At 70.0% G+C, this 115,343-nt stretch carries 104 protein-coding genes and 1 tRNA gene (2 of these 105 running past the window's edge); 53 read left to right on the plus strand and 52 right to left on the minus strand.

Translation table 11 applies throughout. The features are described from left to right. The 11 genes from ASD93_RS09315 to ASD93_RS09365 all read right to left on the minus strand — a co-directional run. Positions 1-1,932, minus strand: the 5' portion of a protein-coding gene (locus tag ASD93_RS09315; RefSeq protein ID WP_056121614.1) for a DUF6541 family protein. Its footprint begins 27 nt before the window's first position; the window shows 1,932 of its 1,959 coding nt (coding positions 1-1,932); its start codon is at positions 1,930-1,932; its stop codon lies beyond the left edge, outside the window. Next, complete coding sequence (locus tag ASD93_RS09320; RefSeq protein WP_056121616.1) at positions 1,929-2,672, minus strand: ABC transporter ATP-binding protein; 744 nt, start codon at positions 2,670-2,672, stop codon at positions 1,929-1,931. Before ASD93_RS09320 ends, ASD93_RS09315 begins: the two co-directional genes overlap by 4 nt. Then, the gene (locus tag ASD93_RS09325) at positions 2,669-3,562 is read right to left on the minus strand and encodes an ABC transporter permease (RefSeq protein WP_056121619.1); all 894 of its coding nucleotides are present in this window, start codon (positions 3,560-3,562) and stop codon (positions 2,669-2,671) included. Before ASD93_RS09325 ends, ASD93_RS09320 begins: the two co-directional genes overlap by 4 nt. Positions 3,563-3,653: 91 nt before the next feature. After that, positions 3,654-6,080, minus strand: a complete 2,427-nt coding sequence (locus ASD93_RS09330) for an FG-GAP-like repeat-containing protein (protein ID WP_056121620.1) — start codon at positions 6,078-6,080, stop codon at positions 3,654-3,656. A gap of 96 nt (positions 6,081-6,176) precedes the next feature. After that, the gene (locus ASD93_RS09335) at positions 6,177-7,298 is read right to left on the minus strand and encodes a glycosyltransferase (protein ID WP_056121622.1); all 1,122 of its coding nucleotides are present in this window, start codon (positions 7,296-7,298) and stop codon (positions 6,177-6,179) included. 3 nt (positions 7,299-7,301) lie between these two features. Beyond that, positions 7,302-8,777 carry an LCP family protein gene (locus ASD93_RS09340; protein WP_056121623.1) on the minus strand — a complete coding sequence of 492 codons (1,476 nt, stop codon included), beginning with the start codon at positions 8,775-8,777 and terminating at the stop codon, positions 7,302-7,304. After that, positions 8,774-9,241 (minus strand): 5-(carboxyamino)imidazole ribonucleotide mutase, encoded by a 468-nt coding sequence (gene purE / locus ASD93_RS09345; RefSeq protein WP_056121625.1) that lies wholly within the window; start codon positions 9,239-9,241, stop codon positions 8,774-8,776. Before purE ends, ASD93_RS09340 begins: the two co-directional genes overlap by 4 nt. Before the next feature lie 127 nt (positions 9,242-9,368). Next, on the minus strand, positions 9,369-10,505 hold the full coding sequence (locus tag ASD93_RS09350; protein WP_056121627.1) for a 5-(carboxyamino)imidazole ribonucleotide synthase: 1,137 nt from the start codon (positions 10,503-10,505) through the stop codon (positions 9,369-9,371). 57 nt (positions 10,506-10,562) lie between these two features. Next, on the minus strand, positions 10,563-11,132 hold the full coding sequence (locus tag ASD93_RS09355) for a PH domain-containing protein (RefSeq protein WP_056121629.1): 570 nt from the start codon (positions 11,130-11,132) through the stop codon (positions 10,563-10,565). 65 nt (positions 11,133-11,197) lie between these two features. Next, the gene (locus ASD93_RS09360) at positions 11,198-11,995 is read right to left on the minus strand and encodes a biotin--[acetyl-CoA-carboxylase] ligase (RefSeq protein ID WP_056121631.1); all 798 of its coding nucleotides are present in this window, start codon (positions 11,993-11,995) and stop codon (positions 11,198-11,200) included. A gap of 21 nt (positions 11,996-12,016) precedes the next feature. Then, a complete protein-coding gene (locus ASD93_RS09365) occupies positions 12,017-14,152 on the minus strand; it encodes a cell wall-binding repeat-containing protein (protein WP_056121633.1) in 2,136 nt (711 codons plus the stop codon). Positions 14,153-14,357: 205 nt separating this feature from the next. On the opposite strand from ASD93_RS09365, the gene ASD93_RS09370 reads away from it, so the two are divergent. Then, positions 14,358-15,947: an acyl-CoA carboxylase subunit beta gene (locus tag ASD93_RS09370; RefSeq protein WP_056124290.1), complete on the plus strand. Its 1,590-nt coding sequence runs from the start codon at positions 14,358-14,360 to the stop codon at positions 15,945-15,947. Continuing rightward, entirely contained in the window at positions 15,944-16,171 is a 228-nt protein-coding gene (locus ASD93_RS09375; protein WP_056121635.1) for an acyl-CoA carboxylase subunit epsilon, read from the plus strand. Before ASD93_RS09370 ends, ASD93_RS09375 begins: the two co-directional genes overlap by 4 nt. A 433-nt stretch (positions 16,172-16,604) precedes the next feature. Here ASD93_RS09375 and ASD93_RS09380 read toward each other — a convergent pair whose 3' ends face one another. From ASD93_RS09380 to ASD93_RS09395, 4 genes are read right to left on the minus strand one after another with little or no spacing between them, the layout of a single operon-like run. After that, positions 16,605-17,660 carry a hypothetical protein gene (locus ASD93_RS09380; RefSeq protein WP_056124293.1) on the minus strand — a complete coding sequence of 352 codons (1,056 nt, stop codon included), beginning with the start codon at positions 17,658-17,660 and terminating at the stop codon, positions 16,605-16,607. Next, positions 17,657-18,907, minus strand: a complete 1,251-nt coding sequence (locus ASD93_RS09385; protein WP_200950657.1) for a sensor histidine kinase — start codon at positions 18,905-18,907, stop codon at positions 17,657-17,659. Before ASD93_RS09385 ends, ASD93_RS09380 begins: the two co-directional genes overlap by 4 nt. After that, the gene (locus ASD93_RS09390; protein WP_056121637.1) at positions 18,897-19,574 is read right to left on the minus strand and encodes a response regulator transcription factor; all 678 of its coding nucleotides are present in this window, start codon (positions 19,572-19,574) and stop codon (positions 18,897-18,899) included. The genes ASD93_RS09385 and ASD93_RS09390 overlap by 11 nt, the downstream gene beginning before the upstream one ends. A gap of 9 nt (positions 19,575-19,583) precedes the next feature. Then, positions 19,584-20,906: a class I SAM-dependent RNA methyltransferase gene (locus ASD93_RS09395; protein ID WP_235566924.1), complete on the minus strand. Its 1,323-nt coding sequence runs from the start codon at positions 20,904-20,906 to the stop codon at positions 19,584-19,586. Positions 20,907-20,929: 23 nt separating this feature from the next. Here ASD93_RS09395 and ASD93_RS09400 point away from each other — a divergent pair, with 23 nt between their 5' ends. From ASD93_RS09400 to ASD93_RS09410, 3 genes are all read left to right on the plus strand, one after another. Further along, entirely contained in the window at positions 20,930-21,631 is a 702-nt protein-coding gene (locus ASD93_RS09400) for a Maf family protein (RefSeq protein ID WP_056121638.1), read from the plus strand. Between the two features lie 78 nt (positions 21,632-21,709). Continuing rightward, positions 21,710-23,476 (plus strand): acetyl/propionyl/methylcrotonyl-CoA carboxylase subunit alpha, encoded by a 1,767-nt coding sequence (locus ASD93_RS09405; RefSeq protein ID WP_056121640.1) that lies wholly within the window; start codon positions 21,710-21,712, stop codon positions 23,474-23,476. A 56-nt stretch (positions 23,477-23,532) separates the two neighbouring features. Further along, on the plus strand, positions 23,533-24,369 hold the full coding sequence (locus ASD93_RS09410) for a hypothetical protein (protein WP_056121642.1): 837 nt from the start codon (positions 23,533-23,535) through the stop codon (positions 24,367-24,369). Between the two features lie 243 nt (positions 24,370-24,612). On the opposite strand, the gene ASD93_RS09415 is transcribed toward ASD93_RS09410, so the two are convergent. Further along, the gene (locus ASD93_RS09415; protein ID WP_056121647.1) at positions 24,613-26,070 is read right to left on the minus strand and encodes an NAD(P)H-quinone dehydrogenase; all 1,458 of its coding nucleotides are present in this window, start codon (positions 26,068-26,070) and stop codon (positions 24,613-24,615) included. A gap of 82 nt (positions 26,071-26,152) precedes the next feature. Between ASD93_RS09415 and ASD93_RS09420 the strand changes: the two genes are divergently transcribed. From ASD93_RS09420 to ASD93_RS09440, 5 genes are all read left to right on the plus strand, one after another. After that, entirely contained in the window at positions 26,153-26,986 is an 834-nt protein-coding gene (locus tag ASD93_RS09420) for a purine-nucleoside phosphorylase (protein WP_056121649.1), read from the plus strand. Further along, on the plus strand, positions 26,983-28,689 hold the full coding sequence (locus ASD93_RS09425; protein WP_056121650.1) for a phospho-sugar mutase: 1,707 nt from the start codon (positions 26,983-26,985) through the stop codon (positions 28,687-28,689). The genes ASD93_RS09420 and ASD93_RS09425 overlap by 4 nt, the downstream gene beginning before the upstream one ends. Positions 28,690-28,826: 137 nt before the next feature. Then, positions 28,827-30,305 (plus strand): MFS transporter, encoded by a 1,479-nt coding sequence (locus tag ASD93_RS09430; RefSeq protein WP_082569263.1) that lies wholly within the window; start codon positions 28,827-28,829, stop codon positions 30,303-30,305. 27 nt (positions 30,306-30,332) lie between these two features. Further along, the gene (locus ASD93_RS09435; RefSeq protein WP_056121652.1) at positions 30,333-30,917 is read left to right on the plus strand and encodes a GNAT family N-acetyltransferase; all 585 of its coding nucleotides are present in this window, start codon (positions 30,333-30,335) and stop codon (positions 30,915-30,917) included. A gap of 258 nt (positions 30,918-31,175) precedes the next feature. Continuing rightward, positions 31,176-32,129, plus strand: coding sequence for a hypothetical protein (locus tag ASD93_RS09440; protein ID WP_056121654.1), 954 nt, complete (start codon positions 31,176-31,178; stop codon positions 32,127-32,129). Positions 32,130-32,236: 107 nt separating this feature from the next. Here ASD93_RS09440 and ASD93_RS09445 read toward each other — a convergent pair whose 3' ends face one another. After that, positions 32,237-34,168 (minus strand): BglG family transcription antiterminator, encoded by a 1,932-nt coding sequence (locus ASD93_RS09445; RefSeq protein ID WP_056121656.1) that lies wholly within the window; start codon positions 34,166-34,168, stop codon positions 32,237-32,239. A 183-nt stretch (positions 34,169-34,351) separates the two neighbouring features. Here ASD93_RS09445 and ASD93_RS09450 point away from each other — a divergent pair, with 183 nt between their 5' ends. The 11 genes from ASD93_RS09450 to ASD93_RS09500 all read left to right on the plus strand — a co-directional run bounded on the left by ASD93_RS09450 (position 34,352) and on the right by ASD93_RS09500 (position 44,894). Then, positions 34,352-34,696, plus strand: a complete 345-nt coding sequence (locus ASD93_RS09450) for a PTS sugar transporter subunit IIB (RefSeq protein WP_056121658.1) — start codon at positions 34,352-34,354, stop codon at positions 34,694-34,696. Between the two features lie 16 nt (positions 34,697-34,712). Then, positions 34,713-34,988, plus strand: a complete 276-nt coding sequence (locus ASD93_RS09455; RefSeq protein ID WP_056121659.1) for an HPr family phosphocarrier protein — start codon at positions 34,713-34,715, stop codon at positions 34,986-34,988. Positions 34,989-34,992: 4 nt separating this feature from the next. Then, positions 34,993-36,666 carry a phosphoenolpyruvate--protein phosphotransferase gene (gene ptsP, locus ASD93_RS09460; protein ID WP_056121661.1) on the plus strand — a complete coding sequence of 558 codons (1,674 nt, stop codon included), beginning with the start codon at positions 34,993-34,995 and terminating at the stop codon, positions 36,664-36,666. After that, positions 36,663-38,228: a PTS mannitol transporter subunit IICB gene (locus ASD93_RS09465; RefSeq protein ID WP_056121664.1), complete on the plus strand. Its 1,566-nt coding sequence runs from the start codon at positions 36,663-36,665 to the stop codon at positions 38,226-38,228. Before ptsP ends, ASD93_RS09465 begins: the two co-directional genes overlap by 4 nt. A gap of 105 nt (positions 38,229-38,333) precedes the next feature. Next, on the plus strand, positions 38,334-38,771 hold the full coding sequence (locus ASD93_RS09470) for a PTS sugar transporter subunit IIA (protein WP_056121666.1): 438 nt from the start codon (positions 38,334-38,336) through the stop codon (positions 38,769-38,771). Then, positions 38,771-39,925 carry a mannitol-1-phosphate 5-dehydrogenase gene (locus ASD93_RS09475; RefSeq protein ID WP_056121668.1) on the plus strand — a complete coding sequence of 385 codons (1,155 nt, stop codon included), beginning with the start codon at positions 38,771-38,773 and terminating at the stop codon, positions 39,923-39,925. The genes ASD93_RS09470 and ASD93_RS09475 overlap by 1 nt, the downstream gene beginning before the upstream one ends. Positions 39,926-39,947: 22 nt before the next feature. After that, positions 39,948-40,763 carry an alpha/beta hydrolase gene (locus ASD93_RS09480; protein ID WP_235566925.1) on the plus strand — a complete coding sequence of 272 codons (816 nt, stop codon included), beginning with the start codon at positions 39,948-39,950 and terminating at the stop codon, positions 40,761-40,763. Continuing rightward, a complete protein-coding gene (locus ASD93_RS09485; protein WP_056121671.1) occupies positions 40,760-41,482 on the plus strand; it encodes a TSUP family transporter in 723 nt (240 codons plus the stop codon). Before ASD93_RS09480 ends, ASD93_RS09485 begins: the two co-directional genes overlap by 4 nt. Positions 41,483-41,587: 105 nt before the next feature. Continuing rightward, positions 41,588-42,949 (plus strand): flavin-containing monooxygenase, encoded by a 1,362-nt coding sequence (locus ASD93_RS09490; protein WP_056121673.1) that lies wholly within the window; start codon positions 41,588-41,590, stop codon positions 42,947-42,949. Continuing rightward, on the plus strand, positions 42,946-43,941 hold the full coding sequence (locus tag ASD93_RS09495) for a bile acid:sodium symporter family protein (RefSeq protein ID WP_056121674.1): 996 nt from the start codon (positions 42,946-42,948) through the stop codon (positions 43,939-43,941). Before ASD93_RS09490 ends, ASD93_RS09495 begins: the two co-directional genes overlap by 4 nt. Then, positions 43,938-44,894, plus strand: a complete 957-nt coding sequence (locus tag ASD93_RS09500; RefSeq protein WP_056121676.1) for an SDR family oxidoreductase — start codon at positions 43,938-43,940, stop codon at positions 44,892-44,894. Before ASD93_RS09495 ends, ASD93_RS09500 begins: the two co-directional genes overlap by 4 nt. A gap of 113 nt (positions 44,895-45,007) precedes the next feature. On the opposite strand, the gene ASD93_RS09505 is transcribed toward ASD93_RS09500, so the two are convergent. The 8 genes from ASD93_RS09505 to ASD93_RS09540 all read right to left on the minus strand — a co-directional run bounded on the left by ASD93_RS09505 (position 45,008) and on the right by ASD93_RS09540 (position 54,577). Further along, positions 45,008-46,123, minus strand: coding sequence for an adenosine deaminase (locus ASD93_RS09505; RefSeq protein ID WP_056121678.1), 1,116 nt, complete (start codon positions 46,121-46,123; stop codon positions 45,008-45,010). 55 nt (positions 46,124-46,178) lie between these two features. Continuing rightward, entirely contained in the window at positions 46,179-47,471 is a 1,293-nt protein-coding gene (locus ASD93_RS09510) for a thymidine phosphorylase (protein ID WP_056121680.1), read from the minus strand. Continuing rightward, entirely contained in the window at positions 47,468-47,869 is a 402-nt protein-coding gene (locus ASD93_RS09515) for a cytidine deaminase (protein ID WP_056121682.1), read from the minus strand. The genes ASD93_RS09510 and ASD93_RS09515 overlap by 4 nt, the downstream gene beginning before the upstream one ends. A 9-nt stretch (positions 47,870-47,878) precedes the next feature. Further along, entirely contained in the window at positions 47,879-49,171 is a 1,293-nt protein-coding gene (locus ASD93_RS09520; RefSeq protein WP_056121684.1) for an ABC transporter permease, read from the minus strand. Continuing rightward, on the minus strand, positions 49,168-50,505 hold the full coding sequence (locus ASD93_RS09525; protein ID WP_056121686.1) for an ABC transporter permease: 1,338 nt from the start codon (positions 50,503-50,505) through the stop codon (positions 49,168-49,170). The genes ASD93_RS09520 and ASD93_RS09525 overlap by 4 nt, the downstream gene beginning before the upstream one ends. Continuing rightward, on the minus strand, positions 50,502-52,019 hold the full coding sequence (locus ASD93_RS09530; protein WP_056121687.1) for an ABC transporter ATP-binding protein: 1,518 nt from the start codon (positions 52,017-52,019) through the stop codon (positions 50,502-50,504). The genes ASD93_RS09525 and ASD93_RS09530 overlap by 4 nt, the downstream gene beginning before the upstream one ends. Positions 52,020-52,119: 100 nt before the next feature. Further along, entirely contained in the window at positions 52,120-53,244 is a 1,125-nt protein-coding gene (locus ASD93_RS09535) for a BMP family lipoprotein (RefSeq protein WP_056121689.1), read from the minus strand. Between the two features lie 217 nt (positions 53,245-53,461). Next, on the minus strand, positions 53,462-54,577 hold the full coding sequence (locus ASD93_RS09540; RefSeq protein WP_056121691.1) for a mannose-1-phosphate guanylyltransferase: 1,116 nt from the start codon (positions 54,575-54,577) through the stop codon (positions 53,462-53,464). Positions 54,578-54,843: 266 nt separating this feature from the next. Between ASD93_RS09540 and sdhC the strand changes: the two genes are divergently transcribed. The 8 genes from sdhC (at position 54,844) to trpS (ending at position 62,949) form a co-directional block, all read left to right on the plus strand. Then, entirely contained in the window at positions 54,844-55,281 is a 438-nt protein-coding gene (sdhC, locus tag ASD93_RS09545; protein ID WP_082569264.1) for a succinate dehydrogenase, cytochrome b556 subunit, read from the plus strand. Next, on the plus strand, positions 55,281-55,730 hold the full coding sequence (locus ASD93_RS09550) for a succinate dehydrogenase hydrophobic membrane anchor subunit (protein ID WP_056121695.1): 450 nt from the start codon (positions 55,281-55,283) through the stop codon (positions 55,728-55,730). The genes sdhC and ASD93_RS09550 overlap by 1 nt, the downstream gene beginning before the upstream one ends. Before the next feature lie 31 nt (positions 55,731-55,761). Continuing rightward, entirely contained in the window at positions 55,762-57,588 is a 1,827-nt protein-coding gene (sdhA, locus tag ASD93_RS09555; RefSeq protein ID WP_056121697.1) for a succinate dehydrogenase flavoprotein subunit, read from the plus strand. Next, a complete protein-coding gene (locus tag ASD93_RS09560; RefSeq protein WP_235566926.1) occupies positions 57,588-58,376 on the plus strand; it encodes a succinate dehydrogenase iron-sulfur subunit in 789 nt (262 codons plus the stop codon). The genes sdhA and ASD93_RS09560 overlap by 1 nt, the downstream gene beginning before the upstream one ends. Before the next feature lie 10 nt (positions 58,377-58,386). Then, positions 58,387-59,628, plus strand: a complete 1,242-nt coding sequence (locus tag ASD93_RS09565) for an MFS transporter (protein ID WP_082569265.1) — start codon at positions 58,387-58,389, stop codon at positions 59,626-59,628. Positions 59,629-59,637: 9 nt separating this feature from the next. After that, the gene (locus tag ASD93_RS09570; protein ID WP_082569266.1) at positions 59,638-60,948 is read left to right on the plus strand and encodes a YihY/virulence factor BrkB family protein; all 1,311 of its coding nucleotides are present in this window, start codon (positions 59,638-59,640) and stop codon (positions 60,946-60,948) included. 91 nt (positions 60,949-61,039) lie between these two features. Beyond that, a complete protein-coding gene (locus ASD93_RS09575; RefSeq protein ID WP_157536921.1) occupies positions 61,040-61,888 on the plus strand; it encodes an exodeoxyribonuclease III in 849 nt (282 codons plus the stop codon). A 56-nt stretch (positions 61,889-61,944) separates the two neighbouring features. Next, positions 61,945-62,949 carry a tryptophan--tRNA ligase gene (gene trpS, locus ASD93_RS09580; protein WP_082569267.1) on the plus strand — a complete coding sequence of 335 codons (1,005 nt, stop codon included), beginning with the start codon at positions 61,945-61,947 and terminating at the stop codon, positions 62,947-62,949. 47 nt (positions 62,950-62,996) lie between these two features. Here the strand turns inward: trpS and ASD93_RS09585 are convergent, their stop codons facing one another. Then, positions 62,997-63,941, minus strand: coding sequence for an endonuclease domain-containing protein (locus ASD93_RS09585; RefSeq protein WP_235566927.1), 945 nt, complete (start codon positions 63,939-63,941; stop codon positions 62,997-62,999). 331 nt (positions 63,942-64,272) lie between these two features. Between ASD93_RS09585 and ASD93_RS09590 the strand changes: the two genes are divergently transcribed. Beyond that, on the plus strand, positions 64,273-64,839 hold the full coding sequence (locus tag ASD93_RS09590) for a GNAT family N-acetyltransferase (protein ID WP_056121705.1): 567 nt from the start codon (positions 64,273-64,275) through the stop codon (positions 64,837-64,839). Between the two features lie 33 nt (positions 64,840-64,872). Next, the gene (locus ASD93_RS09595; protein WP_056121706.1) at positions 64,873-65,745 is read left to right on the plus strand and encodes an Fpg/Nei family DNA glycosylase; all 873 of its coding nucleotides are present in this window, start codon (positions 64,873-64,875) and stop codon (positions 65,743-65,745) included. A gap of 2 nt (positions 65,746-65,747) precedes the next feature. On the opposite strand, the gene glpK is transcribed toward ASD93_RS09595, so the two are convergent. Continuing rightward, complete coding sequence (gene glpK / locus ASD93_RS09600; RefSeq protein WP_056121708.1) at positions 65,748-67,286, minus strand: glycerol kinase GlpK; 1,539 nt, start codon at positions 67,284-67,286, stop codon at positions 65,748-65,750. 73 nt (positions 67,287-67,359) lie between these two features. Beyond that, positions 67,360-69,075 (minus strand): glycerol-3-phosphate dehydrogenase/oxidase, encoded by a 1,716-nt coding sequence (locus ASD93_RS09605; protein WP_056121711.1) that lies wholly within the window; start codon positions 69,073-69,075, stop codon positions 67,360-67,362. Positions 69,076-69,252: 177 nt separating this feature from the next. Here ASD93_RS09605 and ASD93_RS09610 point away from each other — a divergent pair, with 177 nt between their 5' ends. The 6 genes from ASD93_RS09610 to ASD93_RS09635 all read left to right on the plus strand — a co-directional run bounded on the left by ASD93_RS09610 (position 69,253) and on the right by ASD93_RS09635 (position 74,276). Then, positions 69,253-70,134, plus strand: a complete 882-nt coding sequence (locus tag ASD93_RS09610) for a sugar-binding transcriptional regulator (RefSeq protein ID WP_414843712.1) — start codon at positions 69,253-69,255, stop codon at positions 70,132-70,134. Positions 70,135-70,430: 296 nt separating this feature from the next. Further along, on the plus strand, positions 70,431-71,456 hold the full coding sequence (ribD, locus tag ASD93_RS09615) for a bifunctional diaminohydroxyphosphoribosylaminopyrimidine deaminase/5-amino-6-(5-phosphoribosylamino)uracil reductase RibD (protein ID WP_056121714.1): 1,026 nt from the start codon (positions 70,431-70,433) through the stop codon (positions 71,454-71,456). Further along, the gene (locus ASD93_RS09620) at positions 71,456-72,127 is read left to right on the plus strand and encodes a riboflavin synthase (RefSeq protein WP_056121716.1); all 672 of its coding nucleotides are present in this window, start codon (positions 71,456-71,458) and stop codon (positions 72,125-72,127) included. Before ribD ends, ASD93_RS09620 begins: the two co-directional genes overlap by 1 nt. Then, positions 72,124-73,398 carry a bifunctional 3,4-dihydroxy-2-butanone-4-phosphate synthase/GTP cyclohydrolase II gene (locus tag ASD93_RS09625; RefSeq protein ID WP_056121718.1) on the plus strand — a complete coding sequence of 425 codons (1,275 nt, stop codon included), beginning with the start codon at positions 72,124-72,126 and terminating at the stop codon, positions 73,396-73,398. The genes ASD93_RS09620 and ASD93_RS09625 overlap by 4 nt, the downstream gene beginning before the upstream one ends. Continuing rightward, positions 73,395-73,874, plus strand: a complete 480-nt coding sequence (ribH, locus tag ASD93_RS09630) for a 6,7-dimethyl-8-ribityllumazine synthase (protein ID WP_056121720.1) — start codon at positions 73,395-73,397, stop codon at positions 73,872-73,874. The genes ASD93_RS09625 and ribH overlap by 4 nt, the downstream gene beginning before the upstream one ends. 48 nt (positions 73,875-73,922) lie before the next feature. Next, positions 73,923-74,276 (plus strand): hypothetical protein, encoded by a 354-nt coding sequence (locus tag ASD93_RS09635; protein WP_056121722.1) that lies wholly within the window; start codon positions 73,923-73,925, stop codon positions 74,274-74,276. Between the two features lie 63 nt (positions 74,277-74,339). Here ASD93_RS09635 and ASD93_RS09640 read toward each other — a convergent pair whose 3' ends face one another. Genes ASD93_RS09640 through ASD93_RS09650 form a run of 3 tightly spaced genes read right to left on the minus strand, consistent with a single transcriptional unit; the run spans position 74,340 to position 77,004 of the window. Next, positions 74,340-75,161 carry an ABC transporter permease gene (locus tag ASD93_RS09640; RefSeq protein WP_056121724.1) on the minus strand — a complete coding sequence of 274 codons (822 nt, stop codon included), beginning with the start codon at positions 75,159-75,161 and terminating at the stop codon, positions 74,340-74,342. Beyond that, positions 75,158-76,066 (minus strand): ABC transporter permease, encoded by a 909-nt coding sequence (locus tag ASD93_RS09645; RefSeq protein WP_414843701.1) that lies wholly within the window; start codon positions 76,064-76,066, stop codon positions 75,158-75,160. The genes ASD93_RS09640 and ASD93_RS09645 overlap by 4 nt, the downstream gene beginning before the upstream one ends. Beyond that, entirely contained in the window at positions 76,063-77,004 is a 942-nt protein-coding gene (locus ASD93_RS09650) for an ABC transporter ATP-binding protein (protein ID WP_056121728.1), read from the minus strand. The genes ASD93_RS09645 and ASD93_RS09650 overlap by 4 nt, the downstream gene beginning before the upstream one ends. A 122-nt stretch (positions 77,005-77,126) precedes the next feature. Between ASD93_RS09650 and ASD93_RS09655 the strand changes: the two genes are divergently transcribed. Both ASD93_RS09655 and ASD93_RS09660 read left to right on the plus strand, forming a co-directional pair. Then, positions 77,127-77,342 carry a hypothetical protein gene (locus tag ASD93_RS09655; RefSeq protein WP_056121729.1) on the plus strand — a complete coding sequence of 72 codons (216 nt, stop codon included), beginning with the start codon at positions 77,127-77,129 and terminating at the stop codon, positions 77,340-77,342. 25 nt (positions 77,343-77,367) lie between these two features. Further along, positions 77,368-79,332 carry an ABC transporter ATP-binding protein gene (locus ASD93_RS09660; RefSeq protein ID WP_056121731.1) on the plus strand — a complete coding sequence of 655 codons (1,965 nt, stop codon included), beginning with the start codon at positions 77,368-77,370 and terminating at the stop codon, positions 79,330-79,332. 104 nt (positions 79,333-79,436) lie between these two features. On the opposite strand, the gene ASD93_RS09665 is transcribed toward ASD93_RS09660, so the two are convergent. Beyond that, positions 79,437-81,314, minus strand: coding sequence for a phosphoenolpyruvate carboxykinase (GTP) (locus ASD93_RS09665; protein ID WP_056121733.1), 1,878 nt, complete (start codon positions 81,312-81,314; stop codon positions 79,437-79,439). A gap of 121 nt (positions 81,315-81,435) precedes the next feature. On the opposite strand from ASD93_RS09665, the gene ASD93_RS09670 reads away from it, so the two are divergent. The 5 genes from ASD93_RS09670 (at position 81,436) to ASD93_RS09690 (ending at position 87,148) form a co-directional block, all read left to right on the plus strand. After that, positions 81,436-82,872 (plus strand): XRE family transcriptional regulator, encoded by a 1,437-nt coding sequence (locus ASD93_RS09670; RefSeq protein WP_056121735.1) that lies wholly within the window; start codon positions 81,436-81,438, stop codon positions 82,870-82,872. An 88-nt stretch (positions 82,873-82,960) separates the two neighbouring features. Then, positions 82,961-83,623: a YqaJ viral recombinase family protein gene (locus ASD93_RS09675; RefSeq protein WP_056121736.1), complete on the plus strand. Its 663-nt coding sequence runs from the start codon at positions 82,961-82,963 to the stop codon at positions 83,621-83,623. Positions 83,624-83,782: 159 nt separating this feature from the next. Continuing rightward, positions 83,783-85,525, plus strand: coding sequence for an MDR family MFS transporter (locus tag ASD93_RS09680; protein ID WP_082569269.1), 1,743 nt, complete (start codon positions 83,783-83,785; stop codon positions 85,523-85,525). Between the two features lie 11 nt (positions 85,526-85,536). Further along, positions 85,537-86,001 (plus strand): MarR family winged helix-turn-helix transcriptional regulator, encoded by a 465-nt coding sequence (locus ASD93_RS09685; protein WP_056124321.1) that lies wholly within the window; start codon positions 85,537-85,539, stop codon positions 85,999-86,001. Positions 86,002-86,116: 115 nt separating this feature from the next. Further along, positions 86,117-87,148 carry an NADP-dependent oxidoreductase gene (locus ASD93_RS09690; RefSeq protein WP_056121738.1) on the plus strand — a complete coding sequence of 344 codons (1,032 nt, stop codon included), beginning with the start codon at positions 86,117-86,119 and terminating at the stop codon, positions 87,146-87,148. A gap of 170 nt (positions 87,149-87,318) precedes the next feature. Here the strand turns inward: ASD93_RS09690 and ASD93_RS09695 are convergent, their stop codons facing one another. Beyond that, a complete protein-coding gene (locus tag ASD93_RS09695; protein WP_056121740.1) occupies positions 87,319-88,209 on the minus strand; it encodes a LysR family transcriptional regulator ArgP in 891 nt (296 codons plus the stop codon). 71 nt (positions 88,210-88,280) lie between these two features. Between ASD93_RS09695 and lysE the strand changes: the two genes are divergently transcribed. Continuing rightward, on the plus strand, positions 88,281-88,955 hold the full coding sequence (gene lysE / locus ASD93_RS09700; protein ID WP_056121742.1) for an L-lysine exporter: 675 nt from the start codon (positions 88,281-88,283) through the stop codon (positions 88,953-88,955). Position 88,956: 1 nt separating this feature from the next. Here lysE and ASD93_RS09705 read toward each other — a convergent pair whose 3' ends face one another. Next, positions 88,957-89,310, minus strand: a complete 354-nt coding sequence (locus ASD93_RS09705) for an iron chaperone (protein ID WP_056121743.1) — start codon at positions 89,308-89,310, stop codon at positions 88,957-88,959. A 59-nt stretch (positions 89,311-89,369) separates the two neighbouring features. Here ASD93_RS09705 and ASD93_RS09710 point away from each other — a divergent pair, with 59 nt between their 5' ends. Beyond that, positions 89,370-89,645 (plus strand): acylphosphatase, encoded by a 276-nt coding sequence (locus ASD93_RS09710; protein WP_056121745.1) that lies wholly within the window; start codon positions 89,370-89,372, stop codon positions 89,643-89,645. Here the strand turns inward: ASD93_RS09710 and ASD93_RS09715 are convergent, their stop codons facing one another. The 10 genes from ASD93_RS09715 to ASD93_RS09760 all read right to left on the minus strand — a co-directional run bounded on the left by ASD93_RS09715 (position 89,646) and on the right by ASD93_RS09760 (position 97,167). Next, entirely contained in the window at positions 89,646-90,461 is an 816-nt protein-coding gene (locus ASD93_RS09715) for an amino acid ABC transporter ATP-binding protein (RefSeq protein WP_056121747.1), read from the minus strand. It abuts the gene before it with no gap. After that, positions 90,448-91,116: an amino acid ABC transporter permease gene (locus ASD93_RS09720; RefSeq protein WP_056121750.1), complete on the minus strand. Its 669-nt coding sequence runs from the start codon at positions 91,114-91,116 to the stop codon at positions 90,448-90,450. Before ASD93_RS09720 ends, ASD93_RS09715 begins: the two co-directional genes overlap by 14 nt. 68 nt (positions 91,117-91,184) lie before the next feature. Further along, the gene (locus tag ASD93_RS09725; protein ID WP_056121752.1) at positions 91,185-91,991 is read right to left on the minus strand and encodes an amino acid ABC transporter substrate-binding protein; all 807 of its coding nucleotides are present in this window, start codon (positions 91,989-91,991) and stop codon (positions 91,185-91,187) included. Positions 91,992-92,092: 101 nt separating this feature from the next. After that, entirely contained in the window at positions 92,093-92,389 is a 297-nt protein-coding gene (locus tag ASD93_RS09730) for a hypothetical protein (RefSeq protein ID WP_056121754.1), read from the minus strand. A gap of 130 nt (positions 92,390-92,519) precedes the next feature. Beyond that, positions 92,520-94,139: a response regulator transcription factor gene (locus ASD93_RS09735; protein WP_056121756.1), complete on the minus strand. Its 1,620-nt coding sequence runs from the start codon at positions 94,137-94,139 to the stop codon at positions 92,520-92,522. Between the two features lie 167 nt (positions 94,140-94,306). Beyond that, entirely contained in the window at positions 94,307-94,996 is a 690-nt protein-coding gene (rplA, locus tag ASD93_RS09740) for a 50S ribosomal protein L1 (RefSeq protein WP_056121759.1), read from the minus strand. Positions 94,997-95,010: 14 nt separating this feature from the next. Beyond that, the gene (gene rplK, locus ASD93_RS09745) at positions 95,011-95,442 is read right to left on the minus strand and encodes a 50S ribosomal protein L11 (RefSeq protein WP_056121761.1); all 432 of its coding nucleotides are present in this window, start codon (positions 95,440-95,442) and stop codon (positions 95,011-95,013) included. A 101-nt stretch (positions 95,443-95,543) separates the two neighbouring features. Beyond that, a complete protein-coding gene (gene nusG, locus ASD93_RS09750) occupies positions 95,544-96,656 on the minus strand; it encodes a transcription termination/antitermination protein NusG (protein ID WP_056121763.1) in 1,113 nt (370 codons plus the stop codon). A 78-nt stretch (positions 96,657-96,734) separates the two neighbouring features. Next, entirely contained in the window at positions 96,735-97,001 is a 267-nt protein-coding gene (secE, locus tag ASD93_RS09755; protein ID WP_056121765.1) for a preprotein translocase subunit SecE, read from the minus strand. A 93-nt stretch (positions 97,002-97,094) separates the two neighbouring features. Further along, positions 97,095-97,167: transfer RNA gene (locus tag ASD93_RS09760), tRNA-Trp, on the minus strand. A gap of 201 nt (positions 97,168-97,368) precedes the next feature. Between ASD93_RS09760 and ASD93_RS09765 the strand changes: the two genes are divergently transcribed. Then, positions 97,369-97,995 (plus strand): hypothetical protein, encoded by a 627-nt coding sequence (locus ASD93_RS09765; RefSeq protein WP_056121767.1) that lies wholly within the window; start codon positions 97,369-97,371, stop codon positions 97,993-97,995. Positions 97,996-98,055: 60 nt separating this feature from the next. Here ASD93_RS09765 and ASD93_RS16165 read toward each other — a convergent pair whose 3' ends face one another. The 6 genes from ASD93_RS16165 to gabT form a co-directional block, all read right to left on the minus strand. Next, positions 98,056-98,532, minus strand: a complete 477-nt coding sequence (locus ASD93_RS16165) for a GIY-YIG nuclease family protein (protein WP_235566928.1) — start codon at positions 98,530-98,532, stop codon at positions 98,056-98,058. A gap of 62 nt (positions 98,533-98,594) precedes the next feature. After that, positions 98,595-99,959 carry an NAD-dependent succinate-semialdehyde dehydrogenase gene (locus tag ASD93_RS09775; protein ID WP_056121771.1) on the minus strand — a complete coding sequence of 455 codons (1,365 nt, stop codon included), beginning with the start codon at positions 99,957-99,959 and terminating at the stop codon, positions 98,595-98,597. 42 nt (positions 99,960-100,001) lie between these two features. Next, complete coding sequence (locus ASD93_RS09780) at positions 100,002-101,576, minus strand: APC family permease (protein WP_056121773.1); 1,575 nt, start codon at positions 101,574-101,576, stop codon at positions 100,002-100,004. After that, positions 101,573-102,451 (minus strand): universal stress protein, encoded by an 879-nt coding sequence (locus ASD93_RS09785; RefSeq protein WP_056121775.1) that lies wholly within the window; start codon positions 102,449-102,451, stop codon positions 101,573-101,575. Before ASD93_RS09785 ends, ASD93_RS09780 begins: the two co-directional genes overlap by 4 nt. Further along, entirely contained in the window at positions 102,448-103,809 is a 1,362-nt protein-coding gene (locus tag ASD93_RS09790) for a flavin monoamine oxidase family protein (RefSeq protein WP_056121777.1), read from the minus strand. The genes ASD93_RS09785 and ASD93_RS09790 overlap by 4 nt, the downstream gene beginning before the upstream one ends. Before the next feature lie 139 nt (positions 103,810-103,948). Then, positions 103,949-105,307 carry a 4-aminobutyrate--2-oxoglutarate transaminase gene (gabT, locus tag ASD93_RS09795; RefSeq protein WP_157536923.1) on the minus strand — a complete coding sequence of 453 codons (1,359 nt, stop codon included), beginning with the start codon at positions 105,305-105,307 and terminating at the stop codon, positions 103,949-103,951. 93 nt (positions 105,308-105,400) lie between these two features. Here gabT and ASD93_RS09800 point away from each other — a divergent pair, with 93 nt between their 5' ends. The 6 genes from ASD93_RS09800 (at position 105,401) to ASD93_RS09825 (ending at position 113,417) form a co-directional block, all read left to right on the plus strand. Further along, positions 105,401-106,933: a PucR family transcriptional regulator gene (locus ASD93_RS09800; RefSeq protein ID WP_056121781.1), complete on the plus strand. Its 1,533-nt coding sequence runs from the start codon at positions 105,401-105,403 to the stop codon at positions 106,931-106,933. Positions 106,934-107,258: 325 nt separating this feature from the next. Then, a complete protein-coding gene (locus ASD93_RS09805) occupies positions 107,259-108,650 on the plus strand; it encodes an NAD(P)/FAD-dependent oxidoreductase (RefSeq protein ID WP_056121783.1) in 1,392 nt (463 codons plus the stop codon). A 365-nt stretch (positions 108,651-109,015) separates the two neighbouring features. After that, positions 109,016-110,317: a sugar ABC transporter substrate-binding protein gene (locus ASD93_RS09810; RefSeq protein WP_200950661.1), complete on the plus strand. Its 1,302-nt coding sequence runs from the start codon at positions 109,016-109,018 to the stop codon at positions 110,315-110,317. An 88-nt stretch (positions 110,318-110,405) separates the two neighbouring features. Continuing rightward, positions 110,406-111,266 carry a carbohydrate ABC transporter permease gene (locus ASD93_RS09815; RefSeq protein ID WP_235566929.1) on the plus strand — a complete coding sequence of 287 codons (861 nt, stop codon included), beginning with the start codon at positions 110,406-110,408 and terminating at the stop codon, positions 111,264-111,266. A gap of 1 nt (position 111,267) precedes the next feature. Beyond that, positions 111,268-112,236, plus strand: a complete 969-nt coding sequence (locus ASD93_RS09820; RefSeq protein WP_082569270.1) for a carbohydrate ABC transporter permease — start codon at positions 111,268-111,270, stop codon at positions 112,234-112,236. A 26-nt stretch (positions 112,237-112,262) separates the two neighbouring features. Then, a complete protein-coding gene (locus ASD93_RS09825; protein WP_056121791.1) occupies positions 112,263-113,417 on the plus strand; it encodes a glycoside hydrolase family 1 protein in 1,155 nt (384 codons plus the stop codon). Between the two features lie 159 nt (positions 113,418-113,576). On the opposite strand, the gene ASD93_RS09830 is transcribed toward ASD93_RS09825, so the two are convergent. Both ASD93_RS09830 and ASD93_RS09835 read right to left on the minus strand, forming a co-directional pair. Beyond that, positions 113,577-114,230 carry a TetR/AcrR family transcriptional regulator gene (locus ASD93_RS09830; RefSeq protein ID WP_056121793.1) on the minus strand — a complete coding sequence of 218 codons (654 nt, stop codon included), beginning with the start codon at positions 114,228-114,230 and terminating at the stop codon, positions 113,577-113,579. Then, on the minus strand, positions 114,227-115,343 hold the 3' portion of the coding sequence (locus ASD93_RS09835; protein ID WP_056121795.1) for a glucoamylase family protein. It continues 431 nt past the right edge of the window; 1,117 of the gene's 1,548 nt are visible here — the last part of the coding sequence; its start codon lies beyond the right edge, outside the window — the gene reads right to left on this strand; it ends in the stop codon at positions 114,227-114,229. The genes ASD93_RS09830 and ASD93_RS09835 overlap by 4 nt, the downstream gene beginning before the upstream one ends.

Genomic DNA, 115,343 nt, shown 5'->3' on the forward strand with positions numbered 1-115,343 from the left:
CAGCGACGCTTCGCCCTCGCTGTCGACGAGCTCGAAGCCGGGCTGCCCGGCGAAGTCGGTCATGCCCTCGAGCTCGAAGCGTCCGGGAGAATCCTCGCCGAGTCCGAAGTCGAGTACGAAGGACGGTGAGCCGTAGGTCTCGAGGGCGTCGCAGACGGCAGGATCGGTGGCGGCGTCGCGCAGGTCCTCCTGGATGGTCTTCCACTCGGCGGTGCGCGGGTGCGCCCAGGTGCGGGGATAGACGTCCCGGCCGCTCAGCATGTACCCGAAACCCAGGCCGGTGGACGGATTTCCGATGACGCGCTCATCCTCGGCCACGTGCTGATCGAGGCGTTCCAGCAGTGCTCGCTCGTCGGGCGAGAGGTAATCCTCGGTGATGTAGCGGGACTCGGCATCCACCGTGCCCTGCGTCACCGCGCGCATCTGGATCATCGGCGCGGCGATGAGCGACGCGATTCCGAGAGCCGCCACGGCGACGAGGCCCCAGCGCGCACCCGAGGCCTCGGCGCCCTCGCCGCGCCGCCGCGAGAGCGCACGTGTCGCCCACGCCGCGATCATGGCCAGTCCGATCGCGGCGAGCGGAACGACGACGACGGCGCAGGCCGCGGCGATCCGGTAGGGGTCGGCGTACCAGGCGCCGAGCAGCGCGCGCCGCAGGAAGGGGTTTCCGATGGATGCGGCGACGACGTACAGACCGCCGAGCCCGAGCCACGCCGTCGCGAGCCAGCGCCATTCGGGTCGGCGGATCGCGGCCACCAGGCCGGCGATCATGAGGATGCTCACCCCGGCGAGCACGGGCAGCAGCACGGTGCCGTTCAGGAGCACATCGAGGACGGCCTCGACCTTGCTCCGGAAGGGGGGCCAGTGCGAGCCGGAGGTGCTGCGCGTGAGCGCGAGCCACAGCAGGGCGAACGCGACCCACACAACGGCGAGCGCGACGATCGTCCGGGTGCGCGGGCGGCCCCCGGCGGCGATCACCGAGGCCGCCCACCAGGTGAACCACGACACCGCGATGATCGCCCACGTGAGCAGCGAGGCCGGCTGCGAGAGCGCGATCGCGCCGACCCCGGCGATCAGCAGAATCCCGAGCAGCACTCCCGAGCGCAGCCGCCCGCCGACCGGCGAGTCCGAGGTCATCCACTGCGGCGACCCGGCCACCAGCGCGGCGACGGCCGGGACCAGCGCGAGCGACAGCGCGAAGGAGTACAGCACGCCCCACTGGAACATCAGCATGGGGAAGACGACGAGCGAGGCCGAGAGCGCCGCCGTCAGCGCGACGATCGAGTCGGTGGACTTCGGCAGTCGCCGGGCGAACCACGTGACGCCGACGGTCCAGACGCCCGCCGCGAGGACCAGCGAGACCATGTTCGCCGCCACCGGGATCTCCGCGCCCGTGAACAGCACCACCGCCGACGCGAGCGCGTGCCACGCGGCCGGGTAGAAGCCGCGGCTCCCGATGACCGAGCTGATCTGCAGCGAAGAGGCCGATCCGGTCTCGAGGATGTGACGCACCGCGTTCAAGTGGAAGACGGCGTCGTTCGTCATCGAGATGGCCGCAGGGTCGTGCACGTAGATCACGAATCGCACCGTGGTCAGGCCGATGCCGATGACCAGTCCGGCGGTCAGGAGGAGAAGGCCCTGCCGCGTCGTCGGCCGCGAGGGACGACGGGGGCCCAGCCACCAGCCGCCCAGCCACGCGAACGCCGACAGCACGGCGATGCCGGCGACGATCGACCACGCGGACCACGGGATCCTCACGGCGCCGTACACCAGCGCGAGCCCGGCGAATGCGGCGACGCCGAGCACCGGCGCGAGCGCCCAGAGCGCGAGACCGCGAAGCCGGAGCCCGGCTCCCATCAGCACACCCGGGGCAAAGACCACCGCGAAGGCGACGAGGAGTGCGGGCAGGGCGCCCGCCCACTCGACGATCACGATTCCACCAGGCGGACCGCCCCCTCGATGGGACCGTCGTACACGACATCGCCTCGGTTGAGGACGACACCGCGGCTGCACAGCTCTCGAACCATGTCGAGATCGTGACTCACGATCACCAGCGTCTTGCGCTGCGCGATGAGCTCCTCGAACTTCAGGCGGCACTTCTCACGGAAGGGGGCATCGCCCACCGAGAGGATCTCATCGACCAGGAGCACGTCGACCGCGACATGAATGGCCACGGAGAAGGCAAGGCGCATGAACATTCCGGAGGAGTAGTGCTTGACCTCCTGATCGATGAATTCCTCGATCTCGCTGAAGGCCACGATCGCGTCATACTGCTGCTCGATCTCCGCACGGCTCATCCCGAGGATCGCCGCATTCAGGAAGACGTTCTCTCGACCGGAGAGCTCCGGGTGGAAGCCGGCTCCGACCTCGATCAGGCCCGCGACACGGCCTCGTGTGAGCACTTCGCCGCCGTCCGGCGCCATCACTCCGGAGATGAGCTTGAGCAGCGTCGACTTGCCCGACCCGTTCAGACCGAGAATGGCGACGGACTCGCCCTCGTCGATCACGATGTCGACGCCCTTGAGCGCTTCGAAGTCACTGCTGAGCGTGCGGCGACGGATCCATGCCACGACCGTGTCCTTGAGCGACAGGGCGTGGTTGATCGTGAAGCGCTTGCGCACTCCGTCGACGATGATGCTGGGACGGCTCACGTCCGCGGTGGGCGAGCTCATAGATCCTGTGCGAACCTTCCTTCGAGCCGGCGGAAGACCGCCTGCCCGATCAGGATCGACGCGATGGCGATGAGATACGTCCACAGCGTGTTGATCGCGAGCATGGGCGGCAGTGGCAGCTCGGCGCTGTCGGGGGTGATGGGATTCCAGAAGGCGAAGTGGAACAGCTCTACGGCCTGCGTGATCGGGTTGAGCATGTAGATCTCGAGCAGCCAGCCCGGCAGCACGTCGGCGACCATCGTCCAGTAGTAGAGGACGGGCGAGGCCCACGTCGCGAGGAGCAGAAGCAGCTCGACGATGTTCTCCGCATCGCGGAAGCGCACGTTCATGGCACCGAACAGCAGGCCGAGCCCGAGCGCGAAGAGCATGATCAGCAGCATCCCCGCGAAGATCGCGAGCACGGCCAGCACCGTCAGATTCGCGATCCAGCCGAAGAAGAGGCACACAATCACCAGCAGGGCCACCTGCGGGAGGAAGTGCACGAAGGCGACGATCACTGCGGAGACCGCGAAGAGCTGGCGCGGGAGGTACACCTTGCGCACGAGGGCGGCGTTGTTCACGATCGACGTGGTCGCGTTCTTGAACCCCTCGCTGAAGAGGTTGATCACCACGATCCCCGAGAACAGGTAGATCGCGTAGTTCGGGATCCCGTGGTTGAGGTTCAGGAAGACGCCGAGGACGATGAAGAAGACGAGGAACTGGGCGGCGGGCCGAACGTAGGACCAGGTCCACCCGAGGACCGAGTTGCGGTACCGCGTCGTCACGCCGGTCCGGACCAGAAGGCGCAGCAGGTAGTGCCAGCGGAAGACGTCGAGGAGGCCGCCGCTGCGCCCGGGGACGTCGAACTGCGAACGCGGCACGGCGTCGAACAGGTCGCGGCTGTCAATCATGTGTCCCTCGGGCTCGTGCGGGGAGGCTCCCCGGCAAACTCCCTCATTCTAGGGGAGGGAATCTGGGGAATCCCCCGAGGCGCCCGGCGTATCAGCCGACCGAGACGAGGCTGCTCCAGCCGCTTCCGATGACGGTCGATCCGAGCCAGCCGCCGCGGCCGTCGCCGCGGTAGAGGTGGAGCCTTCCGTCCGCGCCGCGGCCGATCACATCCGTCCCGCCGCTGCCGTCGAAGTTCCCCGGGCTGAAGAGGGCCGTCATGCCCTGCCATCCGGTGCCGATCGAGCGCGCGGCCTGCCAGTCGCCCTGGCCGTCGGTGGGGTACACCATCAGCGCGCCCGTGGCCGTCCGCGCCATCACGTCGACCCTCCCGTCCCCGGTGAAATCTCCCACGCCGAAGATCGCGGTCATCCCCGTCCAGCGGGCGCCGATCACCTCACCGGTGCCGGCGAGGAAGCCTCCCGCGCCGTTGCCTCGGTAGAGCCTCAGGTTCCCCTCGGCATCGCGCGCGATGATGTCGACCCGGCGATCGCCGTTGAAGTCGATGCTCCCCGAGGCCAAAGTCATGTTGGCCCACCCCGCTCCGATCGCCGTGCCCGCGGCGAAGGTCGAATCGGCCTTCCCGGCGAGGACGGACAGCTGGCCGCCGGCCGAGATGTGTCCGAGATCGGGGAGCCCGTCCCCGGTGAAGTCGCCGAGGGGGAAGAGACGCCCCTGCGCATCCGGGAGCTGCGCCGCATGCTGGGTGCCCAGCCAGCCGCCCGACCCGCTCCCCCGGTACACCGTGACCGCACCAGAGGCCGACAGCGCGACGACATCGCGGCGCCGGTCGCCGTCGACGTCGCCGGCTCCGGCGGGAAGAGCCCGCAGGCGCCCGGCTACCGGCCCGGCGCCGGCAAGACCGAATCCCGACCAGCCGTTGCCCAGCTTGCCCGCGCCGACGAGGCCGCCTTTGGATGAGAGGTATCCCCACAAACCGCCGGATGCGTCCCGAGCCAGAATGTCCCCGAGTCGATCGCCGTTCAGGTCGCCGGCGCTGATGATGGCGGTCATCCCCGCCCATCCCGCGCCGAGGACGACCACCCGGCCGAACGCGCCGCGGCCGTCGCCCGGATAGAGGCGGAGGCGGCCGTCGGCACCGCGTGCGACGACGTCGGCGCGACCGTCGCCGTTCACGTCTCCCGCTCCGACGAGCGCGGTGATCGAGCCCCAACCGGAGCCGACGGTCTTCGGTGCGCGGAATCCTCCGGCGTCATTGCCCGACCACAGCTCCAGGGCGCCGGCAGAGGTCGTGAGCAGGATGTCCGGAACGGCGTCGCCGTCGAAGTCGTGCGCCGCCGTGATCAGCTCGGCGTGGGACCAGCTGGCGGGGAGCCGTCGCGGATCCGACAGAGCCACTCCGGCTTCGCCCGGGTAGAGCGAGACCTCGCCGGCGGCGGTGACCACCAGGACGTCGCGGAAGCCGTCGCCGTCCAGGTCACCGGCCCCGACCACGCGACTGCCGGCGGCGAGTCCCTTCGCCAGGCTCACCCGCTGGTACCAGGAGCCCAACCCCTTCATCGGGTACGCCCAGAGCTCGCCGGCCGTGTCGGTGGCCATGACGTGCGCGATCTGGTCGATGGAGGCGACGGAGACATGCTGGGTCGACCCGAACCAGTCGGTGAAGTAGTTGTAGAAGTTGCGGTTGCCGTAGGACGAGCAGCTGTCGCCTTCGCCGTACCCGGCGCGCAGCGCTGCCGGGTTCGGGCGGTACGGGGTGAAGTAGTAGAGGTTCGCCGTCGCCTGGTTCTCGATGTACACCGAGGAGGATCCGCAGTCCCGATTCGGGTGATAGAGGATGCTCCAGGTCCTGCCGGGGGCGTACCAGGTGAAGAAGGCGCTGGTGCCGGGCGGATTGGCATAGCGCTTCAGCTGCCACGCGGCGCCGAAGACCTGATTGAAGAAGCCGTAGTAACGCGTGTCGCAGGCTGCGGTGTCCGGGCATCCCTGCCCCATCGCGGCGCGATAGTTGTAGCTCGAGGGCGCCGTCGTGGTGACCAGCCCCTGCTCCTTCTGGAGCATCACGATGAGGACGCGCGGGTTGATGCCGCAGGCCTGTGCGACCTTGAAGATGATGCGGGCGGCGCGTTCGCGAGACCCCCCCGAGTACGCGCCGCACATCGCGTCGGCGGTCGTCGCGCGGGTCGTGTCGGAGTAGTCCTTCAGGCAGACGTAGCCCGAGCGGCACGTGGTGACCTTGGATTCGAGGAAGCTCTGGATCTGGGCTTCGCCCATCGCGTCTCGGTTGAAGAAGACGGCATCGCTGATGATGTTCCCCGGGCGAAAAGCCGAGAGGTCGGCCGTGTGGACGATCCCCGTGTCGATGCGCGAACTCACCACGCTCCCGGCAGCCGGAGACGGCGCCGCAGATGCCGCTGCGGCCGGGACGACGAGCGCCACCGTCAGCGCGGCGACGAGGGTGAGGACCGCCGTACGCCTGGTGAAACGCCTGCGCGCATGCCGATCTCTCGCCCACGCCATGTGAACAGTGTGACCGAAGTGACGAATGATCACAACAATAAGCGGAACGCCAATCATAGATACGCCGTTCCCATACAGTTCGAAGACCCTTCCCCATCACAGTTCGGCATGGAGCAGCCAGATCTTGTCCGCCGCCTCGCGCCACGAGAAGGACCGTCCGCGGTCGCCGGACAGCACCGCCAGCCGATCGGCGGCGTCGGTCGTCGCGAGGGCCGTGCTCAGCGCGGCACCGAGGCCTTCAGCCAGGGACGTGTCATCGGCCCCTTCGACCAGTTCACCCCCGTCGAAGATGACTTCGCCATGGACGTCGGATGCCGCGGCGATGACCGGGACGCCGAGCGTCAGCGCGTCCACCACCCGCCAGGGGAAGGCACTGCGCCGGCTCGGAGCGAGGAACGCGACCGCTGCGCCGAAGACAGCGGCGCGGTCGGCGGCCTCGAGGGCGCCGCGAACGTGAAGCCGATGCTCCGGCACTCCCGCCGCGGCGGCGAGGTCGGCGATGGCCGGCTCGTGGCCGTCCTCGACGTCGATCACGACGATCGGGAGGTCGACATCCGACCGCGCGATGGCCGCGAAGCCCGTCCCGAGCGCATCCGACGCCACCGGACCCCCGGCCAGGAGCACGAAGCCCTCCGGGAGATCGAGCCCGCGTCGTCGGCCGACCTCGTCGGTCGGGACCGTGAATCCCAGCGGCGCGGCGCCGGCGATCACGCGCACGCGGTCGCCGACACGCGCGATGCCCCCGAGGCGCTCGGCGAGGGAGTGAGTGGGCACCACGACCGCGTCGGCGTGCTTGACCGCGCGCTTGAGCATGGCCTTGTGCCAGGCGACGGCAGCCCGCGGCAGGTCGGCGGGCGACTCCCACGGGCGCAGGTCCCAGATCGTGACGACCGTCTGGTCGTTGTCGTGCACCCGATCGTGCTTCACGAGCGGCGCCAGCAGCGTCGGGGAGTGAATCATCCCGCCCCCGATGCCCGTTCCCACGCCCAGCTGCAGTGCGGCGGCGAGCTCGCGGCGCGGGAGCGCGGTGCGCCGCAGCCCGGCGAGCCCGGGGACCTCCGGGTCGCCGTCACCGCCGGCGGGCGCGATGCCATCGACCTGGCACCCCGAGGGGGCGCCGGCGATCAGCGCACGCGTGAGGTCACGGGATGCCTCAGCGAGCACGGGTTCGGTGGGGGCGACGAGCTGGTCCAGCACGACGCGGAGGGTGGCGACCAACGCTCAGCCCTCCGGAGTCGGGGTGGGCGTGGGCGGGTGCAGGGTCGTGCGGACGAGCTCGGCGATGTACGCGTAGTCGGGCTCGTACTCGTCGATGCCGCCCTCGGGCGTCAGCTCGATGGTCGTGACGGGCAGCTCCTTCGCCTTGAGCGCCAGATCGGCGAGGGTCGGCAGAAGCGATTGCGGCAGGTCGGTCTCGACGATGTCGGCTCCGGCGGCCGCGACGTCCTGGAAGCGGGTCAGCACGGTCTGCGGCGTGAACTGCGCCAGGATGGCCTGCTGCAGGATGCGCTGACGCTCCATGCGGTCGAAGTCCGAGGTGGTGTAGCGCGAGCGGGCGTACCACTGCGCGGTGTCGCCGCTCATGTGCTGCTCGCCCGCCTCGATCCAGCCGATCGCCCACTCCTCGGCCGGCTGCCCTTCGTACGCGGGACCGCCGCCCTTCGGCAGGCGCTCGGCGACCGTGATGTCGACGCCGCCCAGCGCGTCAATGAGCGAGGCGAAGCCGTGCATGTCGACGAAGACGTAGTAGGGGATCTCGATGCCGAGGATGCCCTCGGCTGCATCCTTCGTCGCCTCGATGGCCGGAGCGGACGAGTTGGCGGTCGCGTCGGGATAGAGCGTGTCACCGTCCTGGCACACCTCCACCTCGGTGCGCAGCTGGTTGATGCCGCTTCCCCACCCGCACGACGCGTCAGCGTGACCTTCGTGGCCGTTCGGGTAGCGGTCCTGCATCGGACCTTCGGCGAACGGAAAGTGGGGCATGTCGCGGGGGATGCCGGTGATCGTGGTCGCGCCCGTCTCGGCGTTGACCGAGACCACCGAGATGCTGTCGAATCGCATCGAGTCGCGTCCCTCGCCGCTGTCGGCACCCAGCAGGAGGATGTTGTAGTACCCGTCCGACGGCGGCACAGCCGGACCCGTCGCTTCGAAGATCGATCCGAGGGTCTCCCTGGCCGTGCCGACGGCGCTCGATGCATAGGCCGCGGATCCGCTCGCCATGAAGAGGAGGGCGACTGCGACGGCGGCGATGCCGAATCGCGCGCCGGTGCCGGTCCTGACCAGCCGAACGAGACGCAGCGTGTCGATCGTGAGCACGACCCAGAGGATCGCGTACGCGAGCAGGACCCCCTGGATGAGGAGGAGCGGGAGCGGCCGGAGCAGCCCGAGCCACGACGGCAGCCACGCGCCGGTGACGACGCTCAGTCCCGCGGTGGGGGCGAGCAGAGCGAAGAGGAGCGTGAGCACGACGCACACCCACAGGACGATGGTCGAGGCGAGGCCGACCTTGCCCAGGCGGCGATTCCCCGCGACCGCCTGCGCCGATCCGGGCACGAGGAAATTGAGTGCGACGAGCCACCAGCCGCGGCGCGTCATCATCGCGCGGGACGAGGAATCCGGATGCCGCAGCGGACGCTCCTCGACGACACGGCCCCCTCGCGGAGCCGCGGTGATCCGGGGCGGGCTGGCGACGGTCACAGGGAGTCCTTGAGCCGCCGGTTCTTCTCCTCGACCTGCGACTCGAGGTCGCGCGCGTAGGCCTCGATCCGCTCGGCCAGCGCGGGGTCCGACGTGCCCAGGATGCGGGCGGCGAGCAGTCCGGCGTTCTTCGCGCCGTTGATCGACACGGTCGCGACCGGTATGCCGGCGGGCATCTGCACGATGCTGAGCAGCGAGTCCAGTCCGTCGAGCGTGGAGAGCTGAACGGGGACGCCGATCACCGGGAGAGCGGTGACCGAGGCCAGCATGCCGGGCAGGTGGGCGGCGCCGCCCGCGCCCGCGATAACGGTGCGGAGGCCGCGGCCACGCGCCTCGCGCCCGTAGCGCATCAGCTTGTCGGGCGTGCGATGCGCCGAGACGACCTCGACCTCGTGGGGGATGCCGAAGTCGCTGAGGACCTGCGAGGCGTCGCTCATGACCCGCCAGTCCGAGTCGGAGCCCATCACGACACCGACCAGAGGCGCGTCAGAGGAATGCAGTGGCCGGGTCACTCGACCAGGCTAGGGCGCGAGCCTGGAAGATCCCCGCAACGGCGCGGCCCGGCATCCGATTTCCGCGTCGCCGGCGGTGTCAGTCCAGGAAGACGGATGCCGCCGCCCTGGCGCGATACGCGACGTCGTCCAGGTCGTCCCCCGCCACCGTGACGTGACCGACCTTGCGGCCGGGACGGGGCGCCTTGCCGTAGGTATGCACCTTCGCGTCGGGGTGCTCGGCCATCGCCGCCGCGAAACGCGCGTCCAGTCCGCCCTCCGCGGGGCCGCCGAGGATGTTGATCATGACCGACCACGGCTCGCGTGAGGCGGCATCACCCAGCGGCAGGTCCAGGACGGCGCGCAGGTGCTGCTCGAACTGGCTCGTGACGGCGCCGTCCTGCGTCCAGTGGCCGCTGTTGTGCGGGCGCATGGCCAGCTCGTTCACCAGGAGCCGCTCGTCCGTCGTCTCGAAGAGCTCGACCGCCAGCATCCCGGTCACCTCGAGCCCCTGGGCGATCGCGACGCCGATCTCCGCGGCGACCTCGCGCAGCCGGTCGCCCGCGTGCGGCGCGGGCGCGATCACCTCGGCGCAGACGCCACCGCGCTGCACCGTCTCCACGACGGGATAGACGGCGACGTCGCCGGAGGGTCGGCGCGCCACCTGCTGTGCGAGTTCGCGCGAGAAGTCGACGAGCTCCTCGACGAGGAGCGCACCGCCGCGGGCGTCTTCCGCGAGCGTCGCGAACCAGTCGTCGGCCTCGGTGGCCGCGCTCACGACGCGGACGCCTTTCCCGTCGTACCCGCCGCGAGGCGTCTTCACGACAGCGCGGCCGCCGTGGTCGTCGAGGAAGGCCTGCAGCTCCTCGGCCGTGGTGACGGCCGCCCAGTCGGGCTGCGGCATTCCGAGCTCCGCAAGGCGGGCCCGCATCACGAGCTTGTCCTGGGCGAAGCGGAGCGCATCCGGCCCCGGATGCACCCGCACACCGGCCTGCACGAGCACCGAGAGGACGTCCTGCGGCACGTGCTCATGGTCGAACGTCACGACGTCCACCTCGCGGGCGAAGGCGAGCACCGTATCGGCGTCGCGGTAGTCCCCGACGGCGGATGCCGCGAGCGACGCGGCCATGCCCTCCTCCTCGGCCAGCACGCGGAGGTCGACTCCGAGCTCGACCGCGGGGGCGATCATCATGCGGGCGAGCTGCCCGCCTCCGACGACTCCGACTCGCAGCGCCATACCGTCACCTTTCTGCCGACAGTCCATCATCCCGCACGCGCGCGGGCGTGGTGGGCGTCAGGGGGTGCCGGGAAGGGGCGGAGGAGGCGGGAGCGGCGGCTGCGCATCGCGGTGGGCGAGGATCTGGTTGACCTCGACCTGGTCGACGAGCGCTTCGTGGACGAGTCCGACGCTGGGCACGTTCGCCAGCCGCAGGGGCGGATCGACGCCGTTCGACAGCGTCAGCGTGCCCGCGCCCCACATGCGCTGCAGGATGCCGCGGCGCGCCTGGATCGTGTACCCCCGCACGTGCGCGAGCTCGCGCCGCCGGGCGACCACGATGCCCGAGCGCTCGATGACGCGGCGGGTCGTGATCGTGTAGACGTGCGCCGACCAGGCGAGGAACGGCAGCACCACGAGGAGGAACACGACGACGGCGGCGGCCGTGAGCAGCATCCAGTTCTCGAACGGCGCCGGCAGGTTGCCGTACAGATACCCCGCCGCTCCCGCGACGATGATCAGGACGAGGGCCGACCAGGTGAGCCGCCTCGCGTGACCGCGGAAGCGGGCGACGCGCAGCTCGGGCGTCGGCGCCCCGGGGGCCGGGGCCATCGGGCGCCCGCCGCCGTAGCTCATCGGCTGCGTCATGCTCCCATTGTGCGGGTCACGGCGTCGCAGGCGATCGCGCACCGCCGTTGGGCGTCATCCGGTGCTCAGCGCACGTGGACGACGTCTCCGGCCGAGACGACACTCTCGTACTCGGACTGCTGCACGACCACGAGCCGACCGTCGTCGTCGATGCGCTGTGCGCGGCCCCGCAGCGTCTCGCCGTCCGGGAGCGTCACCGCGACGTCGCTGCCGATCGTCGAGCAGAGCGCCTCGATCTCGCCTCGCAGGCCGGCCGCCGATGCGCTGCCGCGGGCCGCGATGAGCGCGTCGAGCTGCTCGCCCAGGGCCGTGAGGTAGTCCGCGATCAGACGGTCCTCGTCGGCGACGAGTCCGAGGGCCTCGAACGAGGTGGCCGTCTCCACCGGCAGGTCGGCCGCCGTCATCCGCGTGTTCACGCCGGAGCCGATGACGACGGCATCCGGATGCTCCGGCACGACCTCCGCGAGGATGCCGCAGATCTTCGCGCCGTCGAGCAGGACGTCGTTGGGCCACTTGAGGCGAGCATCGTGGCCCGTTCCCTGCACCTGCGCGGCGATCGCCCGGGTCATCGCGGCACCCGCGATGAGCGGGATCCACCCCCGGGAGGCGATCGGGATGCCACCGACGCGCACGACGACGGACAGGGCGAGGGCGGTGCCCGGCGGCGTCGTCCAGGTACGGTCGAGCCGGCCCCGCCCGGCGCGCTGATCCGTCGTCAGCAGGAGGGAGAGGTGCGGCCACTCGTCCGGCGCGTCGATGACATGCGCGACGACGTCGGCATTGGTCGAATCGGTCGACTCGATCACCTGCACGCGTGGTGACACGGCGGCGGCCAGCGGGTATCCGTGCTCGGGAAGCGGCATGCTGTCAGGCTACGCGGGTCGTCAGCGGTTGCGCAGTCCGGTGTAGTACACCCAGAGCTTGCGCGTGCCGTACTGCACCAGGTACCAGTCGCGGATGGAGTCCAGCTGCTCGACGAGGGTGCCGGCGGGCACCGTCACGACCACCGGTCCGTTGGCGGAGCTCCGCAGGCCGACCGGCTTCGTGGTCTTCATCTGCTCGCGCGGATAGCTCGCAGCCGTGCCGAAGGGTCCGTGGAAATGCTCGTACACGGTTCGGGAGATTGCGCGGAACGCTTCCGCCGGGGGTCCGTCGTCGCCGATGATGGACAGCGCGTAGGTATAACGCATGCCGTACACGTTCGCGGTGTCGCCCTGCAGCAGCCCGGACGCGATCCACAGCGCACCGGGCTTGCTCACCTGCCGCGCGACCGGGGGGATTCCCGACGCGATCCGCGAGCGCCCGATCTGGATCCCCATGATCGAGAAGAGCGCGTCCACATACCGCTTCGACAGGATCGTTCCGCCCGACAGCTTGGTCATGAGGAGCGAGAGGTCGTTCGTCGTAGACCGGTTGCCCGCGTAGAGCACGCTTGTGCCCGGTGCCACCGAGCCGTAGTACGAGTTAGGGAAGCCCGCGTTGCGGATCATGGTGTTGAGCTGAGGGATGCCGATCCAGTGCGCGATGTCGGTGTGGCAGTAGTTGTCCGAGACATGGATCATGATTCGGATGCAGGTGCCCAGCGCCACACCCGACGGGAGTCGGGTGGAGGTCGTGGCGCGACCCTCCTCGATGCGCTTGTAGGCCGCCCACGCCGCGAAGATCTTTAGCATGCTGGCGGGCTCGCGACGAACACCGCCATCGATGTGCGTGACCTCGCCGATTCCGCCGATCTGGCGCACCGTCACGCTGTACGTGCCCGGGTACCGCGACATCGTGGAGCGGATCGCGGCGTTCAGGTTGGCCTGCAGCGTGGTGCGCACCGTGGCGCACGGGCTGTTGGACAGGACCGCGGCCTCGAGCCAGTAGACCCCGCCGACGCCCGTGATCGGCGCGCCGTCCGCGGACAGGTGTGCCGAGACATCGTCGGGCACGCATTTCTCGATCGCGTAATACAGCGGCTGCCGTGTCACCGCGGCGAGTGCGGTCGCCACGGCGACGTCGGGGTCCGTCGCGGGATTGGCAACGATGGCGCGGACGGGGCGGACGGGGCGGTCCTGCGCCATCAGCACCGACTGCGCATAGCGGTTCGCCGCGACGCGCCGCTCGACCGCGAAACCTGCGGATCGGAGCGCCGTCTCGTAGGCGGCCGAGACCGTCCCCACGCCACCGACGATGACCACGGTACTGGCGCCGACCGCGCGCAGGGCGGAGATCGTGGGGCCGTCGAGCGTCCCCGTCCCGTGCACCAGGAGGGCCGCCCGATCGGTGGCGGCGGCGGCGGAGGAGGCGAGCGGCGCGTCGATGAGGTTGGCCCCGCCCGAGACGTAGACGGTGGGGAAGGCGCCGCCACGGCCGGTGAGAGCGAGTCGCGAGGTCTCGTAGCGGTTCGCCCCGCCGAAGCGCCGGACGTCGGGCGTGACCGCCCGCAGCCGGGTGAGCACGGCGTCGGCCACCACGCCCGTCCCGCCGACCACGACGATCGACTGGGGAGCCAGCCTGGCGAGCTCGGTCAGGACGGCGGCAGGCACCGATCCGTGGTGCACATAGAGGAGCGGCGCGCCGAGCTGGGCCGCCATCGCCGCTGCCACGGTGCCATCCACCGGTGCGAGGCCGTTCGCGATGAGGACTGCCGTCGCGCCGGCAGGGAACGCCGCCTGGGAGGCGGCGATGCTCGTGGCGAAGCGGTCGATGCCCGCTACCCGGGCGGCGGTGGGAATCGTGGGGGCGACCGTGGAGGGGGCGACCATCGGGGCGATCACCCGGCCGTCCTCCTCCTCCGCGACGTCACGGGCCCGCTCGGACGCCTCGGGAGAGGGGACCGGAGGCGGCGCCGCCGGGTCCGTCTGCTCCGGCGCCGGCTCTGCGGAGGGGTCGGGCATCGGAGTCGCCGAGGCGGACGGAGTGGTGGCGGGCGTCGGGTCATTCGTTCCGGCCCGGGCGCCGGTGGGCGGCAGCAGGGAGATCACGAGTGCCAGCGGTACGGCCAGTGCTGTGGCAGGAAGCCACCGCGTCGTCATATCAAATTTCACACCAGTCACAGTGATCCCGACGATATCGGCCGCCAGAGGATCGTGGGGTGAGAAGGGCGTGAGACTTGCGCACGGCGGACAGGCGTCGCGCCGGGCGCGCACCGGCGAAGGTGAATCGGTCGACAGCGGATGCGCTCTCCCCTTGTGCAAACCCTCCAACCGCTGCGCGAAGCCCGCCGATAAGGTGGAAGCCGTGACCGAGCAGCCCGACCTTTCGACGACCGCCGGCAAGATCGCCGACCTCCGCACCCGCTTCCAGGAGGCCGTGCTCGATCCCGAGGCGACCGCCAAAGAGAAGCAGCACGCGAAAGGCAAGGGCACAGCCCGCGAGCGCATCGACCAGCTGCTCGACACCGGCAGCTTCGTCGAGCTCGACGAGTACGTGCGACACCGCACGACAGCATTCGGCATGGACCGGTCCCGTCCGTACGGCGACTCCGTCGTCACCGGGGTCGGCACGATCCACGGTCGCACGGTCGCTGTGTACTCCCAGGACTTCTCGACCTTCGGCGGATCGCTCGGCGAAGTCGCCGGCGAGAAGATCATCAAGGTCATGGAATTCGCGCTGCGCTCCGGCATCCCGATCGTCGGCATCCTCGACTCCGGCGGCGCCCGCATCCAGGAGGGCGTGGTCGCCCTCGGCAAGTACGGCGAGATCTTCCGCCTCAACACGCGTGCGTCCGGCGTGATCCCGCAGATCTCGATCATCATGGGCCCGGCCGCCGGCGGAGCGGTCTACTCCCCCGCCCTCACCGACTTCGTCGTCATGGTCGACAAGACGAGCCAGATGTTCGTCACAGGACCCGACGTCATCAAGACCGTGACCGGCGAGGACGTCGGCATGGAGGAGCTGGGCGGCGCGTACACGCACAACACCCGGTCAGGCGTCGCGCACTATCTCGCGGAGGACGAGGAGGACGCGATCGACTACGTGCGCTCGATGCTCGGCTTCCTTCCCGACAACAACATGGCGGAGCTCCCGGTCTACGAGACGGAGTTCGAGTTCGAGACGACGGATGCCGATCGCGCGCTCAACACGATCATCCCCGACTCCCCCAACCAGCCGTACGACATCCACCAGGTGATCCGCGGCATCGTGGACGCCGAGGACTTCCTCGAGGTGCAGCCGCTCTTCGCCCCCAACATCGTGATCGGATTCGGCCGCATCGAGGGCCGCTCGGTCGGCATCATCGCCAACCAGCCCTCACAGATGGCGGGCACACTCAACATCGAGGCCGGCGAGAAGGCCAGCCGGTTCGTCCGGTTCTGCGACGCGTTCTCGCTGCCGATCGTGACTCTCGTCGATGTGCCGGGTTACCTCCCCGGCACCGATCAGGAGTGGACGGGCGTGATCCGGCGCGGAGCGAAGCTCCTCTACGCCTACGCCGAGGCCACGGTGCCGCTGGTGACGGTCATCCTGCGCAAGGCCTACGGCGGCGCCTACATCGTGATGGGGTCCAAGCAGCTCGGCGCCGACGTCAACCTCGCGTGGCCGACTGCCGAGATCGCGGTGATGGGCGGCCAGGGCGCCGTCAACATCCTGTACCGCGGCGAGATCAAGAAGGCGGAGGAGGCGGGAGAGGATGTCGCGGCCGTCCGTACCCGTCTCGCGAACGAGTACACCTACAACGTCGCCTCCCCGTTCCTCGCCGCCGAGCGAGGCGAACTGGACGGCATCATCGAGCCGGCGGCGACGCGGGTGTCGATCGCGAAGGCGCTGCGCGCGCTGCGCGGCAAGCGCGCCAGCCTGCCGCCCAAGAAGCACGGGAACATCCCGCTGTGACTGCGGCAGCGGAGGGCGCCGAGGGCGTCCGGGTCGACGTCCTGCGCGGCTCGCCGAACGAGGAGGAGCTCGCGGCCCTCGTCGCCGTCGTCACCGAGGCGTATGCCGGCGAGGCGGCAGAGGCCGTCGCCCAGGAAGACGTGCGCACGGCATGGTCGCTCACGCAGCGGAACCTCCGCGAGCCTCTGCGCCGCGACCTGACGTGGGGCCGCTTCGCGGGCTGAGCCATCGGCTCAGCCCGCGAAGCCGGTTGTCGAGTGCCGCCGCAGGCGGTGTATCGAGACACGCGGGCTGAGCCATCGGCTCAGGCCGCGAAGCCGGTTGTCGAGTGCCGCCGCAGGCGGTGTATCGAGACACGCGGGCTGAGTCGCCGGTGCGTCGTTCATTGGATTCGCACATGTCCCCCGAAATACCTACAGACGCACCTGTCGCGCCGCGGTGATACTTGAATCGCTGGAACGCTTCTGCGTTCGGCTGACTCGCTCTCCCGCTCTGCGGCAGATCCGGGTTCGGCCACGCGGGCTGTTTTCGGGTAACAGTCCGCCAGGCGAGGGGCGGGCGGCTTCGCCGCCCCTCGCCTTCCTCGTTCACCGCTCCCTGTATCGGTTCCCCTCCCCCACCGACACGGGGAGCGTTCTTGTGGGGTTGGCGTCCGGTTCAGGCCGCGCCGGGGTGGGGGATCTCGCGCCAGAGGTCGACGCCGTCCTCCTCGGACGGCCCGCCGACGGACGGCGAACGGCCCACCACGGTGACCGCGATCCGCGCGTCGGGCGAGGTGCGGATGTAGAGGCGGTCCGAACTGGCGGATCTCAGCGCCTCCGTCAGCTGCGCGCGGATGATCGACAGCGTCCTCTCGTCGAGCCCTTCGAGACCGCCTTCGTCGAGCACGGTGACGTTCGCGCCGCGACGGCGCGCGCGCTCCAGCTCCGTGCGCACATCGTCGTCGAGCAGGCGCGGGCCCCGCATCTCGTCGCGGAGGCGCCCTTCTGCGAGGCGGGCCTCGAGCCGGTCATCCTCGGTGAGACGGCCACCGGTGGCGACGGTGCGGGTGAGCACAGGACCGGCGACGGCGAGGGCCTCCTGCACCTGAACGCGGCGCTCACGCTGGCGCATCGCCTGCGATGCCTGCCATGCGGATGCCGCGCGCTGCAGCTGCGCAAGGCGGCCGGTGTCGCGCGCGGCGCGATCGAGTGAGAGCACGAGCAGCTGCGCGCACGTCACCCACACGATCGAGCCGACGAGCCCGAGGGCGAGCGCCGAGGCCCAGCCCATCCAGACCATCGACGCCACCGCCAGCATCGCGATGCCGATCCAGGCCGTCCACGGACGGCGACGGACCATCACGATCGTCATGAGGGCGCCGATGCCGCCGAGGTACCAGGTGGCGAACGGGGCGGTGCGGGAGGACTCGCCGACGGCGAGGGAGATCGCGGTGGGGACGATGGCCGCGCTCGCGAGGGCGAGCATCTGCGCGGGGACCGGCAGGCGGTGCTGGGGGCGCTTGAGGGATGCCTCGGGACCGCCCTCTTCGGCGGACTCGTGCCGCGGCGGCTCCCAGAAGATGCAGATCCACGTCGTGGCGAGGTACAGGCCGAGAGCGGCGACCACGACGAGCGGGAAGGGGACCGGCTCCGTCCACCACAGTCCGCGAGCCGCCATATAGGCGGTGAAGGCGACGCCGAGGGCGACGAGGACGTTCTTGACACTGGTCATGCGGCGCCCTCCCGCCATTCCAGTCGCACGATGGTGCCGTGGTGTCCCGAGTCGATCTGGGCGATTCCGCCGACCGCCGCCACGCGGGCGAAGATGGAGGCGCGGATGCCGAGCCTGTCGTCCGGCACGCCGGCGAGGTCGAAGCCCTCGCCGGCGTCGCGCACCTCGATCGCGATGCGCCCGTCACCGCCGGTGACCGACACGCCGAGTCCGATGCCGCCCGCGTGCTGGAGCGCGTTGGCGATGGCCTGCGTCGCCGCCAGGGTGAGGGAACGGGCCACGCGCCCCGGGACGGCGGGGCTGTCGTGGCCGACACTGCGCACGACGTCGATCGCCGTGCCGACCTCGCGCGCACCCGCGGCGATGTCGTCCGCGACCGCGTCGACCTCGCGCGGCTCGTCGGGGCCCTCGTGCGCGTCCTGCTCGGTGTTGGCCAGTCGGGTCAGTGCCTCGCGCGCCATCGCGGCCGCGAGCGTCTGGGCGCGAGGGGTGTCGGCGCGCTCCGCTGCGATGAGGGCCGCCAGCACGCTGTCGTGCATGAGGGCCGCCACCGCGACGCGCTCCTGCTCGGCAGCATCCGCCGCCGCCGCCGTGGCGTACGACGCGACCGCGCGCGCCCGCGTCTCGTCGACGTTCGCCGCCACCGAGCGGAACATCCAGCCCAGCGTGAGGATCACGCCGCCCAGGATGAGGGCGAACGAGACGTCCAGGCCCAGCGGCGGGAGGAAGACCCCGGCCGCATCTCCGGCCTGGATGAGCCGCACGAACCCGAACAGCAGCGGGCACAGGATCGTCCAGGCGATCTGCACGGGGAGCGGGAAGGCCAGCACGGCGGCCAGCGTCGCGATGTTGACGAGGAACCAGATCCAGGGCTGACTGGTCGGATCGGGGTGCGAGCCTGCGGACGCCACAGGCCATGCGATGAGCGCGAGCACGTACGCGAACGCGAAGACGCCCGCGCACACGCGCACACCGCGTCCGACGAAGCACGCCAGGATCATGACGGCGAGCGGTACGAAGACGAACAGCATGAGCGGGAAGTGCCAGCCCTCGCGCTCCTCGCCAGGCCCGAGGGCCGTCAGAAACGCCTGCGCACCGAGTACGAGGGAGCCGAACCCCGCGACGATCGAGATGATCCGCTCGACTCGCGTGCGCGTGAACGAGCCGATGCCGGCGGTAGCCTCGCGCGAGCGCGGGATCTGGCCCCACGCACTGTCGAGGAGCGAGACGGGTGCCTCAGCCGTCACCGGCACCGCCTCCCGGCTCCGCCGCCGATTCGGCGAGGATCCCGTCCTCCATCGCGCGGCGCAGGAGATCGACCTTCGTCGGCGCCGGGCGTCCGACCTCGACGTACTTCACGCGCACCCGGGTGATGTTCTCCTTCGCCGTGGAGTAGGCCACACCCAGACGGTCGGCGACGACCTTGAGCGGCAGACCCGCGGCGTACAGGCGCAGCACTTCGCGCTCGCGTGCGGACAGCTGGGCGTCGGCGAACTCGCGGTCGCCCTCGACGGCGCTGGCCCATTCGACGTTGTTCAGCGGCTCGCCCCGCGCGACCGTCGTCACGGCGGCGATGACGTCGTCGATCCGCGACGACTTGCTCACCACGCCGGCGGCCCCCGCGGCGAGCGCCTCGCGCACGGCTGCGGGGCGGTCGGCGACGCTGTGGATGATGACGCTGGAGCCGTCGAGCACGAGCCGTCGCACGTTCTCGGTGACGGTCGTGCCGTCGCCGAGGGTGAGATCGAGCACGACCACGTCGGCGGGAGGCGAGCCCGTCCTGGCACGCCAGGTGAGGTATGCCGTGACGGAGCTTCCCGAGAACACGACGTCCTTCTCGCCCGCGCGCGCGCATGCGGCCTCGAGACCGAGCCGGACGGACTCGTGGTCGTCGATGAGGGCTACCCGCGTCATGCCGCCAGCCTAGCCCTGGGCACCCGTCGGAGTGAGGGTCGCCACGGCTTCGACGTGGTGCGAGTTCGGAAACAGATCCAGCGCCGTCAGGTGGGACGGCTCGTAGCCCGCGGCGCGGAAGGTGGCGATGTCGCGGGCCAGCGCCACCGGATCGCACGCGACGTAGACGACGGTGGCCGGTGCGAGCGCGGCGATCGACTCGACGACCTCGCGTCCGGCGCCCGCCCGCGGCGGATCCAGGAGCACGGCTCCTCGTGCGAGGCGCTCGCGATCGATGGCGGATGCCTCGGCTGCAAGCTTCGCGAGCCAGCGATCGACCCGACCGGTCTCGGCGCGGGCGCCGACCCACTCGGCGAGGTTCTCGCCGGCGTGCACGGTGGCGCGGGGATCGGACTCCACCGTGGTGACCCGCGTGGCCGGCCCGCCCTGGTCGGCGATCGTGGCCGCGAAGAGTCCAACCCCGCCGTAGAGATCGAGGTGCCACGCGTCGGGATCGATCCCGCCCACCCCGCGCAGCGCGGCGGCGACGGTGTCGTGGAGGGTGGATGCCGCCAGCCGGTGGACCTGCCAGAATCCGCCTGCGTCGACCTGGAACCGGCGATCGCCCACCTGCTCGACGATGACCTCGGGTTCCGCGGCCGGTGCGCGGCGCGGGGACCGCCCACGGCCTCTTCCACGCGCCTCCACCGGACGGGGAAGCACCCGCACACGCCCGTCCGCGGGCTGGACGAGGTCGATTCTCCCGGGATCCCCGCTGCGCAGCGCGAGGGCCGCGTTCTCCAGCGCAACGGTCGCGAGCGGCAGGGCGTCGACGTCGATGACGCGGTGGCTGCGCGCCGCGTACGGCCCGATACGGCCGTCCGCATCCACGTGGAGGCTCACGCGCGTGCGCCAGCCCGTTCCATCGGAGGTCTCGGGGGACGCGGCATCCGTCGCGCCAGCGGGGAGGAGCGCGACGTCGGGGTCGGAGAGTCCGCCGAAGCGTTGGAGCGCATCGGTCAGCACGTGGAGCTTGAGCTCGCGCTGGTGCGCCAGGTGGATGTGCCCGAAGTCGGCGCCGCCCGGCCGCAGCCCGGGTGCGACGTGGATGTCGGCCTGGCGCCACACGTGCGGTCGGCGGTGAGGCGAGGCCTCGCGCACCTCCAGCGCCTCCGCCCGCCAGAAGGAGGACTTTCGCGTGTCGGTGAGGCGGGCGACGACCCGCTCACCGGGAAGCACGTCCGGCACGAACACGACCCGCCCCTCGTGGCGAGCGACGAAGACGCCGCCGTGGGCGACATCGCCGATCTCGAGGTCGATGATCGGTCCGTCGTCCGCTGTCGTGTCCACCACGGGGAAGAGCCTACGGTGGTGCCATGCGCGTGTGTCTCGCCTCGACGTCCCCCGCCCGGCTGATGCTGCTGCAGCAGTTCGGCATCCGCCCGCTGACCGTGGCGCCCGACGTCGACGAAGAGGCGGTCGTCGCGGCGGTCGAGGCTGCGGAGGCCCGCACCCTTTCGCCGGACGAGCATGTGCTCCTGCTCGCGCGCCGGAAGGCGGCCGATGTGGCTGCCCGCCTCGCCGACGACGATCCGTCGTTCGACGGCGTCGTCATCGGCGGCGATTCGATGTTCGAGCTCGACGGCGAGGTGCTGGGCAAGCCCCACACCGCCGAGAACGCCGTCGCCCGGTGGCATGCGATGCGCGGACGCACCGGGGTGCTCCACTCCGGTCACGCGGTCGTGCGCATCGCGCCGGGGGCCGCCGCACGCGAGGTGCACGCCGTGGCCGAGGCATCCGTCACCTTCGCCGACGATGTGACCGATGCCGAGATCGACGCGTACGTCGCTTCCGGCGAGCCCCTGCACGTCGCCGGCGCGTTCACGGTGGACAGTCTCGGCGGGGCGTTCATCACCCGCGTGGAGGGCGACCCGTCCACCGTCGTGGGCATGTCGGTGTCGACGCTGCGCCGCCTGGTGCGCGACCTCGGCGTGGACTGGGCGCAGCTCTGGCACACGACCGATCCGTCGCTCCGGCCCGCCATCGACGACGGGTTCCCCGCCGACCGCGCGTTGTAGTAGGAGTCCCACGTTTCGGCCCCGTTCTTGTACGAACCACTCAAAACGGGGCGGCGACGCTTGGTTAGGCTGGCAACCATGCCCCAGATCGCCAAGGTTCTCGTTGCCAACCGCGGCGAGATCGCCGTCCGCGTCATCCGCGCCGCCCGCGACGCCGGAAAGGCGTCCGTCGCCGTCTACGCCGACCAGGACCGCGACGCGATGCACGCGCGCCTCGCAGACGAGGCGTACGCCCTCGACGGCTCGACGAGCGCCGACACCTACCTGTCCATCGACAAGATCCTCTCGATCGCCCGCCGCTCGGGTGCCGACGCCGTGCACCCCGGTTACGGCTTCCTCGCCGAGAACGCCGATTTCGCCCGCGCCGTGATCGGCGCCGGCATGGTCTGGATCGGCCCCTCGCCCGAGGCCATCGAATCCCTCGGCGACAAGGTCACCGCTCGCGCTGTGGCCGAGAAGGTCGGGGCGCCGCTCGCCCCGGGCACCCCCGGACCGGTCGCCGGCGCCGACGAGGTCATCGCGTTCGCCGAGCAGGTCGGCCTTCCGATCGCGATCAAGGCCGCCTACGGCGGCGGCGGACGCGGACTCAAGGTCGCCCGCACCATCGACGAGGTCCCCGAGCTCTTCGAATCCGCCACGCGCGAGGCGATCACCGCCTTCGGGCGCGGCGAGTGCTTCGTCGAGAAGTACCTCGACAAGCCGCGACACGTCGAGACGCAGTGCCTGGCGGATGCCGCAGGCAACGTCGTGGTCATCTCGACCCGCGACTGCTCACTGCAGCGCCGGCACCAGAAGCTGGTCGAAGAGGCACCGGCCCCCTTCCTCACGGACGAGCAGAACAAGACCCTGTACGAGGCGTCCAAGGCCATCCTCAAGGAGGTCGGCTACGTCGGTGCGGGCACCTGCGAATTCCTGATCGGCGCCGACGGGACGATCTCGTTCCTCGAGGTGAACACCCGCCTGCAGGTAGAGCACCCGGTCTCGGAGGAGATCACCGGCGTCGACCTCGTGCGCGAGCAGTTCCGCCTGGCCGAGGGCGAGGAGCTCGGGTACGACGACCCGGTCGCGGACGGCCACTCCATCGAGTTCCGGATCAACGGAGAGGATCCCGGACGCGGCTTCCTCCCCCAGCCCGGCCCGATCCACGTCTTCAAGACGTTCGGCGGTCCCGGCATCCGCCTCGACTCGGGCGTCACCGCCGGTGACAGCGTCTCGGGCGCGTTCGACTCGCTGCTGGCCAAGATCATCGTGACCGGCCGCGACCGCGCCGAGGCGCTCGAGCGCTCGCGGCGCGCTCTGGACGAGTTCGAGGTCGCCGGCATGCCGACGGTGCTGCCGTTCCACCGCAAGGTCGTGCGCGACCCCGCCTTCACGGCGGAGGACGGCCGGTTCGGTGTGTTCACGCGGTGGATCGAGACCGAGTTCGACAACGACATCCCCCCGTGGGATGGCGAGCTCGAGGCGCCCAAGCCGAGCGAGAACCGTCACACCGTGGTCGTCGAGGTCGCCGGCAAGCGCCTCGAGGTGAGCCTGCCCGATCGCGTGGTCGCCGCCCCGGGAGTCGCCGGCCGCCCCGTCGCCGTGCCGCCGTCGCGACGCTCGCACTCCCCCTCGGTGGTGTCGGGCGCATCCGGCGACGCAGTGAAGTCGCCGATGCAGGCGACGGTCGTGAAGATCGCCGTCGAGGAGGGCCAGCAGGTCGTCAAGGGCGACCTCGTGGTCGTGCTCGAGGCGATGAAGATGGAGCAGCCCATCCAGGCGCACAAGGACGGCGTCATCGGCGCGATCAACGCGAACCCCGGCACGACGGTGGCCGCTGGACACCAGCTGCTCACGATCTCCTGACACGCCGCACGCCCGCCCACGGCAGCGCCGAGGCATCCGCTCGCTAGGGTGGCGCCATGTCTCGCCGCCTCCCCCCGGCTGCGCTCGTCGCCGTCGCCCTCGCGCTCGCGCTCACAGGGTGCACCGCCCCCGCCTCCACCCTCGACGACGCCCGAGTCTGGGTCGATGAGGCGCAGCACGCCGACGTCGGCAGATCGGATGTCATCGGCAACGCGGTGATCCCCGCAGAGCCCGAGTCGGGGCGTGAGGACCCCGACGAGCCGTCGGGGATCTCTCTGGACTTCCCCGCACCGGGCGTCCACGTCGACGCCTTCGAGGTGAGCTGCTACGGCGGCGGCACCGCGTCGTTCGAGTTCGAGGTCTCGGCCGCGACGAGTTCGCACGCGGATGGGGCGGAGGTTCCCTGCGACGAAGAGCCCCACGAGATCGTGCCGAGCGGCGAGCGCGAGGGCATCACCATCGCGCGTGTGGACGTGACCGCCGATCCGGCGACCTTCGCCTACGTCGCGGTCATCGGAACAGAGCCCGCCGCGGCCGCCGATCCCTGGCAGGCGCACTTCACCGATCGCGCTGCGGAGCTCGACAGTGCCAGTGGCGTGTCCTGGGGCAGCTTCGGGCTCGAGGGGGAGGTGTCGCCGGTGGGATGGACGGATGCCTCTCGCCCGCCGGGCGACCACGTCGTGACCGTCGAATGCGCGGCCGCGTCTGCTTTCCCCGTCGACGTCGCCCTCAGCCAGGGCGAGGCGCTTCCCTACGAGGCCGACGCCCAGGAGCTGACCTGCCCGGGTGCGGCGACCTACCCGTTCACGACCGACGCCGACGGTCTCTCCGTCACCCTGGACAGCCGGGGCGAGCCCGGCGCCTACCTCGTCGCGATCGACGTCGCCCCCTGATCGCCTCCGCCTCGTCGCAGAGGGCGCCGTGCCCTCGTGCCGAAGCATCGGGACTCGCCGCGCTCCCGCATCCGCCGCCACCGCTTCCACAGGATGACCGCGGTTGTGCAGGAGACGGCACGCGGCATGGAGCATGCAGAACCCCGGTTGTCCTGTGGAACGACCGAATGAACGAACGAGTCACGCACGCGTGCGGGGAGGGGAGCGGATGCCGCGGCATCCGCTCCGCGGAAGGGTGAGGTGTCAGCCGCCGTAGATCTGGTGGTCCACGACGTGCATGGCACGGGCCGCATCGGTGATGCTGCCCGACAGCGACGGATACACCGCGAACACCCGCGAGACCTGGTCGACCGTCAGCCGTCGCTCGACCGCGATGGCGATCGGGTAGATCAGCTCGGACGCGCGCGGTCCGACGATGACGCCGCCGATGACGGTGCCGCTCCCCTGGCGCGCGATGAGCTTCACGAACCCGTCCTTGATGCCCATCATCTTCGCCCGCGGGTTGGCCGCGAGGGGCAGCTTGTGCACGACGCCGTTGATGGAGCCGTCCTCGATGTCCTTCTGCTGCCAGCCGATCGTCGCGATCTCGGGGGCGGTGAAGATGTTCGAGGTGATGCGGCGCCGCTCCAGCGGGATCACGACGTCGCCGAGCGCGTGGAAGATCGCGGTGCGCCCCTGCATGGACGCGACCGAGGCCAGCGGGACGAAGGTGGTGCAGTCGCCGGCGGCATAGATGTTGGGCACCGACGTGCGCGCGACGCGGTTGACCTGGATGTGGCCCGACTCGGTCATCTGCACGCCGGCCTGCTCGAGTCCGATGCCCGCCGTGTTCGGGATCGAGCCGACCGCCATCAGGCAGTGGCTTCCCTCGACCGTGCGGCCGTCGCTGAGGGTGGCGACCACGCGATCGCCGAGGTTCTCCACCTTGTCGGCGCGGGACTTCGAGAGCAGCGTCATGCCGCCGCGCTTGAACACCTTCTCGAGGACGGCCGCGGCATCCGTATCCTCCCCCGGCAGGACCTGATCGCGGCTCGAGATGAGCGTGACCTTCGCGCCGAGGTTCATGTAGGCGCCGGCGAACTCCGCACCGGTGACGCCCGAGCCGACCACGATGAGGTGCTCGGGGATGGCTTTCATGTCGTAAAGCTGGGTCCACGTCAGGATGCGCACGCCGTCGGGCTTGGCGCTGTCGAGCTCGCGCGGCGACGACCCCGTCGAGACGAGCAGGGTGTCGGCCTCGACGCGGTCGAAATCGGTGCCGCCGGGCCCGGTGGACACCACGACGGCGTTCTCTCCGTCGATGCGCCCGTGACCAGAGATGATGCGCACGCCTGCCTCGGCGAGAGATGCGCGCATGTCGTCGGACTGCTGCCGGGCCAGCGCGAGCAGACGCTTGTTGACCGCCGTGAGGTTGATCGCGATCTCGGGCTTGAGCGGCTTGCCGTCGCCTCCCTTCGCGAACAGCTGCACGCCGAGATCGCCTGCCCCGGCGATCGCGATGGCGGCGTCTGCGGTGGCGATCAGGGTCTTGGAGGGCACGACGTCGGTGATGACGGCGGAGCCGCCGATCCCGGCCCGTTCGACCACCGTCACCTCGGCTCCGAGCTGGGCGGCGGCCAGCGCCGCCTCGTAGCCGCCGGGTCCGCCGCCGATGATGGCGACGCTCTGGGTGCGCTCGAAGCTCAGAGACATGTGCCCCATTCTCCCCCGCCCAGCGCCTCCGCGACGACACCGCATCAGCTCGCGCTGGCCCTCACCCCCCGGCCTTCCTAGAGTGGTGGGCATGTCAGACACCACCGGCAACCCTCTCGACGACCCGGCGACCGATCCGTTCGAGGTCGCGTCCGCGGCCGCGGACGACATCGCGCGCCTCACCGGCGTCGATCACCACGACATCGCGCTCACGCTCGGCAGCGGCTGGGGGAAGGCGGCGGAGCTCATCGGCGAGACCACTGCGACCTTCCCTGCGACCGAGGTCACCGGCTTCTCCCAGCCCGCGCTCGAGGGCCACGTCGGCACGCTCCGCAGCGTGCTGACGCCGAAGGGACGACGCGTTCTCGTCATCGGCGCGCGCACGCACTACTACGAAGGGCACGGCGTGCGCCGGGTCGTGCACAGCGTGCGCACCGCGGCCGCCGCCGGCGTGCGCACGATGGTGCTGACCAACGGCGCCGGCGGCATCAAGCACACCTGGAAGCCCGGGACGCCGGTCCTGATCAGCGACCACATCAACCTCACCGGCGACTCACCCCTCGAGGGCGCGACCTTCATCGATCTCACCGACCTCTACTCGCTGCGGCTGCGCGACCTGGCTCGCACGATCGACCCGTCGCTCGACGAAGGCGTGTACTGCCAGTTCCGCGGTCCCCAGTACGAGACGCCCGCCGAAGTGCGGATGGCCAAGACGATCGGCGGCCACATCGTGGGCATGTCGACCGCGCTCGAGGCGATCGCCGCACGCCAGGCCGGCATGGAGATCCTGGGGTTCTCGCTCATCACCAACATGGCTGCCGGGATCCAGACGACCCCCCTCAGCCACCAGGAGGTGATCGACGCCGGTCGCGAGGCCGAGCCGGTCATCTCGTCGCTGCTGGCCCGCGTGATCGGCGCCCTGTGAGCGGCCGCGGGGACGCGGCATCCGTTCTCGACCGCGCACGGACGTGGCTCGCACAGGACCCCGACCCTGAGACGCGAGCAGAGTTGCGCGCGCTGATCGACGCCGCCGAGAGCGGCGACGCCGCGGCGTCGGCCGACCTCGGCGACAGATTCGCGGCGCGACTGGCCTTCGGGACCGCGGGGCTGCGCGGGGAACTCGGCGCCGGCAGCAACCGCATGAACCGCGTGCTGGTGGCGCAGGCGGCGGCAGGACTGGCGGCGTACGTCCTCGAGCGCGCAGATGCCGGGGCGGATGCTGCGGCCCCGACGGTCGTCGTGGGATACGACGGTCGCCGCAACTCGAAAGTCTTCGCACGGGACTCCGCCGAGATCTTCGCCGGCGCGGGCCTGCGCGCGATCCTGCTCCCCCGCCTGCTCCCGACGCCCGTGCTGGCCTTCGCGGTGCGACGGCTCGGCGCGGCGGCCGGCGTCATGGTCACGGCGAGCCACAACCCGCCGAACGACAACGGCTACAAGGTCTACCTCGGCGGCGCGGATGAAGGGTCGCAGATCGTCGCACCGGCCGACGCCGAGATCGCCGCGCACATCGAGCGCATCGCCGCGGCGGGTGACATCGCCTTGCTCCCGCGCTCGCTCGGGTACGAGGTCGCCGGCGAGTCGATCGTCGACGAGTACGTCGCGAAAACGGCCGACGTCGCACCCGCGCCCCCCGGCGCGGACGGCCTCACGTGGGTGTACACGGCCATGCACGGGGTCGGGTGGGAGACGTTCTCCCGCATCCTCGATGCCGCGGGCTACCCCGCTCCCGCACCGGTGACCGCGCAGCTCGAGCCCGACGGAGCGTTTCCGACCGTGTCGTTCCCCAACCCGGAGGAGCCGGGTGCGATGGACCTCGCTTTCGAGCGCGCACGGGAGACCGGTGCAGAGCTCATCATCGCGAACGACCCCGATGCGGACCGTCTGGCCGTCGCGGTCCCCGACGATGCCGCGGACGGCGGATGGCGCCGGCTCACGGGCAACCAGATCGGACTCCTCCTGGGCTGGCGCGCGGCACGTCGAGCGGCCGAGGCCGGACGGACCGAGGGCGCCTCCCTCGCCTGCTCGCTGGTGTCCTCCCCCGGACTGCAGACGGTCGCCGAGCACTATGGGCTCGACTTCCACTCGACGCTCACCGGCTTCAAGTGGATCTCGCGCGCCCCCGGCATCGTGTTCGGCTTCGAGGAGGCCCTCGGCTACCTCGTCAACCCGGAGACGGTGCGCGACAAGGATGGGATCTCCGCCGCCGTCGCGATGCTCGGCATGGTCTCGGAGGCCCGCGGCCGCGGCGCGACGATCGCGGACCTGCTGACCGAGTTCGACGAGACGTTCGGCGCGTTCGCGAGCGATCAGATCTCGGTGCGCGTCGACGATGTCTCCACGATCACGCGGATCATGGCGGCCCTGCGGGCGCAGCATCCGTCTGCCATCGGAGAGGTGGCGGTCGAGCGGATCGACGACCTGCTGGAGGGCGTGGACGACCTGCCGCCGGGGGACGTGCTGCGCATCTGGCTCGTCGACGGCTCGCGCGTGATCGTGCGTCCGAGCGGCACCGAGCCGAAGCTCAAGCTGTACCTCGACGTGCGGGGCGAATCGTCGGCCGATGCGGCGGAGCGGATCGCGCGACTCGGGGCGGGCGCTCAGGCCCTGTTGGACGAGATCGGCTGATCAGCCGCCGTTTTCACGGGCCGGTGCGCGCGGGTTCCGGCCGTGTCGGTGGCTCGTGCTAGAGTCACACTCGCGATATATCGTGTCCTGGTCGCGGGCACGATCGCGAGGACTTCCGGCACGACGAGGAGCAGAAGATGACCGGCGAAGACCGTCGAGATCCGCAGGCCGAGGCATCCGCTCCTCCGTCCGAGGAATCGATTCCCGAGGCCGGCGGGCCGCTCGCCGCCGCGTCAATCGCCGGATCGATCGACGCGACCCCCGGAGCCGGCGACGGGTCAGAGCCTTCGGCCGACCCCGCCCACTGGCTGCGCAACGCCGTCCTGTTCCTCAGCGGGCAGACCGTCAGCCTGTTCGGCTCGATGCTCGTGCAGTACGCGGTCTTCTGGTACCTCACGATCGAGTACCGCTCCGGCGTCTACATGATGCTCGCGGCCTTGTTCGGGTTCCTGCCGCAGGCCGTCGTGTCGATCTTCGGCGGTGTGTGGGCGGACCGCCACAATCGCAAGTTCCTGATCATCGGCGCCGATGCCGCCATCGCACTGTCGACCCTCGCCCTCGCGCTCATCATGATGACGGGCTTCGACGCTGTCTGGCTGCTCTTCGCGGTGATGGCGATCCGGTCGGCAGGTGCCGGCATCCAGATGCCCGCCGTTTCGGCGCTGATCCCGCAGATCGTGCCGACGCGCAACCTCATCCGGGTGAACGGCGTGAACGGATCGATCCAGTCGGGAATGATGCTCCTCGCACCCGCGGCGGCCGGCGCGATCTACGCGTGGTCCTCGGCCGCCTCCGACGGGAGCGCGTCGTCGCTCATCCCGATCTTCTTCATCGACGTCGTGACGGCGGTGATCGGCATCGGCTTCCTCGCCCTCATCCCGGTGCGCGCGGTGCGCCGCGCCGCCGACGTCGAGACCGGCTACTTCGCGGATCTCGTCGACGGGGTGCGCTACATCGCGCACCACGCGTTCGTGCGCTGGCTGCTCGTCGTCTTCGCGATCATCTTCGTGCTCACCGTCGCCCCGTCCAACCTGACTCCCCTCATGCTCGTGCGCAACTTCCCCGCCGGCGAGACGCAGGACGTCGTCAACCTCGCCGTGCTCGAGATCGCCTTCAGCGTGGGGATGATGCTGGGCGGCATCCTCGTCGCCTCGCTGTTCGCGAAGCGCAGTCGCATCGGTCTCATCGTGGTGTCGTCACTCGTGTTCGGCGGGCTGTCGATCGGGCTCGGCCTTTCGACGAGCATCTGGATGTTCTTCGGCTTCATGTTCCTGGTCGGGCTCGCGGTGCCGTTCTTCTCCACCCCGTCGATGACCTTGCTGCAGGAGACCGTCGAGCCCGAGCGGCAGGGACGCGTGTTCGGCTTCGTCGGCATCGTGATGGCCCTCGCCATGCCGCTCGGCATGGTCCTGTTCGGCCCCCTCGCCGACACCGTGCCGATCGAGGTGCTGCTGGTCGCCGCCGGCATCCTGACGTTCGTCGTGATCGGACTGGCCGTGTGGCTGCCGGCCGGGCAACGGGCGATCACCGCCGCGCGCGAGGCGTCGCAGGCGGCCGAGCACGATGCGGGTGCGGGCGCCGCCGCCGCCGAGAAGGCGATGCACAAGGAGGGCTGAGCACCTCGATCGCTCTAGGCTCGGAGCATGCTCCTCGCGCAGTCCGTGACCCTCGAGAACGCCCACGTCCGGCTCGAGCCGCTGCGACCCGAGCACGCTGAGGAACTCGCGGCCGCCGCCGTCGGGCTGGAGCACGCCTGGTACACCTCGGTGCCGTCGCCGGTGGATGCCGCGTCCGATGTCGCCCAGCGACTGGCCTGGCAGGCCGAGGGCCACATGAACGCGTGGGCCGTACGCCGCCTCGACTCCGACCGAGTGGTCGGCGAGACGACGTTCTGCAACATCGACCAGCCCCACCGGCACGTCGAGATCGGCCACACCTGGCTGGGCCTCGAGGCCCAGCGCACCGCTGTGAACACCGCCGCGAAGCTCCTGCTGCTCACGCACGCGTTCGAGGCCTGCGACGCGATCGCGGTCGAGTTCCGCACCCACTGGCACAACCGGCAGTCGCGCGAGGCGATCGCCCGGCTCGGCGCCAAGCAGGACGGCGTGCTGCGCAACCACCGCCTCGGCCCCGACGGCTCCCTCCGCGACACCGTCGTCTTCTCGATCCTCCCGACCGAGTGGCCGGCCGTGCGCCTCGGCCTCCAGGAGCGCCTCCGCCGCGGCTGACCCCGCCGCGGCATCCGCTGCCCTTCCCGGGTTCGTCGGGTTTGGGGCGCGCCTCGTCCGTTGGGGCGGCCGATCCTCGGGTTTGGGGCGCGCCTCGTCCGTTGGGGCGCGCGAAACGCGCCCCAACGGATGACGAACGCCCCGAACCGGGCACCGCCGGACCCGGACGGCTCGTCCACGGGGGCGTCGGACTTCAATCCATCCACGGATGCCGCGGCCGGGCCGTCCGGGAGGATGCGCGTGGACAATCCTCGGCGAATGACCGCCGATCTCACCCCGCGCCGCTACAACGAGCTCATCGCGGAGGGCGCGTCGCCCCGGCGGGTTCGTTCCGACGTCGCGTCGGGAGATCTGGTGCGGATCCGGCCGGGGATGTTCGTGCCCGGGGAAGCGTGGCGAAGCGCGAGTCCGGAACGACGGATCGTCGCGCGAGCCCGAGCGCTCAACGCGGTCTCCGCCGCGCCACCCCTTTTCTCTCATGAGACGGCGGCGGCGATCCATGGGCTCCCTCTCTTCCGGCCGCACCCGACCAGCGTTCATGTCATCGCCGCACCCGAGCGGCCTGGCGCGGCATCCGGCGTCGTCCGTCATCGCGGCGAGCCCGATCCGGACGTCGAGGAACGTCAGGGGCTCCTCGTCACGGGCCTCGCGCGCACGGTATCCGATGTCGTGCGGACGTTCACCCTCGAGCGGGCCGTGACGATCGCCGACGGCGCGCTGCGCTCGCGATTCGGGTCGGGGAACGCGCGGTACGACACCGAAGGCGCTGAGTCGTTCCGTCAGAAGACGCTGGAGATCGCCGCCCGCTCGGCACACGGACAGGCGCGAGCCACCCGAGCGCTGGAGTTCGCGGACGGGCGCGCGCAGCTTCCGGGCGAGAGCATCAGCCGTATCCGACTCCACCAGCTGGGGTTCCGCGAGATCGGGCTCCAAGCGCGCGTCGCGGGTCCTGGCGGTCGCGACTACTTCGTCGACTTCGCGCTCGATGAGGCGGCGGCCTTCGGCGAATTCGACGGGTCGATCAAGTACGTGGACGACCGCATGACGGACGGACGGACGACAGCCGAGGTGTTCGATCGCGAGAAGCGTCGCGAGGACTGGATCCGTGGACGAACGCAGCGACGGCTCGCGCGCTGGGGATGGTCACACCTGTCGACCTCCGCGGCGCTCGGCGCACGGCTCGCCGCTTTCGGCATCCTCCCACCCCACTGAGCCGGCGCTTTCGGGGCGCGATGCGTCCGTTGGGGCGCGCGATATGCGCCCCAACGGACGGCAAGCGCCCCAAACCCGAAGAAGAACGAGCGAGCGGATGCCGGGGCTCAGCCGTCGATCACGGCGACGAGCTCGTCCAGGAAGCCGCCGAAGTCCGTCGCCCGGCGGACGATCCGCTGCACGCTGTCGCGCTCGGAGAAGACCTCGACGAACTGCTCGAACACGGTCTGGAAGGCTTCGCGGTCGGTCTCGGAGAAGGCCACGAGCGCGACGACCTGCACACGGCCGTCTCCCCACGGGATCGACGGGTCGGCGATGCCGATCGCGATCGACGTGCGGGTCGCCGTCATCCCGATCGCATGCGGCACGGCCAGCGCATCCGTGAACGCCGTCGACGACAGCCTCTCGCGCTCGATCGCGCGTCGCACGTAGTCCTCGTCGATGACACCCTGCGCGATCAACGTCGCGCCGAGCGTGCGGATCACGCCGTCCGCGCCGCCCGTCGCCGCCTCCTCGAGGCCGCGCACGAACGCCGACGGTGCGAAGTAGCGCTCCAGCTCCGTGCGCAGGCGCGCCAGACGCCGGCTGCGGCGGATGCGGCCTGCCGCGGCCTGCACGCGCTCGATGTCGGCGTCGGTGAGGAAGGGCTGGATCTTCACGATGCGGTCGGCGGGAGTGACGGGGTCGATCGTCGTCAGCACCAGGTCGGTGTCGATCGACGCCCAGTCGGGGTCGACGCGCGTCTCGACGCCGACGACCTCGATCGCCTGCCCGAGTGAGCGGTCGACGCTCGATCGCAGCAGCTCGTGCAGGTCGTAGTAGCCCGGGCACACGATCGTCGCCGTGAGGAGGTGATCGGCCCGGCGGCTGCGCTCGAGGCGCCCGCCCACGTGCATCGCGATGTAGGCGATCTCGTCGTCGGGCAGCGGGATGCCGAGCCGCTCCTGCAGCCGGCTCGCGACGAAGACGGCCACCTCGAAGATCATCGGGTACGTCGACTTGAGCGAGCGCGTCAACGGGTTGCGCGACCACGCCTGCTCGCGCGCCCGATGCTGCAGGTTCTGCACATGCAGGGCGAGGCGCAGGATGAAGTCCTCGTGGGCGATGTCGACGAGGAACTCCGCGGATGCCGTGCCCACCACGTCGCGGACGGCGGCCTCGATCCCCGGGTCGAGCCGCGCCCTCGCCTGATCCGCCGGGGCCTCGTCGCCGGGCGCGACCACGCGGGTGAGCACCAGGGTCGCGAGGTGCTGCAGGTCCCCGGCACCGAGGTCCACGCCGAGGTGCCGGCGCGCGAGGCGGTCCAGAAGCGCCGCGATCTCCTGCAGGGCCGGGCGCCCGTCGTCAGGGCCGCCCTCGAGTCCGCGGTCCTGCGCCACCCGGTCCGCGGCGATCGCGATGTGCATCACCACGTCGGAGATGCCGATCTCGTTGACGAAGTACCCCATCGATCCGAGCTCGGCGACGAGGTCGGATTTGAAGGGCCCGAACGCCGCCGCGCCGACCGAGTCCTCGCCGAGCGTGCGGCGGAGGGCGGCGAGGTCGAACGATCCCGCATCCATCTCGTCGTGGGCGAGGCGACTGAGCAGGCGCCGCTGGGCCATCTCGGTGCCGCGCAGCCGGGCGGTGGAGGCCGATCGCTCGAGGGTCAGCTCGGTACCGCCGAGCAGACCGCGCACGCGCGCGAGGTCCGCATCCAGCGTGGCGGGGCTGACGTGGAGCCGCTCGGCGAACTCGAACACATCGATGCCGTCGGGGGCGTCGAGGAGGGCGCGGACGAGGGTGTGCAGCCGATCCCGGGGGGTGCCGGCATCCGTCCCCGCCGTCCGCAGCGCTGCGGGGGCCTCGGAACCGGCGCGATAGCCCAGCGGACCCGATTCGATCGCCAGGCCCGGCGCGACACGCGCGTTGACCGCCGTCACATACGAGCGGATGCTGCGCGGGGTCACTCCGACCGCGTCGGCCAGGGTCGCAGCAGTCGCCCAATCCCCGTCTCGCACGAGCAGACCGAGCAGCCTGTCCTGTCGCGCTCTGGTCACCGAGAATCCTTCGCTTCCGCGAGCGGCCTCGCCGCGGGGTGGAGCCAGTCAACCACGCGGGCACCCGCGCGCGGCGTCGTTCGGCGCGATTGTGGACCGGCGACGCTTTCCGCCCCCTGCGGAAGAAGGACTGGTTGTCGGCTCCCAGCGTTTTCACAAGAATGGCCACAGAGAGGTGGGTCGATGAGGATCCTGGTTGTCTGCGGAGCGGGTGCGTCGAGCACCTTCGTCGCCCAGCGCGTGCGCCACGCGGCCCACGACCAGGGACTCGCCTACATCGCCTTCGCCGGCACCGAGCAGTCGCTTCCGATCGATCTCGATGCCGCCGATGTCGTGCTCGTGGGCCCTCACCTCGCCCACGCGCTCCCCCGCATCGAGCGGGACGCCGCCGCGCGGGGCACGACGGTGGTGCTGCTGCCGCCCGACGTCTTCGCGGACACGGACGGCACGCGCACGCTCGCGCTCGTGCGAGACGCGATCGCCGGCACCGACGCCGCCCCCGCCGACACGATCCACCCCAGCGACTGACAGAGAGGTCACCCCCATGCCACCCATCTCCCGCACCGTCCGGATCGGCTCCTCCCACGGACTGCACGCCCGCCCGGCGAAGCTGTTCGCGCAGGCGGCGAAGGACTCCGGCATCCCGGTCACCGTCGCCAAGGACTCTGGCGCGCCCGTCAATGGGGCGAGCATCCTCGGCGTGATCGCGCTCGGCGTCGAGCAGGGCGACTACGTCACCCTCACGGCCGACGGCGACAACGCGGAGTCGGTGCTCGACACCCTCGCCGAGCTGCTCACGACCGACCACGACGCGGAGTGAGGCGATGACCGAGCTTCGTGGAGTGGGAATCGGCCTGGGTGTGGCCCAGGGTCCGGTGGCCCGGATGTCCGAGCCCCTGCCGCCGCCGAGCGACGCACCGAGCACGCTGAGCGCCGACGAGGAGAAGGCACGGGTGGCGGATGCCGTCGCCGGCGTCGCCCGGGAGCTCGAGACCCGCGGCGCCCAGGCGGGCGGTGCGGCGCAGGACGTGCTCGAGGCGCAGGCCATGATGGCCGAGGACCCGAGCCTCGCCGACGAGGTGAATGCGCGCATCGGTCAGGGCAAGACCGGAGAGTTCGCGGTGTTCGACGCGTTCGCCTCGTTCCGCGACCAGCTCACGGCGCTCGGCGGCTACCTCGGCGAGCGCGCCGCCGACCTCGACGACGTCGCCCAGCGCGTGATCGCCCGGCTGCGCGGCGTCCCGGCTCCCGGCGTGCCCGATCCGGGGCATCCGTTCGTGCTCGTCGCGAAGGATCTCGCGCCCGCCGACACGGCCCTCCTCGACCTCGAGAAGGTGCTGGCGCTCGTCACGACGGATGGCGGACCGACCTCGCACACGGCGATCCTCGCCCGCGAGAAGTCCATCGTCGCCGTGGTCGGCGCGGTCGCGGCGACCGGGCTGAAGGACGGCGAGACGGTGATCGTGGATGCCGCGGCCGGCGTGGTGACCACGGAGCCGACGTCCGACGAGCTCGACCGGGCGCGCAACCGCGCGGCCGACCGCGCCGCTGCGGCGACGGCGCCGATCACCGACGGCGCCCTCGCGGACGGCACGCCGATCCCGCTGCTGGCGAACCTCGGCAGCCCCGACGGCGCGGCCGACGCCGTCGCGCTCGGTGCCGAGGGCGTGGGCCTGTTCCGCACCGAGTTCCTCTTCCTCAGTTCGAGCCAGGCGCCGACCGTCGAGCAGCAGCGCGAGTCGTACACGAAGCTCCTGGCCGCGTTTCCCGGCAAGAAGGTCGTCGTGCGCGTGCTCGACGCGGGCGCCGACAAGCCGCTCGCGTTCCTCAACGACGCGCACGAGGAGAACCCGGCACTCGGACTCCGCGGCATCCGCGCCCTCCGCGCGAGCGAGGACATCCTGCGCGAGCAGCTGACGGCGCTGGCCGAAGCGGATGCCGCGACCGACGCCGATCTGTGGGTGATGGCGCCGATGGTGGCGACCGTCGAGGAGGCGAGGTACTTCACCGATCTCGCCCGCGACTACGGCATCAAGACCGCCGGAGTGATGGTCGAGGTGCCGTCCTCCGCACTGCTGGCCGACCGCATCCTCGGATTCTCCGACTTCGCTTCGATCGGCACGAACGACCTCACCCAGTACACGATGGCCGCCGACCGCCTGCTCGGCTCGGTCGCCGCGTTCCAGGATCCGTGGCACCCTGCGGTGCTGCGGCTCATCCGCGAGGTCGGCGACGCCGGCCGCATCAACCGCAAGCCCGTGGGCATCTGCGGTGAGGCGGCAGCCGACCCTCTCCTCGCGGTCGTGCTCGTGGGCCTCGGCGCCACGAGCCTGTCCATGGCCCCCACGGCGATCGCCGACGTGCGGGCCACCCTCCTCCAGCACAGCCTCGACGATGCGCGGGAGATCGCGCAGGCTGCCCTCGCCGCGAATGATGCGGCATCCGCCCGAACCGCGGCCCAAGCGGCCGCGACCTCACACAAGGAGACACAGCAATGACGACGACGTCACCGGCCGCCACGAGTGGCGGCAGCAAGGCACGGGTCGGAGTCCAGCGCTTCGGCACGTACTTGTCCGGCATGATCATGCCGAACATCCCCGCGCTCATCGCGTGGGGCATCTTCACCGCCTTCTTCATCGACGTGGGCTGGACTCCCAATGCCGACCTGGCCACGATCGTCGGGCCGTTCATCCACTACTTGCTGCCGCTGATCATCGCCTACACGGGCGGAAGCATCGTCTACGGCATCCGTGGTGGCGTGGTGGCGACGATCGGCACGATGGGCGTCATCGCAGGATCCGATCTCCTCGTGGCGCAGTACAACGCCATCGCCGAGGCCGCCGGCGACCCGACCATCCCCCAGATCCACCAGTTCATCGGCGCAATGATCATGGCGCCGATCGCCGCGTATTCCATGAAGTGGCTCGACTCGCTGTGGGAGGGGAAGATCAAGGCGGGCTTCGAGATGCTCGTCAACATGTTCTCCGCCGGCATCTGGGGCTTCGCCATGGCGATCCTCGGGTTCTACCCGATCGCGTTCGTCGTGAATCGGATCATGGAGGCGCTGGGCGCGGCGGTGAACTGGCTCGTCGAGACCAACCTGCTCCCACTCACGAGCATCATCATCGAGCCCGCGAAGGTGTTCTTCCTCAACAACGCCATCAACCACGGCGTCCTGACGCCGCTGGGCATCCAGCAAGCGGCCGAGGAGGGCTCGTCGATCCTGTTCCTGCTCGAGGCCAACCCCGGCCCCGGTGTCGGGCTGCTGCTCGCGTTCACCTTCTTCGGGCTCGGAGCCGCGCGCGCTTCGGCCCCGGGTGCAGCGGTCATCCAGTTCTTCGGCGGCATCCACGAGGTCTACTTCCCGTACGCGCTGATGAAGCCCGTGCTGATCCTCGGCCTGATCGCGGGCGGCATGACGGGAGTGACCACCAACATGCTGCTGGGCGGCGCCCTCCGAGCCCCCGCGGCACCGGGAAGCATCATCGCGGTGCTCGCCCAAGTCGCGAACAACTCGTACGTCGCGGTCATCCTGTCGGTGATCCTGTCGGCGACGGTGACCTTCCTCATCTCGATGATCATCCTGCGCGCCTCGCGCAAGCGTGATCTGGCGGCGATGGCTGCCACCGACGACGCGTTCAGCGCGGCGATCACGCAGACCGAGGCCGCCAAGGGCAAGTCGTCGGATGCGCTCGGCGGCCTGCGCGGCGGCGCCGCGACGGCGGCTGAGGGCGGGATCGAGCCCCGCACGATGACCGAGCGCACGATCAAAAACATCGTGTTCGCGTGCGATGCGGGCATGGGTTCGTCGGCGATGGGCGCGAGCGTGCTGCGCAACAAGATGAAGAAGGCGGGCATCGAGGACGTCACGGTCGTCAACAAGGCGATCGCGAACCTGGATGCCTCGGCCGACCTGGTCATCACGCAGAACCAGCTCACCGACCGGGCCCGCCAGCAGACGCCGAGCTCGGTGCACGTGTCCGTGGATAACTTCATGAACTCGCCGAAGTACGACGAGGTTGTGGAACTGGTTCGCGACCAGCACCAGGATGGTGTGTAGCGAGCGCTGAGACAGCTGCGGGGTCGGGCGGCGCGAGGCCCCCGACCCCGTGGCCTTCTCGCGAAGTCCGCGGATGCGGCATCCGTCAACGGAAAGGCAATCGAAATGGCACGGGACGTTCTGAGCATCGGTCAGGTTCGCATCCACAGCGGAAGCGCGACGCGCGAAGAGGCGATGAAGGAGGCCGCCGACATCCTCGAGGCCGTCGGAGCTGTCACGAGCGCCTACTTCGACGCCATGCAGCAGCGCGAGCAGACGGTGTCCACCTACATGGGCAATGAGCTGGCGATCCCGCACGGCACCAACGAGACCAAGGCCGCGATCCTCGAGTCGGCGCTCTCGGTGGTGCGCTACGACGGCGGCGTGGACTGGGGCGGAGAGCCGGTCACGTTCGTCATCGGCATCGCCGGCAAGGGCGACGAGCACCTCGAGATCCTGTCCCAGATCGCGATCCTCTTCTCGGATGAGGACGAGGTCGAGCGCCTCAAGACGGCCCAGACCCCCGAGGAGCTGTACCAGCTGGTCTCGGCGGCGGGCGTCTGATGAAGGCCGTCCATTTCGGCGCGGGCAACATCGGTCGCGGCTTCGTGGGCCTCCTGCTCCACGAAGGCGGCTACGAGCTCGTGTTCTCGGATGTCGCGGCTTCGCTCGTCGACGCGATCAACGCCGTCGACAGCTACACCGTGCACGAGGTCGGCGACGGCGGTCGCGACACCGTCGTGACCGGATTCCGGGCGATCAACAGCGCCGAGAACGCGCAGCAGGTCGTGGACGAGGTCGCGACGGCGAACGTCGTCACGACGGCCGTCGGTCCCACGATCCTCAAGTTCGTCGCTCCGCACATCGTGGCCGGCCTCGGTCACCGCGACCCCTCCGCACCGCCGCTGCAGATCATGGCGTGCGAGAACGCGATCAACGCCACGGACCTGCTGCGGGAGGAGATGAAGGCGATCGCCGGCGACGCGTGGGAGGCGGTCAGCGCCTACGCCGTGTTCGCGAACACCGCGGTCGACCGCATCGTCCCGGCGCAGCCCGCGGGCGGCGGCGTCGACGTGACCGTCGAGCCGTTCTACGAGTGGGCCATCGAGCGCCCGCCGTTCGGCGACGACCCGCCGAACATTCCGGGAGCGCATTTCGTCGACGATCTGGCGCCGTACATCGAGCGCAAGCTCTTCACGGTGAACACCGGCCACGCGACGACCGCCTACTTCGGCGCCCGCGCGGGCATCGACACCATCGCGGGCGCCCTCGCCGACCGCGAGATCGCCTCGAGCGTCGAGTCCGCACTCGAGGAGACCTCGGCGCTGCTCGCCGCGAAGCACGGCCTCGACCCGACCGAGCTCGCGCAGTACCGATCGACCATCCTCGCGAGGTTCCGCAACGCCGCCCTCCCCGACACGGTGTGGCGGGTGGGCCGGCAGCCGCTGCGCAAGCTCTCGCGGCACGAGCGCTTCGTCGGGCCCGCCGCCGAAGCGGCCGAGCGAGGGCTCGGCGTCGACGCGCTGGTCGAGGCGATGCGCGCCGCGCTCGCCTTCGACGACGCCGAGGATCCTCAGTCGGTCGACCTGCAGCGGATGCTGCGCGAGCAGGATGCCGCAGCATTCACCAGCACGGTGACGGGGCTCGAGCCGCAGCATCCGCTCTTCGCCCGCATCGTCGCCGCCGTCGAGGATCAGCAGGCGGAGATCGGCATCTGAAGCGCGCGACTACGCTCATGGGGTGACTTCCCCCTCCTCGCCGGCCTCGCCCGACGATTCCGCAGCTTCCGCGCAAGCCCCGTCACCGAAGCGGCGCCGCGGCCTGCGCGTGCTGTGGTGGATCCTCGGGTCCGTCGGCGCGCTGGTAGTGCTCGCCGTCATCGGCATCCTCGTGTGGAGCCAGGTCGGCGTGATGGCGGCCGAGCCCGAACCGCTCGCCGAGGTGCGGGCCGACCCGGCGATCGAGATCACCGACACGTCCGGCGCGATCATCCTCACCCCGGCCGGCACGGAGCCCGAAGCCGGCCTGGTGTTCATCCCCGGCGCGAAGGTCGACCCGTGGGCGTATGCGAACAACCTCGCCGGGCTCGTCGCCGAGGGAGAAGTCGCCGTGGTGATCACGAAGCCGTGGCTCAACCTGGCCTTCTTCGACCTGCGGCCGCTGTCGGCGTTCACCGACCTCGTTCCCGAGGTCGAGACATGGGCCGTGGGCGGACACTCGCTCGGCGGCGTGCGCGCGTGTCAGCTCGCGAGCGACGCCGACGCCCTCGTGCTCTTCGGCTCGTACTGCGCCAACGACCTCTCGGACTCCGGACTGCCCGTGCTCAGCATCGCCGGGAGTGAAGACGGCCTCTCTACTCCCGAGAAGATCGCCGATGCCCGCCCGCTCCTTCCCGCGGACGCCGACATGCAGGTGATCGAGGGTGCCAGTCACGCGTCCTTCGGCGACTACGGGCCGCAGGCGGGCGACGGCACGCCCACCATCGACGATGCGGAGATGGACGAGGCGCTGACCGCCCTGCTGCTCGGCTTCGCTGAGGAACTCGCCGCGCAGTGACCGTCGGCATCGCGATCCTCGCCGCCTTCGCCGCGGCGGTGATCCAGCGCATCACGGGCCTCGGGTTCGTGCTCGTGCTCCTCGGACCCATCGTGCTGCTGTACGGCCCGATCGAGGGCGTGACGATCGGCGTGCTGTTGGCGCTCGTCGCCTCCCTTTCGGCGATTCCGCTGGTCTGGCGCCGGATCGAGTGGCGGCGCGCATGGTGGCTCATCTGGCCCGGCCTCATCGCCGCACCCTTCGGCGCCCTGCTGGTGCGGCTGCTCCCCGAGCCCGCTCTCCTGCTCCTCATCGCCGCGATGGCGTACTTCGCGCTCGTCGCGGGATGGATCCCCGCGCTCTCCGCCTCGCTGCGCGGCAAGCCCGGAGCCGTCGTCGCCGGATCAGCCGCCGGATTCATGCACGTGGCGAGCGGACTCTCCGGCCCGCCCCTCGCGGCTTACGCCGTCGGCGACAAGTGGGACCAGCGCCGCTTCGCTGCGAGCGTCCAGGTCATCTTCGCGGTGTTCAGCCTCGTCTCGGTCGCCCTGCGAGGGCTGCCCGCCTCCCCGGTCGCCGATGTGTGGCTGCTCGTCGCGGCCACGGTCGGCGGCATCCTCATCGGCACCATCCTGTCGCGCCACGTCTCGCCCCGCATCGCCCGCATCGCGATGCTGTCCATCGCGTGGGCGGGCGCGACAGTGGTGCTCGTGCGCGGCATCCTGGCACTCTGGTCGTGACGCCGAGCGCCGCTGCCGCGGAATTTCGGTTAATGGCGGGTAACCCTTAGGGTTTCTTCGCTGGGGTCGGCGTCGCAGGCCACCACGACGACGTGTGGGAGACGAATGAGCGAGCCTCGCTATGCCATCATCGGCGCCGGTCCGTCCGGGCTGTCGGCGGCACGCGCGCTGCAGAAGGCGGGCATCGAGTTCGACGGGTACGAGGCCTCGCGGGGCGTCGGCGGCCTGTGGGACATCGAGAACCCGCGGTCGACGATGTACGAGTCGGCGCATCTGATCTCGTCCCGCACGACCACCGAGTTCACCGAGTTCCCGATGGACACCACGGCCGACTACCCGAGTCACCGCACGCTGATCCGCTACTTCCGCGACTTCGCCGACCGCTTCGGGATCACCGAGCAATTCCGGTTCGACACGAGGGTCACCGCCCTCGCCCGCGAGGACGACGGACGGTGGATGCTGCGCGCCGCCGGTCCCGACGGCCCCACCGAGCAGCGCTACGACGGGGTGATCCTCGCCAACGGCACGCTCGCCGAGCCGAACGTGCCGGCCTTCCGCGGCGAGTTCACGGGCGAGCTCCTGCACACCAGCGCCTACAAGAGTGCGACGCAGCTGACCGGCAAGCGGGTCCTGATCATCGGCGCGGGCAACTCCGGATGCGACATCGCCGTGGACGCCGTGCATCACGCCGAATCGGTCGACATGAGCGTGCGCCGCGGCTACTACTTCGTGCCGCGCTACCTCTTCGGCAAGCCCAGCGACACCCTCAATCAGGGTCGGCCGCTCCCCGCCCGCATCAAGCAGTTCGTGGATCGGCGGGTGCTCCGTGCCTTCACCGGGGACCCGGTGCGGTTCGGATTCCCGAAGCCCGACTACAAGCTCTACGAGTCGCATCCGATCGTCAACACCCTGATCCTCAACCACCTGGGTCAGGGCGACCTCGCGGTCCGCCCCGACATCGACCGGTTCGACGGCCGCACGGTGCACTTCCGGGACGGGTCGAGCGGCGAGTACGACCTCGTGCTCCTCGCGACGGGCTACACGCTGGACTACCCGTTCGTGGCACGCGAGGCGCTCAACTGGACCGGCTGGTCTCCGAAGCTGTACCTCAACGTCTTCCCGCCGTCGTTCAACGGCCTGTACGTGATGGGGATGATCGAGGCGTCCGGGATCGGCTGGCAAGGTCGGTACGAGCAGGCAGAGCTCATCGCGGCCTACGCCGCCGCCCTCGCGCACCACCCGGCGCGCGCCGAGGCCTTCCGCCGCCGGGCGACGTCCGAGCCCTGGCCCGACCTGACTGGGGGCTACAACTACCTCGGCCTCGAGCGGATGTCCTACTACGTGAACAAGGACGCTTACCGACGCGCCGTGCGCGCGGCGGCCGGCGCGCTGCAGGACGGCGAGCCGGAGCCCCGGGGACGCGGCATCCGTTCCCGTCGTCGACCCTCGAAGAAAGTCTCGGCATGAATCCCGACGACATCGCCCTCAACTTCAATCCGGGCACGCTCGTGATCCTGAACGTGGTGCTCGGGCTCATCATGTTCGGAATCGCGCTCGATACGACCCTCGACGACTTCAAGGTCGTCCTGCGCAAGCCCAAGCCGTTCGTCATCGCGATCCTGGCTCAGCTGGTCGTGCTGCCGGCCGTGACGTTCGGCCTGACGCTGATCCTGCCGGTGACGCCGTCGATGGCGATGGGCATGATCCTCGTCGCGTGCTGCCCGCCCGGCAACATCTCGCAGGTGCTCACCCACCGCTCCGGCGGGAACGTGGCGCTGTCGGTCTCGATGACCGCTGTCTCGAACGTGATCTACATCTTCGCGCTGCCGCTGAGCGTGGCCTTCTGGGGCTCGCTCCACCCGACCGCGAGCACCCTTCTCGAAGCGGTCGAGCTGAACGCGTGGGCAATGCTGCTCGACATCTTCCTCATCATCGGACTGCCATTCGCGGCCGGCCTGTTCATCCGCAACCGGTTCCCGGCGTTCGCGGCCAGGGTGCAGCCGTTCGTGAAGTGGTTCTCGCTGCTCGCCCTCGTGGGGTTCATCCTCGCGGCGCTCATCGGCAACTGGGCGTACTTCGTCGCATTCCTCGGCATCATCATCCTCGTCGTGACGATCCACGATGCTGTCGCCCTCGCGATCGGCTACAGCACCGCCGTCGTCGGGGGCCTCGGCACGCGCGAGCGCAAGGCGATGACGTTCGAGGTCGGCATCCGCAACGCCGGGCTCGGGCTCGGCCTCGTCTTCGCGTTCTTCGGCGGACTCGGCGGCATGGCCATCGTCGCCGGCTGGTGGGGCATCTGGGACATCATCGCCGGGCTCATCGTGGCCGCCCTGTGGGCACGCCACACGAGACGCCGCACGGGCTCGGCCAAGGGTGACGCGACCCGTCACGCACTTGCTGACAGCGGACCGACGGATGCCGCCGCCCCGGGCATCGCGGAGGACCCGGCCCGATGAGCGCGCGCGTCCTCGTCACCGGCGGCGCCGGCTTCCTCGGCTCGTACGTCGTCGCCGCGCTCGTCGCCCACCCCGAGGTCGATCTGGTCGTCGCCGGCGACGTGCGCCGGCCGGAGCATCCGATCGAGGGCGTCGTGTACGACGACTGCGACGTCACCCGGCCCGCCGGCCTCGAGCCGCTGCTCGAACGGCACGGGATCGACGTGGTCGTGCACCTCGCCGCCATCGTGAACCCGGGCCGGGACCACGACCTCGAATACCGGGTCGACGTCGACGGCACGCGCAACGTCCTCGACGCGTGCATCGCGACGGGGGTGCGGCGCATCGTCGTCTCGTCGTCGGGCGCCGCCTACGGCTACCACGCGGACAGCCCGCAGTGGCTGCGTGAGACCGACCCGGTGCGCGGCAACGACGAGTTCCCGTACTCGCGGCACAAGCGCCTCGTGGAGGAGATGCTGGCCGAGACGCGCCGCCTGCAACCCGGCCTCGAGCAGGTGGTGTTCCGCATCGGCACCATCCTCGGGCCGACCGTGCAGAATCAGATCACCGCGCTGTGGGGCGGCAAGCGGATCCTCGCGATCCGGGGATCGGAGTCCCCCTTCGTGTTCGTGTGGGCCGACGACGTCGCCGGGGCGATGGCCCGCGCTGCGACGGACGGACCGGCCGGCATCTACAACGTCGCCGGCGACGGCCGCATGACCGTGCACGAGATCGCGCGACGCCTCGGCAAGCCGACCTTCACCGTGCGCCCGGGGCTGCTCGCCTTCGCGCTGCGCGTGGGACGGATGCTGCGCCTCACCGTCCACGGCCCCGAGCAGGTCGGGTTCCTGCGTTACCGCCCGGTGCTCGCGAACGAGGCGCTGAAGCGGGACTTCGGGTTCACCCCCGAGAAGACCTCGGTCGAAGCCTTCGAGGCGTACCTCGAGACGCATCCCGGCGTCGCGCGGGGCTGAGCCGCAGCATCCGTCTCCCGCGGCATCCGCTCGGATCAGTCGATCTGCCCGAGACAGGACGATCCGGGCAGATCCGTCCTGCGCTCGTTGATTCTCCTGATCTCGGGCGGGCCTCAGGCCCCGAAGCCCTCGGCGATCAGCTCGATCAGCTCTTCGCGCTCCTCGACCGGCAGGAACGCGCCGGCCGCGGCATTGAGCTGGAACGCCTCGAGGTCGTCCAGGCTGTACTCGAAGGTCTCGGCGAGCAGCGCGAGCTCCCGCGTGAGCGAGGTGCGGCTCATCGTGCGGTTGTCGACGTTCACGGTCACCGCGAAGCCGAGCTGATAGAGCAGATCGAAGGGGTGATCCTCGATCGTGGTGCCCCAGCGCTCGACCGCGCCGGTCTGCAGGTTCGACGACGGCGAGAGCTCCAGCGGGATCTCGCGATCGCGCACCCAGCGGGCCAGGTCGCCGAACTGCACCAGGACCTCTTCGCCGGCGCGCGAGACCACCTCGAGATCCTCCGCGATCCGCACACCATGCCCCAGGCGCAGCGCGCGCCCGTCGATCAGCGCCGAACGGATCGAGTCCAGGCCGGCCGCCTCACCCGCGTGCACGGTCGCCGGGAAGAACTCCGACGCCAGGTAGTCGAACGCCTCACGGTGGTTCGACGCAGGGAACCCGTCCTCGGGACCGGCGATGTCGAACCCGACGGCACCGCGCGAGCGCCAGTCGACGGCGAGCCGCGCGATCTCCAGCGATCGGTCGGTGTGGCGCATCGCGGTGATGAGCTGACCGACGCGGATGTCGCGTCCCTGGCGCTCTGCGGCGTCCTCGCCCTCCTCGATGCCCTCCTGCACCGCGGCCACGACCTCGTCGAGCGACAGACCGCTCGCCAGGTGCTGCTCCGGCGCCCAGCGCACCTCCCCGTAGATGACGCCGTCGGCGGCGAGATCCTCGACGAACTCGCGCGCGACGCGCGTGAGACCTTCCCGAGTCTGCATCACCCCGGTCGTGAGGTCGAACGTCTTGAGGTACTCGACGAGCGAGCCCGAGTCGCTCTTCTCGGCGAACCAGTCCGCGAGGTCGTCGGCGTCGGACTCCGGCACGTCGAGCCCGATCTCGTCCGCCAGCTCGATGATCGTCGCCGGCCGCACGCCTCCGTCGAGGTGGTCATGCAGTGACACCTTCGGCAGGCTCCGGATCGACACCCCGTCGAGAAGTGCGTCGGCGTGCTGGTCGATGGGCATGGTGATCTCCTCGGAGGCCGTGTGGGATGTCGTGAAAAGGCGGCGGATGCTGAGCCTAGGCGGTGATGCGCTCGAGCACGAGAGGGCTGGCGGCCGGGGCGTCCGCCCCGATCTCCCACGCCCCCTCGAGGGCGTCGAGCGCGCGCTCGAACCGCGAGTCGTCCTCGCCGAGCAGAGTGAACAGCGGCTCTCCGGCCTCGATCCGGTCGCCCGGTTTGGCGTGGAGGTCGATCCCGGCGGCATGCAGCACCGGGTCCTCGGCGCGCGCGCGGCCGGCGCCCAGACGCCAGGCGGCGATGCCGAACGGCAGCGCCTCGATGCGCGAAACGAAGCCCGACGTCGGCGCGGTCACCGTGTGCGTCTCGTTCGGCGCCGGGAGCGCGGCATCCGGATCGCCGTCCTGCGCAATGATCATGGCGCGCCAGGCGTCCATCGCGCGACCGTCGCGCAGCGCCGCCTCGACGTCGGCGTCAGGCTGGCCGGCCAGCGTGAGCATCTCGCGAGCGAGCGCGACCGTCAGCTCGACCACATCGGCAGGGCCGCCGCCCGCGAGCACCTCGACGGACTCCCGCACTTCGTTCGCGTTCCCGATCGCGAGTCCGAGGGGCGTGTTCATGTCGGTCAGGAGCGCGGTCGTCGCGACACCGGAGTCGGTTCCGAGAGCGACCATCGTGCGGGCCAGCTCGCGCGCGCGGTCGACGTCGCGCATGAACGCGCCCGAGCCGAACTTGACGTCGAGCACGAGCGAGTCGGTGCCTTCGGCGATCTTCTTCGACATGATGCTGGATGCGATGAGCGGGATCGCCTCGACGGTGCCGGTGACGTCGCGCAGGGCGTACAGCTTCTTGTCGGCCGGCGCGAGGCCCGATCCTGCGGCGCAGATCACGGCGCCGACGTCGCGCAGCTGCGCGAACATCTCGTCGTTGGAGAGCGCGGCCCGCCAGCCCGGGATCGACTCGAGCTTGTCGAGAGTCCCCCCGGTGTGGCCGAGGCCGCGGCCCGACAGCTGCGGAACCGCCACCCCGAACGCGGCCACGAGCGGCGCGAGCGGCAGCGTGATCTTGTCACCCACCCCGCCGGTCGAGTGCTTGTCGACGGTCGGCTTGCCGAGGCCGGCGAAGCTCATCCGCTCCCCCGACGCGATCATCGCGTCAGTCATCACTCGGATCTCGGCCCTGCTCATGCCGTTGAGGAGCACCGCCATCGCGAACGCCGCCATCTGCGAGTCGGCCACGTAGCCGCGTGTGTACGCGTCGACCATCCAGCGCAGCGCGGGCTCGGGGACCTCGCCGCCGTCGCGCTTCGTGCGGATCACGTCGACCGCGTCGTGAGGCTCGACGGTGCTCATCGCGCGGCCTCTTCCAGGTCGCGGGGCCCGAACGCGTCAGGCAGGACCTCGTCGATCGTGCGGATGCCGGACACGGTCTCGAGCAGCATCCCGGGGATCGCGAATTCGTACAGCAGCTGCCGGCAGCGGCCGCACGGCATGATCGTGTCGCCGTGCCCGTTCACGCAGACGAACGCGACGAGGTTGCCGCCGCCCGACATCTGCAGTTCGCTGACGAGCCCGCACTCGGCGCACAGCCCGACCCCGTAGGACGCGTTCTCGACGTTGCAGCCGGTCACGATGCGCCCGTCCGTCACGAGGGCGGCGGCGCCGACCTTGTACCGCGAGTACGGTGCGTACGCGCGCTGCATCGCGTCCGTCGCGGCAGCACGCAGCTCGTCCCAGTCGATGTCCGTCACGAACGCCTCTCAGCCCTTGATGTATGGTTTGCCCGCCGCCGCGGGACCCCTGATCTGCCCGGCGAATCCGGCCACCGCGATGATGGTGACGAGGTAGGGCAGCATCAGCATGAACTCGCTGGGGATCGGCGTCTTGAGCACGGTCAGCAGGTTCTGCAAGTTCGTCGCGAACCCGAACAGGAGCGCCGCCAGCGTGGCGCGGATCGGATCCCAGCGACCGAAGATGACCGCGGCGAGGGCGATGAAGCCGAGGCCCGCCGTCATCTCCTTCGTGAACTGCCCCACCGAGACCAGCGTGAAGTAGGCCCCGCCGATGCCGGCGATCGCGCCCGCGAGCGAGACATTCCAGAAGCGGCTGGTGTTCACCTTGATGCCGACGGTGTCGGCCGCCTGCGGGTGCTCGCCGACGGCGCGCAGACGCAGGCCCCAGCGGGTGCGGTACAGACCCCACGCCACGATCCCGACCGTGAAGTACATGAGGTAGACGATGAACGTCTGGTTGAACAGGACGGGCCCGATGATCGGGATGTCGCCGAGGACCGGGATCTCCCAGCGCGTGAAGCGCACCGGACGGTTGAGGAACTCCTCGTTCGGAACGAGCAGCGCCCCATAGAGGAATCCGGTGAGCCCCGTCACCAGGACGTTGAGCACGACACCGACGATGACCTGGTCGACCAGGTACTTGATCGAGAACGCGGCCAGCACGAAAGCGACCAGCACACCGCCGACCATCGCGCCGATGAGCCCCACGAAGGGATTGCCCGTCATGCTCGCCAGCAGGGCCGCGCTGAACGCGCCGAGGAGGAACTGACCTTCGATGGCGACGTTCACCACGCCCACCCGCTCGCCGATGACACCGCCCAGCGCGCCGAAGATGAGCGGGATCGAGAGCGACAGGGCGCCGAAGAGCAATCCGGTGACGGGCACCGAGGCCTCCGAGGACGCCGCCGCCCACGTCAGGAACGCGAAGATCGCCAGCACGCCGTAGACGATCGGCAGCCACGTGCCGGTTCGGCGGTACGACCAGGCATCCCACGCCGCCCAGAGCGTGAGCAGCACCAGCACGACGAGCACGCCCCAGCAGGTCGCGGCCGCCGGCACGGTCACGTCGGGGAGCTCGATCGACGACGTCCGGTCGTTGAGGCGGAACGTGCTGACCCCGCCACGCGGAACGAGCAGGAACAGCAGGAAGAGCAGGATGCTGACGACCCCGAGGCTGATGGCGAGCTTCCAGTGGCGCACCTTCACGGTGGCGAGCTGGATCGTGCCGTCCGAGGCGGTCGAAGGAGCCAGGGCGGTCATGCGTTCACCGCCTTCTTCGCGGCCTTGGCTCTCGCCTTGGCGGCCTTCTCGGCATCGGTCTTCGGCAGGAAGAAGATCGCCCGGATCAGCGGCGGGGCCGCGATGAACAGCACGATGAGCGACTGCACGATGAGCACGATGTCGACCGGGATGCCCTGCGAGGCCTGCATCGTGAACGAGCCCGCCTTCAGCGCACCGAACAGGATGCCGGCGGCGAACACGCCCCACGCGCGGCTGCGGCCCAGGAGCGCGACCGTGATCGCGTCGAAGCCGATGCCGGCGTCGATGTAGCCGTCGAACCCGCTGGTCACCGAACCCTGGATCTGGTTCATGGCCGCGAGACCCGCCAGACCACCGGCGAACAGCATCGCGTAGATGTACATGCGCTGCACCGAGATGCCCGCGGCGCGCGCGGCGTGCGGGTTCTCGCCCACCGCCCGCAGGCGGAAGCCGAGGCTCGAGCGCTCGACCAGCCACCACACGAAGACGGTCGCGCCGATGACGATGATGAAGCCCCAGTCCAGCAGCGGGAACCGGTCGCCGAGCAGTGCCGGGAACTGCGCGCTGGGCGGGGTCGGGTCCGAGATCGGCTGGTCCTCCGCTGCACGCTGGAGCAGGCCGGGGGTGCGCACCATCCATGCCACGAGATAGAACGCGACGTAGTTGAGCATGATCGTGAGGATGACCTCGTGCGCACCGGTGCGCGCCTTGAGGACACCGACGATGCCACCCCAGATCGCACCGCCGGCGATGCCCGCCGCGAGGGTGAGCGGCAGGTGGATGAACATCGGCAGGTCGAGGTTGAACGTCACGAGGGCGGCCACCGCGCAGGCGATGAGCATCTGACCGCGGCCGCCGATGTTGAACAGGCCGACTCGGAACGCGAGGGCCACGCCGAGGCCGGCGGCGATCAGCGGTGCGGCGAACCCGAGGGTGTTCGTGAGCGGACGGATCTGCGTGGCGAAATCGGGCGCGCGCGGGTTGAAGATCGCACCGCGGAACAGCGCCTCGTAGCCGCCGTACACCGAGTTCCAGATGGCGACGACCGTGTCGCCGGGGCGCGCGAAGAAGTAGACGGATGTCGCGCGCACGTCTTCGTCGGTGAGAGCGATCAGGATGCCGCCGACGACCATGGCGACGACGATCGCGAGGATCGTGGTCACCCAGTTGCTGCGGAGCATCTCCTTGATGGCGACGTTCTGCCGCGGTGGAGGGGGGATCTCGCCGTCGGCGCTGCCCGTGAGCGGGCCCGACACCGTCGGCAGCTGCTCCGGGGGAAGCCCCTTGACGGGCTCTGACGCTCCCGGCGTCGTGCCCTTGCCGTCGTCGCTCACGCGGCCACCCCGCTCCCCGGCGTCTCGCCCGCCATCATCAGACCCAGCACGTCGCGCGGGGTGTCGCCGGGCACGATGCCCACGATCGCGCCGCGGTACATCACGACGATGCGGTCGGCGAGGGCGGCGACCTCGTCGAGCTCGGTCGAGACGACGAGCACCGGCACGCCGGCGTCACGCGTCTCGACGATGCGCGTGTGGATGAACTCGATCGACCCCACATCGACGCCGCGGGTGGGCTGCGCGGCGACCAGGAGCTTGAGCTCGCGGCTCATCTCGCGCGCGATGACGACCTTCTGCTGGTTTCCGCCCGAGAGCGTGCCGGCGGGGACGTCCGGTCCCTGCGTGCGGATGTCGTACTCCGCGATGCGCGCCGTGGCGAACTCCTCGAGAGCCGCGCGCCGGATGGTCCCGCCGCGCGCGAACTCGCTGTCGCCGGAGCGGTCGAGGATGAGGTTCTCGGCGACGGAGAAGCCGCCCACGAGGCCGTCCTCGGTGCGATCCTCCGGCACGAACCCGACGCCGTGGTCGAGAATGCCGCGCACGCTTCTGCCGACGAGCTCGACCCCTTCGAGCGTGACCGAGCCCGATACGCGGTCGGCGAGCCCGACGATCGCCTCGATGAGCTCGGTCTGTCCGTTGCCCTGCACGCCGGCGACCGCGACGACTTCGCCGGGCCGGACGTCGAAGCTGACGTTGTCCACGACGACGGCACCGGTGGGAGTGAGCACTCGCAGGTCGGTGACCGAAAGGCCGCCTTCGCCGATCTTCGGCGCGTCCTTGTGCACGGTGAGCTCGACGGCGCGGCCCACCATGAGCGAGGCGAGTTCGGCGTTGGTCGCGGTCGGGGATGCCTCGCCCACGACCTTGCCGAGCCGGATGACGGTGATGCGGTCGGCGACCGCCCGCACCTCGCGGAGCTTGTGGGTGATGAAGACGATCGAGGTGCCCTCATCGCGGAGCTGGCGCATGATCGTCATCAGCTCGTCGGTCTCCTGGGGCGTCAGCACCGCAGTGGGCTCGTCGAACACGAGCACCTTCGCGTCGCGCGACAGGGCCTTGATGATCTCGACGCGCTGCTGCACACCGACCGGCAGGTCGCCGACGACGGCATCCGGATCGACCTGGAAGCCGAAGCGCTGCGCGACATCGCGCACGTGCTGCCGGGCCTTGTTGAGGTCGAGGGCGCCGAGCGCCTTCGTACTCTCATGGCCGAGCATGACGTTCTCGGCGACGGTGAAGACCGGGATGAGCATGAAGTGCTGGTGCACCATGCCGATCCCAGCGGCCATGGCATCGCCAGGACCTCGGAAATGCTGCACGACGTCGTCGAGGAGGATCTCCCCCTCGTCGGCCTGATACAGGCCGTAGAGGACGTTCATGAGCGTGGACTTGCCTGCGCCATTCTCGCCCAGCAGGGCGTGGATCTCTCCGGGCTGGACCACGAGATCGATGTGGTCGTTCGCGACGAGTGATCCGAAGCGCTTCGTGATCCCACGGAGCTCGAGCTTCATATCTGCACCTTATCCAGTGTCTCCATCGGGCTGGAAGAACCGCGGCCGGGTGGACTGATCCACCCGGCCGCGGTCAGCAGTCGGTTCGACTAGGTCGAGGTCACTGCGCGGGCGAGCTGGGCGAGGTCACCTCGAGCTCACCGGAGATGATCGCCTCCTGCAGGGCGGCGAGCTCGTCGACCAGGCCGTCGGGCAGATCCGCCTCGAAGGCGCCGAAGCCGGACAGGCCCACGCCCTCGTTCTCGAGCGTGCCGACGTAGGGCGTGACGTCGAATTCGCCCGTCGCGGCCTGCATGGTCGCGTCGTGGACGGCCACGTCGATGCGCTTCATGATCGAGAAGAGCACGAGGTCGGCGACCGACGGGTCGACGACGGCGAGGTCGGAGTCGACGCCGATCAGCAGCGCGTCCGAATCGGCGTCGGTGATCGCCGCCGCGGCGCTCTGGTAGATCGGGCCGCCGACGGGCAGGACCACGTCGACACCCTGGTCGAGGATGCCCTGAGCGGTCTGCTTGGCGGTGTCGTTCGCGGCGAAGCCGCCGGTGAACGAACCCTCCTGGGTCGCGACGTCCCAGCCGACGGTCTGCACGTCGGTGCCCTTGTCCTCGTTGAACTTGGCGACGCCGTCGACGAAGCCGTCCATGAAGATCGTCACCGGCGGGATCTGGATGCCGCCGAAGGTGCCGACCTTGTTGACACCGGCAGCGTCGGACCATGCCGCGGCGGCGTAGCCACCGAGGTAGGCGGCCTGCACCGTGTCGAACAGGAGCGGCTTGATGTTCGGCGCGTCGCTCTCACCGTTGAAGTCGGCGTCGGCCGAGTCGTCGATGATCGCGTAGTCGATGTCGGGGTTCGCGGTCGCCGAGGCGATCGTGTCGGCCGACAGCTTGAAGCCGACGGCGACGATGAACGTGCAGCCCTCGGCCACGAGGTTCTCGAGGTTCGGTGCGTAGTCGTTCGCGGAGGCCGATTCGACCTCGATGAACTCGACGCCGAGCTCGTCGGCGGCCGTCTCCATTCCGGTCAGCGCGGACTGGTTGAACGACTTGTCGTTGAAACCGCCGTCGTCCGACACGAGGCAGGGCATGAAGCCCTCGACGACTTCGGGCGTCGTCTCCTCGGACGTGGGCGCGGTCTCGGGTGCGGCGCCGCAGCCCGCAAGGGCGACGAGAAGGCCCGCGGCGGCAACAACACCGGCGAGCTTCTTGGTGCGTGAGATGGTCAACTCAGCCTCCACTTTTACGGCCCCGCGTCCATCACGGGGACTGCACAAAGTTACCCACTGTGACGCGAGGGTTGCAGTCGTGGCGAGGCTCGTAGGCCGAATGGTTACAAAGACGCAATGTCTCGACACACCGCCGACACCCGAGCGGGGGCAGGAGCCGGCCGTCGGCGGCACTCGACACGAGTGTGACGAGATCGCCCCGACACTCCCGCGTGATTCACAGCACGTCGCCGCGCCCGGTGAGCTTCAGCGCGTCGACGACACCCTTCACCCGCTGCGCATGCTCGCTCGTGGTCACCAGGAGCGCGTCCTCGGTGTCGACCACGATGATGTCCCGCACGCCGATGAGGCTGATCACGCGATGCGTCTGACTCACGACGATGCCGCTCGCAGCATCCGACAGGATCCTCGCGTTCTCGCCGAGGATCGCGAGGTCGTTCTTGCGGCCGCCGGAGTTGAGCTTGGCGAGACTCGCGAAGTCGCCGACGTCATCCCAGTCGAAGTGGCCGGGGATCACCGCGAGCCGCCCGCGGGCGGCCGCCGGCTCGGCGACGGCGTAGTCGATCGCGATCTTCGTGAGCGTCGGCCACACCCGGTCGACGACCGGACCGCGCAGCTCCCGGTCGTCCCACGCCTCGGCGAGGTCCATGAGCCCGGCGTACAGCTGCGGCTCGTTCTCGGCGATCTCGCCGAGCAGCACGTCGGCGCGGCAGATGAACATGCCGGCGTTCCACAGGTACGAGCGGTCGGCGAAGTACGCCTTCGCCGTCTCGAGGTCGGGCTTCTCGACGAAGCTCTCCACGAGCGCCGCCTCGGGCGCGCCGTCGATCACCAGTTCCGCACCCTTGCGCATGTACCCGAAACCGACCGACGGCTCCGAAGGCTGGATGCCGATCGTGCAGATGTAGCCCTCGCGCGCCACGGCGACCGCCTGGCGCACCGCCCACTCGAACAGGTGCGACACGCGGATCACGTGGTCGGCGGCGAACGAGCCGATGATGACGTCGGGGTTGCGACGGGACAAGACGGCCGCCGCGAGCCCGATCGCCGCGGTCGAGTCACGCGGCTCCGACTCGAGGAACACGTTCATGTCGGGGATCCCGGGCAGCTCCCTCTCGACCGCCGCGCGGTGAGCTCGCCCGGTCACCACCGCGATGCGATCGGCGCCGGCCAGCGGTTCGAGCCGGTCCCAGGTGTCGCGCAGCAGCGTCTGACCGGAGCCTGTCAGATCGTGGAGGAACTTCGGGGCGTCGGCACGCGAGAGCGGCCACAGGCGGCTCCCGATCCCGCCCGCGGGGATCACGGCGTAGAAGTCGTCGATCGGCTCTGACATGTCCCCAGGCTATCCGCGGACGGTCCCGCGCGGCGGATGGAGCGGATGCCGCAGCCCCGGCGTCCGGAAAGTTCCGTCGTTCTTGACGAGCGGGAAGATCCCTCGGCAGGGAGGCGGACTAAGGCACGCCTTCGTCACCGCATCACGGGATGCCGGAATAGGATGGAGCAAGCGCCCGCGTGACGCCGATGGCCCGACCAGGCAGTGCCGGGTCACCCCAGGGGCATCGATTCCGCCTCATCATGTTCGATCCAGGGAGGACGGCCGTGTCTGCACCAGCACGCGTCACACCGTCGGTATCCGAAACCACTTCCCGAGTCCCCCGCGGCACTCTCTACCGCGGGAACGAAGGCATGTGGTCGTGGGTGCTGCACCGCATCACCGGCATCGCGATCTTCTTCTTCCTGCTGGTCCACGTGCTCGACACCGCGCTGATCCGCGTGTCGCCCGAGGCCTACGACGCCGTCATCGGCACCTACAAGAACCCGATTATGGGAGTCGGCGAGGTCGCGCTCGTGGGCGCCGTCGCGTATCACGCCTACAACGGCCTGCGCATCATCCTCGTCGACATGTTCACGTGGGCCACGCGCATGCAGCGCCAGCTCTGGTGGGGCGTACTGGGCCTGTGGGTCGTGACGATGCTCGCCTTCGTGCCGCGCCACCTCATCAACGTCTTCTCCGAGCTCGGGCAGGGGGGCCACTGATGACCATCGCCGAGCCCCGCGCTCCCCGCTCCGCCGTCCGCCGGAAGGGTCCGAACCTCGAGAAGTGGGGCTGGATCTACATGCGCGTCTCGGGCGTGCTGCTGATCGTCCTCATCTTCGGCCACCTGTTCATCAACCTGATGACGGGCACCGGCATCCACCAGATCGACTTCGCATTCGTCGCCGGAAAGTTCGCCACGCCGTTCTGGCAGTGGTGGGACGTCCTGATGCTGTGGCTCGCCCTGATCCACGGCGCCAACGGCATGCGAACGGTCGTCAACGACTACGTCGCCCACGACGGCACCCGCAAGGTGCTCGTGTGGGCGCTGTGGCTGTCGGCCGCATTCCTCATCCTCCTCGGCACGCTCGTGGTGTTCACGTTCGACCCCTGCATCGGTGTGACGAGCGACAGCTCGCTCTGGGACATGTGCCAGAGCGTGACGAACTGACGAGCGCACCCTCGACCGAAGGCATCACAGAGTGACCACTCAGACCGCGGACTCCTACGTCAAGGACGGCGTCCACTACCACCAGTTCGACATCGTCATCGTGGGCGCCGGCGGCGCCGGCATGCGGGCGGCGATCGAGGCCGGTCCCGGCGCCAAGACGGCGGTGATCTCGAAGCTCTACCCCACGCGGTCCCATACGGGCGCCGCGCAGGGCGGCATGGCCGCGGCGCTCGCGAACGTCGAAGAGGACTCCTGGGAGTGGCACACCTTCGACACCGTCAAGGGCGGCGACTACCTCGTCGACCAGGACGCGGCCGAGATCCTCGCGAAAGAGGCGATCGACGCGGTCATCGACCTCGAGAACATGGGCCTGCCCTTCAACCGCACGCCCGAGGGCAAGATCGACCAGCGCCGCTTCGGCGGGCACACCGCCGATCACGGCAAGACCCCCGTGCGCCGCGCCTGCTACGCCGCCGACCGCACCGGCCACATGATCCTCCAGACGCTGTTCCAGAACTGCGTCAAGCTGGGCATCAACTTCTTCAACGAGTTCTACGTGCTCGACCTGATCACGGTGAAGGATGCTGCGGGCAAGACCGAGATCGCGGGCGTGGTCGCCTACGAGCTGGCCACGGGAGATCTCCACGTCTTCCAGTCGAAGGCCGTGATCTTCGCGACGGGCGGCTTCGGAAAGATCTTCAAGACGACCTCCAACGCGCACACCCTCACCGGTGACGGCGTCGGCATCATCTGGCGCAAGGGTCTGCCGCTGGAGGACATGGAGTTCTTCCAGTTCCATCCGACCGGCCTGGCCGGCCTCGGCATCCTGCTCACCGAAGGTGCGCGCGGTGAGGGCGCGATTCTGCGCAACGTGTCCGGCGAGCGCTTCATGGAGCGCTATGCGCCCACGATCAAGGACCTCGCACCGCGCGACATCGTCAGCCGCTGCATGGTCCAGGAGGTGGCCGAGGGCCGCGGCGCGGGCCCGCACCGCGACTACGTGCTCCTGGACTGCACCCACCTCGGCGCCGAAGTGCTCGAGACGAAGCTGCCCGACATCACGGAGTTCGCCCGCACCTACCTGGGCGTCGACCCTGTGGTCGAGCCGGTGCCGGTCATGCCGACCGCGCACTACGCGATGGGCGGCATCCCGACCAACAACGACGCCCAGGTGCTCGCGGACAACACCACCGTCGTCCCCGGCCTCTACGCCGCCGGCGAGTGCGCCTGCGTGTCGGTGCACGGCTCGAACCGCCTGGGCACCAACTCGCTCCTCGACATCAACGTGTTCGGCAAGCGCGCCGGCCGTAACGCCGTCGAGTACGTCAAGACCGCCGAGTTCGTGGCGCTCCCCGACGACCCCGCCGCCGAGGTGCGCGGGCTCATCGAGGGGCTGCGGAACAACCAGGGCACCGAGCGCATCGCCGTGCTGCGCAAGCGGCTGCAGGACGAGATGGACCGCAAGGCCCAGGTGTTCCGCACCGATGAGTCCCTCGGCGAGGTGCTCGACGTGATCGAGGAGCTGCGCGAGCGCTTCAAGAACATCCATGTCGACGACAAGGGCAAGCGCTTCAACACCGACCTGCTCGAGGCCGTCGAACTGGGCTTCCTGCTCGACATCGCCGAGGTCGTCGTCGTCACGGCGAAGAACCGCAAGGAGAGCCGCGGCGGTCACATGCGCGACGACTTCCCGCAGCGCGACGACGAGAACTACATGCAGCACACGATGGCGTACCTGTCGGGCGACGCGGGATCCTCGCACGCCGAGGACCACATCCGCCTGGGCTGGAAGCCGGTCGTCTTCACCAAGAACGACAAGGGCGAGTTGAACTACCCGCCGATGGAGAGGAAGTACTGATGGCGAGCCTCGTCGCAGTCGACGCGCCCTCGGACGCGACCACCGAGGTCCAGACCCCGGCCGACACCGGCATCCAGTCGTTCCTGGTGACCTTCATCATCCGCCGGTTCGATCCGGAGGTCGACGAGGAGCCGCGCTGGGTCGACTACGACGTGGAGCTGTACTCCACCGACCGCGTGCTCGACGCGCTCCACAAGATCAAGTGGGAGGTCGACGGCTCGCTGACGTTCCGGCGCTCGTGCGCCCACGGCATCTGCGGTTCGGATGCGATGCGCATCAACGGCCGCAACCGGCTGGCCTGCAAGACGCTGATCAAGGACCTCGACATCTCGCAGCCGATCTACGTCGAGGCGATCAAGGGCCTTCCGCTCGAGAAGGACCTCGTCGTCGACATGGAGCCGTTCTTCGCCTCCTACCGCGAGGTGCAGCCGTTCCTCATCGCGAATTCGAAGCCCGAGGCAGGCAAGGAGCGCATCCAGTCGATCGTCGACCGCGAGGTCTTCGACGACACCACGAAGTGCATCCTGTGCGCCGCGTGCACGTCGTCCTGCCCGGTCTTCTGGACCGATGGGCAGTACTTCGGCCCGGCCGCGATCGTGAACGCGCACCGTTTCATCTTCGACTCGCGCGATGACGCGGGCGACGTGCGCCTGGACATCCTCAACGACAAGGAGGGCGTGTGGCGCTGCCGCACGACCTTCAACTGCACCGAGGCCTGCCCACGCGGCATCGAGGTGACCAAGGCGATCGCAGAGGTCAAGCAGGCGGTTCTGCGCGGACGGCCCTAAGCTTCCCTGCGTGACACAGTCGCAGCGCGACGACGCGCCCCTCGCCCCGTCCCTTCCCCGAACCCTCCGCTCCGCACGCATCGCGGTGACGGCCGCCTACGCGGCCCAGGGTCTGGGCTACGCCGTCATCGTGACGTCCCTGCCCGCCCTCAAGGCGCGCCAGGAGGTCGGTGACGACGTCGTCACGATCCTCGTGCTCGGCGTGGCCCTGACCGCGGCGCTCGGCTCGGTGATCGCGAATGCCGTGGCGGTGCGGTGGGGCAGCAGGACGGCGCTGGCGCTCGGCCTCATCGTGCAGGCGATCGCGCTTCCGGTCATCGCACTGCCGACGGAGTTCCCCGTGTTCGCCGGCGCCTTCGCCGTGTTCGGCATCGGCCTCGGCTGCGTCGACGCGGCAGCGGCCATGCAGGGCGTCGCCGTGCAGCGGGCCTACGGGCGTCACCTCCTGGGCGGCTTCTTCGCCGCCGCGACGGCCGCGGCCATCGCCGGAGCCCTGCTCGTGTCGGGGGTCGCGCTCTCCGCGGTCGGCGCGGGTGTCGCGCTGACGTGCGCCGCCGTCATCGCACTGGCGGCCGCCCTGGCCGGAGTGAGGTTCTTCGCGCGGGAGGTGCCCATCGACGAGGTGCTGCCGAAGGCAGAGCGCGCGAAGCTCCCGCGCGCGGGCATCTGGGCGTTCGGGCTCGTCATCCTCGCCGTGTTCGTCGCCGACTCCGCGGTGAGCACGTGGAGCACGGTCTACCTGCAGGACGACCTCGCGGCGCTGGCCTGGATCGCACCGCTCGGATACGCCGTGTATCAGGCCGTCGTGCTCCTGACGCGCCTCGCGACCGATCGCCTGGTGCCGAGACTCGGTCGCGGGCGGCTCGTCGCGATCGCAGCATCCGTCTCCGCCGTCGGCTGCGTGATCATCGCCCTCCTCCCCTTCCCGGTCGCCGCGATCATCGGGTTCGCGCTCGCGGGCGTCAGCGCCGGCGTGCTCATCCCGGTGACCTTCGGCGCTGCCGGAGAGCTCGCGCCGGAGCACAGCGACCAGGTCATCGCCCGCGTGAACCTCTTCAACTACGCCGGCGCGATCCTCGGCGCTGTCGTCGTCGGCCTGCTCGCGGAGGGACCAGGCCTCGGCATCGCCTTCCTGCTGCCCGCCGTCGCGCTGGCCGCGATCCTGTTCGCGGTCCCACGCTTTCGCGCCATGCCCACGCGCGCGGTCGCCGGCGTCGCCCCCGCGACGTCGGACGACCCGAGCAGTCGCTAATCTGACACCGTGACCCAGACGCCCCCGCCGGACGCCCGCGCGGCGGCCGACGCCGCGCAGCGCGAGGAGGAGTCGCTGCGCGAGCGGTGGGAGCAGACCGAGCACAGCCTGCGTCAGCGCTTCGACGCCCCCATCAGCCGTGCCACGCGTCTCACCCAGGCGACGATGGAATGGTTCCCGGTGCGCGTGTGGCGGAACTTCCTCGTCGAGAACGGCTTCCTGCTGTCGGCGGGCGTGAGCTACGTCGCGCTGTTCGCGTGCTTCGCCGCGATCTACCTCCTGTTCGCGATCGCGGGACTGTGGCTCGGCGGCAGCCCCGAGGCGGTCGAACGGCTGATCGATCTCATCAACAGCTACATCCCCGGCCTCATCTCCGACGACAGCGCCTTCGCCACCCCGGCCGCGGTGCAGGCCATCGCCTCGGAGAACGCCGGGGTGCTCGGATGGACGAGCGTCATCGCACTCGGTGTCCTGATCTGGACCGCCATCGACTGGGTGACCTATACCCGGCGCGCGGTGCGCGAGCTGTTCGCGATCCCGCCGGATCGCCGCAGCTACTTCCTCCTCAAGGCCCGCGACCTGCTCGCCGCCGTCATCTTCGGTGCGGCGCTCATCCTGGGTGCGGCGCTGAGCTCGGTCGGCAGCATGACCGTCGACTGGCTCTTCTCCGTCTTCGGCTGGGGAAAGGCGAGCGAGCTCGTCGACGCGACGGTGCGCGTGGGCTCGCTCTTCGTCGGATTCGCCGTGACCTCGGCGGCGCTCGTGGGGCTCTTCCGGTTCCTGACGGGAACCAAGCTGCCGTGGCGCCGCATCTGGCCGGGCGCGATGATCGGCGGCCTGGGGTTGTCGGTGCTGCAGCTCGGCGCAGGCCTGCTTCTCAGCTACACGCCGTCCAACCCGCTCCTGGCCGGGTTCGCCTTCTTCATCGGCATGCTCCTCTGGTTCCGGCTGATGGGGATCGTCCTGCTCACCTCGGCATCCTGGGTCGCAGTCGCCGCCCGTGATCGCGACGTCGTGCTGCTGCCGCAGACCGAGGCCGAGCGCCTCGCCGCCGAGCACGCGGCGCTCGTCATCGCCGCGCAGGTGCGCCTGCGCACCGCGAAGGATGCCCGCGCGCAGGCGCGGTGGTGGCGTGTGCCCCTCGCCGATCGCGCCGTGCACGACGCCGAGGAAGAGCTGCGCCAGGTGCAGGAGGTCGCGCCGCCGGATCCGCACGCCAAGACGGTGCCGGGAACACGCCTGCCGAAGCACGTCGCCGCGGGCGCGGCCACGGCCGAGGGGTCGTCCGCCGTTCTGGCCGACGGGACCGGAGACCGCTGACCGACCGCGCCGCCGCCGCCGCCGAAGGACGGCGCGACGGAGCCCGCACAGCGGGGCCGGCGTGTCCGCGCCCCCGGCTAGGCTGACGGGCGTGTCACGCCGCGTCCGCATCGCTTCCGTCAACGTCAACGGCATCCGCGCCGCCACCCGCAAGGGCATGATCGAGTGGCTCGACGAGGCCGATGTCGACGTCATGGCCCTGCAAGAGGTGCGTGCGACTCTCGAAGAGCTGCAGACCGCGCTCCCGGGCTGGGAGCTCGTCAACGACGAGGCGCTCGCCAAGGGGCGTGCCGGCGTCGCGATCGCCACCCGCCTGCCCGCCGTCGAGGTGCGCCGCGTGCTCGGGCCCGAGCCGCTCGACTCCGCCGGTCGCTGGATCGAGGCCGACCTCGACATCGACGGCGAGCGCCTCACTGTGGTGAGCGCCTACGTCCACACCGGTGAGGCCGACACCCCGCGGCAGGACGCCAAGTGGGCCTTCCTCGACGCAATGGAGAAGCGGATGCCGCAGCTCCAGCAGTCCTCTGCCCTCGCCGTGGTGATGGGCGACCTCAACGTCGGCCACCGCGAGCTCGATATCCGCAATTGGAAGGGGAACGTCAAGAAGGCGGGCTTCCTCCCCCGGGAACGCGCCTACTTCGATCGCTTCCTCGGCCGCGCCGGCGAGCAGGTCGCGGGTGTCGACGGATCGAGCGGAGTGGGGCTCGGCTGGGTCGACGTCGGCCGGGCCGCGCACGGCGAGGTCGACGGTCCGTACACCTGGTGGTCCATGCGGGGCCGGGCGTTCGACAACGACAGCGGCTGGCGCATCGACTACCACCTCGCCACCGCGGCGCTCGCCGAGCGGGTGTCGAACTACCGGGTCGTCCGTGCGCCGTCGTGGGACACCCGCTGGAGCGACCACTCCCCCGTCGTGGCCGACTACGCGATCGGCCACTGACCTCGGCGTCGGCGGGCGCGGCATCCGCTGTTCGCTGCCCGCCCTAGGATTGTCGGGTGAGTAAACCGCGCCTGTACTCCGGAATGCAGCCCTCCGCCGACTCTCTGCAGATCGGCAACTACATCGGGGCGCTCCTGCAATGGCGCGACCTGCAGGAGTCATACGACGCATTCTTCTCGGTCGTCGACCTGCACGCCCTCACGGTGCCGAATGACCCGGGCGAGCTCCGCGAGAAGACGCGCCGCACCGCCGCGCAGTACATCGCCGCGGGGATCGAGCCCTCGAAGTCCACGCTCTACGTGCAGTCGCACGTGCGCGCGCACGCCGAGCTGGCGTGGATCCTCTCGACCATCACCGGCTTCGGCGAGGCCGGACGGATGACGCAGTTCAAGGACAAGTCGTCGCGGTACGGCACCGACGTCACCTCGGTCGGCCTCTTCACCTACCCGGTGCTCATGGCCGCCGACATCCTGCTCTACCAGACCGACATCGTGCCCGTCGGCGACGACCAGAAGCAGCACGTCGAGCTGACGCGCGACCTGGCCGAGCGCTTCAACAGCCGCTACGGCACGACCTTCACCGTTCCCATGCCCGTCATCCAGAAGGAGACGGCGCGCATCTTCGACCTCCAGAATCCGGTGGCGAAGATGTCCAAGTCGGCCGAGTCGGATGCCGGTGTACTGTGGCTGCTCGACGACCCGGCGGCGAGCGCGAAGAAGATTATGCGCGCGGTCACCGACAGCGAGGGCAGCGTGCGCTATGACCGCGACGCGAAGCCGGGCGTATCGAACCTGCTCGTGATCTACGCCGCCCTCACCGGCCGCCAGATCCCGGCGATCGAGGACGAGTACGCCGGCCGCGGCTACGGGGACTTCAAGAAGGGTCTCGCCGAGGTCGTCGTCGAGGAGTTCGGTCCGGTGCGTCAGCGCGCGCTCGACCTGCTCGCGGACCCTGCCGAGCTCGACCGCGTCCTCGCGGCCAACGCGGCCAAGGCCGATGCCGTCGCCGACCGCACCCTGGCCGACGTCTACGACAAGGTGGGCCTCCTCCGCCGGGTCTGAGGTCGGCATCGTGCACAACGTCGGCATCCGCCGATCAGAGGAACGGCTCAGTCGGCTTTCCGTCCGGTCGCGCGCGAACTTCCGACGCTGTGCACACCGCGCCGCGCCGCGACGAGGCCCCTCACCGCGTTCAGCACGACCTCCGGGTGATGCATGATGTCTTCCGCGATCGGCCGGAGGGTCGTGTAGCCCCGCGTTGCGGCTGCGAGATCGCGCCGGGCGTCACGCTTTCGTGCGATCCAATCCGCGTGGTGGGCCTCACTGTCGCACTCGATGATGAGCCAGCCCTCCACGACCAGGTCGACGCGCCCGACACCGTCTATCCTCACCTGGATGTCCACTGCGAGTCCGAGACTCCGCACCAGCAGCCGCATGAGGGTTTCCGGCCCGGATTCGCTGCGGCGATCAAGGAGCGGACGCAGCGCCTGATACCGTCGCGGCAAGCGCCCGAACACCGCCGCGATCCCCTCGTCGTTCAGCAGGCCCGTGTGCCAGGCACTGTCCAGCGTCGCGATCGCCGCACGCGGTGGCTGGCACCGGCAGGCCTGCGCCGCCGCCTCCACGACATCCGCGGCGAGGCTGAGGGGCCGCACGGCAGAAGCACGGAAATGGCGCACGACGGCATCCGTCCGCGCCGCGATGCGCGTTGCGGTCCTGTCCATCTGGATATGGGCAACGTGCGGCTCGAGCACGAACACGCCGAGCAGGCGCAGGAGCGAGATGCAGTCGAGCCGACCGCCCGAACGCGCAGCGGCAACTAGCTGCGGCGCGCTGTCGGAGCGAACGTACGACCCCTTCCGGACGCGGATCAGCTGGCCTCCGTCGAGCAGGCGCGCGATCCGGCGTCGCGGCAACCAGACGCGCAGTTCCGAATAGGTGAGGAGGTCGGCGTCGAGGATTCCTGTGCGATCGCTTGTCGTGGTCGTGTTCACACCGCCACGCTGTTCGGTCCACGGCCCGACGAGGGGACAATCCGGCACGTCGTGGAGCACCGCGCGTCAAACGCGCCTGTGGAGGAAGGACGAGCACAACGTCGGCACAACGGGGCGGTAGCGACCTCGACCGGCCGCGAATACGTCGTACCCGCCGAAGTAGCCGACGTTGTGCACGCTGCACGCGGCCTGCGTGCGGCACCCGCGTTGCCATCCCCGTCCCCGATGGCGCAGGAGGGAGGCGAACACAGAGTCGGCAAGACGGTGCCGCATGCGCCCGAAACGCGGCTGGCGGTGTCGATCTCGTCCGGATCGCCGTCGTTGTGCACGCTGAACGCACGGGACGCGAGCCGGCGACCCGGCCGCAGCGACGCCGGGATAGCCTGGCCCGATGCAGCCCGTCGTCCTGCGCACGCCCCGACTCGAGCTCGCCCTGCCGCGCATCGAGGACGTCGATGCCATCTTCGCGGCGTGCCAGGATGCCGGCATCCAGCGGTACACCCCGGTCCCGTTCCCCTACGAGCGCGCACACGCCGTGCAGTTCGTCGAGCGGATTCCGAAGGACTGGGAGGACGGTCGCCACGTGACGTGGGGCATCCGGGAACACGACCGGCTCATCGGCACCATCGGCCTCTACCGCATGGACGGCGACGGGAACGGCGAGATCGGCTTCTGGATGGCGCCCGACTCCCGGGGAGGCGGTCGCCTGCGCGAGGCCGCGAACGCGGTCATCGACTGGGGCTTCTCGGCCGAGGGTCCGGCGCTCACCCGCATCGAGTGGCGCGCGGTGGTGGGCAACGTCGCGTCCGCCCGCGTCGCCAGTGCCCTGGGCTTCCGCTACGAGGGCCTGCTCCGCCAGGCTCTCGCGAACACGAAGCACCGCGACGACGGCTGGATCGCCGCAGTGCTCAAGGACGACGAGCGGATGCCGCAGCCCTGGCCGGTCCTGGAGATCTGACCTCGCGTCCGCACCGCGTGGCAGGATGGCCGCATGCCCGAGATGCCCGAGGTGCAGGGACTGGTCGAGTTCCTGCGGGGCCGCGTGAGCGGCCTCGAGGTGACGCGCACCATGGTCGCCAACATCGCGGCGCTCAAGACCTATGACCCGCCCGTCGACGCTCTGAAGGGTGCGCGCATCGACGCCGTCGCGCGCCACGGGAAGTTCGTCGACCTGGCCACGAGCGGGCCGACGGGCGAGCCGCACCTCGTGTTCCACCTCGCCAAGGCGGGATGGCTGCGGTTCTACGAGCAGCTGCCGACCACCGTCATCCGACCGGGCAAGACGCCCATCGCCCTGCGCGTCGCGCTGTCCGACGGCTCCGGATTCGACCTGACCGAGGCGGGCACCAAGAAGTCGCTCGCCGTCTACGTCGTCCGCGACCCCGCCGATGTTCCGGGCATCGCGCGGCTCGGTCCGGATCCTCTCGACCCCGCCTTCACGCGTGACACCCTCGCCGGCCTGCTGGCGGGACGTCGCACGCAGATCAAGGGTGTCCTGCGAGACCAGGCCACGATCGCCGGGGTCGGCAACGCGTACTCCGATGAGATCCTGCACGCGGCGAAGATGTCGCCGTACGCCCTCGCCTCGACGCTCGACGATGCCGACATCGACCGTCTGTTCGAGGCGATGACCGACACCCTGACGGAGGCGGTGGCCGAGGCATCCGGCAAGCCTCCGGCGGAACTGAAAGACGCCAAGCGGCGCGGCATGAAGGTGCACGGACGTCGGGGGCAGACCTGCCCAGTGTGCGGCGACGAGGTGCGCAGCGTGTTCTTCGCCGACAACTCCCTCGAGTACTGCCCCACGTGTCAGACCGGCGGGAAGATCCTCGCCGACAGGCGCCTGTCCCGCCTGCTGAAGTAGGGCTACGTCCCCGTCGTGCCCATGAGGATACGGGCGTCGTCGTCGACCCAGTCGAGGGATTTCGACACGGCCTTCTGCCACAGCCGATACCGGCGCTCGCGCTCGTCCTCGGGCATGCGGGGCTCGAATCGCACGTCCTCCTGCCAGTGCGCGCGGAGCGCGTCGCGACCGGTCCACACCCCGGTGGCGAGGCCCGCGGCGTAGGCGGCGCCGAGCGCGGTGGTCTCGACGACTTTCGGCCGCACGACGGGGATGCCGAGGATGTCGGCCTGGAACTGCATGAGGGTGTCGTTGCGCGTCATGCCGCCGTCGACGCGCAGCTCGTCGAGGTCACGGCCGGTGTCGGCGACGACCGCCTCGATGACGTCGCGAGTCTGGAATGCCGTGGACTCGAGCGCCGCGCGCGCGATGTGCGCCTTGTTCACGTAGCGCGTCATCCCGACGAGCGCGCCGCGGGCATCCGGGCGCCAGTAAGGCGCGTACAGGCCCGAGAACGCCGGCACGAAGTAGGCGCCGCCGTTGTCGTCGACGGTGGCGGCGAGCGTCTCGACGTCCTCCGAGCGCTGGATGATCCCCAGGTTGTCGCGCAGCCACTGCACGAGCGACCCGGTGACCGCGATCGAGCCCTCGAGGGCATAGCGCGCGGGCTCGTCGCCGCACCGGTACGCCACCGTCGTGATGAGTCCGCTCTCGGAGCGCACGATGTCGGTGCCGGTGTTGACGAGCAGGAAGTTGCCGGTTCCGTAGGTGTTCTTGGACTCACCGGCTTCGAACGCCGCCTGGCCGAAGGTCGCCGCCTGCTGGTCGCCCAGGATCCCGGCGATCGGCGTCCCGTGGAGGACGTCGGGGAGGGCCGTCGTGCCGACGACCTCGGAGGATGACCGAATCTCGGGCATCATCGACCGCGGGATGCCCCACACGGAGAGCAGCTCGTCCGACCAGTCCAGCGTGCGCAGGTCCATCAGGAGGGTGCGCGAGGCGTTGGTCACATCGGTGACATGGATGCCGCCGCGGGCGCCGCCGGTGAGGTTCCAGATGACCCAGGTGTCGGGGGTGCCGAACACGAGATGGCCGGCTTCCGCGGCGTCCCTCGCCCCCGGCACGTTCTCGAGGATCCAGGCGACCTTCGACGCCGAGAAGTACGTGGCCAGTGGAAGGCCGGTCGACTCGGCGAACCGATTCGTCCCCCCGTCGCCGGCGAGCTCGTCGATCCGCGGCTGGGTGCGGGTGTCCTGCCACACGATCGCGTTGTGCACCGGCCGCCCCGTGCGTCGGTCCCACACCACGGCGGTCTCGCGCTGATTCGTCACGCCGACGGCGGCGATGTCGGATGCCGCGACCCCGGCCCGCGAGAGGCACGAGGCGATGACCCACTCCGTGTTCGTCCAGATCTCGACCGGGTCGTGCTCGACCCAGCCCGCCTTCGGGAAGATCTGCTCGTGCTCGCGCTGCGAGACCGACACGACCGCGCCGGCGGGGTCGAAGACGATCGCTCGGGTCGACGTGGTCCCCTGATCGATCGCCAGAACGTGATCGGTCAACGCCGGCTCCTTCCTCGCGGGCATCGCCGCCCGCACGGTACCCGCGGGCCGTCGCTCGCGGGCTGCGGTCAGGTTATCGCGAGCCGGCGGATGCCGCGGCCCACGTCGGATCGGCGGCGTGCACCCTTTCGAGTCCCCGCTCGACCTCGACGGCGACGCGGTCGGCGTCCCAGTCGAGCACGGGCGCGATCGCGGACGCGATCTCGGCCACCGCGGCCTCGGAGGCGGAGCCGAGGAACGCGATGCTCGTGCGTCGCAGCAGAAGATCGGCGAGGTGCACGACGTCCTCGGTCGCCGCGAGGTGGCGCAGCTCTGCCGTGCTGTATCCCGGCAGGTGCACGAGCTCGACGTCGTCGCGGTCGGCTGCGATCGCGGCGATCACCGCGGTCGCCACGGTCCCGTAGCGGTCGAGGAGCGTGGCCACGCGTGCGGCCGGCAGACCCTCGGAGTGGCCCGCGATCCACTGCTGCCGTGCGCGCTCCGTCGTCGGGAACCCCTTGCCGCCGCCGATCGAGACGCCCTTGGTCGAGCGGCGGCGTGGGCGGGCGATCAGCGCGAGCGCACGATCGGCGAGGTGCTCGGCCGATGCGCGGAACGTCGTCCACTTGCCTCCGACGAGCGTGAGCACGGTGGTGTCGCCGCCGACGAGTGGAGCGGACTCGACGCGGTAGTCGCGCGAGACGAAGCCGGGGGCGACATCGCCGTGTCCGGGGAGGGGCCGCACGCCCGAGAACCGGTACACGATCTGCGCGCGGTCCACCGTGATGCGCGGCAGCACCTGCCCGATGAGGTCGATGAAGTAGTCGACCTCCGCCTCGGTGCACACGATCGGGTCGCGCATGTCGTGCTCGAGGTCGGTTGTCCCCACGAGCACGCGGCCCTTCAGGGGGTAGATGAGCACGATGCGGCCGTCGGCGTTCTCGAAGAAGAGCTCCCGGCCGCCGGTCGCGGCGAGCAGTTCGGGGTGGTCGAGCACGATGTGCGAGCCCTTGGTGCCGCCCATGTAGCGCGTCGGGTCGCCGAGAGCGAAGTTCGTGTGGTCGGTCCAGGGTCCCGAGGCGTTGATGACGACGGATGCCGCGAACGGCACCTCCGCACCGGTGACGAGGTCGCGCACCACGACCTTGCCCTCCTGCGTGCCCACGGCGGCGGTGTAGTTCGCTGCCCGAGCCTGGTCGCCGCCGGCCGCGCGGCCGTCGCGGAGCACGTCGATCGCGAGGCGCTCGGGGTCGTGGAGCGAGGCATCCCAGTACGTCGCGGTGTACTTCACGCCGGGGTTCAGCTCGGGGAGATCGTGCAGGGAGCGCTTGCGGCCGCGGAAGGTGTGGCGCGGAACACGGCCGCCCCCGCGGGAGAACGAGTCGTAGATGACGAGGCCGATCTTGATGAGCGCGGCGCCGCGCTCGGTGTGCTTCCCGCCGCCGTGGCGGAGGAAGCGCAGTGGGGCGCTGAGAACGCCCGAGAAGGTCGAGAAGATCGGGATCGTCGTCTGCAGCGGACGCACGTAGTGCGGAGCGATCCGCAGCAGCCCGTTGCGCTCGGTGACCGCCTCGTGAACGAGGCGGAACTCGCCGTTCTCGAGGTACCGGATGCCGCCGTGGATCATGTGCGACGAGGCGGCGGATGCACCGCTGATGAAGTCGTCGCGCTCGACGAGCGCCACGTCGACGCCCTGCATCGCGAGGTCGCGGAAGGTGGCCAGGCCGTTGATGCCGCCGCCCACGATGAGGACGTCCGCGTACGGGCGCTGCTCCAGTGCGTCGAATCCTCGTGCGGTGCCCCCGGTCATCGTCTCCCCCGTTGTGTGCTCGTGCGTGCAGGTGCCTCCATGATGGCACCCCTGGCCGTTCTTGCACGCCGTTTGCACATATGTGCAAGGATGGCGAGTGTGGAGGATGCCACCGACCCGCGCACCGTGCAGCGCGCGCTCACGGCCGCGCACCTGTACTACGTGCAGGACCGCACCATGGAGGCCATCGCGCAGGAGCTCCGGACCTCGCGGTCGACCGTGTCGCGCCTGCTCACCCACGCGCGGGCCAGCGGGATCGTCGACATCCGCATCCGGTCCCCGTTCGGAGCCCCCCAGCTGCTCGAGGAGCACCTCGCCGAGAGATTCGGCGTGACCGCGCAGGTGGTGCCGGTGCCCGACGACGCGAGCGAGGTCGAACGTCTCGAGCGCGTGGCCGTCGCCGCGGCGCACCTGCTGAACGAGCTCGTCCAGGCCGACATGACGGTCGGGGTCGCTTGGGGATCGACGACGGCCGCGGTGAGCCGGCGTCTGGTGCCCAAGCCCGTGCACGGCACGACGTTCGTCCAGCTCAACGGCTCGGGGAACACGCACACCACCGGCCTCCTCTACGCCAGCGAGATCCTCAGCCGCTTCGCAGGAGCGTACGGCGGCAGCGCGCAGCAGTTCCCCGTCCCGGCGTTCTTCGACGACCCGCGAACCAAGCACGCGATGTGGCGGGAGCGCAGCACGCGGCGCATCCTCGAGATGCAGGCGGCGATGGACCTCGTGGTGTTCAGCACCGGATCCGCGGGGTCCCGTGTGCCCAGCCAGGTCTACTCGGGGGGCTACCTCGAGGCCCAGGAGCTCGCCGCGCTCGAGGCGGAGGGCGTCGTCGGCGACGTCGCGACGGTGTTCTTCCGCGCCGACGGCACGAGCGACCGGATCCCCCTCAACGAGCGGGCGACCGGGCCTCACTTCGACGTGCTGCGCCGCGTCGCCCGCCGGCTGTGCGTCGTCTCGGGGGTGTCGAAGGTGGACAGCCTGCGCGGCGCCCTGGCCGCGGGCCTCGCGACGGACCTCGTGGTGGATGAGGCCGTCGCCCGCGCCCTCGCCGACTGATCCGCTCCGTTTCATGCACCGACATGGAATGAATGGGTGGATGCCGCGTTGACTACACTCGAGAGCATCAACGTGCTCCGGGGTCGGTGAGAATCCGAACCGGCGGTGACAGTCCGCGAGCCACGGCATCAGCATCCGATCGGATGCCGCCACGGCTGATCCGGTGGAAATCCGGAACCGACGGTGATGCGACGAGTGATCGTCGCTAGTCCGGATGGGAGGCAGCACGAGCGGCATCGCGTATGCCGCCGGCTTCCCGTACCCCGGACACCGCGAGGTGGACACGGAGGACACGGATGGCGGCGACGACGGCTGAGCACGACGCGATGCGTCGCGCGCTCGCGCTCGCGCTGCGCGGCCCGCGGGGGGTCAACCCCCAGGTGGGCGCTGTGCTCCTCTCCCCCGCCGGCAAGATCATCGCCGAAGGCTGGCACCGCGGTGCCGGCACCCCACACGCCGAGGTCGCGGCGCTCGCGCAGCTCGAGCCCGGCGCGGCGCGCGGGGCCACCGCGGTCGTCACGCTGGAGCCGTGCAACCACCACGGCCGCACGGGGCCCTGCGCCGAGGCACTCCTCGAGGCCGGGGTCGCGCGCGTGATCTACGCCATCGACGATCCGAATCCCGGCTCGAGCGGGGGCGGCGAGCGCCTGCGTGACGCCGGCGTCGACGTCGAGTCCGGCATCCTCGCCGACGAGGCCCACGAACTGCTGGATTCCTGGCTGACGGTGCAGCGCCTCGGTCGCCCGCACGTCACCGTCAAGTGGGCGCAGAGCCTCGACGGCCGTGCCGCCGCCGCCGACGGCACGAGCCAGTGGATCACCGGACCTGCGGCACGCGCCGACGTGCACCGGCGCCGAGCTCGTGCCGACGCGATCGTCGTGGGCACCGGCACACTGCTCGCGGACGACCCTGCACTCACCGCCCGCACCGAGGACGGCACCCTCTTCCCGACACAGCCTCTCCCCGTCGTCCTCGGCGAACGGGACGTGCCGGCGGACGCGGCCGTGCGGCAGCATCCGCTCCCGTTCGTCCAGTACTCGGGCGACCTCGGCACCGCACTCGCAGACCTGCGCAGCCGCGGCGTGCACCGGGTGTTCGTCGAGGGCGGACCGGCGGTCGCGGCCTCGTTCGTGCGCGACGGCGCCGCGGACGAGTTCCTCGTCTACGTCGCACCCGCCCTGCTCGGGGGCGACGTGCTCGCGCTCCGCGACGTCGGCGTGACCACGATCGGAGAGGCCGTGCGCCTCACGCTCACGAACGTCGAGCGACTCGGCGACGACCTTCTGCTCGTCGCCGCACCCGCCACCGAAGGAGAAAGCTGATGTTCACCGGAATCGTCGAGGAGATCGGCGAAGTCACCGCGGTCGAACCCTCGGGCGACGGCGTGCGGCTCACCGTGCGCGCCCCGAAGGCGGTGTCGGATGCCGCGCACGGCGACTCGATCTCCGTCAGCGGCGTCTGCCTCACGGTCGTCGACCAGGGGCCGGACTGGTTCACCGCCGACGTCATGCTCCAGACGCTCGACATGTCGACGCTCCACGGAGTCGGGGCCGGTCGCGTCGTCAACCTCGAGCGCGCCACCGTCGCGCACGGCCGCCTCGGCGGGCACATCGTGCAGGGCCACATCGACGGCACCGGGGAGGTGCTCGAGGTGCGTCCAGGCGCGCAGTGGCGCGTGCTGCGCATCGCGCTGCCCGCCGAGCTCGCACCTCTCGTCGTCGACAAGGGCTCGATCGCGGTGGACGGCGTCTCGCTCACCGTCAGCGCCGCAAGCCCCGCCGCACCCCCCGACGGGGTGCACTGGTTCGAGATCTCGCTGATCCCGGAGACGCTCACCGCGACGACGCTCGGAGCCCGCAAGGCCGGCGAGCGGGTCAACCTCGAGACCGACATCCTCGCCCGCCACGTGCAGCGGCTCCTGTCTTTCGCGCCCGGCGCGAACTCCGAACTCTCCGCGGCTGCGGCCGCACCGACGGAAGGAGGCTCCGCATGAGCCTTTCCACAATCCCCGAGGCTCTCGACGCGCTCCGCGCCGGACGGCCCGTCATCGTCGCCGACGATGAGAACCGCGAGAACGAGGGCGATGTCGTGCTGTCCGCCCAGCTCGCGACACCCGAATGGATCGCCTGGACGGTGCGCTGGTCGAGCGGCTTCATCTGCGCGCCCATGCCGGCCGAGTGGGCCGACCGCCTCGACCTGCCGCCCATGGTCGAGGTGAATCAGGACGCGCGTGCGACCGCATACACCGTGAGCGTCGACGCGGCGGACCGGGTGTCGACCGGCATCAGCGCGGCCGACCGCGCGCACACGCTCAACGTGCTGGCCGACCCGGACTCGGTGCCGACGAGCGTGATCCGGCCAGGACACATCCTCCCCCTGCGGGCCGTGGAGGGCGGCGTGCGCGAGCGCGGCGGTCACACCGAGGCCGCCGTCGAGCTCATGCGCCTCGCCGGAGTGCATCCGGTCGGCGCGATCGCCGAGGTCGTCGCGGAGGACGGCTCCATGATGCGGCTCCCGGGTCTCATCGAGCTGGGCGCGCGCGACGACGTGCCGGTCATCACGATCGAGCAGCTGATCGCGTACCTGAACGAGAATGAACCGGTGCAGACCCCCGTCCACTCGTCGCACAAGCGACGCGTGAGCCTGCGGGCCGAGGCGCTCGTGCCCACGGCGCACGGCGAATTCCGCTTCCTCGCCTACAAGGATCGCGTCACCGGCACCGACCACCTCGCCGTCATCTCGGGGGAGATCTCCGACGCCCCGCTGGTGCGCGTGCACTCGGAGTGCCTCACGGGCGAGGCGTTCGACTCGCTCAAGTGCGAGTGCGGGCCGCAGCTCGACGCAGCGCTCGACGCCATCGAGCAGGACGGCGGCGTCGTGATCTACATGCGCGGCCACGAGGGTCGCGGCATCGGCCTGATCAACAAGCTGCGCGCCTACTCACTGCAGGAGCGAGGCCTCGACACCGTCGACGCCAACCTCGCACTCGGGCTGCCGGCCGACGCGCGCGACTACGCCGCCGCGGCGGGGATCCTCGCAGACCTCGGCATCGACAAGGTGCGCCTGCTCACGAACAACTCCGACAAGGTGAACCAGCTGCGGGAGTTCGGCCTCGACATCGTGGAGCAGGTTCCGCTGCTCGTGGGTGTCGGTCCGAACAACCACCAGTACCTCACCACCAAGCGCGACCGCATGGGGCACATCATCGACGAGGAAGACCTCGCCGATGCCCTCGCGCAGATGCACGAAGGAGCGGAGCGTTGAGCGGCAAGGGCGCCCCTGAGGCGGGAGCCCCGGTCGATGCGAGCGGCCTTCAGGTCGTCGTGATCGCGGGCATGTGGCATGACGAGATCTCTGACGGCCTCATCGCCGGCTCGCAGCGCGCGCTCGACGCGGCCAGCGCGACGTGGCGTCTCGTGCGCGTGCCGGGCTCATTCGAGCTGCCGGTCGCGGCCAAGACGGCGCTCGACGCGGGGGCCGACGCCGTGGTGGCGCTCGGTGTCATCATCCGCGGCGGCACGCCCCACTTCGAGTTCGTGTCCTCGGCGGCGACCGACGGCCTCACCCGCGTGGCGCTCGACACGGGCAAGCCGGTGGGCTTCGGCGTGCTGACGCTCGACGACGAGGCGCAGGGCATCGCCCGTGCGGGGCTGCCCGGCTCGCAGGAGGACAAGGGCTACGAGGCGGCCGACGCGGCCATCCGCACCGCGCTCGTGCTGCGCGAGCTGCGCGGCGAGTGAGGTCCGCCTAGCTGGCGCATCCGCGCCGGCGGGCCTAGCCTCACGACCATGGAGTTCCTTCGCCACCTCGTCCTGCTGTTCCACCTCGTCGGGTTCGCCATCCTCTTCGGAGCCTGGGTCGTCGAACTCGTCAACGGCCACCGCGGCATCACGCGCCTCATGAACGTCGGCCTCGCGATCGCGGCCGTGGCCGGCCTCATCCTCGCGGCGCCGTGGGGCATCGACTACGAGCTGAACTACGTCAAGATCGGCGTGAAGCTCGTGATCCTCCTCATCATCGGCGCACTGCTCGGCATCGGTGCCGGACGCCAGCGCAAGTCCGGCAAGGTGCCGCCGCCGATCTTCTGGTCCATCGGCCTGCTCACCCTCGCGAACGCCGCGATCGCGGTGCTCTGGCGCTGACGCCGACCACGACACGAGCGGATGCCTCCCCCGGCGACGGGCGGAGGCATCCGCTGCTCTGTCTCAGTCGAGGAAGAGGGCCCGCAGGCGCTTGGTCGTGAAGACCAGGCCGATCGCGATCATCACCACGAAGTACAGGACGTGCCACCACATCGCGGGCGAGAGGACGCCGGTGGTGAGTCCGCGGACGAGCTCGACCCCGTGCCAGAGCGGGAACGCCATGATGATGTGCTGGATCCACTCGGGGTACACCGAGATCGGGTAGAGCGTCGCCGAGAACAGGAACATCGGCAGGAGCACGAAGTTGATCCAGTCCATGTGCTGGAAGGTCTTCATGTAGCTCGTCACGGCCATGCCCAGGCTCGCGAATCCGAACGCGATGAGCAGCACGGCCGGGATCGCCAGGATCGCCGTCCACGCGAGGTTGAGGCCCAGCACCTGCATGATGATCATGAATCCGGTGGCGTAGAGGAGGCCGCGCAGCAGCGCGTAGAGGATCTCCCCCAGCGCCACGTCGAGCGGTCCGAGCGAGGTCGCCAGCATCCCCTCGTAGAGCTTGCCGTAGTTGAGCTTGAAGAAGACGTTCCAGGTCGAGTCGTAGATCGCGCCGTTCATCGCCGACACGGCGAGGAGGGCCGGGGCGATGAACGCCGCGTACGACACCTCGGTGCCGGTCGACGTCTGGACGTCGCCGATCAGGGACCCGAGGCCGATGCCCATCGAGAGCAGGTAGAACACCGGCTCGAAGAACCCGGAGAACACGATGATCCAGCTCGAGGAGCGGGCGGCGATCAGGCCGCGCTGCACCACGGACTGGGGGTTGCCCGCCCACAGCGCCCGCACCCCGCCGACCCGTGTCGGCGTCTCGGTCGTCGCGGCGGTCACTTGGCCAGCCTCCGTTCGAACAGGCGGCGCGCGACCACGAGCCCGCCGATCGACAGCAGGAGCAGGTAGAGCACGTGCACGACGATCATGATCGGCGGGGTGGGCTGCCCGTACGTGACCACCCGGCCGAGCTCGGTCGCGTGCCACAGTGGCGAGACCCAGCCGATCCACTGCAGCCAGAGCGGGAGCGTCGCCAGCGGGTAGAACGTGCCGGAGAAGAGGAACATCGGCATGAAGATGAAGCGCTGAACCATCGCGAACTGGCCCTTGTCGTCCTCGATGGATGCCGCGTATGCCATGAGCGGAATGCCGAACGCGAGGCCGCCCAGGAGCGCGATGAACGGCGCCATCCAGGCGGTGCCGAGTCGCGTCGCGTCGGGCTGCAGCCAGGCGAAGAAGAGCACGACGAACACGAAGTACAGCACCACCGTCACGGCCATGCGCGCACCGGCGCCCGCGACGACGCCGTTCGCGATCTGACCGGATGACAGCGGTGAGGCGTTGAAGCCGTAGAAGTACCGCCGCCACTTGAAGCCGGCCATCACGGGGTACGTGAACTCCTCCGACGCCACCGCGACGGCCGACGTCATCAGCAGCGCCGGGGCGACGAACACCAGATACGGCACCTGCTCACCGCCCACGTCGATGGGCGCATCGATGAGCGCGGCGAGACCGACCGCCAGCCCGAGCAGGTACAGCACCGGCTGCCCGAGCGCGCCGATGATGATCGTCCAGCCGTACGCGCGCATCGCCCGCACCATGTGCTCGGTGACGTAGTACGACCCGAGCGCGCGCGGCTTGCGACCCCACTCCATGGCCTCGGCGCGGAGCTCGTCGAGGGTGAGGTCGGCGACGGCGGCGGGACGCGGCATCCGCTCCGCTCCACCGGACTGCTCGTCGCTCATTCGATCAGCGACCTTCCCGTCAGGCGCAGGAAGACGTCCTCGAGGCTCGAACGCCGCACGAGGCTCGTCACCGGGTGCAGCCCCCGCTGCACGACCTGCTCGAGCGCGGCCTCGCCGTCGCCCGCGTAGACGAGCACGCGGTCGGGGAGCACCTCGACCCGTTCGCCGATCCCCTGCAGCTGCGACGCGACCTGCTCGTTGCGGTCCGACCCGAAACGCACCTCGAGCACCTCGCGACTGGAGTGCTCGCGGATGAGCGACGCCGGGGTTCCCTCCGCCATGATGCGGCCCTTGTCGACCACGATCAGGCGGTCGCAGAGCTGCTCGGCCTCGTCCATGTAGTGCGTCGTGAGCACGAGGGTCGTGCCGCGCTCCTTGAGGCGGAAGAGGCGGTCCCACAGCACGTGACGGGCCTGCGGGTCGAGGCCCGTGGTCGGCTCGTCGAGCAGCAGGATGCGCGGGTCGTTGATGAGGCCACGGGCGATCGTGAGGCGGCGCTTCATGCCGCCGGACAGCGCGTCGACCTTGCTCTTGGCCTTGTCTTCGAGCGCGGCGAAGGCCAGGAGCTCGTCGGCCTTCTCGGCGCACACCTTGCCGGGCAGCCCGAAATAGCGCCCGTAGATGTAGAGGTTCTCGCGCGCGTTGAGCTCGCCGTCGAGGTTGTCCTGCTGCGGGACGACGCCCAGGCGCGAGCGGATCTCGGGGCCGTACCGATCGGGGTCGAGCCCCAGGATCGACAGGTCGCCGGCGGTGCGCGTAGACACCGCGCCGATCATCTTCATGGTCGTCGACTTGCCCGCGCCGTTCGGGCCGAGAAGCCCGAAGGACTCACCCGGCGCGACCTCGAAGGACAGCCCGTCGACGGCCAGGAAGTCGGGCTTCCCCTTGACCTTGTAGGACTTGACGAGGTTCTTCGCATCGATGACGGGCGCTGGCACCGGATAACCCTAACCCCCGCGTGGGACATGCTCGAGCGTCAACCTGAGTTGACGACGTCGCGGCGGTCAACTAATGTTGACGCGGATGCCGGGAACGAGGCATCCGCACCCGAAGGAGCACCATGAGCGGCGATGACCTGCGCACCCTCATCGGCTCCGCGCCGGAGCGCGAGCCGCTGGCCGAGCTGCACCGGCTCTCCGACGCGCGGCGCGAGCTGTCGAGGTCCGAGGAGGTCGCCGTCCGCCGCGCCCGCAACCTCGGCTTCTCGTGGCAGGCGATCGCCTCCGCCCTGGGTGTGACGAAGCAGGCCGTGCACAAGAAGTACGGTCGAAGGTAAGCCCACCACGAACGAGGTAAGCCCCATGCCCTCCGCCGACATCGCCGACGCCCCCGCCGACGCCGCCGCACCCGCCGACGAACCCCGCCGCGGCCGGAGGTCGAGGGGAAAGCAGGACGACGGCCCGCGCGCCACCTTCGGCCAGCTGCTGCCGTTCCTCTTCGAGCACAAGCGCACCCTCGTGATCGTGGCCGTGCTCAGCATCCTGAGCGCCGTCACGATGCTCGTGCAGCCGCTGCTCGTGGGCGAGGTGATCGTGCGCGTGCAGGACGAGGCCGACCTGGGCATGCTGCTGTGGGCGCTGATCGGCTTCGTCATCGCCGCCTCGATCATCTCCGGCTGGCAGCACTACCTCCTCCAGCGCACCGGCACGGCCGTCGTCTACTCCAGTCGTCGCAAGCTCATCTCGCGCATCTTCCACCTGCCGATCAGCGAGTTCGATGCGCGCCGCACCGGCGACCTCGTCTCGCGGGTCGGCAGTGACACGACGCTCCTCTACGCGGTGCTCACGCAGGGTCTCGCCGATGCGCTCGGCAACGGCCTGCTGTTCGTCGGAGCGCTCGTCGCGATGGCGCTCATCGATCCGGTGCTCCTGGGCATCATCGTGATCGTGATCGGGATCTCGGTCCTGGGCGTCGTCGCCCTGAGCGGGCGGATCCGCACCGCCTCGACCGAGCAGCAGGAGAAGGTCGGCGAGCTCGCCTCCGGTGTCGAGCGCGCGGTCGGCTCCATCCGCACGGTGCGCGCCTCGGGTGCCACCGAGCGCGAGGTCGAAGCCGTCACCGAGCGCGCGACCGATGCCTACGTCGTGGGCGTGCGGATCGCGAAGGTGTCGGCACTCGTCGTGCCGATCGCGGGCATCGCGATGCAGGTGTCGCTGCTCGTGGTGATCGGGCTCGGCGGCTTCCGCGTGGCCAGCGGAGCCATCGGAATCGCGAGCCTGGTGACCTTCATCATGTTCCTCTTCATGCTGATCGCGCCCCTGGGGTCGTTCTTCGGCGCGATCACGTCGGTCAACCAGGCGCTCGGGGCGCTCGGCCGCATCCAGGAGGTGCTGGACCTCCCGACCGAGTCCCAGGACGACGCCGCCATCGCAGCGGGGGCGGCGGAGGTCGGCGCGAGCGCCGGAACCTCGACGGCCGCGGTCGAGTTCCGGGACGTGCGCTTCCACTACCCCGAGGCCGTCGTCGCCGCCCGTCGCAAGGCCGAGACCGAGGCGATCGCCGTCCTCGAGAACGCCCACGTCGACGCCTCCGCGATCGTCCGGGACGAGGCATCCCTCGAGTCCGCGATGGAACCGGATGCCGCCTCCGACGTCCTCCGCGGCGTCTCGTTCTCGGTGCCCCGCGGTGCCCGCGTCGCGCTGGTGGGTCCGTCGGGCGCGGGGAAGAGCACGACCCTGGCCCTGATCGAGCGCTTCTACGACCCGAGCGGCGGGGCGATCCTCGTCGACGGCGTCGATGTGCGATCCCTCGACCGCGCCGAGCTGCGCGCACAGCTCGGGTACGTCGAGCAGGATGCTCCGACGCTCGCGGGAACCATCGGCGACAACCTGCGGCTCGCCTCACCGGACGCGACGGACGCCGAGTGCGAGTCCGTGCTGCGCGCCGTGAATCTGGGCGAGGTGCTCGACCGCAACGAGCTGGGCCTGGAGGCGCCGGTCGGCGAGAGCGGCGTCATGCTCTCGGGCGGCGAGCGCCAGCGCCTCGCGATCGCCCGGGCGCTGCTGGCGGCGCCCCCGATCCTGCTGCTCGACGAGTCGACCTCGTCGCTGGACGGACTCAACGAGCAGCGCATGCGCGAGGCGATCGACGCCGTCGCCGCCGGCCGCACGCTCATCGTGATCGCCCATCGCCTGTCGACGGTGGTCGACAGCGACCACATCGTCGTGATGGACCACGGCCGCGTCGTCGGCCAGGGCACGCACTCCGAGCTCGTCGCCTCGACACCGCTCTACCGCGACCTCGCGAAGCACCAGCTCCTGGTCTGAGACTGCCTTCGGTCGTTGAGCGAGCGCAGCGAGACGAAACGCCCCGGACGAATGGCCCCGGTCCGCCCCCAGCAGAGGACCGGGGCACGACCCCGAGGCGTGGGTCAGGCGCGTTGCAGGCGGTATCGGAGCGCGGCGAGCTCGGCCCACAGCGGGGCGGGGACGCGGCCCTCGAACGTGCGGTAGAACTCCTCGGTGAGGTCGGCCTCGTGCAGCCACAGCTCGGGGTCCACGGCGAACAGCTCGTCCAGGTCGGCCTGCGAAACCTCGATGCCGTCGAGGTCGAGGTCTTCGGTGCGCGGGAGACGGCCGATGGGGCTCTCGACCGCACCGACCTCGCCGTCGAGGCGGCGGATGATCCAGTCGATGACGCGGGCGTTGTCGCCGAAGCCCGGCCACAGGAACCGCCCGTCGGCGCCCTTGCGGAACCAGTTGACCTGGAAGACGCGGGGTGCGCGGTCGAAGCGCAGCTTCTGGCCGACCTTGAGCCAGTGGCCGAAGTAGTCGGCCATGTTGTAGCCGCAGAACGGGAGCATCGCGAACGGGTCGCGGCGCAGCTCCCCGACGGTGCCCTCGGCGGCGGCGGTGCGCTCGGACGAGACGTTGGAGCCCATGAAGACGCCGTGGGTCCAGTCCGTGGCCTCGACCACGAGGGGCACGTTCGTCGCGCGGCGTCCGCCGAACAGGATCGCGTCGAGCGGCACGCCCTCCGGTGCGTCCCAGTCGGCGGCGATCTGAGGGCACTGGTCGGCGCGCACCGTGAAGCGCGAGTTCGGGTGGGCGGCGGGGCGACCGGATGCCGGGGTCCACGCGTTGCCCTCCCAGTCGGTGAGCTCTGCCGGCGGCTCGTCGGTGAGGCCTTCCCACCACACGTCCCCGTCGGGTCGCAGTGCGACGTTCGTGAAGATCGTGTTGCCCCACAGAGTCTCGACGGCCGTGACATTGGTCGATTCGCCGGTGCCGGGCGCGACGCCGAAGAAGCCGGCCTCGGGGTTGATCGCCCACATCCGGCCATCGTCACCGGGCCGGAGCCACGCGATGTCGTCGCCGAGGGTCTCGACGCGCCAGCCGGGAATGGTGGGGCGCAGCATCGCGAGGTTGGTCTTGCCGCACGCCGACGGGAACGCGGCGGCGAGGTGGTAGGCACGGCCCGCAGGGTCGATCACGCGGATGAGGAGCATGTGCTCGGCGAGCCAGCCTTCGTTGCGCCCGATGACCGAGGCGATGCGCAGCGCGAAGCACTTCTTGGCCAGGATCGCATTGCCGCCGTATCCGGAGCCGAACGACCACACCTCGAGCGTGTCGGGGAAGTGGACGATGTACTTCTCGTCGTTGCACGGCCAGGCGACATCCTCCTCGCCGGCGAGAAGAGGGGCGCCGACGGAGTGGACCGTCTTCACCCACGGCGCACCGCCCGCGATCTCGCGCAGGACCTCGGTGCCCACGCGGGTCATGATCTCCATCGACGCGACCGCGTAGGCGCTGTCGGTGATCTGCACGCCGATGTGCGACAGGGGGCCGCCGATGGCTCCCATCGAGAACGGGACGACGTACATCGTCCGGCCCGCCATCGAGCCTTCGAACAGCGGCGTGATGGTGGCGCGGATGTCGTCGGGAGCGGCCCAGTTGTTCGTGGGGCCGGCATCCTCCTCGCGCTCCGAGGCGATGAACGTGCGAGCCTCCGTGCGAGCGACGTCGCTCGGGTGCGAGCGCGCCAGGTACGAGCCGGGCCGCCACTCGGGGTTCAGCTTGATGAGCTTGCCCTCGTCGACCATCTCGCGCAGCAGGGCATCGTTCTCGGCCCGCGAGCCGTCGACCCAGTGCACCCGGGCGGGCTGCGTGAGTGCCGCGATCTCGTCGACCCACGCCACCAGCCCGGCCATGCCCACACCGTGGATGGCGGGGACGTCGCCATAGGTGCGCGTCACCGCCGGCCGTGCGGCTGAGCCTTCGGGGCGGGTGAAGATGTCCGCAAGGGCCATGGTCGCTCCTCTTCGATTCGACGTTCAGATCTGTGGTCTTCCTCCACTTTGTCGCGCTTCGGAGGTGTCTTCGCACCCTTCGACGCGTCAAGAGTTGCGATTCTTTCGTTATACTCAAGGAATGCCGCCGACGTCGCTGGAACTGTCCACCCTGGGTCACCGCATCCGTCATCAGCGGATCTCGCACGGATTCACGCTGGACGAGCTGGGAGAGCGCGTCGGCGTCGCCGGGAGCCAGCTCAGCCTCATCGAGAACGGCAAGCGGGAGCCGAAGCTCTCCCTGCTTCAGGCGATCGCCAACGCGACCGGGGTCGAGGTGGCCGACCTGCTGTCGGCCGAGCCGCCGAACCGCCGAGCGGCCCTCGAGATCGAGCTCGAGCGGGCTCAGGCCGGGTCGGTGTTCCGCCAGCTGGGCATCATGCCGGTCAAGGTCACCAAGGGCATGTCCGACGAGACGCTCGAGTCGCTCCTCGGCCTGCATCGCGAGCTGCAGCGTCGCGAGCGCGAGGCCATCGCCACCCCCGAAGAGGCACGTCGCGCGAACACCGAGCTGCGGCTGAAGATGCGCGAGCTCGACAACTACCGCCCCGACATCGAGAAGCTCGCCGAGAAGCAGCTCAAGGCGGCCGGTCACGTGTCGGGCGCACTCACCCACCGCACCGTGAGCATCATGGCGGAGAAGCTCGGCTTCGAGCTTCTCTACGTGAACGATCTCCCGCACTCGACCCGTTCCGTCACCGACCTCGAGAACGGCCGCATCTACTTGCCGCCCGCCTCGATCCCGGGCGGGCATGGCCTGCGCTCCATGGCGCTGCAGGCCATGGCCCATCGCCTGCTCGGTCACCGGCGCCCGACCGACTACGCCGATTTCCTCCAGCAGCGTCTCGAGATCAACTACTACGCCGCGTGCTGCCTCATGCCCGAGACGGCGTCGGCCGCGTTCCTCCAGCAGGCGAAGAAGGATCGCAACCTGGCGGTCGAGGACTTCCGCGACGCGTTCGGCGTGACGCACGAGGCGGCGGCGATGCGCCTGACCAACCTGGCGACGCGGCATCTCGGCATCCGTCTGCACTTCCTCCGCGTCGACGGCTCCGGCGCGATCACGCGCGTCTTCGAGAACGACGATCTGCCGCTGCCGATGGATGTCACCGGTGCGGTCGACGGACAGATCGCGTGCCGGAAGTTCTCCGCGCGCGCGGCCTTCAGCGAGCAGAACCGCACGACGGAGCACTACCAGTACACCGACACCCCGGCCGGCACCTTCTGGTGCTCGACCCAGACCGGCTCGACGAGCGAGGGCGAGTTCTCGATCACGGTCGGCGTGCCGTTCGACGACGCGCGGTGGTTCCGCGGTCGCGAGACGCAGAAGCGCGCGACGTCGACGTGCCCCGACGAGTCGTGCTGCCGCCGAGCCCCTGCCGAAGTGACCTCGCGGTGGTCGGGCAAGGCGTGGCCCAGCGCGCGGGTGCACATGCAGATGTTCTCGCCGCTGCCCCGCGGAGCATTCCCCGGCGTCGACGACAACGAGGTGTACGCGTTCCTCGACCGGCACGTGTGATCTGCCGCCCACGTCGAGTGTCACCGGGGGCGGGGACCAAGCGCGGGTCGCGGCGGCGGATGTCGCGACGGCGGCGTAGCCTCGAAGGGTGACCCCCGAACTCGCCGCCCGCATCGTCGCGGACTCCCGCGACCGGGTGGCGTGGGTGCGGGCACGCTCCCGCGGGATCACGGCGACGGATGTCGCCGCCCTGACGTCCGACCGGGCGATCGCGCGTGCCGCCGACGCCAAGCTGATGGGGTCCGGCTTCTCCGGCAACGCCTATACGGCCCACGGCCGGGCGCGCGAGCCTGAGATCGCCGCGTGGGTCGCCGCGACCCATGGCATCCAGCCGTCCTCCGCGCTCTTCCACGCCGTCGTCGAACGGCGCCACCTCGCGACGCCCGACGGCATCGGCGTCGACACGGCCGGGCGCGTCACGCTCGCCGAGATCAAGACGACGAACAAGTCGTGGCGCAGCATCCCGCGGTCCTATCTGCGGCAGGTGTGGTGGCAGCAGCACGTCCTCGGCGCCGAGCGCACGCTCGTGGCATGGGAGCAGCACGACGGCTTCGTGCCCGTCGGCGATGAGCCGCGCTGCGCCTGGGTCGACCGCGACGATGCCGAGATCGGCAAGCTGGTGCGGCTGGCGACGGCTCTCATCGACGAGCTCTACCACCGCACGACGAAGGAGCGCGGGCCGGTCGAGCGGATGCCGCAGCCCAGCGCGCCGCCTCGGCAGCCGTTCCGCGCCCTCGCCCTCGCCGACTGAGCCCGACGGGCGGTTCGCCGCCGCACCCCCGCGCAGGGGAATAGTTGACGTGTGTCAACGATTGAGGATATAGTTGACTCACTTCAACTGTTGACTCACGTCAATCATCTTGCGCCATCGTCGCCGCACCACCCTCGATACTCCGCACGAAGGATCTCCATGGCCTCCCCCACCACCGCGACCGGTACGGTCGCCGACGCCGCCGAAGCGGCGGACGAGAAGCGCCGGCACCGGCACGTCCTGCAGGCGCTCTCCGGCCTGCTGCTGGGCATGTTCGTCTCGATGCTCGCCTCGACCGTCGTCTCGACATCGCTCCCCGTCATCGTCCACGACCTGGGCGGCGACCAGGCGGCGTTCACGTGGGTCGTCACCGCCACGCTGCTGACGACCGCGATCTCGACGCCCGTCTGGGGCAAGCTCTCGGATCTGTACAACCGCAAGATGCTCATCCAGATCGCCATCGTGATCTTCGTGCTCGCCACCGCGGCCGCGGGCTTCTCACAGGACACCGGCACCCTCATCGCGTTCCGTGCGGTGCAGGGCATCGGCGCGGGCGGTCTCGCCGCGCTCAGCCAGGTGATCATGGCCGACATCATCAGCCCGCGCGAGCGCGGCCGGTACATGGGTCTCTTCGGCGCCGTCATGGCCGTCGCCACGGTCGGCGGACCACTGCTCGGCGGGTTCATCACCGACACCATCGACTGGCGCTGGAACTTCTTCATCGCGCTGCCGTTCGCCGTCGCCGCGCTCATCATCATGCAGCGGACCCTTCACCTGCCGGCGCGCCCGAAGGTCAAGGCGCGCATCGACTACTTCGGCATCGTGCTGCTCTCCACCGCCGTCTCGCTGCTGCTCATCTGGATCACCGGAGCCGGCAAGGACTACGACTGGTGGAGCACCGAGACCATCCTGATGGCCGGCGGCGCCCTCCTCGCAGCGGTGGTCTTCGTCATCGTCGAGCTGCGCTCGAAGGAGCCGCTCGTGCCCCTCACGATGTTCCGCAACCGCACATTCACCCTGTCCGTGATCGCATCGATCTCGATCGGCATCGCCATGTTCGGCACGTCGGTGTTCCTGAGCCAGTACATGCAGCTCGCCCGCGGAGCGACGCCGACCGAGGCGGGGCTCATGACCATCCCGATGATCGGCGGACTCCTGATCGCGTCGATCGTGATCGGTGGCCTCGTGACCCGAACCGGGCACTGGAAGCCCTTCCTCATCGTGGGCGGCGTGCTCCTGATCGCCGGGTCTTACCTGCTGTCGACGATCCACTACGACACGAACTTCGTGCTCGTCTCGATCTACATGTTCCTGCTCGGCGCGGGCGTCGGCATGACGATGCAGAACCTCGTGCTCATCGTGCAGAACACCGCGAACCCGAACGAGATCGGGGCCGCGAGCTCGGGCGTCACGTTCTTCCGCAGCCTCGGCGGCACGATCGGCGTCTCGGTGATGGGCGCCGCGCTGGCGACCTCGGCGACGAACCTGTTCACGGATCGCAAGGACGACATCGGCGCCGCGCTGATGAAGCTCGGCGAGAAGGGCGCCGCCATCGGCGAGCAGCTCCAGTCAGGCACGATCCCGCAGGTCTCGGCGCTGCCCGAGTCGATCCGCGTGATCGTCGAGGACATCTACGCCCAGGCGATCGCCCACTCCTTCCTGATCGCCGTCCCGCTGGCCGTGATCAGCCTGATCGCGATCATCTTCCTTCCCAACAAGCCGCTGACACGCATGACCACGAACGAGCGCGCCGCGGCCTTGGAAGCGGACCTCGCGACGGTCTCGACCACCGAGGGCATGGCGGCGCTGCAGGCGACGGGCGCCGTGCGGACTGCGGATGCCGCGACCGCGACGACGCCGGACGGCGACCTCGCGGCGGACGAAGCATCCGCCCGCCGCTAGTGTCGATCACGATGACCACCGACGACACCCGAGAGGCGCGCACCGAAGCGGTGCGCGCCCTCGAGGCCGAGTTCGGCGAGCTGATCAACCGCTTCCGGCGGGTCATCTCCGAGAACGCCAATCGGGTGAGCCCGGGGATGCTGCCCGGCGCATACAAGGTGTTCACCACGATCGTCCGTCGCGAGTCGATCACCCTCTCGGCCCTCGCCGAGAGCCTCATGGCCGACAAGGGACAGATCAGCCGCACCGTGCGCGAGCTCGAGCAGCTCGGGCTCATCGAGCGCACCCCGGATCCGGACGATGGGCGCTCCAGCCTGCTGTCGGCGACTCCGGCGGGGCTCGAGCGCCTGGCGCAGGCCCGCGCACCGCAGGAGCGGACGCTCGTCGATGCGCTCGAAGACTGGCCGATCGACGACATCCGCAATCTCTCACGACTGCTGCACGCGCTCACCGCCGGCGAGTCACCGAGCGCCTGAGCGGGCTTCTCGCCCCGGTAGCACCCCCGAAACACGGGTGAGACATAGGCACGCTTGACTGGCCTCAGGCGGCGGCAGGATGCCGGCGACGACGTGCACGCGGAAGGAGCGTCCGATGAGATTCCGACCGCTGCGATCGGCCCCCTCCTCCGACGCCGACCGCGTCGCCGTCGCGGACCCGCCCGCCGCGATGAGGGCGGTCGTGTTCGACGGTCCCGGCGACGCCGATACGCTGCGCACCGCGGACGTCCCCGTCCCCTCCCCCGTGATCAGCGAGCTCCTCGTGCGGGTCGTGGCGGCGGGCGTGAATCCGATCGATGCGAAGACGCGGTCCGGCGCAGGCGTGTCGGGGCAGCTCGCTGCGCATCCGTCGACGCTGGGCTTCGACTTCAGCGGGATCGTCGTCAAGAGCCCGTTCGAGTCGCATCCGTTCCCCGCGGGCACGCCCGTCTTCGGCATGGCGGCATTCCCCCGCTCGGGCGGAACGTACGCCGAATACGCGGTCGTGCCGACGCTGTCGGTCGCGCGCAAGCCGACGTCGCTGTCGCACGTGGAGGCAGCGGGGGTGCCGCTGGCCGCGCTCACCGCGTGGGGGCTCGTGGTCGAGACCGCGCACGCCCACGAGGGGCAGCGGATCCTCATCCACGCCGGCAGCGGCGGAGTCGGCCACTTCGCCGTGCAGTTCGCCGCCTACTTCGGCGCCCACGTCACCGCGACGGCATCCGGGCGCAACGCCTCGTGGCTGCGCGAGCTCGGGGCCTCGGTCGTGATCGACTACACGACCACGCGCTTCGACGAGGTGATCGCCGACGTCGACGTGGTCATCGACCTCGTCGGCAACGTCGGTGGCGACGTCGGCACCCGCTCGCTGCGGGTGCTCCGCCCCGGCGGGCTCTACATCAACGTGCCGACAGGCTCGTGGCCCGGCTACGCCGATGCCGCCGACGACGCCGGCGTGCGAGCGACGAGCTACAAGGTGATCCCCGACGGCAGTGCGCTGGCGACGATCGGGCGACTGCTCGACTCCGGCGCCGTGCAGGTCTACATCGACCGGGTCTTCGACCTGTCGGACGCCGCGGCGGCCCACCGCCATCTCGAGGAGGGCCACACGCGCGGCAAGCTCGTGCTGCGCGTCAGCGACGACTGACCCCTCGATCCCCGGCTGCGCGCCGATGGTGTCGCGAAACGAGGAAACACGCCGACGGGGCGGGCGCGCAGCGTCCGGTTCACGGCGTTTCTCCTCGGTTTTCGACCGAACCCGCGCGTCCGCGACGACGGCGCGTCCGCGACGGCGGTGCGAGGCACCGCCCCGCAGGATCAGGCGGGGGCGAGGACGCGGCGGCCCTCGGCGACGATCTCCTCGGCGATCGCGTCGAGCAGCGGGGAGCGCAGGTTCCACTGCTGCCAGTGCAGAGGTACGTCGATGGGAGGACCGCCGAGGCGCACGAGCTCGCCACGGGCGAGAGGCTCCGCCGACTGGAAGGTCGGCAGCAGCGCCCAGCCGAGCCCGAGGCGCACCGCGGTCGCGAAATCGTTCGATGCCGGCACGAAGTGCCGCGGCGGGCGGGCTGTGGCGCCCATCGCCCGCAGCCACTCGTTCTGCAGATCGTCGCGCCGGTCGAAATCGACCACAGGTGCGGCGTTGAGCGCCTCGGCGATGGCAGCGCCCAGGACCCAGCGCTCCACGAACGCCGGCGTCGCGACGGCCTCGTAGCGCATCGCGCCCAGCGTGCTCACGCGGCATCCGGCAACCGGCGTCGCCCGAGATGTGACCGCGCCCATCACCGTTCCCGACTCCAGGAGGCCGGCGGTGAAGTCCTGGTCGTCGCGATGCAGGTCGAAGACCACCGGATGCCGCTGCGACAGCCGTGCGAGAGGTGCGAGGAACCATGTTCCGAGCGAGTCGGCGTTCACCGCGAGAGGTACGGCGGTGCGCGCGCCCTCGTCGGCGTCCGCTCCCAGCTCCGCCACCGTGTCGTGTTCGAGGAGGGCCGCCTGCCGCGCGAGCCGAACGATCGCCACCCCCGCCTCGGTGGCGCGCGCCGGCTTGGAGCGGACGAGCACCACCCGGCCGAGCTGTTCCTCGAGCGTCTTGATGCGCTGGCTGACCGCCGACGGTGTGATGTGGAGCCGGCGGGCGGCGGCGTCGAGAGTGCCTTCGTCCACCACCGCGGCGACGGTCTCGGCGAGCTCGAACGGGATCCGCATAGTAAGTGAGACTAATGCACCTGAAGAATCATGAGCTGGACTGAACCTACTCCGGCATCTAGCGTCGAAGAGTGCTCACCCCTGTCCTTGCCGGCCTCGGCCTCGGCTTCTCGCTCATCATCGCGATCGGCGCGCAGAACCTGTTCGTGCTGCGCCAGGGGCTGCGGCGGGAGCACGTCTTCGTCGTCGCTGCGATCTGCGCAGCATCCGACGCCCTCCTCATCGCCCTCGGCGTCTCGGGGGTCGGCCTCGTGCTGCAGGCCGTGCCGTGGCTCGTCGACGCCGTGCGGTGGGCGGGGGCCGCGTTCCTCGTCACCTACGGCGTGCTCGCCGCCCGCCGCGCGTGGCGCCCGTCGGATCGGGCGCTCGCCGTCGACGAGACCGTGCCGGACAGGGGTGACGGGCCGCCTGCCGCGGACGGATCGAGCGCGGCGCCCGTCGCCGCGGCCACCGCCACGCGCCTGCTGCCCGTGGTGCTGACGTGCCTCGCCCTCACCTGGCTGAACCCGCACGTGTACCTCGACACGGTCTTCCTACTCGGCACCGTTGCCAACACGCACGGCGACCAGCGCTGGCTCTTCGCGGCCGGCGCGATGGCCGCAAGCGTGATCTGGTTCTTCGGGCTCGCGTTCGGCGCGCGCTACCTCGGCCGTTGGCTCTCGACGCCGCGGGCGTGGCGGATCCTCGATGCGGTCATCGCGATCGTGATGATCGGCCTCGGGGTGAGCCTGGTGCTCCCCCACTGACTCAGCCCTCGATCTGCCCCTTGCGTGCACGAACGAGTTCGCGCACCGCATCGTCGGGCAGCGGATGCTCCGGCTGGAACCGGATCGTCCCCTTGTCGAGTCCGATCCCGGGGTGGCCGGCGAGCGAGTCCGCGACCGCGCTCACGGCGTCGGGACTGAACGGATAGACGCCGATGTGCTTCTTCGCGCGCATCACGGAGATCAGCGGCTTGCCGCGGTAGACGAGCGCGGGCATCCCGTAGCCCAGTCCCTGTTCGGCATCAGGCACGACCTCTCGCGCGACGGCGTAGATGCGCTCGACGGGACCACGGTCGGCCGGGTCGAGCCCCGCGAGAAGATCGTCGACGGTTCCCATGAAGGCATCCTGGCACCCGATTCGCCCGCGCGACAGCCGCACAGGGCACGATGGAAGGCATGAGACGCGTGCACGTTCTCGTCCGCGGCGAGGTGCAGGGGGTGGGCTACCGCTACACCCTGCGGATGGTCGCGCGGGAGTCCGGCGCCTCGGGCTGGGTGCGCAATCGACGCGACGGCACCGTCGAGGCGGAGGTCGAGGGCACCGACGCGCAGGTCGACGAGGTGCTCGCGTGGATGGCGGACGGCCCGCCGGGGTCGAGGGTCACCGCCGCGACGGTGACGGATGCCGCGCCCACCGGCGAGCGCGGGTTCGACGTGCGACCCTCCGCCTGATCAGTCCTCGAACGGGCGCAGGAGGCGGTCGACGAAGCGGCGGGTGCGGTCGTTCTTCGGGTGCGTGAAGAGGTCCTTCGGTGCGCCGCGCTCGACGATGGCGCCCTGATCGAAGAACAGCACCTCGTCGGCGACCTGGCGCGCGAACGCGAGCTCGTGGGTCACGATGAGCATGGTCCACCCCTCGTCCGCGAGCTCCTTGAGCACGAGCAGCACCTCGCCCACGAGTTCCGAGTCCAGGGCGCTGGTCGGCTCGTCGAACAGCAGAAGCGACGGCTGCAGTGCCAGGGCGCGCACGATCCCGACGCGCTGCTGCTGCCCGCCTGACAGCTCGAACGGGTAGGCGTCGCGCTTCTCGGCGAGCCCGACACGCTCGAGCAGCGCCTCCGCGCGCGCGATCGCCTCGCCCTTCGGGACGCCGTGCGCGTGGATCGGCCCTTCGGTCACGTTCTGGAGCACGGTGCGGTGCGGGAACAGATTGTGGTGCTGGAAGACCATCGCCGAGCGGTCGCGCAGGGCGATCCGATCGGACGTGGAGATCGGTGCCGAGAAGTCGACGCGCGGTCCGTCCGAGAACGCGACGACGCCGTGCTCGGGGGTCTCGAGACCGTTGAGCGACCGCAGCACCGTCGTCTTGCCCGAGCCGCTGGGTCCGATCAGCACGACGACCTCACCGCGCCGCACCTCCAGGTCGACGCCGTCGAGCACGCGATTCGCGCCGAAGCTCTTGGTGAGCCCCGACACGGTCAGCAGCGGGCCGTCGTCGGCCGGCGCGGGCGGGGCCAGCGCGTCGTCCTGGGGATCAGTGGGCGACATAGCGGTCGAGCCTCCGTTCGATCGCGTTCTGGCCCGCCGAGAGCACCAGGCAGATGAGCCAGTAGATGAGGGCGGCCTCGAGATAGATCGCCATGAATTCGTACGTGAACGCCGCGATCTGCATCGACTTCCGGAAGAGCTCGGTCACGAGGATGGTCGAGGCGAGCGAGGTGTCCTTCACCAGCGAGATGAAGGTGTTCGACAACGGCGGCACCGAGACGCGGGCCGCCTGCGGCAGCACGATGCGCGTGAGCGTCTGGGTCGGCGAGAAGCCCACCGTGTGACCGGCCTCCCACTGCCCCTTCGGCACCGACAGGATCGCCGCTCGCACCACCTCGGCCGCGTAGCCGCCGACATTCAGCGAGAACGCGATGATGGCTGCCGGCCACGGATCGATGACGATGCCCACCGATGGGAGACCGTAGAAGATCACGAACAGCTGCACGAGCAGAGGCGTCCCGCGGATCACCGAGACGTAGAACCGGGCGATGCCCGACAGCACGCGGTTGCGCGAGAGGCGCAGCAATGCGACGCCGATCGCGATCACGAGTCCGAGTGCGAACGACGCGAGGGCGAGCGGAATCGTGCCGGTGATCGCCGCCAGCAGCAGCGGCCAGAACGAATCGACCAGCAGGGTCCAGGTACTGCCGTCCATCGGCGCTCCTCCCTTCCGGGCAGACGAGACCGCCGCCCGCCCACGGTAGGCGAGCGGCGGTCCGAGTTCTACTGGGTGACGTCTTCGCCGAAGTACTTCTCGCTGATCTCTGCGAGAACGCCCTCTTCGCGGAGCTCGGCGAGGGCGGCGTCGATCGCCTCGACCAGCGCGCTCTTGTCCTGGGTGAACGCGAAGGCGCTCAGGCCCGGGTCATCCGTCTCGGCGGCGATCTTCAGGCCGGTCGGGCCGTTGGTCTTCTCGTAGTCGAGGAAGGTGAGGCTGTCGTTGATCGTGGCGTCCACGCGGCCCTGCTCGAGCAGAGCGACGGCCTGAGCCCAGCCCTCGACCGACTCGACGGTGGCGCCGCTGTCCTCGGCCAGCGCGTACCAGTTGCTGCTCAGCGACTGCGCGGTGGTCTTGCCGGCGAGGTCGTCGAAGCTCGAGATCGAGTCGTCGTCCTCCTTCACGACGATGACGCCCGGGGAGACGGTGTACGGCGCGCTGAAGAGGTACTTCTCCTCGCGCTCGGGGTTGATCGACACCTGGTTGCCGATGACGTCGAAGCGACCGGCATCCAGGCCCGCGAAGATCGCGTCCCACTGCGTCTCCTGGAAGGAGACCTCGAGTCCGAGCTTGTCGGCGACGGCCTCGGCGATCTCGACGTCGAAGCCGACCAGCTCACCGCTCTCGTCGTGGTAGCTGAACGGGCGGTAGGTGCCCTCCGTGGCGACCGTCAGGGTCCCGTCAGTAACGAGCCCGTAGTCGCTGCCGCCGGCGGCGGAGTTGGCTGGCTCGGGCGACGCCGAGCTGCAGGCCGAGAGGGCGAGAGCGGCGGTGGCGGCGAGAACGATGGCGGTGATGCTGCGGCGTGACATAGCGATGTTCCTGTGTGGGTGTGGGGAGATGCCCTCAGAAGGACGAATGCGTCCAGGGCCTCTCAATTACAACATGCCATGATGGATTCCATTCCATCGTGTTACCTGTCGCGGCGGCTCGACTCGGCCTCACGGGTCGCGAACCGGCGCTGCCGCAGGCACAAAGCGAGCATGATCGCGCACGAGATCACGTAGAAGGCGTGAAGGCCCCAGATCGGCCCGAGCGGGAGCGTGAACACGTAGAGCGAGTAGACGGCGTTGGCGCCGTTGATCATCACCATGCTCGGCAGGCTGTACGAGGACACGTCCCGCGTGCGCAGTGCCTTGCGCAGCATCGGCAGATTGCTCACCGCGAAGACCACGGTGGCAATGGTGCCGGCGATGAGAGGGATGTCCACGTCCCGAAACTATGCGCCGATGCGCCGTGATCGCTTCCGGAGAATCCCCCATTCCGATGGAAGGGCGCGATGGGTCGAACTATGCAGAGGCCCCGCCGCCGTGCATGTGCAGAGCGAGGGCGCACCCGAATCAGATGAGTCCGTTCTGGTAGGCGTAGGCGGTCGCGGCGGAGCGGGAGGACAGCCCCAGCTTGCCGAAGATGTTGCTGAGGTGGCGCGCGACCGTCTTCTCGCTGAGCGAGAGCCGCTCGGCGATGCCGCGGTTGGTGAGCCCGGTCGATACGAGACGCAGCACCTCGACCTCGCGCGGGGTGAGCGCGCCGGCCGTGCGCAGCCCCATCAGCTCGTTGACCTCGGCGAGCGCCGAGTGCGCGCCGAGGTCGGCGAAGGCCCTCCGTGCGGCGTCGAGATCCGCGAGAGCCGCGTCGTCATCGCCGTCCACGCGCACGATCCGCCCTCGAAGCACGCGGCACCGGGCGGCTTCGTAGGGCACGGACAGGGCGGTCCACGCCGAGATCGCCGTCGTGACGGCTTCCCTGGCAACCCGCGTATCGCCGCGTGCGAACGCGACGCGCGCCGCAGCCGCGTCGGCGAGGGCGGCGAGCATCGGAGCGGGTGAGTCGCGGCGCAGTGCGGCGAGATCCTCGGCGGCCCGTCGCGCCGTGTCGACGTCGTCGGCCGCCAGTTCCACCTCCACGAGAGCGGGGAGGAGCCGGCGGCGGGTCCCTTCATCGGCCCCCGCCACGGCATGGCGGAGCATCGCCCTCCCCGGAGAGATCTCCCCTTGGGCGATCCGCAGCAGTGCCCATCCCGGCTGGGGATCCCATCCCGTCGCGGCGGCGCGACGGTAGTGCTCGTCCGCCGCACGGTGCTCCCCCCTCAGGCGGTGCACCTCGGCGAGCTGATAGTTCGCGACGTAGCCGGCGGTGAAGTCGCCCGCGCGCAGGCATTCCTCCGAGACGGTGGCCGCCGCGGATGCCTCGGCCCACTCGCCGTCGAGCAGGTGGAGCTGCGCCCGGTAGGCGTGGGACTGCCCGCTGTAGGCGATCAGCTCGGGCTGCGCGGAACACCAGCGCGAGAACACCGACGTCCACTGCCGTGCACGTCCGAGGTCGAACGACTCGTGCGCGATATCCAAGAGATTGCGGAAGAAGACGCACGTCCACAGGGTCGACACCTCGCCGGCCACGATTGCCGCTATCGCCTGGTCGAGGCTGGCGAGTCCGTCGGCCGTGTCGCCGATCGTGGTGAGGCACTTGCCCCGGCCGAATGCCGCGTGCGCGGCCAGCTCCCGATCGCCGGTCCGCTCCGCGATCGTCGCGATCTCGTCGAACTTGCGCAGCGCCTCGGCGAAGTCTCCGACGAAGAGCCCGGTGAACGCGGCGGGGACGAGCGCCATCCGGCCGCCGACGGCAGCTCCGTCGTCCAGGTGGGCGACGAGCCGCAGTCCGCGGCCCATCCAGGTCCCGCTCAGCGATAGGTCGCCGATCTCGAGCATCTCGATGGCGAGCCAGCCCGCGGTGCGGGCGGCGCCGGCCGTGTCCCCCCGAGCGAGGTGGAGATCGTGCGCCTCCGTCATCGCCTCGACGGCGGTGGTCGTCCGGCCGCGGAGGAGGGATGCGGTCGCGAAGAGCTCGAGATCGGAGGCGTCCAGGCCTTCGGAACTCTCCGCCCGGGCTTCCGCGAGGCGCTCGAACCCCTCGCGCCAGCGCCGGTCCGCGACAGCGGCCCGGCCGGATTCGAGTGCCAACCCAGCGCCCATCACGCTCCCCCGCGGGCGCCGCGACCACAGTCGGACGGGATGCGCCCGCATCGGGGGAACCGTAGCGCCGCGCGCGCCCCCGCCACAAGACGGAGCCGCGCGAACGACGGCGGGGCCCCACCCGAAGGTGAGGCCCCGCGCGTGCGATCCGAGGATCAGAAGGAGTTGACGTCCAGCGGGATGCCGGGGCCGAACGTGGTCGACACGGCGCCCTTCTGGATGTAACGGCCCTTCGAGCTCGACGGCTTGAGACGGATGATCTCCTCGAGCGCTGCGGCGAGGTTCTCGTCGAGCTGCTCGGCCGAGAACGATGCCTTGCCCACGACGAAGTGCACGTTGGCGTGCTTGTCGACGCGGAACTCGATCTTGCCGCCCTTGATCTCCTCCACGGCCTTGGCCGGGTTGGGGGTCACGGTGCCGGTCTTGGGGTTGGGCATGAGGCCACGAGGACCCAGCACCTTACCCAGACGACCGACCTGGCCCATGAGCTCGGGCGTCGAGACGGCCGCGTCGAACGCGGTCCAGCCTGCGGCGACCTTCTCGATGAGCTCGGCGCCGCCGACCTCATCCGCACCCGCGGCGATCGCGGCCTCAGCGGCCGGACCCGTCGCGAACACGATGACGCGGGCGGTCTTGCCGGTGCCGTGCGGGAGGATGACGGTGCCGCGCACCATCTGGTCCGCCTTGCGCGGGTCGACGGCCAGCTTCAGCGCGACCTCGACGGTCGAGTCGAACTTGGCGGAGCCGGTCTGCTTCGCGAGCGCGACGGCTTCGGTCGGCGTGTAGAACTTGTCCGCCTCGATCTTGGCGGCAGCGGCCTGGAAGGCCTTGGACTTGGTACCCATGTTTCCTATCCCCCTCAGTCCTCGACCGTGATGCCCATGGAACGGGCGGTGCCGGCGATGATCTTCGAGGCGGCCTCGATGTCGTTCGCGTTCAGGTCGGGCTGCTTCGTCTCTGCGATCTGGCGCACCTGCTCCTTGGTGAGCTTGCCCACCTTGGTCGTGTGCGGGGTCGGCGAGCCCTTCTGGAGGCCGGCGGCCTTCTTGATGAGCTCGGCGGCCGGAGGGGTCTTCAGAACGAACGTGAAGCTGCGGTCCTCGTAGACGGTGATCTCCACGGGGATGACGTTGCCGCGCTGCGACTCCGTCGCGGCGTTGTACGCCTTGCAGAACTCCATGATGTTGACGCCATGCTGACCGAGCGCGGGCCCGATCGGCGGCGCCGGGTTGGCTGCACCGGCGTTGATCTGAAGCTTGATCAGGCCGGTCACCTTCTTCTTCGGTGCCATTCTTCTTTCCTTTCGTACGAGCAGATGCCGGAGCATCTTCTCTCCCGCACACCCGGCATCTCCGAGCAGCGGTTCCCCCGAGGACCAGCCCCGGGAAGTCTTTACAGTTTGGTGACCTGGTCGAAGCTGAGCTCGACCGGGGTCTCGCGCTCGAAGAGCGAGACGAGGACCGTGAGCTTGCCGCTCTCGGGCTTGATCTCGCTGATCGTGCCGGGAAGACCCGCGAACGAGCCCTCCTTGATCGTGATCGTCTCGCCGACCTCGAAGTCGACCTCGGCGGGGATGACGCGCGACGCGGCCGTGGCGCCCTTCTTGGCGGAGCCGGCCTTCGTGGGCGCGGTCTCCTTGATCTCGACGAGGCTCTTCAGCATGTTGAAGGCCTCTTCGAAGCGCAGCGGCGTCGGGTTGTGGGCGTTGCCCACGAATCCGGTCACGCCGGGCGTATGACGCACGACCGACCAGGTGTCTTCCGTGAGCTCCATGCGCACGAGCACGTAGCCGGGGATCCGGACGCGCGTGACCATCTTGCGCTGACCGTTCTTGATCTCGACGACGTCCTCCATGGGGACCTCGATCTGGAAGATGTCGTCCTCGACCTCGAGCGTCGACTTGCGCTGCTCGATGTTGGCCTTCACCTTGCGCTCGAAGCCGGCGTAGGAGTGGATGACGTACCACTTGCCCGGGAGCATGCGCAGCTCGGCGCGGAACGCCTCATAGGGGTCTTCGTCGGACTCGTCCTCGTCGGACTCGACCTCGTCGGACTCGACCTCGCCGGACTCGACCTCGTCGACGACGTCCGCTGCGGCCTCGACCTCTGCCACGAACTCCTCGTCGAGCACGGGAGCGTCGTCGTCGCCGTTCACGTCGGGACCGTCGTAAGGGGTCACCTCGTCGGCGGCCTCGGCCTCGAGCTCCGCCACCTCTTCGGCGATGGAGTCGTTGATGACCTCGGCGGCAGCCTCGGTCTCGGCCGCCTCGTCGAGGTTCAGAGCGTCGTTCACGATGGCGTCCGCCTCCGGGTCGTCGATGTCGATGTCGTCCAGGTCGACGTCATCCTCGTCCGCGTCGTCCACGATGTGGATCGCCACGTGCTCGGCCGCCGTGTTGGCGCGGTCCTCCTCGGCGAGGATGTTGCCCTCCTGGGCCTCGTCATCCTCCGAGGACTGCTCCGCCGCCGTCGCCCAGTCGGCGTCGTCGATGAATCTTTCAGACACTGAATTCTCTTCCGTTCTGTTCGCAGCGGGATCGGATCCCACTCGCGCGCCCCGTGGAGTCGGGGCTGTTCAGGTGGCTCAGGAGGCCGGCACTCCGAAGACGTACGCCGTGATCCACACGAAGAGCACGTCGAGGCCATAGACGATCGCCATCATGATCACGACGAAGCCCAGCACGACCGCCGTGTACTTCAGCAGTTCCTGGCGCGTCGGCGTGACGACCTTGCGGAGCTCGGCCAAGACCTGACGGATGAACATGGCGATCCGCGAGAAGACGTTCGGCTTCTTCTCGCGGGGTGCGCCGCCCGCGGGGACGACCTCGCCCGTCGGCTCGTCCTGAACCATCGATGCCACCTGATTACCTTCCGTGCGCCGGCATTCGCCTTCGCACTGTGTTGTCAACCGCCGGACGCGTGGTGCCGGCGCTGCGCTGACGCGCAGGGCGGACAGGAATCGAACCTGCAACCTGCGGTTTTGGAGACCGCTGCTCTGCCAATTGAGCTACCGCCCTAGAGGCCCGGAGGCCTCTGAAGCCCGCGCTCTTCCACCGACGCCTGAACGAGAGGAGCCTGCCCGAATCACGGGCACGGCGAAAGAATGCAGACTTCAACTGCACGCTCCAGTGTACGGCATGCCCCGTGGCCCCGCGAATCCGTGGATGCTGCTGCACGCCGGAGCGGTCGGGCTCCGGCGGCGGCGCTAGCATGCCGCCATGACCCTGTCTCAGGCTCTTCTCGACCAGCTGTGGGAGTTCGATGATCGCGTGGCTTCCGAGTCGCGTCTGCGCGCCGCCGTGGAGGCGGAGACGGATGCCGCGACCCGCGCCGAGCTCGAGACCCAGGTCGCGCGGGCCCTCGGCCTGCAGGAGCGCTTCGTCGAGGCCGACGCCGTGCTCAGCACGACTCCGGTGGTCTCGCCGGCCGTGGCCGTGCGCGTCGCACTGGAGCGCGGGCGTCTGCGCAACTCCGCCGGCGACCCTGATGCGGCACGACCGCTCTTCCAGCTCGCGGCCGATGTTGCGGCATCCTCCCACCTGACGTTCCTGCAGGTCGACGCGCTGCACATGCTGGCGATCGCCGACCCCGAGCACGCGCCGGAGTGGACCGCCCGCGCGATCGAGGTGCTCGACCCGACGACCGATCCGCGCACGCGGCGCTGGCTGGTGTCGCTGCACAACAACGCCGGCTGGTCGCACCTCGACGCCGGCCGCCCGCACGATGCGCTCGTGGAGTTCGAGAAGGCGCAGGATGCCGCGGCCCGCTGGGGCACGCCCCAGCAGGTGGTCTGGGCGGAAGAAGCCGTAGCAGAGGCCCTCGCCGCCCTGCCCCCCGCTCGTTGAACGAGCGAGCCACCCCGTCCCCGGTCGTTGAGCGAGCGAAGCGAGACGAAACGCACCGAACTACGGAGAGTGCCTCGTTCGGACGCTCCATCCGCGAACTGCGTCGATGCCGCCCAGGATGAACGCCTCACGCTTCGCATGGCTCCACCCCTGGATGCGCTTCTCCCAGGCGAACGCATCGTCGATGCGCTCGAACTCGCCACTCCAGGCGAGCTCCACGGGAAGCCGGCGACGCGTGTACGCGCTCCCCATGCCCGCCTCATGCTGCTCGATCCGCCGACCGAGGTCGCGTGTGCTCCCGGCATAGAACGTGCCGTCAGCGCACCGGAGGATATAGGTGAAGGGCATCGCCCGACCGTAGGGGCCTCCTCCGACACCGGGGCGTTTCGTCTCGTCGCTGCGCTCCTCGCTCAACGACCGGGAGGCACGTTTCGTCTCCTCGCTCAACGACCGGGAGGCATGTTTCGTCTCGTCGCTGCGCTCCTCGCTCAACGACCGGGAGGCACGTTTCGTCTCGTCGCTGCGCTCCTCGCTCAACGACCGGGGGCTTGCCCCCACCGGTCGTTGAGCGAGCGAAGCGAGACGAAACGCGGGATCGATCAGGCGCCGACGCGGATGAGCTTCTTGTTGACGAACTCGTCGGCGGCGAGCAGCCCCATCTCCCGCGAGGTGCCGGAGCGCTTGACACCGCCGAACGGCAGACCCGGCTCGTCGGCGAGGACCAGGTTGACGTAGACCATGCCGGCGTCGATCTTGTCGGCGATCCGGGCGGCCTGCTCCTCATCGGTGGTGAACACGTACGAGCCCAGGCCGAAGCTGGTGTCGTTCGCGATCTTCACCGCCTCGTCCTCGTCCGCCACCTTGTAGACGACGCCGACGGGACCGAAGAACTCCTCGCTGTACGCGTCCATCTCGCTCGTCACTCCGGTGAGCACCGTTCCCGGGTAGAACGCTCCGTCGCGCGTGCCGCCGGTCGCGAGCGTCGCACCCTGCGCGACCGCCTTGTCGACCTGCTCGGCGAGGCGCTCCGCGGCGACGAGCGAGGACAGCGGGCCGAGCACGGTGTCCTCCGCGAACGGGTCGCCCACCTTGGCGCCGCTCATCTTCGCGGTGAACTTCTCGAGGAACTCGTCGTACAGACCGTCGATCACGATGAAGCGCTTCGCCGCATTGCACGACTGGCCGGTGTTGTCGAGGCGCGCGTCGACAGCCGCCTGCACCGCCCCGTCGAGGTCGTCGGTCGACAGCAGGATGAACGGATCGGATCCGCCGAGCTCGAGGGCGACCTTCTTGAGGTTGCGGCCCGCGACCTCTGCGACCGCCGCACCCGCGCGCTCCGAGCCGGTGACCGAGACGCCCTGCACGCGCCGGTCGGCGATGATCGTCGCCGCCTGCTCGTTCGACGCGTACACGTTGGTGTACACACCGTCGCCGAGCCCGGCATCCGCATAGATCTTCTCGATCGCCGCGGCCGACTCCGGGCACTGACCGGCGTGCTTGAGGATGATCGTGTTGCCGATGACGATGTTCGGCGCCGCGAAGCGGGCCACCTGGTAGTACGGGAAGTTCCACGGCATGATCCCGAGGAGCGGCCCGAGCGCCGTGCGGCGGATCACCGCGGTGCCGTCGCCGTCGATGTCGATCGGCTGGTCGCCGGTGATCTTGTCGGCGTGGTCGGCGTAGTACTCGGTGATGTCCGCGGCGAAGTCGACCTCGCCGAGCGCGGCCTCGAGCGGCTTGCCCATCTCGCGCACGATGATGGCGGCCAGCTCGTCGCGTCGCTCGCGGTGCAGGTCCGCGGCTTTGCGGATGCGCGCCGCGCGGTCGGACACCGGGACGTTGCGCCACGTGCGGAAGGCGGCATCCGCTCCGGCCAGGACCGTCTCGAGGGCCTCGTCGGTGATCGTCGGGTAGGTGGCCAGGGTCTCGCCCGTGGCGGGGTTGACGACGGCGTACTCACTCATGGGTGTTCTCTCCGATCGGATGGTTGGGTCACAGTCTGCCGCTCAGCGGCGGGTACGTCGAAGGCTTGCGGGAGCATCCATACCGAGTGTCTCGCCGCGGAAGAATGCCGGACGCTTGATGGCCTGCCAGATCATGATGACCACGCCGAGCCCGATCACGACGACGCCGAGGATGAAGACGAGCCCCAGGCCTCCGATGTTCGAGCCGCTGCCGTAGTCGGGGTCCATGCTGTCGTAGAGCGTCTTGCCGAACAGCAGGAGCAGGATGATTCCGCCCACGAGCGGGAACAGCAGCGTGAAGAAGAAGCTGCGCGCCGAGTCCGTCCACTGCTTGCGGAAGTACCACACGCACGCGAACGCCGTGATGCCGTAGTAGAAGCAGATCATCATTCCGAGGGTGGTGATCGTGTCCCACAGCACGTCCTCGCTCACGAACCGCATCACCGTGTAGAAGACCGAGGCGACGATGGCCGAGACGACCGTCGCGTAGCCGGGCGTGAAGAACCGCGGGGACACCTTCGCGAAGGCCGGCGGCAGTGCCTTGTAGTGCCCCATCGCGAGGAGGGTCCGCGCCGGGCCGACGAATGTGGACTGCAGCGACGAGGCCGAACTCGTCAGCACCGCCAGCGACACGAGGAAGGCCAGCGGGCCCAGGATCGGACCGCTCAGGTAGAAGAACACGTTGGACTGGATGTCCTCGTTGCCCAGCCCCAGCTCCCCCGCGCCGGTGCCGGCGTAGGCAAGCAGCGACACCGAGATCAGCAGGTACAGCACGACGATGGTCACGACGGTGAGCGTCGCCGCGCGCCCGGGGGTCTTCTCGGGGTCCTTTGTCTCCTCGTTCATCGTGAGGGTGACATCCCACCCCCAGAAGATGAAGATCGACAGCGAGAGCCCCGCCACCATCGCCCCGAACGCGTCGAGCGTCTCGGTGGGCTCGATGGCGAAGGGATTGAACCAGGAGAGCTCCACCGGGCTGGCGTCGAACGCCGTCCCGTTGGCGACGTGGACGAATGCCGCCACGGCGAAGAAGATCAGCACCAGGACCTGGAACCCGACGAGCACGTACTGCAGCTTCTGCGTCGTCTGCAGGTCCCGGTACGAGATGTAGGTCGCGCCGGCCATGAACAGCAGGCACACCGCCACGTTGATGAACGGGTTGAACGCGAGCTCCGCGATCGTGCCCGGGCTCCCGGCCAGCTGGTCGATGAGCAGGAACAGGAACTCGACGGCGATGCCCGCCAGATTGGAGAGCACGAGGATCGTCGCGGCGATCAGCCCCCAGCCGGCGAGCCAGCCCACCCAGGGGCCGAACGCGCGAGCGGCCCAGGTGAAGGAGGTTCCCGAGTCGGGCATGGCGCGGTTGAGCTCGCGATAGCCGAGCGCGACGAGGAGCATCGGGATGAATCCGATGAGGATGATGGCCGGGACCTGGAATCCCACCTCCGACACCGTCGGACCGAGCGCTGCCGTCAAGGTGTACGCGGGCGCGATGCACGAGATTCCGATGACGACGGCGCCCAGCAGGCCGATCGTGCCGGCGCTCAGGCCCTTCTTGGACAGGCCGCCGGTGACCGGCTCGCCGGTGACTGCTTCAGCCCTGCTGCGATCGCTCATGCCTGCGGTCCCTTCTTCTTGCGCGTGCGAGGCACGACGATCATGGGCACGGGGAGCTCGTGCAGCATCTTCGCTGCCGTGGACCCCAGGAACAGACGGCGCGGACGCGCCAGGCGGCTCGAGCCGACCACCGCGATCTCGCCGGGTTCCCAGCTGAGATGCGACACGGCGTCCTCGATGCTGTCGCCGAGTCCGACCACGGCCTCGGCGTCGACACCCTTCGGCAGCGCGCGGCGGGCGTGGACGAACACCTCGTCCGCGTGCATCGCCGCCGACTCGTTCCCCGCGATCCCGGCGGGAAGATCGACGGCGACCAGCGACACCAGGCGCAGCTCGGCACCGGTCGCCGACGCGAGCGCCACGCTCTCCTCGAGGAGCAGGTCCGCGCCCGGACGGAGCCCGATCGCGGCGGTGATGCGGGTGATGCCGCTCGCCGGATCGATGCGCCGAGCACCCTCGGGCGCAAGCACCACGGGCACATCGGCGGAGTGCAGCAGCTCGCTGGCGACCGTGCCGAGGCGGTGGCGCCCGCGCAGGCCGCCGTTCGCCGCGCCGACCACGATGTGCGAGGCGCCGATGTCGTGAGCCGTATCGATCAGACCCGCGGCGAAGGACTCGGCGAAGCGGACGTGCGTGCGAGTGCGCACGGTCGCGGGCACGGTGCCCGCGGCATCGGCCAGCCACTTCTCGGCCTGCTCGCGCACGTACTCGTCGTACCCCGCGTCCGGCGGAGTGATCACGCTGCGCTCCTCGCCCGGCAGCACGACGACGAGATGAAGAGAGGAATCGGATGCCACGGCCAGCCGTGCACCGAGGGCGACGGCGTCGGCTCCGGCATCCGTCGCGGTGTATCCGACGACGATGCGGCCGCTCATGCGCGCGCTCCGTCCACGATGTTCGCGGCGACGAGCCGACCCATGCGGATCGCGCCGTCGACGTGCTGGTAACCGGCGCCGGCCATGTCGCTGCACGCGAAGTGGATCGGTCCGACCGGGGTGCGCAGGTCCGCGCCGTAGCGGGTGAGGCCGCCGAGGTCGAAGCTCGCGGCGTACGCGCCGCGGGTCCACTCCTCCGCTCCCCAGTCGCTCTCGAAGTACACGAGCGGTTCGAGTGCCTCGGGGCCGTAGTAGTGCGACAACGACTCCAGGATGCGCGCTCTGCGCTCCTCCGCGGACGCCCGGAAGAGGTCGTCGGCGTTGCGGTCCGAGACGAACCCGACGAGGGTGCCGCGCTCGTCGCCGTGGTTGGTGTTGTCGTACGCCTCGTGGGAGAGCTCGTAGGGGCTGAAGGCGGTTCCCGACAGGCCCTGCTCACGCCAGAACGGACGGTCGTACACGGCGTGCACCTTGATCACGAAGCCCATCGAGATGTGCTGGTGCATCTGCTGCTTCAGCCGGGGCAGAGCGGGCTGGAACTCGATCCACGGGTAGAGGATCGGCGCGTGCGCCAGGATGACGAATCGCGCGCGCACCTCGAGGTCCTCGTCGGTGACGACGCGGACGCCGTCCGCGTGCCAGTGGACCTCGTTGACGGGCTGACCGAGCAGCACGTCGTCGCCGAGGCGCTCGGCGAGGAGCAGCGGCACCTGCTGGAGGCCGCCGACGACCCGCTCGTCGAGGATGTAGTCGGCGTCGACGAGGTGAGTGAAGCTCCCCGCGCTCGCGGCCATGAGCAGCGCCTGCAGTGCCGAGAAGGCGTAGGCGGGCTTGGTCAGCATCGCGCCGGCGATGAAGAGGGCGATGTTGTCGCGCGCCTCCTGGTCGGGCGTCTGCTCCTCGAGCCACGCCTCGAATGAGATGCGGTCGAGCTCCTCGGCATCCGGGTGCTCCCACGGCTTGTCGGGGTCCATCTGCGCGACCATGCCGTCGAGCTTCTCGATCAGGCGGACGATCTCCTTCTCGGTCTCGGGTGCCACGGGGAAGATCTCTCCCGTGAAGCGGCGGACCGAGCCGTCGCGGCCGATGTAGACCGAATCGCCCTCGCGGTAGCGGCTGTAGGTCTCCAGACCCAGCTCGGCGATCGTCTCCTTGAGCGCCTCTTGGTCGGGCGAGACCCACTGGCCGCCGACCTCGAGCATCGCGCCGTCGATCACATCGGTCCACAGTCGCCCGCCGACCCGGTCGCGCGCCTCGAGCACCACGACGGAGAGTCCGGCCTTCCTGAGTTCATTCGCCGCGGTGAGGCCGGCGGCACCAGCCCCGACGATCACGACGTCACGCGTCAGCTGTTGCATGAGACTCCTCTGTCCGGTGTGCGGCCGTCCGGCGGCCTCGAGACTCGGCGTCGCGCCGTGTCCCACTTTCCTCGCCTCGGCAAGCGCCATGCGAGCGAATTCGGGACATGCCCCGGAGAAACCGGGACATGTCGCTGGATCAGGATGCCGCGAGTGCGGCGGCGACGACGTCGATGCCCTCGTGGAGCAGGTCGTCGCCGATGGAGAGCGGCGGAAGGAAACGGATCACGTTCCCGTAGGTGCCGCAGGTGAGCACGATCACGCCCTGGGAGATGCACGCCTTCGCGACCGCGGCGGTGAGCGCGGCATCCGGCTCACCCGTCGCGGGGTTCACGAACTCGGCGGCGATCATCGCACCGTGGCCGCGCACGTCGCCGACACGAGGGTCGGCTGCCTGCAGCGCACCGAGGCGCTCGGTGAGGATCGCGCCGATCTCGCGGGCGCGCTCGATCATGCCGTCGTTCTCGAACACGTCGATCGCGGCCAGCGCCGCGGCGCACGCGACGGGATTGCCGCCGTAGGTGCCGCCGAGGCCGCCCGCGTGAGAGGCGTCCATGATCTCGGCCCGTCCGGTCACGGCCGCCAAGGGCAAGCCCCCCGCGATGCCCTTGGCGGTCGTGATCAGGTCCGGCACGATGCCGAACACGTCACTCGCGAACATCTCCCCAGTGCGAGCGAAGCCGGTCTGGATCTCGTCGGCGATGAACACCACCCCGTTGGCGCGGCACCACTCGACGAGAGCGGGAAGGAAGCCCTCGGCGGGGACGATGAACCCGCCCTCTCCCTGGATCGGCTCGATGATGACGGCGGCGAGGTTGTCGGCGCCGACCTGCTTCTCGATGACCGAGATGGCCTTCTTCGCAGCATCCGCTCCGCTCAGTCCGTCGCGGAACGGGTACGACAGCGGTGCGCGGTAGACCTCTGACGCGAACGGGCCGAAGCCGCTCTTGTAGGGCATCGACTTGGCCGTGAGGGCCATGGTGAGGTTGGTGCGGCCGTGGTAGCCGTGATCGAAGGCGACGACGGCCTGCCGGCCGGTGAACTTGCGCGCGATCTTGACCGCGTTCTCGACGGCTTCCGCGCCGGAGTTGAACAGTGCGCTCTTCTTCGCGTGGTCGCCCGGGGTGACGCGATTGAGCGCTTCGGCGACCGACACGTAGGAGTCGTAGGGAGCGATCATGAAGCACGTGTGGGTGAACTGCGCCACCTGCGCCTGGACAGCTGCGACGACCTTCGGGTGCGCGTTGCCGATCGTGGTCACGGCGATGCCGGATCCGAGGTCGATGAGCGAGTTGCCGTCGGCGTCGACGATCACGCCGCCGCCGGCCGCCACCGCGTGCACGGGTGCCGTGTGCCCCACGCCGGCTGCCACCGCGGCGGATTTGCGGTCGAGGAGCTCCTGCGAGCGCGGACCCGGGATGCTCGTCACGAGGCGACGCTCCTGCGGCAGGGTGGGACCGCCGATGGGCGTTTCGGTGAGGGTGTCGACAGCGCTCATGGGGGCGAGCGTAGGACCGAGCCAGACGCGCCGCACCCTCCTCGCTGTACATTCTCCTTAGCCTGCTGTACAGCCGGTACACCTTGGAGGATCATGCCCGCCGTCGCCGACGCCCCCACGCTGCGCGCGCTTCTCACCCGTGCCGACCTGCGACTCGTCCTCGCCGGCGAGCAGCACCTCGAACCGGGCACACTCGACCGCGCCGTGCGCTGGGTGCACAGCACCGACCTCGTCGACCCCACGCCCTTCCTTTCGGAGGGCCTGGTGCTCCTGACGACCGGCACGCAGTTCCCGGAGTCGCCCGACGAGACCGGCGCGTTCCGCGCCTACGTGCACCGGCTCGCGGCGCGCGGAGTCGTAGGTCTGGGATTCGGCACCGAGGTCGTGCGCGACGGCATCCCTCCGGCGCTCGTCGAGGCGTGCCGCGATGAGCGGATGCCGCTGTTCGAGGTCCCCTACCGCACGCCGTTCATCGCCGTGGCGCGCGCCAACGCCGAGGCGATCGCCGCGCAGGCGTACTCCCGGCGCAGCTGGGCGCTCGCCGCGCAGCGCGCGATCGCCCTCGCCGCGCTGCGGCCCGACGGGCTCGGGGCGACCGTCGCCGAACTCGCGCGGCAGCTCGACACGTGGGTCGGCATGTACGACGCCGCCGGGGAGCTCGTGCGGGAGCATCCCGCGGGCGGTCTCGATGCGGCCACCGCCGAGGATCTCCGCCGCGAAGTCACTGGCGTCCTCAACCGCGGCGCACGAGCGGGCTCGTCGCTGCGCATCCGCGAGACGCCGTTCAGCCTCCAGACGCTCGGACGCGGCGGGCACCTTCGCGGCGTCATCGCCATCGCCGCGGGCGACCTCGACCAGGAGGGTCGCGGGGTCGTGACGGCGGTGATCGCGATGGCGGGGCTCGCGCTCGAGCAGCAGCAGGGCCTCAGCCGTGCGCGCGGCGTGCTGCGCGCCGGACTGGTGCAGACGCTCCTCGCAGACGATCCGGCCTTCGCCCGGCGCATCTCGCGCGAACTGTGGGGGCCGCTGCCGGCAGCGCCGGTCGAGGTGGCGCTGACGGATGCCACGGCATCCCGCATCGACGCGATCGCCGAACTCCTCGAGCTCCGCGTCGACGAGAAGCGCGGCGCGCTCTTCTTCGGACGCGGCGACGACGGTCTCGTGATCGTCGTGCCCGCCGGCGAGCGCGGCCCGGTGGAGGAGGTCGCCGAGCGGTTCGGTGTGCGCATCGGCCTGTCGGATCCCGCCGGCTACGACTCGTTCGCCGCGGCGATCGCGCAGGCGAAGGTCGCGCGGGACCGCAGCGGCGACGGCGTCACGCTCTTCGCGGAGCTCGCGCGCACCGGCGTGCTGTCGGCGCTGTCCGACGAGGCACGAGCGCTCGCGCGCGCGGAGCTCGCGCCGCTGCGCGACCACGACGCCGCGGAAGGCACCCACCTGGTCGAGACTCTGCAGGCGTGGCTCGACAACGACTGCTCGCACGAGGCATCCGCTCGCGCACTCGGGGTGCACCGGCACACCGTGCGCACGCGCCTCGCGCAGATCGAGCGGGTGCTGGGCGCCGACCTCTCCTCGTTCGCCGCCCGCGCCGAGCTGTGGGCCGCGCTCCGCGCCGTCGAGGACTGACGCTGCGCGAACCCGGGCCCCGAGTCTCAGCCGCGCCCCGAGTCGGCGGCAGCGCCCCGAGTCGCCGGCCGCGCCCCGAGTCGCCAAGACACGCCGTATCCGCGCCGCCGCGCCGGCGTGTCTTGGCGACTCGGGCTCCGGTTCGGCGCACAGGGGCGGAGTGCACAACGTCGGCAGTCCGTGACTACGTCGCGCCCAGCCCGCCTTGCCTGCCCGCGCGCGACGGGAATGCCGACGTTGCGCACACGCGGCCTGTCGCACGGCCGGGCCAGATTGGGACGGATCGTCCTCGGCCGGCAGCGCGAATCCGCGACAGGATGGGCCCATGACCGAGCCGCGCGTACCCAACGGAGACGTCTCGTGGTGGTGGCGGCAGCTCGGCGGGACGCCCGCTCCGCGTGCGCCACTCCCCGGCCCGATCGACGTCGACGTCGCGATCGTCGGCGGCGGATACACCGGCCTGTGGGCGGCGTACTACCTCAAGACCCTGCAGCCCGACCTGCGCGTGGCCATCCTCGAGCAGCGGTTCGCCGGGTTCGGGGCATCCGGACGCAACGGCGGCTGGCTGACGAACACCGTCACGGGCGGACGGGAGCGGTACGAGGCATCCCACGGGCGCGATCCCGCCGCCGCCCAGCAGCGCGCGCTCAACGAGACGGTCGACGAGGTCATCGCGGTCGCGGCCCGCGAGGGCATCGACGCCGACATCGTGAAGGGCGGCGAGTTCGGCGTCGCCCGCACGCCGTCCCAGCTGGCCAGGCTCCGCGCCGCCGTGAAGGCTGAGCAGCAATGGCCGCACACCGATGTCGTTGAGTTGGATGCCGCGTCCGCCGCCTCCCGCATCGCCGTGGACGGCGTACTCGGCGGGGTGTGGCATCCGCACTGCGCCCGCGTGCACCCGGCGAAGCTGGCCGCCGGGCTCGCCGCCGCTGTCGAGCGCCTCGGCGTGCCGATCTACGAGCAGACCCGCGTCACGGAGATCTCGTCGGGCCGCGCGATCACCGACCGGGGGATCGTGACCGCGTCGCACGTGCTGCGCGCGACCGAGGGCTTCACGGCGGATCTGCGCGGTGAGCACCGCACCTGGCTGCCGATGAACTCCTCGATGATCGTCACCGACCCCCTCCCCGGGACCGTCTGGGACACGATCGGGTGGAACGGTCGCGAGACCCTGGGCGACTTCGCCCACGTGTACATGTACGCCCAGCGCACGGCCGACGACCGCATCGCGTTCGGCGGGCGCGGAGTGCCGTACCGGTACGGCTCGCACGTCGACGAGGACGGCACCACGCAGGAGCGGACGATCGCGGCGCTCACCCGTCTGCTGCGGGACTTCTTCCCGGATGCCGCGTCCGTGCCGATCGCCCACGGCTGGGCGGGCGTCCTGGGCGTGCCCCGCGACTGGGCCGCGTCGGTCGGACACGACCGCGCGAGCGGGCTCGGCTGGGCAGGCGGCTACGTCGGGACGGGTGTCACGGCCACGAATCTCGCCGGCCGCACGCTCGCCGATCTCGTGCTGGAGCGCGACACCGGCCTGGTGCACCTGCCGTGGGTCGGGCACCGGGCCAGGAAGTGGGAGCCCGAGCCGCTACGCTGGCTCGCCGTGAACGCGATCTACGCCGCGTATCGCACAGCCGACCGGTTCGAGGCATCCGGATCCGGCACCGGCACGGCGTGGCCCGCCCACGTCGCCGACTTCGTCGCCGGGCGGCACTAGCCCGCCGCCGCCGGCCCAGGCTCGTTCGTCGCCGCCCGTGCCGTTCCGTTTGTGCGGGCGTTGGCGCGCCTGCGGGTCCGTTCGGACGCCCATTCGCCCACACAAACGGATGTCGTGCCCGGGCCCCCGGGCACCGAACGGGGCGGTGGGAGCGGCGGGCTAGCACGCGAGCGGATGCCGCACCAGGGCCTGTCCTGTGGCGCGCAGCTGGCGGCATCCTGCCGTGCATGAGGCATTTCTCATCGCTAATACCTTTCACCTGTTAGGTTTTTGGCGTAGGGTCGATCACACGGCGCGAGATGTGCCGGAACACAGCCGAGGCAGGGCCGCCGAGGGCGGCGACGACCGATGGAGGCGTCAGACCGATGACCAGAACATTCACACGCAGAACCTCGCGACTGGCCGCAGCCGGCGCCGTGACACTCGTGGGAGCGCTGCTGCTCGCAGGCTGCGGGCGCACCGACGCGCCGACGGGTGGCGGCGATGGCGGCGGAGGCGAGGCGATCGACGACTCCCCCGCGACCGGCACCGTCGAGGTGTGGGCGATGGGCAACGAGGGCGAGGTCCTCGACGAGCTCGCCGCGCAGTTCGAGGAGGAGAACCCCGACGTCCAGATCGAGGTCACCGCCGTTCCGTGGGAGAGCGCCCACGACCGCATCGCGACCGCGATCGCCGGCGGCGAGACCCCTGACATCTCCATGCTCGGCACGACGTGGGTCGGCGAGTTCGCCGCGACCGGCGCGTTCGAGCCGACGCCCGAGGGCCTGGTCGACGAGTCGTCGTTCTTCGAGGGCTCGTGGGAGACCGCGGTCGTGGACGAGGTCGCCTACGGAGTGCCCTGGTACGTCGACACCCGCGTGCTCTACTACCGCACCGACCTCGCCGAGAAGGCCGGCCTCGAGCCGCCGACGACGTGGGACGAGTACACGGCGTTCACGAAGGGCCTGCAGGAAGCCGGCGCCGAGTGGGGCGTCTCGCTCCCGCCGGGCGGCTTCGACTCGTGGCAGTACGTGACCCCGCTCGCCTGGCAGCAGGGCGGCGAGATCCTCAACGAGGACGGCACCGAGTTCACCTTCGACACTCCGGAGTGGGAGGAGGCGTTCTCCTTCTACACGAGCTTCTTCGAGGACGGCATCTCCGAGCCGCGCCGCCTCGAGGGCGGCGAGATCGAGTCCGCCTTCATCAACGGCGAGGTCGGCGCCTTCTACAGCGGTCCATTCCACGTCGGCCTGCTGCGTGAGCAGGGCGGCGAGGACTTCGCCGACAAATTCGGCGTCGCGATGGTGCCCGGCGCCGACAGCCGCACGAGCTTCACCGGCGGTGGCAACCTGGCCGTGTTCGAAGACACCGAGAACCGCGACGCGTCCTGGAAGTTCGTCCGGTGGCTGAGCCAGCCCGAGACGCAGCTCGCCTGGTACGACATCTCGACCGACCTCCCCAGCGTGCAGGCGGCGTGGGATGACCCGACGTTCGCCGAGGATCCCTACCTCAGCGTGTTCGGGGAGCAGCTGCAGGACTCGAAGGCCCCGCCGGCGATCCCCACGTGGGCTCAGGTGTCGGCCGTGATCGATCAGGAGCTCGAGAAGGCCACCCGCGGCGACACGTCGCCGGCCGACGCGGTCGCCGCGATCCAGCAGCAGGCGACGTCGATCGGGACAGGCCAGTAAGAGGCATCCCATGACCTCCCTTGCCACCCCCGCGGCCCCGCCGCGGCGCCCCGCACCTCGTGCGCGGGCGTCGCGGCGGGAGCGCCGCATGACGCGCACCGCGTGGCTGTTCGCCGCACCGTTCGTGATCCTGTTCCTGGTGTTCATGGCCGGGCCGATCGTCGGATCGTTCCTCATGAGCTTCACCGACATGACCACGCGCGACCTGCAGACGCCGTTCCAGGTGAACCTCGTCGGCTTCGACAACTACATCCGCCTGTTCCAGGACCCGCGGTTCCTGCGATCGCTGCTCAACACGTTCACCTTCGTGGTCGTGGCGGTGCCGCTCACGATCGCGCTCGCCCTCGCGGTGGCACTCGCGCTCGACAAGGGCATCCGCCGCTTCCGCACGGTGTACCGCGTCGGCTACTACGCCCCCGTGGTCACGAGCATCGTCGCCATCGCCATCGTCTGGCGGTTCATCCTCCAGCCCGACGGCCTGCTCAACGGCTTCCTGGCCGTATTCGGCATCCAGGGACCCGATTGGCTGCAGTCGACGACGTGGGCGCTGCCGTCGCTCATCATGATGGCGGTCTGGCGCAACATCGGGACGATCATGGTGATCTTCCTCGCCGCCCTGCAGGGGGTGCCGCGGGAGCACCACGAGGCCGCGATGGTCGACGGCGCGAACGCCTGGCAGCGGTTCTGGAACATCACGATCCCCGCGATGCGGCCCGCGATCCTGTTCGCGACGGTCATCACGGGAATCGGATTCCTGCAGTTCTTCGAAGAGCCGTACGTGATGACCCAGGGAGGTCCGCTCGACGCGACCCTGTCGACGGCCATGTACACGTACGACCAGTTCGGATTCGGCAACTACGCCTACGCGTCGGCGGCCAGCTACGTGCTGTTCCTCGCCATCGTGGTGCTCTCGCTGATCCAGTTCCGCCTCATCGCAAGGAAGGACTGACATGACGACCACGCCTCCTCCCCGTGCCGATGCGGCCGGCGCCGAAGCATCCCGCGCCGAGGCCGAACGGCTGGGCCCGGTCCTCGCCTCGGCATCGGTGACCGACACCGACGTCGTCGAGCCCGAGAGCCACCCCGCGGGCCGCAGGCGCCGCGGCGAGCGCCCGCGCTGGTGGCTGTACATCGTGCTCACGCTCGGCCTCATCGCCATGGTTATGCCGTTCGTGTGGATGTTCCTCGGCTCGTTCAAGTCGGATGCCGAGATCCGCCAGAACCCCACGGGCTTCCTGCCGCAGAACCCGACGGTGGAGAACTACGAGACGCTCTTCGGCCGCCTGGACTTCACGACGTTCTTCATCAACAGCGTCGTGGTGGCCGTCTTCGTCACGCTGGGCAACATCGTCTTCTGCTCGATGATCGGCTATGCGCTGGCAAAGCTGCAGTTCCGCGGCAAGAAGCTGCTGTTCGCGCTCGTCATCGGCACGCTCATGGTCCCGGGAGTCGTCACCTTCGTGCCGCTGTTCGTGCTGACGGCGAACCTCGGACTGGTGAACTCCTACCCGGGCCTCATCCTGCCGTTCCTCATCTCGCCGCTCGGCGTCTTCCTGATGCGGCAGTTCATGCTGAGTCTCCCCGACGAGCTGATCGAGGCCGCACGCATCGACGGCGCGAGCGAATGGCGTATCTTCCTGCGCGTCATCATGCCGATGTGCGGGCCGGCGGTCGCGACGCTGACGATCCTGACCTTCCTCGGGAGCTGGAACAACTTCCTGTGGCCGCTGGTCGTGGCCACGAAGGAGGACATGTATACGCTCCCCGTCGCGCTCGCCCTCTACTCGGTCAGCCAGAACGCGGCCAAGTACGGGCTCATGATGGCGGGCGCCGTCGTCGTGGTCGCGCCCATCCTGCTCGTGTTCGTGTTCCTGCAGCGCTACTTCGTGCAGGGCATCGCACTCACCGGCATCAAGTGATCTCGAACGAAAGGACCATCGAACCGATGGAGTTCCCCGAAGGATTCGTGTGGGGTGCGTCCACGGCGGCGCACCAGATCGAGGGCGGCAACGTCAACTCGGACTGGTGGGAGCGCGAGTGGGGCCGTGTTCCCGGCGCTGTGGTCGAGACGCCGTCCGGCGACGCGGCCGACAGCTACCACCGCTACGGCGAGGACATGGCGCTGCTGGCCGAGGCGGGACTCGACACCTACCGGTTCAGCATCGAGTGGGCCCGCATCGAGCCCGAGGACGGCTGGGTCTCGAACGCGGCGATCGACCACTACCGTCGCATGGTCGACACCGCGATCGGGCTCGGCCTGCGTCCCATGATCACCCTTCATCACTTCACGAACCCGATCTGGTTCGCGCGTGAGGGCGGGTGGCATTCGGATGCCGCACCCGACCGATTCGCCCGTTATGTCGAGGCTGCGCTGCCGGTACTCGAGGCCGTGGATCTCGTCTGCACCATCAACGAGCCCAACATGGTGTCCGTGCTCGCCGATCCCCAGGTCGGATTCCCCTCCATCGGCCTTCCGCCCGGCGTGCCCGCAGTGACCGATCGCCTGATCGACGCGCACAAGAGGGCCGTCGACATCGTGCGGGGGGATGGATGCCTCGCCGGCTGGTCCGTCGCGACGCAGGCCTATCAGCCGCTCGACGGCGCCGAAGAGGTGGCGGCCGAGTACGGTGCCTCGCGGGAGGACGTGTTCCTGGATGCCGCGCGCGGGGACGACTGGGTCGGCGTGCAGGCGTACACGCGCACGAGGATCGGCGCCGACGGGCCGCTGCCGATCGCGGACGACGCGGAGCGCACCCTCACCGGATGGGAGTACTTCCCGCCGGCGGTGGGTGACGGCATCCGCAATGCGTGGGCCCGCGCGGGCGTGCCCGTCTACGTCACCGAGAACGGCATGGCCACCTCGGACGACGCTCGGCGCATCGACTACACGCGCGGCGCACTGGAGGCGGTGCACTCCTGCATCGCAGACGGCATCGACGTGCGGGGATACCTGCACTGGAGCCTGCTCGACAACTACGAGTGGGGCAGCTACCGTCCCACATTCGGCCTGATCGCCTGGGATCGCGAGACGTTCGAGCGCACCCCCAAGCCCAGCCTCGCCTGGCTCGGAGAGGTCGCGCGCGCGAACGCGCTGCGCTGAGGCGGGCCGTCGCGTTTCGTCTCGCTCGCTGCGCTCCCTCGCTCAACGACCGGGAGGCGGCCGCGCCCGGCCCCGGTCGTTGAGCGAGCGCAGCGAGACGAAACGCCCCTCGCCGCTGCCCCTCCCGGTCGTTGAGCGAGCGCAGCGAGACGAAACGCGTCAGTCCTCGCGCGGGAGCAGGTAGCCGCGCACGAACTCGGCGAACAGGGCGTTCATGTCGACGCTGTCGTCGAGCAGCCATTGCAGCTGGATGCCGTCCATGACGGCGCTCACCAGACGTGCGGCGAGCGCCGGGTCGATGTCGCCGCGGATCTCGCCGTCCGCCTGCGCCGCACGCAGGATCGGCGTCGCGCCTTCGGCGCCCTGCCGGTAGCGGCGGGAGAACTCCTCGTGCGCCGGATGCTCGGCATCCGTGGCCTCGGCCGACACGGTGGCATAGAGGGAGGTGAGCCCGCGGGATTCCTGGTTGTACGCGACGACCTTCGTGGCCTGCTGGATGAGCGTGTGCTCATCGGGATCGCCGGCCGCTTCCCGGATCTTCTCGTCGCGCTGTCGGAGCACCTCGGTGAAGAGCTCTTCCTTGTTGCCGAAGTGGTGCATGAGCCCGGTGGGCGTCAGGCCGACGCGCTTGGCGATCTCGCGCAACGATCCGCTGTGGAATCCGCCGCGGGCGAAGACCACCAGCGCCTCGTCGACGATCTGCTGCCGGCGGGCCTGACCCTTCGCGTAGCTGCCTCGGGGTGCGCGCGCGGCGCGGGCCGGGGCATCCGTTTCGGACGCCCCGGCCTCACCGTCTGCCGGCTCTGGGGTCACTTGCGCGCTTTCCACTCGGAGCTGAAGACCTGCGCGGCCATCGCCGGACGCAGGCGCTTCTCCATCTCCTTGTCGACGAAGTAGCGCTTCAGCGTATCGCCGGTGAGCTCGTTGCCGATCGCCGCCATGATCATCGACTGATCGAGGGACAGGTAGCGCTCGGCGACCGTTCCGCTGCCGACGGCGACCGCGTCGTAGAACCCGCCGGGCCCGTAGGCGCCGAGGTCGTCCTCGAGGTGGCGCAGATTCGCCAGCACGCCCTTCCGGTCGTATGGCAGCGCGAGGAAGCTCGCGTGCGGCGTCACGACGCCGTCGCCGAACTCGGGATCGGGGTTGGTGCCCTCCGTGCAGCCCGGTCGATCGATGTCGACGTCGGTCTTCTCGGCGTCGGACGTGTAGCCGTCCGATCGCATGCCGGCGAGGTCGACGCCGTACTCCGCGTAGCCGCCGAACGGGTTGCTCGCGGGCGAGAAGCCCCACGCGCCGTAGCCGGCGTCGACGAGTCCGTGATGCTTCTGCACGGCGACGGTGATCGGGTGGTTGACGCGCCACGAGCGCGCTCCCCACTTCGTCTCGGGCACGAGCAGGTCGGGCATGAGCGCCTCGAACATGCTGCCGCCCCAGCTGGGAACGAACGACATGCCCGCGTAGGAGTATGCGCCCTCCCACACCTGGAATCCGGCATAGGTGCGATACGAACCCGTCGGCAGCTGCTCCTGCCACGCCCAGTCGCACCCGGGCGGCATCGTCCGGTGGGTGCCGTACAGCGCCGTCGCCGGGATCTCCCCGTTCGCGATGCCGAGGTAGGTCGCGATGCGGCTCTCGCTCACGGTCGTGTCGTAGTGGTGGCACGTGTAGAACGCGCTCTCGCCGGAGCCGTTGTACATCGGCGCCTCGACGCTGCAGCCGGGAGGGGCGACCTCCCAGAAGCCGCCCCGGTTGGTGCCGGCCGGGAGCCCGGGCGCACCCTCGGGATTGAAGTAGGCGGCGAAGTCCATCGAGTCGTAGAGCGCGTCGGCCTGGGCCGCGAGCTCCGTGTCCGCTTCGCGGACGATGCGGAGGGATGCCGCGAGCCACCCGTTGTCGACGGTGCTGAGGAACGGGTCCACGGGA

The sequence above is a fragment of the Microbacterium sp. Root180 genome (assembly GCF_001428485.1).
GTDB lineage: Bacteria > Actinomycetota > Actinomycetes > Actinomycetales > Microbacteriaceae > Microbacterium.

Excerpts from the sequence above, each read along its gene's own strand:
- ASD93_RS09320 (WP_056121616.1), bottom strand. The coding sequence starts at position 2,672 with ATGAGCTCGCCCACCGCGGACGTGAGCCGTCCCAGCATCATCGTCGAC.
- ASD93_RS09325 (WP_056121619.1), bottom strand. The coding sequence starts at position 3,562 with ATGATTGACAGCCGCGACCTGTTCGACGCCGTGCCGCGTTCGCAGTTC.
- ASD93_RS09330 (WP_056121620.1), bottom strand. The coding sequence starts at position 6,080 with ATGGCGTGGGCGAGAGATCGGCATGCGCGCAGGCGTTTCACCAGGCGT.
- purE (WP_056121625.1), bottom strand. The coding sequence starts at position 9,241 with ATGGGCTCCGACTCGGACTGGCGGGTCATGAGCGACGCCTCGCAGGTC.
- ASD93_RS09350 (WP_056121627.1), bottom strand. The coding sequence starts at position 10,505 with ATGGCGCTGCGAGTCGGAGTCGTCGGAGGCGGGCAGCTCGCCCGCATG.
- ASD93_RS09355 (WP_056121629.1), bottom strand. The coding sequence starts at position 11,132 with ATGACGCAGCCGATGAGCTACGGCGGCGGGCGCCCGATGGCCCCGGCC.
- ASD93_RS09360 (WP_056121631.1), bottom strand. The coding sequence starts at position 11,995 with ATGCCGCTTCCCGAGCACGGATACCCGCTGGCCGCCGCCGTGTCACCA.
- ASD93_RS09365 (WP_056121633.1), bottom strand. The coding sequence starts at position 14,152 with ATGACGACGCGGTGGCTTCCTGCCACAGCACTGGCCGTACCGCTGGCA.
- ASD93_RS09380 (WP_056124293.1), bottom strand. The coding sequence starts at position 17,660 with ATGACCAGTGTCAAGAACGTCCTCGTCGCCCTCGGCGTCGCCTTCACC.
- ASD93_RS09390 (WP_056121637.1), bottom strand. The coding sequence starts at position 19,574 with ATGACGCGGGTAGCCCTCATCGACGACCACGAGTCCGTCCGGCTCGGT.
- ASD93_RS09400 (WP_056121638.1), top strand. The coding sequence starts at position 20,930 with ATGCGCGTGTGTCTCGCCTCGACGTCCCCCGCCCGGCTGATGCTGCTG.
- ASD93_RS09405 (WP_056121640.1), top strand. The coding sequence starts at position 21,710 with ATGCCCCAGATCGCCAAGGTTCTCGTTGCCAACCGCGGCGAGATCGCC.
- ASD93_RS09410 (WP_056121642.1), top strand. The coding sequence starts at position 23,533 with ATGTCTCGCCGCCTCCCCCCGGCTGCGCTCGTCGCCGTCGCCCTCGCG.
- ASD93_RS09415 (WP_056121647.1), bottom strand. The coding sequence starts at position 26,070 with ATGGGGCACATGTCTCTGAGCTTCGAGCGCACCCAGAGCGTCGCCATC.
- ASD93_RS09420 (WP_056121649.1), top strand. The coding sequence starts at position 26,153 with ATGTCAGACACCACCGGCAACCCTCTCGACGACCCGGCGACCGATCCG.
- ASD93_RS09430 (WP_082569263.1), top strand. The coding sequence starts at position 28,827 with ATGACCGGCGAAGACCGTCGAGATCCGCAGGCCGAGGCATCCGCTCCT.
- ASD93_RS09435 (WP_056121652.1), top strand. The coding sequence starts at position 30,333 with ATGCTCCTCGCGCAGTCCGTGACCCTCGAGAACGCCCACGTCCGGCTC.
- ASD93_RS09440 (WP_056121654.1), top strand. The coding sequence starts at position 31,176 with ATGACCGCCGATCTCACCCCGCGCCGCTACAACGAGCTCATCGCGGAG.
- ASD93_RS09450 (WP_056121658.1), top strand. The coding sequence starts at position 34,352 with ATGAGGATCCTGGTTGTCTGCGGAGCGGGTGCGTCGAGCACCTTCGTC.
- ASD93_RS09455 (WP_056121659.1), top strand. The coding sequence starts at position 34,713 with ATGCCACCCATCTCCCGCACCGTCCGGATCGGCTCCTCCCACGGACTG.
- ptsP (WP_056121661.1), top strand. The coding sequence starts at position 34,993 with ATGACCGAGCTTCGTGGAGTGGGAATCGGCCTGGGTGTGGCCCAGGGT.
- ASD93_RS09465 (WP_056121664.1), top strand. The coding sequence starts at position 36,663 with ATGACGACGACGTCACCGGCCGCCACGAGTGGCGGCAGCAAGGCACGG.
- ASD93_RS09470 (WP_056121666.1), top strand. The coding sequence starts at position 38,334 with ATGGCACGGGACGTTCTGAGCATCGGTCAGGTTCGCATCCACAGCGGA.
- ASD93_RS09475 (WP_056121668.1), top strand. The coding sequence starts at position 38,771 with ATGAAGGCCGTCCATTTCGGCGCGGGCAACATCGGTCGCGGCTTCGTG.
- ASD93_RS09490 (WP_056121673.1), top strand. The coding sequence starts at position 41,588 with ATGAGCGAGCCTCGCTATGCCATCATCGGCGCCGGTCCGTCCGGGCTG.
- ASD93_RS09495 (WP_056121674.1), top strand. The coding sequence starts at position 42,946 with ATGAATCCCGACGACATCGCCCTCAACTTCAATCCGGGCACGCTCGTG.
- ASD93_RS09500 (WP_056121676.1), top strand. The coding sequence starts at position 43,938 with ATGAGCGCGCGCGTCCTCGTCACCGGCGGCGCCGGCTTCCTCGGCTCG.
- ASD93_RS09505 (WP_056121678.1), bottom strand. The coding sequence starts at position 46,123 with ATGCCCATCGACCAGCACGCCGACGCACTTCTCGACGGGGTGTCGATC.
- ASD93_RS09510 (WP_056121680.1), bottom strand. The coding sequence starts at position 47,471 with ATGAGCACCGTCGAGCCTCACGACGCGGTCGACGTGATCCGCACGAAG.
- ASD93_RS09520 (WP_056121684.1), bottom strand. The coding sequence starts at position 49,171 with ATGACCGCCCTGGCTCCTTCGACCGCCTCGGACGGCACGATCCAGCTC.
- ASD93_RS09530 (WP_056121687.1), bottom strand. The coding sequence starts at position 52,019 with ATGAAGCTCGAGCTCCGTGGGATCACGAAGCGCTTCGGATCACTCGTC.
- ASD93_RS09540 (WP_056121691.1), bottom strand. The coding sequence starts at position 54,577 with ATGTCAGAGCCGATCGACGACTTCTACGCCGTGATCCCCGCGGGCGGG.
- ASD93_RS09550 (WP_056121695.1), top strand. The coding sequence starts at position 55,281 with ATGACCATCGCCGAGCCCCGCGCTCCCCGCTCCGCCGTCCGCCGGAAG.
- ASD93_RS09560 (WP_235566926.1), top strand. The coding sequence starts at position 57,588 with ATGGCGAGCCTCGTCGCAGTCGACGCGCCCTCGGACGCGACCACCGAG.
- ASD93_RS09590 (WP_056121705.1), top strand. The coding sequence starts at position 64,273 with ATGCAGCCCGTCGTCCTGCGCACGCCCCGACTCGAGCTCGCCCTGCCG.
- ASD93_RS09595 (WP_056121706.1), top strand. The coding sequence starts at position 64,873 with ATGCCCGAGATGCCCGAGGTGCAGGGACTGGTCGAGTTCCTGCGGGGC.
- ASD93_RS09605 (WP_056121711.1), bottom strand. The coding sequence starts at position 69,075 with ATGACCGGGGGCACCGCACGAGGATTCGACGCACTGGAGCAGCGCCCG.
- ASD93_RS09610 (WP_414843712.1), top strand. The coding sequence starts at position 69,253 with ATGGAGGCCATCGCGCAGGAGCTCCGGACCTCGCGGTCGACCGTGTCG.
- ribD (WP_056121714.1), top strand. The coding sequence starts at position 70,431 with ATGGCGGCGACGACGGCTGAGCACGACGCGATGCGTCGCGCGCTCGCG.
- ASD93_RS09620 (WP_056121716.1), top strand. The coding sequence starts at position 71,456 with ATGTTCACCGGAATCGTCGAGGAGATCGGCGAAGTCACCGCGGTCGAA.
- ASD93_RS09625 (WP_056121718.1), top strand. The coding sequence starts at position 72,124 with ATGAGCCTTTCCACAATCCCCGAGGCTCTCGACGCGCTCCGCGCCGGA.
- ASD93_RS09635 (WP_056121722.1), top strand. The coding sequence starts at position 73,923 with ATGGAGTTCCTTCGCCACCTCGTCCTGCTGTTCCACCTCGTCGGGTTC.
- ASD93_RS09645 (WP_414843701.1), bottom strand. The coding sequence starts at position 76,066 with ATGAGCGACGAGCAGTCCGGTGGAGCGGAGCGGATGCCGCGTCCCGCC.
- ASD93_RS09655 (WP_056121729.1), top strand. The coding sequence starts at position 77,127 with ATGAGCGGCGATGACCTGCGCACCCTCATCGGCTCCGCGCCGGAGCGC.
- ASD93_RS09660 (WP_056121731.1), top strand. The coding sequence starts at position 77,368 with ATGCCCTCCGCCGACATCGCCGACGCCCCCGCCGACGCCGCCGCACCC.
- ASD93_RS09665 (WP_056121733.1), bottom strand. The coding sequence starts at position 81,314 with ATGGCCCTTGCGGACATCTTCACCCGCCCCGAAGGCTCAGCCGCACGG.
- ASD93_RS09670 (WP_056121735.1), top strand. The coding sequence starts at position 81,436 with ATGCCGCCGACGTCGCTGGAACTGTCCACCCTGGGTCACCGCATCCGT.
- ASD93_RS09680 (WP_082569269.1), top strand. The coding sequence starts at position 83,783 with ATGGCCTCCCCCACCACCGCGACCGGTACGGTCGCCGACGCCGCCGAA.
- ASD93_RS09685 (WP_056124321.1), top strand. The coding sequence starts at position 85,537 with ATGACCACCGACGACACCCGAGAGGCGCGCACCGAAGCGGTGCGCGCC.
- ASD93_RS09690 (WP_056121738.1), top strand. The coding sequence starts at position 86,117 with ATGAGATTCCGACCGCTGCGATCGGCCCCCTCCTCCGACGCCGACCGC.
- ASD93_RS09695 (WP_056121740.1), bottom strand. The coding sequence starts at position 88,209 with ATGCGGATCCCGTTCGAGCTCGCCGAGACCGTCGCCGCGGTGGTGGAC.
- ASD93_RS09705 (WP_056121743.1), bottom strand. The coding sequence starts at position 89,310 with ATGGGAACCGTCGACGATCTTCTCGCGGGGCTCGACCCGGCCGACCGT.
- ASD93_RS09710 (WP_056121745.1), top strand. The coding sequence starts at position 89,370 with ATGAGACGCGTGCACGTTCTCGTCCGCGGCGAGGTGCAGGGGGTGGGC.
- ASD93_RS09715 (WP_056121747.1), bottom strand. The coding sequence starts at position 90,461 with ATGTCGCCCACTGATCCCCAGGACGACGCGCTGGCCCCGCCCGCGCCG.
- ASD93_RS09720 (WP_056121750.1), bottom strand. The coding sequence starts at position 91,116 with ATGGACGGCAGTACCTGGACCCTGCTGGTCGATTCGTTCTGGCCGCTG.
- ASD93_RS09725 (WP_056121752.1), bottom strand. The coding sequence starts at position 91,991 with ATGTCACGCCGCAGCATCACCGCCATCGTTCTCGCCGCCACCGCCGCT.
- rplA (WP_056121759.1), bottom strand. The coding sequence starts at position 94,996 with ATGGGTACCAAGTCCAAGGCCTTCCAGGCCGCTGCCGCCAAGATCGAG.
- rplK (WP_056121761.1), bottom strand. The coding sequence starts at position 95,442 with ATGGCACCGAAGAAGAAGGTGACCGGCCTGATCAAGCTTCAGATCAAC.
- secE (WP_056121765.1), bottom strand. The coding sequence starts at position 97,001 with ATGGTTCAGGACGAGCCGACGGGCGAGGTCGTCCCCGCGGGCGGCGCA.
- ASD93_RS09765 (WP_056121767.1), top strand. The coding sequence starts at position 97,369 with ATGACCCTGTCTCAGGCTCTTCTCGACCAGCTGTGGGAGTTCGATGAT.
- ASD93_RS09775 (WP_056121771.1), bottom strand. The coding sequence starts at position 99,959 with ATGAGTGAGTACGCCGTCGTCAACCCCGCCACGGGCGAGACCCTGGCC.
- ASD93_RS09780 (WP_056121773.1), bottom strand. The coding sequence starts at position 101,576 with ATGAGCGATCGCAGCAGGGCTGAAGCAGTCACCGGCGAGCCGGTCACC.
- ASD93_RS09785 (WP_056121775.1), bottom strand. The coding sequence starts at position 102,451 with ATGAGCGGCCGCATCGTCGTCGGATACACCGCGACGGATGCCGGAGCC.
- ASD93_RS09790 (WP_056121777.1), bottom strand. The coding sequence starts at position 103,809 with ATGCAACAGCTGACGCGTGACGTCGTGATCGTCGGGGCTGGTGCCGCC.
- gabT (WP_157536923.1), bottom strand. The coding sequence starts at position 105,307 with ATGAGCGCTGTCGACACCCTCACCGAAACGCCCATCGGCGGTCCCACC.
- ASD93_RS09800 (WP_056121781.1), top strand. The coding sequence starts at position 105,401 with ATGCCCGCCGTCGCCGACGCCCCCACGCTGCGCGCGCTTCTCACCCGT.
- ASD93_RS09805 (WP_056121783.1), top strand. The coding sequence starts at position 107,259 with ATGACCGAGCCGCGCGTACCCAACGGAGACGTCTCGTGGTGGTGGCGG.
- ASD93_RS09810 (WP_200950661.1), top strand. The coding sequence starts at position 109,016 with ATGACCAGAACATTCACACGCAGAACCTCGCGACTGGCCGCAGCCGGC.
- ASD93_RS09815 (WP_235566929.1), top strand. The coding sequence starts at position 110,406 with ATGACGCGCACCGCGTGGCTGTTCGCCGCACCGTTCGTGATCCTGTTC.
- ASD93_RS09820 (WP_082569270.1), top strand. The coding sequence starts at position 111,268 with ATGACGACCACGCCTCCTCCCCGTGCCGATGCGGCCGGCGCCGAAGCA.
- ASD93_RS09825 (WP_056121791.1), top strand. The coding sequence starts at position 112,263 with ATGGAGTTCCCCGAAGGATTCGTGTGGGGTGCGTCCACGGCGGCGCAC.